Genomic DNA, 113,180 nt, shown 5'->3' on the forward strand with positions numbered 1-113,180 from the left:
GCGGAGGCCGGCGTCTCGGCGTCGGGCTGGGACGCGGTCGACGCCGCCCTCGACCTCGCCGCGCGAGCCGGGGTGCCGGTGCGCGGGCTGCTACTCGCCGAGGCGACCGCCGCGCGCACGCGCGCCCGGCTCGACGGCGAGGCGCGCGCCCAGCGGGCCGCCGTGCAGCTGTCGCTGCCGCTCGGCGCCTGCGTGCTGCCGGCGTTCTCGCTGCTCGTGATCGTGCCGCTGGTCGTCTCGATGCTCGAGGGGGCGCTCGCGCCGCTGTCGTAGCCGCCCGCCGGCCCGGCCCGGACCCCCACTGGCGCTTCCCGCACCTGACTGGCGCCTCGCGCACCTGACTGGCGCCTCCCGCAGGTGAGTGGCGCCGCGCGCACCTGAGTGGCGCTTCCCGCAGGTGGGTGGCGCCTCGCGCACCTGAGTGGCGCCGCGCGCACTTGAGTGGCGCTTCCCGCAGGTGAGTGGCGTCTCCCGCACCTGAGTGGCGTCTCCCGCACCTGAGTGGCGCTTCCCTCACCTGAGTGGCGCCTCCGGTGGTCTTGTGCCGCCCGACCGGAGTGCATGCGCCGGAAGAGTCCTAGGTCGCCGACGTACGCTCGGGGCATGCGGAACCTCTTCAGCGCCATCGTCAACGGGATCGCCGCGCTCTTCGGCGCCAACGGCGGACCGCACCCGATCGTCGCCACCGACGTGCCGCGCAAGCCCAAGCGCCGCCGCCGCTGACGCTGCGCGGCGCTGCTGTTCGCGTGGCGAGTCGCCCATCCCGGCCGCAGCGCACGGCAGAGGGCCGGCATCCCGCCGCCACTGCGGATGCCGGCCCTCTCGCGTGCGCCTACTTCAGCAGGGTGCCGCCGTCAGAGACCATCACCGAGCCCGTGGCGTAGGAGTTGAGGTCGCTGCCCAGGAAGAGCGCGACCAGAGCCATGTCGTCGGCCTCGCCCCAGCGGCCGACGGGCGCGGTTGCGTTGTTGATGAGCTCGGTCGTGTCGGCACCGCCGGTCACACCGGGCGTCAGGATGCCGCCCGGGGCGAACCCGTTGATGCGGATGCCGTGCTTCGCGTACTCGAGGGCCGCCACGCGCATGTAGCCGAGCAGGGCGTGCTTCGAGGCGTCGTAGGCCCCGAGCCCCTCGCCTGACGGGTGCATGGCGTCGATCGACAGCGTCACGACGATCTTGCCCTGACGGCCCGTCTCGACCATGTGCTGCGCGACCGGTCGCAGGAAGTTGTGCACGCCGACGACGTTCACGTCGAACACCTTGCGGAGCTGGTCGGCGCCGAGGTCGGCGACGGGTGCGAACGGGAAGATGCCGGCATTGGCGGCAAGCACGTCGACGCCGCCGAACTGCTCGACGACCGACTGCACGAGCTGGGCTGCCTGGTCGGCGTCGGTGACGTCGACGCCCACGGCGAGCGCCGAACCGGGTCGATCCGCGTTCAGCGACTCCGCGATCGCCGACGACGCCTCGATCTTCAGGTCTGCGATGACGACGTTGGCGCCGGCCTCGTGGTAGCGGCGGGCGATGGCCTCGCCAATGCCCTGCGAGGCGCCGGTGATGATCGCGGTCTTGCCCGCGAGCGAGATGAGTTCCTGGATGCTTGCCATGGTGTGTCCTTCCTCAGCGGAGCCACGCAGGAGCAGCCAGCGCCGTTCCCTCGTGGGTCGTCACCCCTTTCGGGTGATGCATCAGGACCAACTGTTCAAAGTTGAACTATATTCCCGACCTTCGCCGCGGCCGTGGCCGAGCCCGAGTGGCCGCCATCCACAGGCGCCGCCGAACACGGCACGCGAACCTCGCCGCATCCCGCACCCTTGGGGCTCCCCGAGGGAAGGAGAAGGGCATGCGGATGCTCGACAGACTGGTGCAGGAAGAGGACGGTGCCGCGACGGCCGAGTACGTCATCGCGACGATGGCAACCGTCGCGAGGTTAGAGCGCTTTAGATCCCTCGCGCGCCCGGCGCATACGCGCGTTGTGGCGTTCGCGTCGCCAGGTCGCAAGCGGGCGCTTCAGGCAGTCCCGTCGCAGACTCGCGCGCTGCTCTCGGCGCACGTTGGCGGCGTTCGCTTCGCTCGAGAGCCCGCGAATGCGGTTCGCGAACGCCGACCGCGCCAGGCGATGCTCTTCGAGCGCGGCCTCCGTCAGCCTGCCGCGCTCGTAGAGCATCTCGACCGTCTGCAGCGCGCCCTTGGCTGCGTCGAACTGACGGAATCCCATGTCCGGGCCGAGGATCGCGCGCCAGCGGTCAATGGGGTAGCCGATCCACGCTCGGTGGACGCTTGCGGAGGTGGCGTCTCGAGCGAAGATCGCGAGCTCGAGCTGACGCGCCGCGGGTATCCATTCAGCGAGCGCGTCCGCGCGCTCGCGACGCCGCCGAAAGGGCAGCCTTGCTAGCCACACGGCTCCGCCGACGACGCCAGAGCCCACGACGCCCACCAAGGCGTCGGGCCAGCTGACCCCCGCCAGCCAGGCGCCCATTGCCTCGATCACAGGCTCGCGAGCCCGCACTCGCGGCAGCGCCAGACGCCGCGGCCGGAGCCGGTCAACTCCATGAGCACGAGGCAGCGGGGGCACTTCGGCGTGCCGATGCTGTCGAGCGGGTCGTCGTCCATGCGCCCATGATGCACGACAGAGCGCCCGCGGGGTTCCACTCCCAGCGGGCGCTCTGCGGCCGGCTCGTCGACCGGCCTACCCGCGGGCGGCAGGAAGTACGCCCGCGGGATTCTCTCTACCGGCGGCGCTCGCGCAGGATGCGGCGCAACTCCTCGGTGATCGGGTCGTCGCTCATCGGTCGCCCTCGATGCCGAGCCGGGCGGCCTGCTGCTCGCTGGCGTCGCGGTCGTCGGCCTCCGCCGGCCGCACGCCGAGCCTCGCGGCCTGCCGCTGGCTCGGGGTCATGGTCTTCTTGTCGATCGCCTTCGTGAGTCGGGCGATCTTGCGCTCGAGGCGCTGCTGCTCAGTGGTCACGGTGTGCTTCCTTTCGTAGATGCTTCCTGCGGCTGTGCCGCCCGCGGAGGGCCGCGAGGTAGAGGCTGTCGCTCTGGTTGAGCTCCGCGGCGGCCCTCAGGCGCCGCCGCTCTCGGTCGGCCTCGTCGTCGCTCATGAGGCGAACGATCGCCTCGAGGAGCTCAGTGAGGGTGATCAGCCGGCGCCCCTGCAATGGGGCGGCGTCGCCGGGGTCACGCGGCATGAGCTCTCCGGCCGCGCGGCGGCGGAGCGCCGCGAGATAGAGCCGATCGAGCTCGCCGAGCTTGCGCGCTGCGGTGAGGCGCAGCACGTCGCGAGACGCCGCATCGTCATCGACGATCTGCGCCAGCGTCTCTGCCACATGCTCGAGCGTCGCTTCGGAGGAGCCGGATTGCTCCTTCGCCCTGACCTCACGCTTCAGTGGCATCGTCGCCTCCTCGGAGGTTGAGCCCGAGCAGTCGCGAGCGCTGCGCCTCGGCCGCGAGGATGACGCGGTACAGCGCCGTGCGCTCGCCCTGGCTCGTCGTCAGCGCGAGGTCGCGATGCGCTTTCCGGATCACGTCGTCGATGCGGTCCTCGACCTCGACGCGCAGCTCGTCAGCCGTCTGCGCGCCGAGCCGCGCGTAGGCGACCCGGCCGAGTTCCTCCGCCTCGAGCGTGGTGACGCCGATGCGCGCGGCGATATCGCCCCAAGAGTGACCCTCGCGGCGCATGACGACCGCGCGGACCGCGGCCTCGACGGTGGCGTCGTCGCGGCGCGTAATGAGCTCACTCGTCGGCATCGTCGTCGTCCTCGTCGTCGTCCTCGTCGTCCTCGTCGTCGTCCTCGTCGTCGGGCTCGACCTCGATGTCGATGACCTTGGCCGCGGCCTCGGCAGCTGCGGCCTCCGCGGCGGCGGCCTCGAGCGCAGCCGCCTCAGCAGCAGCCGCCGCGAGCGCGGGCGCTGCGGCGATCCGCGCCTTGCGCCGCGCGCTGATCGCCTCCACGGCCTGCGATGCCGCGGCGATCGCGTCGGCCGTCGCGTTGACCGCGACCGCGAGCGGGGAGCCGACGCCGGGCGCGCGCAGGATGGGCGTGGGCTGCGTGTCGTACGTGTCGAGCATGCCGAGCACTCCGAACGCCGCGAGCGCTTCGGCCTTCGCCTTCAGGAGCTTCGCCCGTGCGGTCGCGAGGCCGGCGATCGCCTTCTCGGCGTCGCGTTCCGCGGCCACGGCCCAACGCTCGCGATGCACCCCGACGGCCTCGGCGACGGCGGCCTGCGCGTGGTCGAACGCGGTGGCGCACGCACGGTGGGTCAGGCGCGACTCCTCGAGGTCGTCCTCCGCGTCGCGGATCGCGCGGCGCAGATCCTTCGCGGGCACCGCGCTGCCCGTCGAGGCCGCGGCGCGGGCGCCGGTCTCCGCCGCGGCCTTCGCGGCGCTGAGCGCGTTGTCCGCGGCCTGCACGGCGCGCCTGGCGTCGGTGAGCGCGCCGTAGCGCTCGATCGCCGTCTCGACCTCGGTGCGGACGGCCTTGATGGGGATGGCCTCGAGCTGCGGCAGCACGATTCGCCGGCGAGACTCGTGGTTTCGGATGTCGATCATGGGAGTGCCTTTCGGTGGTCGGTTCAGTGGAAGGGGTTGGGCAGAATCGCGGTCATGTTGACGTCCGGCGCGAGCCGGTAGACCCACAGGCTGCTGTTGGTCGTGTCCGCGACCTCGAGGAGCCCGAGGAGGTGCAGCGCCTGGAGCTGCCGGTCGACGGTCGTGCGCGGCTTCTGCAAGCGCTTCGCGACCTCTCTTGTCGGCGAGCCGGGATGCGCGGCGACGTCCTCGAGCACGGCGAGCCGCATCGGCGGCACCGAGTCGCGGGCGACGCGGAGCGCGAGCCGGAGCGCGGCCTCGCGGCTGTGCCCGATCGCGACCGCGCCGCGCAGCACCTGCCCGATCTGCTTCGCGAACCTCGTCGGAGCCTCCGGGGCGTGCGCGTCGACCATCTCGCCCTTGAAGTCGGTCTGGACGTGCGTCCGCGCTCGGGTCACGAGGTCGGCCGCGGCAAGGATCGCCGTGGCCTCTCCGTCGTCCAGCTCGGTCGGCGTCAGGTCGGCGCCGGCGATGACGCCGCCCGCCGCGGCGGCGAGCTCCTCCCGCATCCTCACTTCGCTGCCGGTGTTGCTCAAGGCCTTGCGGCCCGCGCTGATCCGGCCGCGGGAGGAGTCGACGCGCAGCAGCACGAAGCGATCGCCCATCTCCGAGACGAAGCCGTGCGCGCTGTCGATCGCCGACGTAACGGCGCCCACGATCGTGATGCGGCCCGTCCAGTTGATGACGCGACCGCCGTCGGTGCCGACCTGGCGCCCCCACTTGCCGTCGTAGATCTCCCGGAAGGCCGCGAACATCTGCCCGCGGATCACGCTCGGCATGGCGAGAATCGTCGTGAAGTCCTTGAGGACGAGCACGCCGCGGTCGCCGAGCTCGCGGAGGAGCCCGCCCGTCGCTTCGTTCGTGCGCTCGCCCTTGCTCGTCGCCGAGAGCAGCGCGCCCTCGCTGGCGATCGACGAGACGATCCGGGCGCCGGCACCCGCGAGGGCGTGCACAGTTTCGGTCTTGGCGTTGCCTGGCCCGCTGACGATGAGCCCCCACACCGGGTCGCCGGTCATGAGCTGCACCGCGTAGGCGGAGAGCGAGAAGTCGAGCGCGTCCATGTCGTACTCGAGTCCGAGCCACTCGCGGAAGGCCTCGTGCGCGGCCTCGAGCGTGATCGGCTGCGCCTTCGCGGGCGCGAGGTCGATCGGCGTGCCGCCGTAGGTCTGCTCCACCGGCTCGCCAGCCGCGCGCTCGGCCCCGGTGCGCAGCATCCGTGCAATCTCGCCGTTCGCCTTCCGACCCGTCACGCCCTTGGAGCCGATGAGGTACTCCCGGTGCAGCCGTTGCAGCTCGTCGAGTGCGTCGGGGACGCCGGGATGCCCCTCGAGCGCGAGCCGGATGGCCTGATACGACAGTCCCAGGAAGTCGTTGTGGCCGACGTGCTCGAGGCCGTGCATCTTCTCGACGAGCTCCTCGACCGCGGGCGACGGATCGCCGGCGCGGGCCGCCGCGAGAATCTCGTCGAGGTCGGCGTCGGGATCGACCTTGACCGGCCCGGATGCGAGCACCTCGCGCCAGGCGTCGGGCAGGAACGGGACGTCCTCGAGCTGCGGCGGCCCGTCGAGGCGCTCGCCGTCGGGGCCGTACCAGCGGTAGGGCTTGCCGGTGTCGGGGTGCACGCTCGGCGCGACGACGCTGTAGCGGTGATGCCGTTGGCAGACCTCGACGTCGGCGCCGGGGTTGGTCGCGAGCATCACGCCCTCAGGGATGCGGTAGAGGTGCTGGCGGCTCGGACTCGACTTGCCGCGCGCCGTGCTCGTGAACGTCGGCGGCAGAGGCTCGCCCGCCTTCGCCTCGAGCTGCGCGAGGGTCTTCGCGCCCTGCTTGCCGCCGTAGCCGTCATCCACGTCGATCGCGACCGTGCCGTCGTGACGGATCGCGATGTTGTCTCCGCCGCGGTCGCGGCGCCAGGCCTTCACCTTGTCGGGCGTGACGGTGCCGACGTGGCCGGTCGAGCCCTTGGGCGGGTTGACCTTGCCCTGCACCGGGATCGGCCAGAGGCCCGTCTTCCGGTAGGCCTTCGCGCTCTTGCCGTAGATGCCGCTCACCGGACGCCTCGCAGCGAGAGGGCGACGATGCTCTTCCAAGGGACGACGAGCCGGTCGGCATCGTCCTCATCGAAGATGACCACCGCCGGCGTGGCCGCGACGATCGTGCCCTCGATCGAAGGGCCGAGACCGCGGGGCATGAGCAGCGCGCGCCGGCCGGCGAGGTCGTCGAGCGGGCGGCTCATCGTTCGGCCCGCTTCCAGGCGTCGACCGCGGCGTCCGCGATCGCCTTCTTCATGAGGAGCACGGCCTGCCGGCGTCGCTTCTCGTGAGGCCAGAGGCGAGCCTCGGGCATCGAGGAGTCGAGCTCCTCGAGCCACGCATCGAGGTCGTCGCCGTCGAGCTCAGGCTGCCACTTCTTCGTCGCGGGAAGGCCTTGCGCCTCGCGGCGCGCGTTCTCGGCCGCCCAGCGCGCGGCGACGGCGCGGCTGGCCGAGGCGCTTCGCTCCTCGGGGCTGAGGCGGGCGTTGAGAGCCCACGCGCCCTTGCGGCCGATCGCCGCCATGCGGGCGCGTGTCTCGTCGTCGGCGGGGCACGTCATCGCGCACCGGCCTTGAGGATCGCGCCGAGACGGGCGCGGAGCGCGGGCGACGGCTCAGGCGCGGCTGCGATGGCCGCGGCGTGGATGCCGTCAGGGTCTTGGAGGAGTGGGTCAGGAGCTGCGGTCGTGGAGCGCATTGCATGCCAATCGGAAGATGACTTCCGACGGATGCACTCTTCCCCGGCTCTTCGTCCGGGCTACCACCGTTGCCGGCGTGCTACCAATCGTCGCCCGCGATGCGGACGATTCCACCCAACCGCCCGCGCGCGCAGTGGCTTTGAGAACTCCCCGTCTACGGGGCATTGGCAAGACGTGATCCCTGGCGCGGATTGCTTGGGCGTCCCACCTGCCTCGAGTGTAGCGGAAGTGGCCTCGCCGCGTACCATACGCCTCGGCGTGTCGCGCGAGGGTCGGCGAGGCGGCTGCGGCGGCGTTATCTGACAGCGAGAGCGTTCCGGGAATGTAGGAGGAGGTGTGGTTGTCGATCAACGTCTCTTCTCTGGGGTAGGGGGGGTAGTTACATTCCCGGAACGTCGAGAGTCGATAGTGCGCGCCGAATCGTCGAAATAGTGGCGCAGCTGGTCGCAGAGCGGGGGGTTAGTTACATTCCCGGTGCGTTATAGCGCCGCGACGCGGGGAGTGGAGCGCCGCCGCGCACTTCGAGCCGCCGACCACGGCGGCCGAGGTCGAGGCCGGATCGGCGCGCCAGACTCGAGCCGGGGTGCCTCTACCTCCCCGCCGAGCGAACGCGGCCAGCGAGACGCGACGATCGCCGGGCACGCCTCAGTCGCGACGGTGCCCGCCGTCGCGCTTAGGGCGTACCGGAGGCGCGCCGGCCTCAGCGGCGGAAGCGGATCGACACGGTGCGATCGAGCGCCGCGTCGCTCATGCTGCGGCGGTTGCCCTGCCCGACGCTGTGGACGACGACGTCGACGAGCGCCTCGAGAGCGGCGCGGCGCCGGGTGAGGGACAGGCCGCGCCATGCCTCCGCCACGTCCTCCGCGGCGACGACGCCAGAGAGCGCGCCATCGTCGTCGAGTCCGGCGCGGAGCTTGGCGTCGAGCTCGTCGATCCGCGCCCGCGCCCGCTTCGTCAGGCGCACGCGCTCGGCGCGGTCGATCAGCCCGTCCTGCTCGTCGTCGCCCGCCTGCCGCACGTTGGCCGCGAGCCGCTCCCGCTCGAGGCGCAGCTTGTCGACGTCGGGGCGCTCGCGGTTGACGAGGAGGTCGGCGCCGCGGGCGGCGATGTACTGCACGACGCGCGCCTCGACGAAGCGGTCGAGAGGCTCGCCCTGCCGCATGAAGTGGGCCATGCTGCGGCATCGGTAGGAGTGAATCTTCCGGGCGCCGCCGCCTGCGCGGATGGGCTCGCCGCACCGCTCCCCGGCGAGCGCGAGAGCCGCCGCGGCGCGCTCCTGCGGGTCGAGGCCGGCGAGCGCGGCGTCGAGCTGCTGCGGCGTGAGGGCCGCGACCGCCGCGACCACGGTGCGCCGCTGCGGGTCGAGGGTCGCAGCAGCAGCCGCGCGGGCCTCCGGCGCGAGGGCCGCGACCGCCGCGACCACGGCAGCGCGCTCGTCCGGCGTGAGCGCGGCGGCGTCGGCCTCGCTCGCCTGGTCGAGCGCGAGCGCCACCTTCGCGATAGCGGCGTCGTCGCGCCGACCGTGCCCGCCGCAGACCGCGATGCCCGAGAGCAGCCACTTCCGCGCGGGGCCGGGCGACGTCGTGCGCTCGGGGTTCGCGAGCCGCGCCTTGGCCGCCTCCCACTGCTCGACGGTCACGAGCGCCGGCCACGCGCCCGCCCGGCACGTCTCGCGCGTGATCGCGGCCTGGTCGTAGCGCTCGCCCGGCTTCGGCGCCTCGAGCGGCAGCAGCGCGGCGTAGTAGGGCGACATGAGCATGCGCCGCAGCGTCGTCGGGCGGAAGGGCGCGCCGTCTGGCAGCCGCGGGTTGCTGGGATCGGAGCCGACGACGGGCAGCGTGCGCTTCTTCGCTTCGTTCCACTCGGCGGCGATCGACCGCAGCGGCACGCCCGCGAGGAAGTCGGCGTACAGGCGCCGCACGTCGTCCGCGCGCTCGCCGTCCAGCTCGTAGGCGTGCCCCGCGTTCGCTTCGCCCCGCTGCGCCCGCTTGTCGCGCTCGGCCTTCGTGACCCATCTGTAGCCGTAAGGGACGCGGCCCGACGTTGGTATCCCGTCCTCCTCACGGCGCGCCTTGTTCGCGTTGACGCGGCGCTCCGCCTTCGTCTCGCTCTCGGCGCGGGCGACCGACGTGACGAGGTTGGCCATGAGCCGCCCGTTCGTCGTCGAGAGGTCGAGCTCGCCGTCGACCGTGATGATGTGCACGCGCAGCGTGGTGAGCCGCTCGAGCGCGGCGAGCGAGCGCCCGAGGCGGTCGACCTTGCGCACGACGAGCACGTCGAAGCGGCCAGCCTTCGCGTCCTCGAGCATCCGGTCGAACGCCGTCCCCGTGCCGCGCTCGCGGTAGCCGCTCGTCGCGTCGTCGCGGTAGACCTCGACGACGTCGTAGTCGCGCGCCGCGGCGAGGCTCTGACAGCGCGAGACCTGCACCTCGATGCCGTCGGGCTCGGCAACGGATTGGCGGGCGTAGATTGCGGCGCGGACGGGGCTTGTCGGGGTCATGGACTTAGTGTGCCCTACCCCACCCACCGCCGCGGCCGTGGGGTTCGCCGGGCTGCTGGTGGTGATCCTGCGCTCCGATGAGGTGCGCGCGGTGCTCACCGACATGGTGCAGCGCGCGCTGACCGTGCAGTAGATGCGGCCGTCCAGGAAGGCGCTGGACGGCCTCCGCGGCGAGCTCGGTGCGGTCACGGCCGAGCTCGCCGCGGCGCTGCCGGCGGCGGTGCTCGCGATCGGCATCGCCGTGGCGGCGGTGGCTGCGACCGCTGCCCAGGTGGGGCTCGAGCAGTCGGCCGGAGCTGCGGCGCGAGCAGCCGGTCGCGGCGACGATCCGGCGCTCTACGCCGACGGCGCGGCGCTGCGGGTCGAGCCGCAGGGAGAGCTGGTGTGCGCGGTGCTCGAGCGGCCGGCGCTGGGCGGGGCGCTGACGCTGCGGGCCCGGAGCTGCGCGCACGGCGGCGGTCGATGATGCGAGCTCGCGCGAGCGGCGAGCGGGCCTGGCGCGGCGAGGGCGGCGCCGGGGCCGCGCTGGCGCTCGCGATCGCGACCGCTGCGCTGCTGCTGGCGCTGCTGGTCGTCGGTGCCGGCACGGCCTCGATCGCGCAGGCGCGGGCTGCTGCCGCCACCGATGCCGCGGCGCTGGCTGCGGCCGACGCGCTCGCCGGATTCGCCGACGGCGCGCCGTGCGCGCTCGCCCAGGCGGTCGCGTCGGCCAGCGGCGCGCGGCTCGAGGGCTGCGCGCTGCGCGGGCTGGAGGCGAGCGTGACGACGGCCGTCCCGGTGGGCCCGTGGAACGCATCCGGCACCGCCATCGCGGGCCCGCCGACAGGGAGCGTGCCATGACGGCGTGTGTACAGTGTCGATCCGTGGCCTCTCTGCCACGACAACCCCCAGGAAGCAGTGAGCGTGAGCATGGGCAAGAAGCTCGTCATCGTCGAGTCCCCGGCGAAGGGCAAGACGATCGAGCGGTACCTCGGTGAGGGATACCAGGTGCTGGCATCGGTCGGCCACATCCGCGACCTCGTGAGCCCTCGCGACCTGCCAGCCGAGCTGAAGAAGGGCTCGTACGGCAAGTTCGCCGTCGACGTCGACAACGGCTTCGCTCCTTATTACGTCGTCAGCGACGAGAAGAAGAAGACCGTCGCCGAGCTGAAGCGGGCGCTCAAGGACGCCGACGAGCTGATCCTCGCCACGGATGAGGACCGCGAGGGAGAGGCCATCGCCTGGCACCTGCTCGAGGTGCTGAAGCCCAAGGTGCCGGTGAAGCGGATGGTGTTCCACGAGATCACCAAGGACGCCATCGAGGAGGCCCGCAACTCGATGCGCGAGCTGAACATGCCGCTCGTCGACGCGCAGGAGACCCGGCGGATCCTCGACCGCCTGTACGGCTACGAGGTCAGCCCCGTGCTGTGGCGCAAGGTGCGCCAGGGCCTGTCGGCCGGGCGCGTGCAGTCGCCCACCGCGCGACTGATCGTCGACCGCGAGCGCGAGCGCATGGCTTTCGTGCCCGCCGCCTACTGGAGCCTCACCGCGCAGTTCGAGGCCGACGCCTCCCGCTTCGGCGCCCGCCTGGTGCGCCTCGACGGCGCGCGCGTTGCCACCGGCAGCGACTTCGACGACCGCGGCCAGATCAAGGGCGTGCGCACGATCCTCGACGCGCCCGCCGCCGAGGCGCTCGCGACCGAGCTCGAGCAGGCAGCCTTCACGGTCGCCGGCGTCGAGTCGAAGCCCTACCGCCGCCGCCCCTCGGCGCCGTTCACCACGTCGACGCTGCAGCAGGAGGCGGGCCGCAAGCTCAAGCTCTCGGCGAAGCAGACGATGTCGGTCGCCCAGTCGCTCTACGAGCAGGGCTACATCACCTATATGCGCACCGACTCGCCATCGCTGTCGGGCCAGGCCATCAAGGCCGCCCGCGACCAGGCGACCGCGCTCTACGGCCCGGGCTCCATTCCGCAGGCGGCCCGCCACTACTCGGGCAAGTCGAAGTCGGCGCAGGAGGCGCACGAGGCGATCCGCCCTTCAGGCGACGCGTTCCGCACGCCGGCCGAGGTCAAGTCGTCGCTGACGCCCAACGAGCACCGGCTCTACGAGCTGATCTGGAAGCGCACGGTCGCCAGCCAGATGATCGACGCCACCGGCCAGACCGCCACGATCACGATCGCGAGCGAGAAGACCAGCCGCGGCGTCGCCGAGTTCACCGCCTCCGGCACCGTCATCACCGAGCCCGGCTTCCTGCAGGCGTATGAAGAGGGCAAGGATGCGTCGCGGTACGCCGACGACGCGGAGTCCGACTCGACCCTGCCCGACGTGAAGGCGAACGACCGGGTCGACCTCGCCGAGCTCGAGCGCAAGGACCACGTCACCACGCCCCCGCCGCGCTACACCGAGGCGAGCCTCGTCAAGGCGCTCGAAGAGCTCGAGATCGGCCGGCCGTCGACCTACGCGTCGATCATCGACACGATCGTGCGCCGCGGCTTCGTCACGCAGCGCGGCGGCGCGCTGGTGCCCGAGTGGATCGCGTTCTCGACCATCAAGCTGCTCGAGGACAACCTGGGCGACTACGTCGACTACGACTTCACCGCCGAGATGCTCGCCGACCTCGACCGCATCGCCGACGGCGAGCTCGACCGGCAGGACTGGCTGCAGCGCTTCTACTTCGGCAGCGACGTGCGGCCGGGCCTCAAGTCGACCGTCGAGAACCTCGGCGACATCGACGCGCGCGCGGTCAACTCGATCCCGGTCGCCGACGGGGTCATGCTGCGCGTCGGCCAGTACGGCCCCTACCTCGAGGGCACCGGCCCCGACGGCGAGGTCAAGCGCGCCAACATCCCCGAGGACCTCACGCCCGACCAGCTCACGCCCGAGAAGGCGGCAGAGCTGTTCGCCGAGGAGCCCGCGCAGGATCGCGTGCTCGGCCAGCACCCCGAGTCCGGCCTCGACGTGGTCGTGAAGAACGGCCGCTTCGGCCCCTACATCGAGGAGGCGCTGCCCGTCGAGCTCGACGACGAGGGCAAGCCCGTCGCGCCCAAGAAGGGGAAGGCCGCGCCCAAGCCGCGCCGCGCATCCCTCTTCAAGTCCATGGAGCCCGAGTCGGTCGACCTGCCGACCGCGCTCAAGCTGCTGAGCCTGCCGCGCGTCGTCGGCCTCGACCCGGAGTCTGGCGAGGAGATCTCGGCGCGCCCGGGCCGCTACGGGCCGTTCCTCACCAAGGGCACCGACACCCGGTCGCTCGAGGAGGAGGATCAGATCTTCTCGATCACGCTCGAGCAGGCGCTCGAGAAGTTCGCGCAGCCGAAGTACGGCGCCCGGAAGGCCTCGAGCGCGCTCAAGGAGTTCGACGCCGACCCCGTCTCGGGCAAGCCGATCAAGCTGCGCGACGGCCGCTTCGGCCCGTACGTGACCGACGGCGAGACGAACGCGACGATCCCGCGCGGCGAGGACGTCGAGGCGGTCACCTTCGAGCGCGCCGTCGAGCTGCTGCAGATCAAGCGCGAGAAGGGCCCCGCCAAGAAGCCGGTGCGCAAGGCGGCCGCCAAGCCTGCGGCCAAGAAGCCCGCCGCGAAGAAGCCTGCGGCCAAGAAGCCGGCCGCCAAGCCCGCCGCGAAGACGCCGCCGAAGACGACATGACCGGCGCCTTCATCACCCTCGAGGGCGGTGACGGCTCGGGCAAGTCGACGCAGGCCGCCCTGCTCGGCGACTGGCTCGAGGCGCAGGGCCGCACCGTCGTGCGCACCCGCGAGCCCGGCGGCACCGCGCTGGGCGTCGAGATCCGCCGGCTCGTGCAGCACACCGAGGGCCATGTCGCGCCGCGCGCCGAGGCGCTGCTCTACGCCGCCGACCGCGCGCACCACGTCGCGACGCTCGTGCGGCCCGCGCTCGAGCGGGGCGAGGTGGTCGTGCAGGACCGCTACCTCGACTCGTCCGTCGCCTACCAGGGCGCCGGTCGCGAGCTCGACGGCCAGCAGATCCGCGACCTGTCGCTGTGGGCCGCCGACGGGCTGCTGCCGCACCTGACGCTGCTGCTCGACATCGAGCCAGCGGCCGGGCGGGCGCGCATGGCCGCCCGCGCCGACGCCGTCTACGACCGGCTGGAGGAGACGGGCCTCGACTTCGCCGAGCGCGTGCGCGCCGCCTACCTGGGCCTCGCCCAGGCCGAGCCGGAGCGCTTCGCCGTCGTCGACGCATCCGGCACCCCCGACGAGGTGCACGCGAGCGTGGTGTCGCACGTGCGTGCGATGCTCGAGGCGCGCTGACACGCGCGGCGCGCACGGCAACGACAGGACGACGGGGAGCGATGAGCGACTGGAGCGAGATCGTCGGCCAGGCCGACGCGGTCGCGCAGCTGCGCCGCGCCGCCTCGGTCGAGGGCGAGGATGCCCGCGGCACCATGACGCACGCGTGGCTGCTGACCGGCCCGCCCGGCTCGGGCCGCTCGAACCTCGCCTACGTGTTCGCGAGCGCGCTGCTGTCGTCGCCGGCCGGCATCGAGCCCGAGGTGGCGACGCTCGTCGAGGCGCGCACGCACCCGGATCTCGTGACCCTCTCGACCGAGGGCGTGCTCATCACCATCGCGCAGGCCCGCACCGTCGTGCAGCGGGCGTCGCTCGCACCCTCGACCGCGCGCTACCGGGTCGTGGTCGTCGAGGACGCCGACCGGATGGCCGAGCGCACCTCGAACGCGCTGCTGAAGGCGCTCGAGGAGCCGCCGCCCGAGACGGTCTGGATCCTCTGCGCCCCCAGCGAGGCCGACCTGCTGCCGACGATCCGCTCGCGGGTGCGCACGGTCAACCTGCAGGTGCCCGACACCGCCGACGTGGCCCGGCTGCTCATGGAGCGCGACGGGGTGGATGCGGCGGTCGCCGAGCGCGCGGCGCGCGAGTCGCAGAGCCACATCGGCATGGCACGGCGGCTCGGCACCAGCGAGGAGGCACGGGCGCGCCGGGCCGAGACGCTGCAGATCGCCATGCGCGTGTCGACCTCGGCGTCGGCGGTGCTGGCTGCCGCGCGCTACGTCGAGATCGCGACCGCCGACGCCGAGGCGCTCTCGGCCGAGCGCGACGGCGCCGAGCGGGCGCAGGCGCTGCACCAGCTCGGCATCGAGCCCGGCGGCACGGTGCCGCCACAGCTGCGGAAGCAGATCAAGGAGCTCGAGGACGCCCAGAAGCAGCGCGCGAAGCGCGGCATGCGCGACGGTGTCGACCGCATCCTCGTGGATCTGCTCTCGCTGTACCGCGACATCCTCATGACCCAGCTGGGCACCGGCCGCGAGCTCGTCAACGAGGCGATGCGCCCGACCGTGCAGGCCGCCGCCGACTACCTCGCGCGCGCCGCGGTGATCGAGGTGCTCGACCAGCTGCGGCTCGCGCGCGAGCGCATCGAGGCGAACGTGCCGCCGGTGCTGGCGCTCGAGGCGATGCTCGTGAGTGCCGCCCGGGCCGCCCAGCGGCGCTGACCGCCGCCGCACGGCCGCCCGGCCGGGCCAAGGGATAGCCCGTGGCAATATCCTGGCCGCATGCTCCGCTCCCGCCGCGGCTTCGCCGCACTCGTCGCCGCCTCGGCGAGCCTGCTCCTGCTGACGGGCTGCGTGCTGCTGCCGCCCGCGCTGCCCTCGCCCGGGCAGCCCTCCGGCTCCTCCGGCTCCTCCGGCTCGCCCAGCGGCCCCGGCAGCGTGTCGGCGCCGGTATGGAGCCCGACCGGGGAGGACGTGCCGGCCGACCTGGCGCCCTACTACGGCCAGAGCGTCGACTGGCAGGGGTGCGGCAGCAACTGGTGCGGCATGGTCACGGCCCCCATGGACTGGTACGGCTCGGTCGACGACGACATCGAGGTGTCGGTGGTCGTGGCGCCCGCGACGGGTGACCGCCTCGGGGCGATCCTGTACAACCCCGGCGGCCCGGGCGCATCCGGCGCCGACTACGTGCAGCAGTTCGCCGACTTCCTGGTCGCGCCCGAGGTGCGCGAGCGCTACGACCTCGTCGGCTTCGACCCCCGCGGCGTCGGCGGCTCGACCCCGATCTCGTGCTACGACGACCCGAAGGAGCTCTACGACTGGCTCTGGGAGCTGCCGCCGAGCCCGGCTCCCGAGCCGCTCAGCGACGAAGACCTGCAGCTGCAGCTCGAGGACGCCCAGTGGTTCGCCGACTCGTGCCTCGAGAACACCGGCCCGTTCCTGGAGTTCGTCGGCACCGAGCAGGTCGCCAGCGACATGGATCTCATCAGGGCGCTGCTCGGCGAGGAGAAGCTCGGCTACCTGGGCGTCTCCTACGGCACGCTCATCGGCTCGACCTACGCCGACCTGTTCCCCGAGAACGTCGGCCGCATGGTGCTCGACGCGGCGGTCGCGCCCGATGCCACCGACGACGAGGGCACGCTCTTCCAGGCCTCGGGATTCGAGCTCGCCTACGGCAACTTCGTCGACGACTGCCTGCAGCAGCGCGGCTGCCCGTTCACGGGCTCGCGCGACGAGGCGATGCAGCAGACGGCCGCCCTGCTCGACGCGCTCGACGACGACCCGATCGAGGTCGCCGACGGCCGCGGCCTCGGCTCCGGCGCGCTGTTCGTGGCCATCGCGGCGAACCTCTACAGCGACGCCCAGTGGTCGACGCTGCGCACCGTGCTGGCCGACGTCATGGCGGGTCGCGGCGAGAGCGCCTTCGCCCAGGCCGACGCCTACTACGGCGTGCGACCCGACGGCACCTTCGCCGACAACTCGCTCGAGGCCCTGATCGCCGTGAACTGCCTCGACGCGCCGGCGGTGACCGACTTCGACCAGGTGCGCGCCAACGCGCAGGAGATCATGGCGGCCGCGCCCACGCTCGGCCCCGACTTCGTCGGGCTCAGCAGCTGCGCCGCCTGGCCGTTCGAGGCGACCCGCGAGCCGCACGCGATCACCGCGCCGGGCGCCGATCCGATCATCGTCATCGGCGGCCTGAACGACCCGGCGACCCCCTACCAGCAGTCGGTCGAGCTGGCCGCGATGCTCGAGTCGGGCGTGCTCATCTCGGTCGACGCCGAGGGGCACAGCCAGTACAACGGCGTGAACCGGAACCGCTGCGTCGACGAGCCCGTCAACGAGTACTTCCTGACCGGGGTGGCGCCGACGGCCGACCTGACCTGCTGAGCCGCGCGGGCGGGATCAGCCGCGGCCCACGTCGCTCGGCCAGCGCCAGTCGGCGACCTCCGGCATGTCGACGCCGTGCTCGCGCGTGTGCGCCCGAGCCCGGGCACGCGCATCCGCCAGATGCTCGAGCACGTCGGCATGTGCCTCGGCCATGCCGGGCACGCGCTCGATGACGTCCATCGCCAGCCGGTAGCGGTCGAGGTCGTTGAGCATGACCATGTCGAACGGTGTGGTCGTCGTGCCGCGCTCGAGGTAGCCGTGCACGTGCAGCTGGTCGTGCCCCGCTCGCCTGTAGGTGAGCCGGTGGATGAGCCACGGATACCCGTGGTACGCGAACACGATCGGCTTGTCGCGCAGGAGGATGCGGTCGAACTCGGCGTCCGGCAGGCCGTGCGGATGCTGCTCCTCGGTCTGCAGGCGCATCAGGTCGACGACGTTCACCACCCGCACCGTCAGGTCGGGCACGAGCTCGCGCAGCAGCGCGGCGGCGGCCAGCACCTCGAGGGTCGGCACGTCCCCGGCGGCCGCCAGCACCGCATCCGGAGCCCGGTCGGCCGTCTCGTTGCCGGCCCACGGCAGGATGCCGAGGCCGCGCGTGCAGTGCTCGACGGCCTCCTCCATCGTCAGCCACTGCGGCTCGGCGTGCTTGCCGGCCACGACGACGTTGATGTAGCCGGTGGAGCGCAGGCAGTGGTCGGCGGTCGACAGCAGCGTGTTCGCGTCGAAGGGCAGGTAGACGCGCATCACGTCGGCGCTCTTGTTGAGGGCGACGTCGATGAAGCCCGGGTCCTGGTGGCTGAAGCCGTTGTGATCCTGCCGCCACACGTGGCTCGAGAGCAGGTAGTTGAGGCTCGCGATGGGCTCGCGCCACGGCACGTGCAGCGCGGCCTCGAGCCACTTGGCGTGCTGGTTGAGCATCGAGTCGACGATGTGCGCGAACGCCTCGTAGGTGTTGAGCAGGCCGTGCCGGCCGGTGAGCAGGTAGCCCTCGAGCCAGCCCTGGCAGAGGTGCTCGCTCAGCACCTCCATCACGCGCCCCGTCGGCGCCAGGTGCTCGTCGCTCGGCAGCGTGACGCCGTTCCACTGCTTCTCGGTCGCCGCGTAGACGCCGGGGGCCAGGCGATTGGATGCGGTCTCATCGGGCCCGAAGACCCGGAACGTCTCCGGGTTGTCGCGGATGACCTCGGCGAGCCAGGCGCCGAGCACGCCGGTGGACTCCTCGTCGTCGGCGCCGCGGGCCGCGACGTCGACCTCGAAGGCGTGATCGCGGAAGTCGGTCAGCCGGAGGTCGCGGCGCAGGAGGCCGCCGTTGGCGACCGGGATGGCGCTCATGCGGAGGTCGCCATCGGGCGCGTGGGTGGCGACGATCGGTGCCGGGGCGCCGTGCTCGTCGAACAGCTCGTCGGGGCGGTACGAGCGCAGCCACTCCTCGAGCTGGCGCCGGTGCCCCTCGTCGTCGCGCACGCCCGAGAGCGGCACCTGGTGCGCGCGCCAGGTGCCCTCGACCTGCTCGCCGTCCACGCGCTCCGGCCCGGTCCAGCCCTTCGGGCTGCGCAGCACGATCATCGGCCAGGCGGGACGGGCGCCCTGGCGCCCCGCAGCCGCATCCGCCTTCGCATCCGCCTTGATCGTCGCGATGCGGTCGAGCGCGTCGTCGAGCGCGGCGGCGAAGCGCGCGTGCGACTCCTCGGTCGGCTCGCCCTCACCGACCGAGACGACGATGGGCTCGTGGCCGTAGCCGCGCATGAGCGCGACCAGCTCGGCCTCGGGGATGCGCGCGAGCACCGTCGGGTTCGCGATCTTGTAGCCGTTGAGGTGCAGGATCGGCAGCACGACGCCGTCGGCTTCGGGGTTGGCGAATTTGTTGCTGTGCCAGGCGGCCGCCAGCGGCCCCGTCTCGGCCTCGCCGTCGCCGATGACGCAGGCGACGAGCAGGTCGGGGTCGTCGAAGGCGGCGCCGTAGGCGTGCGCGAGCGAGTAGCCGAGCTCGCCGCCCTCGTTGATCGAGCCGGGCGTCTCGGGCGCGGCGTGGCTGGGGATGCCGCCGGGGAACGAGAACTGGCGGAAGAGGCGCTGCATGCCGCGCTCGTCGCGCGTGATCTCGGGGAAGCGCTCGGAGTAGGCGCCGTCGAGGTAGGCGGCGGCGACCACGCCAGGGCCGCCGTGCCCGGGGCCGGTGACGAAGAGCGCGCGCTGATCGCGCTCGCGGATCGCGCGGTTCAGGTGCGCCTGCACGAACGTGAGCCCCGGCGTGGTGCCCCAGTGGCCGAGCAGGCGCGACTTCAGGTGCTCGCGGGCGAGCGGCTCGCGCAGCAGCGGGTTGTCGAGCAGGTAGATCTGCCCGACGCTCAGGTAGTTCGCGGCCCGCCACCACGCGTCGACCTGCGCGAGGTCGTTCGCCGTCGGTGCGGACTGCCGGTGCTGCCACGTTGCCATGCCTTCGAGCCTGGTGGAGCGCATCCGCTCGGTCAAGGAACCGGCCCGGGACTCGGCCGAGCTCGTCGCGCGGGATCGTCGGTCGGCCGTGTCATGCGCTATGATCGTTGATCGTGCCTCGGCACGCCGCCTTAGCTCAGTCGGCAGAGCGATTCACTCGTAATGAATAGGTCCGGAGTTCGATTCTCCGAGGCGGCACCAGCGCGCAGGGCCCCGCAGAAGCGGGGCCTTCGTCGTGTCTGCCGCTACCCGCTACTGGGCTGGTTCGGTAGAGGTGTCCGCCTGCATTCGGCGCTCGCGCCGGAGCCTGCCGAACGCGCCGACCAGCGCGCGCGCCGCGACGTCGCTCACGCCGTCGATCAGCAGCAGTGCGACCGTGCCGCCGACGATGAATGCGATCAGCACCAAGACCATCTCCATGGCTACGACTCATCCTCGATCGTCGACGTTCGCTCAGCATAGGTCGCGGCAGCGTCGCGCGACAGGGGCCCAGGCCGAGAATCCGCCCCGGCCGTTAGCCTGAGCGCATGAACCGCGCACTCCTCATCGTCGACGTGCAGAACGACTTCACCGAGGGCGGCGCCCTCGGCACGCAGGGCGGTGCCGCCGCCGCCGCCGCGATCACCGAGCACCTCCGCACCCACGCCTACGACCTCGTCGCCGCCAGCCGCGACTGGCACGACGGCGAGAACGACAACGGCGGCCACTTCGCGAGCGGTGAGCCCGACTTCGTCGACACCTGGCCCGCGCACTGCGTCGCCGGCACCGAAGGGGCCGAGTACCACCCGGCGCTCGACGTGCTGGCGATCGACGTGCACATCAAGAAGGGGCAGGGCAAGCCCGCCTACTCGGCGTTCGAGGGCACGACCGACGACGGCGAGACGCTCGACGAGGTGCTCGAGGAGCAGGGCATCGAGGCGCTCGACGTCGTCGGCATCGCCACCGACTACTGCGTCAAGGCATCCGCGCTCGACGCGGCGCTCGCGGGCCTCAAGGTGCGGGTGATCGACGGGCTGACGTCGGCCGTCTCGCCGGAGTCGCGCGCGACGGCGCTCGACGAGCTGCGCGACGCAGGCGTCGAGGTCGTCGCCACGGCGTGAATATTTGCTTAGCCATCCATAAGTAGTTCGACAACATGTAGTCTGCCTGCATGGCTTCCTCTCCGTCGCACGCCCGCACCGCACGCAGAGGCGTGCCCGTCTGGCTCCGGGTGCTCATCCCGGCCGTGCTGATCCTCGGCTGGCTCGCGGCGATGGGCCTCGGCGGCCCCACGTTCGGCCGCCTCTCGAGCGTCGTCTCGAACGACCAGACGAGCTTCCTGCCCTCCAGCGCCGAATCGACCGAGGTGCAGGCCGTGCTCACCGAGTTCCTCGGCGCCGACGAGATCCCGGCGATCGTCGTGGTGGCGGGGCAGGACGACCTCGACGCATCCGCCCTCACTGCCGTCGACGAGCTGCAGCAGGCGGTCGTCGACATCGAGGGCGTGGTCGAGTCGTCGCCGGTGATCCCCAGCGACGACGGGCAGGCGGCGCAGATCGTCGTGCTGCTCGACGCGAGCGGCTCCTCCGAGCAGCTCACCGACAGCGTCGAGGCGCTGCGCGCCGAGGTGGCGGATGCGGGCCTCGGCGAGGGCGTCGAGGTCGCGGTCACCGGGCCGGCCGGCTTCAGCGCCGACATCGGGGCGGCGTTCGCGGGCATCGACGGGATCCTGCTGCTGGTGGCGCTCGGCGCGGTCTTCGTGATCCTGGTGATCGTCTACCGCTCGCCGCTGCTGCCGGTGCTCGTGCTCCTCACCTCGGTCGCGGCGCTGTGCCTGGCGATCCTGGTGGTGTTCGGGCTCGCGCAGGCGGGCGTGCTGACGCTCAGCGGGCAGACGCAGGGCATCCTCTTCATCCTGGTGGTGGGTGCCGCCACCGACTACGCGCTGCTCTACACCGCGCGCTTCCGCGAGGCGCTCGGCGAGACCCGCTCGCGCTGGCAGGCCACGCTGCGGTCGCTGCGCGGCTCCGCCGAGCCGATCGTCGCCTCGGGCGGCACGGTGATCGCGGGCCTGCTGTGCCTGCTGCTGAGCGACCTGGTCTCGAACCAGCAGCTCGGCCCGGTCGCCGCGATCGGCATCGCGGCCTCGATCCTGGCCGGCCTGACGCTGCTGCCGGCGCTGCTGCTCGCCTTCGGCCGCGTCGCGTTCTGGCCGTTCGCGCCCACGCCCGAGCGCCCGCGCACGAAGCCCGCGGGCAAGGGCCTCTGGGGCGGCGTCGCCCGGCTCGTCGACCGGCGCACCCGCACGGTCTGGATCGCGACCGCGGTCGTGCTCGGCATCGGCGCCCTCGGCGTGACGCAGCTGCAGGCCGACGGCGTGCCCTCGAGCGAGTTCGTCGTCGGCGAGTCCGAGGCCCGCGACGGGCAGGCGCTGCTCTCGGCGCACTTCCCGGGCGGCTCCGGCTCGCCCACGCAGATCGTCGTGCCCGAGGCCGATCAGGACTCGGTGGCGGATGCGGTGGCGGGCATCGACGGCGTCGAGAGCGTCACGGTCGTGAGCGAGGATTCCCCCTCCGGCACGATCCCCCTGCCGGTCGACCCCGCATCCCCGTTCGCCGCCGCGACCCCCACCGTCGTCGACGGCACCGTCCTGCTGCAGGCGACGCTTGCCGACGCGCCGGACAGCGACGCGGCGCAGGAGGCAGTGCGCGAGGTGCGCGACGGCGCCCACGCGGCATCGCCCGACGCAGCCGTCGGCGGCGCGACCGCGACCGCGATCGACACGAACGACGCATCCAGCCGTGACCGCGGCCTGATCATCCCGATCGTGCTCGCGGTGATCTCGCTGATCCTGATGCTGCTGCTGCGCTCGATCGTGGCGGCGGTGCTGCTGCTGGCGACGACCGTGCTGTCGTACTACACGGCGCTCGGCGTCGGCGCGGTGCTGCTCGGCTGGCTCGGCATCCCGGCGATGGACCCCTCGGTGCCGCTGTTCGCGTTCGTCTTCCTGGTGGCGCTGGGCGTCGACTACAACATCTTCCTGATGACGCGGGTGCGCGAGGAGGTCGGCCGGCTCGGCCATCGCGCGGGCGTGCTGAAGGGGCTGCGCGTGACCGGGGGCGTCATCACCTCGGCGGGCGTCGTGCTGGCGGCGACCTTCGCGGCGCTCGGGGTGATCCCGGTGCTGTTCCTGCTGCAGCTGGCGATCATCGTGGCGCTGGGCGTGCTCATCGACACGACGCTGGTGCGCTCGCTGCTGGTGCCGGCGCTCGCGCTCGAGATCGGTCCGAAGACGTGGTGGCCGTCGAAGCTGGCACGCGAGCGGTCGGATGCGGAGGAGCGCACGCCTGAGACGGCGCGCGTCGAGTCGTAGGCTGGGGGCAGACCCCGCGATCGGCGCGGCGACGCACTAGCGTCCGGCCGTGCGGATCGTATACGATCAAGCCACCCCGACGAAGGAGTCCTCCATGTCCTCCACGACCGCGACCCTCGAGACCAAGGTGCTCGACGACGTCCACGGCAAGCTGTTCATCGGCGGCGAGTGGATCGACGGCGAGCAGGGCACGATCGACGTGCGCGACCCCGCCACCGGCGAGGTCATCAAGCAGATCGCCAACGGCTCGGTCGAGGACGGCGTGCGCGCCCTCGACGCCGCCGTCGACGCGCAGGAGGCCTGGGGCCGCACGCCCGCGCGCGTGCGCGGCGAGATCCTGCGCAAGGCGTTCGACCTGCTGCAGGAGCGCAAGGAGGAGTTCGCGCTCCTCATGACCCTGGAGATGGGCAAGCCGCTGGCCGAGGCTCGCGGCGAGGTCGCCTACGGCGGCGAGTTCCTGCGCTGGTTCTCGGAGGAGGCCGTGCGCATCGACGGCCGCTACATGATGACCCCCGAGGGCACCGGCCAGATGATCGTCACGCACCGCCCCGTCGGCCCGTGCTTCCTCATCACCCCCTGGAACTTCCCGCTCGCGATGGCGACCCGCAAGCTCGGCCCGGCGCTCGCCGCCGGCTGCACCGCGGTCGTCAAGCCCGCGACCCTCACGCCGCTCACCACGCTCGCGCTCGTCGCGCTGCTCGAGGAGGCCGGGCTGCCGAAGGGCGTCGTCAACGTCATCACGACGAAGTCGACCGGTGCGCTCTCGGAGAAGCTGCTCGCCGACCCGCGCCTGCGCAAGGTCTCGTTCACCGGCTCGACGCCCGTCGGCGTGAACCTGCTGAAGCAGGCCGCCGACAACGTGCTGAAGGCCTCGATGGAGCTCGGCGGCAACGCCCCGTTCGTCGTGTTCGACGACGCGGACCTCGACAAGGCCGTGGAGGGCGCGCTGCTGGCGAAGTTCCGCAACATCGGCCAGGCATGCACCGCGGCCAACCGCTTCATCGTGCACGAGTCGCTGGCCGACGAGTTCGCGCAGCGCGTCGGCGACGCGGTCAAGGCCATGAAGATCGGCCGCGGCACCGAGGAGGGCGTCACGATCGGCCCGCTCGTCGAGGACAAGGCCGTCGCGAACGCCGTGCGGCTCGTCGAGTCGGCGGTCGCCGACGGCGCGACGCTCGTCACCGGCGGCAAGGCGATCGACGGGCCCGGCTCGTTCTTCGAGCCGACCGTGCTCGACGGCGTCAACGCCGACATGGCGGTCTCGATCGAGGAGATCTTCGGCCCGGTCGTCGCGATCCAGCGCTTCCGCACCGAGGAGGAGGCGGTGCGGCTCGCGAACGGCAGCGAGTACGGCCTGGTCGGCTACGTCTTCACCGAGGACACCAAGCGCGGCCAGCGCATGATCGAGCTGATCGACACCGGCATGATGGGCCTCAACGTGGGCGTCGTCTCGAACGCCGCAGGCCCCTTCGGCGGCGTCAAGCAGTCGGGCCTCGGCCGCGAGGGCGGCGCCGAGGGCATCCACGAGTACCTCGAGACGAAGTACACGCTGATGCCCAACCCCTTCGCCTGATCTCCGAGGGCCCGGCCGGAGCCCAGTGCCCGGCCGGGTTCTGCACAACGCAAGCCCGCCGAGCTGATTCCGCGGCGCCGCAGCCCCGATGGGTGCGGCAGCCGCAGAGCGGTCCCCGCGGGCTTGCGTTGTGCTGGAGGCGAGACGCAGGGGCGGGGCGGATGGGTTCCTGTCAGTCCGCGGGCGCGAGCAGCTGGTGGGTGGCGAGCTCGCGGTAGAGCGGCGACGTGTCGAGCAGCTCGGCGTGCGTGCCGGTCGCCAGCACCCTGCCGCCGTCGAGCACGACGATCTGGTCGGCGTCGACGACCGTCGCCAGCCGGTGCGCGATCACGAGCGTCGTGCGGCCCTCGCTCGCCACCTCGAGCGCAGCCCGCAGCGACGCCTCGTTGCGCGCGTCGAGGTTGGCGGTCGACTCGTCGAGCAGCAGGATCGGCGTCGCCGCCAGCAGCGCGCGGGCGATCGCCAGCCGCTGGCGCTCACCGCCGGAGAGCAGCACGCCGCCCTCGCCGACCTCGGCGTCGAGCCCCCGCGGCGCGCGCCGCACCAGGTCGCCGAGGTTCACCGCGTCGAGCGCCTCGAGCAGCTGCCGGTCCTGCGCATCGGGGGCGGCGAGGCGCAGGTTGTCGCGGAGGGTTCCGGCGAGCACCGGGGAATCCTGCTCGACGTAGCCGATCAGTGAGCGCAGGCTCTCCCGGTCGACCTCGCGCACGTCGACGCCGCCGATGCGCACCGACCCCGCATCGACGTCGTAGAAGCGCTCGACGAGCGCGAACGTCGTCGACTTCCCGGCGCCAGAGGGGCCGACGAGCGCCGTGCGCGTGCCGGCCGGCACGGCGAACGAGACGCGCTCGAGCACCGTGCGCGGCTCCTCGGCCGAGGGGTACGCGAACGAGACGTCGTCGAACGCGACCATGGGCGCACCCGGCCGAGGTGCCAGCGCGACGTCGGCGTCCGCATCCGCCTCGCTCGGCAGCCGCACGATCTCCTGGATGCGTCCGAGCGCGCCGAGCGCGACGCTCACGGCCGAGATCGCGCCGGCGAGCTGCCCGAGCGGCATGATCATGAGGAAGAGGAACAGCAGGAAGCCGACGAGCTGCGCGATGCCGATCTCACCGGTCGCGACGCGCAGCCCGCCGACGCCGAGCACGACGAGGAACGCCAGCTGGAGCGCGACGCCGAAGAGCGGCACGACGAGCGCGGAGATCCGAGCCACGCGCACGCCCGCATCGAAGGCGCCGGCAGAGCGCTCGTCGATGGCCGCGGCCTCCCGCGCGGTCGCGCCGGCGGCCCGCACGGTGCGCACGGCGCTGATCGCGCGCTCGAGCGCGCTCGTGAGGTGGCCGACCTGCTCCTGCGCCTGCCGCGACGCGCGCGTGAGCATGGGCATGACGGCGAGCATCACGGCGATGGCGCCGGCGAGCACGAGCACGGTCAGCCCGAGCAGCAGCGGATCGATGATGAGCATCGCGATGACAGCGCCGACGAGCGTGAGCACCCCGCCGATCGACTCCACGAGGCCCTGCGTGAGCACGGCGCGCAGCAGCGTCGTGTCGCTGCCGACGCGGCTGACGAGGTCGCCGATGCGCCGCTCGTCGAACTGCGCGATCGGGAGCCGCAGCATGCGCGCGACGAGCGTCCGTCGCGTGCGCAGCACGACGTGCTCACCCAGCACCTGCAGCAGGAAGTGCTGGAAGCCGTCGAGCACCGCGCCGACCACGACGATCACGAGCAGCAGCACCGGCAGCCATGCGAGCGGCCGCTCCTGCTCGACCCGCGCGATGAGCTCCTGTGCGAGCGCGGGCTGCGCGAGCGCGAAGCCCGCGCCGAGCACCGAGAGCACGATCGCCCCAGCCAGCAGCCCCTTTTTCGGGAACAGATAGGGCAGCAGGTCGCGCACGCTCGCGCGCGGCCCGTCATCCGCGCTGCGCCGCCTGCCGAACATTCCTCGTCGCTCGCTCATCGCATCCATTCTCCCGCCTCCCGCGCGTGCCGATGTCGGTGGCAGGGCCTAGCATCGGGTCTCGTGCCAGCACCTGTCATCGAGGCCAAGGGCCTGACGAAGCGATACGGCGACTTCACGGCAGTCGACGGCATCGACTTCGCCATCGAGCCGGGGGAGGCCTTCGGCTTCCTCGGGCCCAACGGCGCCGGCAAGTCGACCACGATGCGCATGATCGCGGCGACCTCCACGCGCACCTCGGGCGACCTCAGCGTGCTCGGCTTCGATCCCGCCGATCACGGCCCCGAGATCCGCGCGCAGCTGGGCATCGTGCCGCAGGCCGACCAGCTCGACGAGGAGCTGCGGGTGATCGACAACCTCATCGTCTACGGCCGCTACTTCGGGCTGCCGCTCGACTACGTGCGCCGCCGAGCCGAGGAGCTGCTCGAGTTCGCGCAGCTGACCGAGAAGCGCAAGGCGCGCGTCGACGGCCTCTCGGGCGGCATGAAGCGGCGCCTCACGATCGCCCGTGGGCTGATCAACGCGCCGAAGGCGATGCTGCTCGACGAGCCGACCACCGGGCTCGACCCGCAGGCGCGGCACGTGCTGTGGGATCGGCTGTTCCGGCTCAAGGAGGAGGGCACGACGCTCGTGCTCACCACCCACTACATGGACGAGGCGGAGCAGCTCTGCGACCGGCTGGTGGTCGTCGACAAGGGCCGGATCGTCGCGGAGGGCAGCCCGGCAGCCCTCATCAAGCAGTACTCCACCCGCGAGGTGCTCGAGGTGCGCTTCGGCTCGTCGCGCAACGAGGAGGCGGCGCGGGCGATCGACGGCATCGGCTCGCGCATCGAGGTGCTGCCCGACCGCGTGCTCGTCTACGACGACGACGGAGAGGCGGCGATGGCGGCCGTGCACGAGCGCGGTCTCGCGCCGATCACGAGCCTGGTGCGCCGCTCGAGCCTGGAAGACGTGTTCCTGCGCCTGACGGGAAGGTCGCTGATCGAATGAGCGGCATCAGCATGCAGGCCAGCGGCCTGGCGGCGAGCGGCAGCGTCGACCACGCCCTCGTCGCCCGTCGCTCGCGCGTCTGGGGCTGGTGGTTCGTGGCCGAGCACCGCATCCGCGCCATGCGCTCCTACGTCGCCTCGGCGGTGCTCATCGGCATCGGCTCGCCGTTCCTGTTCCTCATCGGGCTGGGCGTCGGCCTCGGCCTGCTGGTCGACGCGAACCGTGGCTCGGAGGGCGTCGACGGGGTGCCGTACCTGGTGTTCCTGGCGCCGGCGCTGTCGATGGCCGGCGCGATGCAGACGGCGTCGCAGGAGAACACCTACGGCGTCTTCGGCGGCTTCAAGTGGTTCCCGATGTTCTTCGCGATGAACGGCACGCCGCTGGGCGCCGCGCACATCGTCGTCGGCTTCCAGGTCGCCGTGCTCGTGCGCGTGGTCGTCGCACTCGTCGCGTTCAGCCTGGTGATGATGCTCTTCGGCATCGGCGACCCGCTCGGCGCGCTGGTGCTCATCCCCATCGGCCTGCTGATGGCGACCGCGGTCGGCTTCGCCGTGATGTCGTGGGTGGCGACGCAGACCGAGGACCGCGGGCAGCTGTCGTTCATCGAGCGCTTCGTGGTCGTGCCGCTGACGCTCTTCTCGGGCACCTACTTCCCGCTCGAGACGCTGCCGGCGCTGCTGCAGTGGATCGGCTGGATCTCGCCGCTCTGGCACGCCGCCGAGCTGGGCCGGGCCGCGCTGTACGGCGCCCCGCTGCCGCCGTTCATGCTGCTGGTGCACGTGGGCTTCCTGGTGCTGCTGGCGCTGGTGACCTGCCTGCTCTCGATCCGCACGTTCCGGAAGCGGCTCGACAAGTGAGCGAGCTGCTGATCGAGGCGCCGGCGCCCAAGGTGCGGGGGCCGCTGCGCGGCATCTACGCCGGCAACACGCGCTCGGTCGTCGCTCGAGGCCTGCAGGTGATCGCCAAGAACAACTGGCTGATCGTGCTGACGGGCTTCTTCGAGCCGGTGTTCTACCTGCTCTCGATGGGCATCGGCCTCGGGGCGCTCATCGGCACGGTCGAGTTCTACGGCGTCGACGTGCCGTACGCCGCCTACATCGCGCCCGCGCTGATGGCCGTCAGCGCGATGAACGGCGCCGTCTACGACTCGACGATGAACGTCTTCTTCAAGATGAACTTCGCGAAGCTCTACCAGCAGATGCTCTCGACCTCGCTGGGTCCGCTCGACGTGGCGCTGGGCGAGATCCTGCTGGCGCTGTTCCGCGGCCTGCTCTACGCCTGCGGCTTCATGCTCGTGACGACGATGATGGGCCTCAACCTGTCGTGGACGGCGCTGCTTGCGATCCCGGCGGCGCTGGTGATCGCCTTCGGCTTCGCGTCGTTCGGCATGGCCGTGACGAGCTACATGAAGACGTTCCAGCACCTCGACTACGTCTACTTCGTGATGATGCCCATGTTCCTGCTGTCGGCCACGTTCTTCCCGATCGAGGTCTACCCGCAGGGCGTGCAGTGGGTGATCCAGGCGATGCCGCTGTGGCACGGCGTCGACATGATCCGGCAGCTGACGACCGGCCTCGTGCAGCCGACGATCCTGCTCCACCTGCTCTACTTCGCGGTGATGATCGTCGTCGGGCTCTGGTTCACGACGACCCGGCTGCGCGCCCTCTTCCTCCGCTAGAGCTGCTTGGCGGCGTGCCGAGCGACGCGCACCCGGTTGCCGCAGGCATCCGAGCACCAGCGCTGCCGCGCACTCGACTGCACGAAGTAGAGCGGGCAGTTCGGGGCGAGGCAGGGGCGGATGCGGTGGGCCGGGTCGGTGAGGATCTCGAGCGCCTCGACCGCGATGCGGCCGCGAGCCGCCTCCCAGCAGTCGCCCGCTGCCGGCTCGAGCGCGGGCCGGCCGTCGCGCCACCCGAAGCGGCGCACCTCGCGCTGGACGCCGAGCGAAGCATTGAGGATCTCCGCCGCCTCGTCGAGCCGCATGGGCGCCACGGGCGTGCGCGGGTCGTCGGTCGCCTCGGCCGCGATCGCGCGGAGCGCGTCGCGCAGCGCTCGCCACTCGCGCAGCTCTGCGACGTCCGGAAGGGCGGCATCGTCGGCGACGAGCCCGGTCGCGACCGACCAGTCGCGCAAGCCATCGGCGTGCTCGATCGCGTCGAGGTGCTCTCCTCGGCGCATCCACCGCGTGTTCATCAGCTCGACGGGGGCGGGAGCGCCCAGCAGCGGCGAGAGGGTGGGCTGGCGCACGCCGCCATCCTCCCACCGCCGCCGGGCGCCGTCGCTCATGCCTCGATGACCGGGAACTCGATCGGCGTGCCGAAGGCGCTGTTGAAGGTGTTGGTGAGGAAGTTGAGGCTGACGTGCCCGATGATCTCGGCGAGCTCGGCGTCGTCGAGCCCGGCCTCGCGCGCGGTCTCCACGGCCGCGGCGCCGACGTGGCCGCGCTCGACGATGACGGCGTGCGCGAAGGCGAGGATCGCGGCCTCCTTGGGCTCGTCGCTCTGCGCGGAGCGCGCTGCCTCGAGCTGCTCGCGCGGGATGCCCGCCTTCGACGCCAGGTGCATGTGGGTGGAGAGGCAGTAGCTGCAGCCGTCGACCTGGGCGACCAGCATCGCGAGCTTCTCGCGGGTCTGCGCGCCGATGACGCCCTTCGCGAGCTGCCCGGACATGCCGACGTAGGTCTGCAGCAGCACGGGGCTGACGGCCATGGCGCGCACCATGTTCGGCAGCACGCCGAGCGAGCGCTCGATCGCATCGAAGACGCCCATCACTGCGGGGTCGTCGTGCTGTCGGTCTGCGATCTCGAGGACGGGGTTCATGTTGCTCCTTCGATGGGCGCCCGGGCGGCACCGCGTCCTCAGAGACAACTAATGGTCAACGGCGTATATTCCCATTACTTGGAACGCCGTCGCCCGGCAGTGCTCAGCGCGCGGTGAGTCTGCGGGCGTAGCGTGAGGCCATGCCGACCGTGCTCGTGTTCGCGCCCGCGCCGATCCTCACCGTGACCATCGAGGAGCACCGGGACGAACCCGATGTGCACTTCCACGTCGGTGGACAGGGGGTCTGGCAGGCCCGCATGCTCACCGCACTGGGTGTCGACGCCGTGCTCGTGTGCACGGTCGCCGGCGAGGCGGGTGCCATCACGCGCCACCTGCTGGACGACGAGGGATTCCGCGTGGTCACGATCGACCGCGAGGGCGTGAGCCCGGCCTACGTGCACGACCGGCGCGGCGGCAAGCGGGTCGCGATCGTCGAGGCGCAGGGCGAGCCGCTGTCGCGGCACGCGCTCGACGCGCTGTACTCCGCCACGCTGCGCGAGGCGGCCGAGGCCGACCTGGTCATCCTCTCGGGCCCCGACGGCGAGACGATGCTCGAGGCCGACGTCTACCGGCGGCTCGCGAGCGACATGCGCGAGCTCGGCCTGACCGTGCTGGTCGACCTCGCCGGGAACCGGCTGGAGGCGGCGCTGGCCGGCGGCGTCGACGTGCTCAAGGTCAGCCACGAGGAGCTCGTCGCCGACGGTCGCGTCGACGACGACGGCGACGACGAGCAGCAGCTGCTCGACGCGGCTCAGAGCCTGGTCGACGACGGCGTCTCGCTCGTCGCGGTCACCCGCGCCTCGGAGGGCTCGATCGTGGTCGGCGGCGGCGGCGCGTGGCGCGTCGTCGCGCCCGAGCTCGAGCCGGTCGACCCGCGTGGCGCGGGCGACTCGTACACGGCAGGGCTGGCATCGGTGCTCGCGGCCGGCGGCAGCCATGCCGAAGCGGTGCGCACCGGCGCGGCCGCCGGGGCCGTCAACGCGACCCGGCGAGGGCTCGGCACCGGCGATGCCGAGGCGATCCGGGCGATCGCCAGGAAGGTCGACCTGCAGCAGATCGGCGAGGGAAGCGACGAGGGGAAGGCCAGCTGATGCGCGCACTGATCACCAATGACGACGGGATCGACTCACCGGGCCTGCTCGCCCTCGCGCGCGCTGCCGCCGACGCGGGGCTCGAGGTGGTGATCGCGGCGCCCGCGCACGAGCACTCGGGCGCCAGCGCATCCATCATCGCCACGCAGGGCGCTTCGGTGACGGCGGCGGGCGGCAAGGGCACCGTGCGCTCCGAGCGCCGCAGCCTGCCCGGCTTCGAGACGGCCTACGCGGTGCACGCGGCGCCGGCGCTCATCACGCTGCTCGCGCTCCACGGCTCGTTCGGCGGCACCCCCGACGTCGTCCTGAGCGGCATCAACCGGGGCGCGAACGTCGGCGGCGCGATCATGCACTCCGGCACCGTGGGCGCCGCGCTGACCGCGGCGCAGGGCGGTGTGCGGGCGCTGGCGGTCTCGCTCGACGTCGGGCTCGTCGAGAGCAGCGCGGAGCACTGGGAGACCGCGGCGGTGCTGGCGCGGCAGGCGCTGGCGAGGCTGCTCGGCGCGCCGGCCGGCACCGTGCTGAACCTCAACGTGCCGAACGTCGCCGACGCGGCGGGCCTCGAGCTCGTCGAGGCGCCGCTCGCGCCCTTCGGCATCGTGCAGACCACCATGACCGAGATCGCCGGCGACGACGTGCGGCTGTCGATCCGCGAGCATCGCGCCGAGGAGGCGCCGGGCTCCGACATGGAGCGGCTCGCCGCCGGGCACGCGACGATCCCCGCGGTCAAGACGATCGCCCAGCGCACCGGCTGACGCCCGCCCGGCCGGACGCGTTCGGCCCGCCACCTCCGAGGGGCAGCGGGCCGAACGCATCCGTCGTGCAGCGCGTCAGCGCTCCATGTCGATGTCCTTCGTCTCCTTCGAGATGAGCAGCGCGATGAGCGTCAGCACGCCCGCGCCCGACAGGTACACGCCGACCCAGAAGGGGCTGCCGCCGCCGGCCGTCCACAGCGCCACCGCGATGAACGGGGCGAGCGCGGCGCCGAGGATCGACGAGACGTTGTAGCTCACGCCCGAGCCCGTGTAGCGCACGTTGGTCGGGAAGAGCTCGGGCAGCAGCGCGCCCATCGGGCCGAAGGTGAAGCCCATCAGCGACATGCCCAGGATCAGCCACAGCATCACGCCGAACGTGCCGCCGCCGGTGAGCGGCACCCACAGCAGGCCGAACGCGATGATCGCGAGCGTCACCCAGATCAGCAGCTTGCGACGGCCGAAGCGGTCGGCCAGGGGGCCCGAGACGAGCGTGAAGATGCCGAAGAACACCACGCCCACGATCAGCATGAGCACGAACGTGTTGTACGAGTAGCCCAGGCCCGGCACTGCGGCATCGACCGGGGCGCGGCCGTAGGTGAGCGAGAACGCGGTCATCAGGTAGAAGAGCACGTAGGTGGCGAGCATGAAGAAGGTGCCCAGGATGAGCTCCTTCCAGTGGCCGCGGAACACAGTGGCCAGCGGCAGGCGCTGGATCGAGCCGGTCGACTTCGCCTTCTCGAACGAGGTCGACTCGACGAGCTTGAGCCGCACCCACAGGCCCACGATGACCATCACGGCCGAGAACAGGAACGGGATGCGCCAGCCCCACTCGAGGAACGCCTCCGACGGCATCGAGGGGTCGTCGCTCGGCAGCAGCGCCGCGATGACGAGGAAGAGGCCGTTGGCGATGATGAAGCCGATCGGCGCGCCCAGCTGCGGGAACGTGCCGTACCAGGCGCGCTTGCCGGCCGGCGCGTTCTCGGTCGCGACGAGCGCCGCACCCGACCATTCGCCGCCGAGCGCGAACCCCTGCGCGAGGCGCATCAGCACGAGCAGCGCCGCGGCGAACCAGCCGATCTGGCCGTAGGTCGGCAGCGCGCCGATCAGGAACGTCGCGATGCCCATCGTCAGCAGCGCGCCCACCAGGGTGATCTTGCGGCCGTGCTTGTCGCCGAGGTGGCCGAAGACGATCGAGCCGATGGGGCGGGCGACCATGGCGGCGCCGAACGCCGCGAACGACGCGAGCAGCGCCGTCGTGTCGTCGCCCGTCGGGAAGAAGAGGTGCGGGAACACCAGCACGGCGGCGGTCGCGTAGACGTAGAAGTCGTAGAACTCGATCGTGGTGCCGATGAGGCTGGCGAAGATGACGCGGCCGCGCGAGTTCGCGGGCTTGGGCGACGCGGCGGTCGCCTGGGTGGCAGAGGTGGACATGCTGCTTCCTGGGGATGCGTTCGCGCGCGGTGGTGCGGGGTGTGCAGCGCGCGGGGTGGGAGCGGTCCGCTCGTGACGGGCCGGCCGTGTCGGAGCCTGCATCGGCTCCCGGAGGACGACAGTCCATTGTAACGGGTGCAGCATCCTACGGCCATGTCCTGTGCGGGGCCGGTGGAACGCATCCGCCCGCCGTCGGCGTGACAGGCGGGCGGATGCGTCGGGTCGCGTCGCGGTGCGTCGGCTCAGCCGTGCAGGAACCGCAGCGCGAGAGCGGCCTCGACGACCGCCTCGGCCGCCTCGCGGCCCTTGTCCTCCTTCGAGCCCGGCAGGCCGGCGCGGTCGATGCCCTGCTGCTCGTCGTCGAGGGTCAGCACGCCGAAGCCGATCGGCTTGCCGGTGCGCAGCGCGACGTCGGTGAGGCCCTGCGTCGCCGACGCCGAGATGTACTCGAAGTGCGGGGTGCCGCCGCGGATGATGACGCCGAGCGCCACCGCCCCGTCGAAGCCGGCCTCGAGCGCGCCCTGCGCGACGACCGCCAGCTCGAAGGCGCCCGGCACGGGCAGCTCGACCACCTCGGCGCCCATCTCGGCGAGCGCGCGGCGCGAGCCCTCGAGCAGGCCGGTGGCGATCTGCTCGTGCCAGCGGCCGTGCACGATGGCGATGCGGAGCCCGCTGGCATCCAGCGTGCTCGCGGTGGGACGACCTTCTCCGGCCATGGTCAGCCCTCTCCCTGCTCGTCGTTCTGGGCGATCACGGCCGGCAGCGCGTGACCCATGCGGTCGCGCTTGGCCGACAGATACTGCTCGTTGAACTCGCCGACGCCGACCAGCAGCGGCACGAGCTCGCGCACCTCGATGCCGTGCTGCTCGAGCGCCTGCTGCTTCAGCGGGTTGTTCGACAGCAGGCGGATCGCGCTGAGGCCCTGCTGGCGCAGGATGCCGGCCGCGGCGCCGTACTCGCGGGCATCGGCGGGCAGGCCGAGGGCGAGGTTGGCGTCGAGCGTATCGAGGCCGTCCTCCTGCAGCCGGTAGGCCTTCAGCTTGTTGATCAGCCCGATGCCGCGCCCCTCCTGGCCGCGCAGGTAGATCACCATGCCGTTGCCCGACTCCTGCACCTGCTGCATGGCGGCGTCGAGCTGCGGACCGCACTCGCACTTCAGCGAGTGGAACGCCTCGCCCGTGAGGCACTCGGAGTGCACGCGCACCACGGCGCCGTCGGTGAGCTGCTCGCCCGCGATGATCGCGACGTGGTCGGCACCTGTCTGGCGGTCGCGGTAGGCGGCGATGCGGAAGGTGCCGAAGCGGGTCGGCACGTTGGTCTCGACCTCGAACGACACGCGCGCGGACTCGTCGGCGCGGCCCTTGCAGGCAGTCGGGATGCCGCCGGCGTCCAGGTAGTCGATGAGCTCCTCGATCGTGATCACCGGCAGGTCGTGCTCCTCGCCGAACGCGATCAGCGACGGCAGCCGGCGCATCTCGCCGCCGTCCTCGACGAGCTCGCCGATGACGCCGACCGGCGCCAGGCCCGCGAGCTGCAGCAGCTCGACGGCGGCCTCGGTGTGGCCGGAGCGCTTGCGCACGCCGCCCTGCACCGCGCGCAGCGGGATGATGTGGCCGGGGCGGCGCAGGCTCGCGGGCGTGCTCTCCGGGTCGGCCAGCACCCGCAGCGTGTGCGAGCGGTCGTCGGCCGAGATGCCCGTGCTGCTGCGGTCGGCCGCGTCGACGGTGATCGTGTAGGCCGTCTGCCGCGAGTCCTCGTTCTCGAGCACCATCAGCGGCAGCTCGAGCTCGTCGGCCCGCGCGTCGGTCATCGGCGCGCACAGGTAGCCGGACGTGTGGCGCACCATGAACGCGATCCACTCGGTCGTCGCCAGCTGCGCCGACATGATGAGGTCGCCCTCGTTCTCGCGGCCCTCGTCGTCGACGACGACGATCGGCTTGCCCGCTCGGAGCGCCTCGAGCGCGACGGTGATGGTGGTGATGCTCATCGGGCATCCTCTCGCTGCAGCATGCGCTCGACGTGCCGAGCGACGATGTCGGTCTCGATGTTGACGCGGTCGCCAACACCTCGGAATCCCAGGGTCGTGGATTCGAGCGTCTCGGGGATCAGCGACACCTCGAACCACTGCTCGGCGGCGCCGGGCTCGCTCACGGCCGAGGCGGTGAGGCTGATGCCGTCGACGGTGATCGATCCCTTCCGCACCACCAGGTGCGCGTGCTCGGCGTCGAGCGAGATGCGCACCGTGCGCTGCCCGTCGCCCTCGACGATCGAGAGCACCGTCGCGGTGCCGTCGATGTGCCCCTGCACGATGTGGCCGCCGAGCCGGTCGCCGACCGCGGCCGCGCGCTCCAGGTTGACGCGGTCGCCCGCCTTGCGGTCGCCCAGTGTGGACATGTCGACCGAGATCTGCATGACGTCTGCGGTGAACGCATCCGCCGTCTGGTCGACGACGGTCAGGCAGAGCCCGTTGACGGCGATCGAGTCGCCATGGGAGGCGTCGCTGACCGCCAGCGGACCGCGCACGGTCAGGCGGTACGCGTCGCCGTTCGGCTCGAACGAGATGATCTCGCCGAGCTCTTCGATGATGCCGGTGAACATCACTGCTCGCTCTCTGTCGTGGCCTCGACCAGGAGGTCGCGGCCCAGCTGCTCGAGCCGCGTGACCGTGAGGCGCCGCTGCTCGTCGATGGTGTCGACGCCCAGGTCGTCGAGTGCGATGCGCGGACCCCCGAGGAGGGTCGGCGCGAGGTAGATGGTGAGCCGGTCGGCGAGACCGGCGCGGATGAAGGCGCTCGCGAGCGTCGGCCCGCCCTCGACGTAGAGGGTCTGGATGCCGTCGGCGGCGAGGGCGAAGAGCTCGCGCTCGAGATCGTGGCCGGCCGTGCGCAGCCCCTTGGGGTGGCGCCGGAGAGCGGCATCCGCGGGGATCTCGCGGGTGCCGAAGACCACCGGGATCGGCTGCGGCACATCGCTGCGGCCGTCGATGCGGGCGGTGAGCTGCGGGTCGTCGGCGAGCACCGTGCCGGTGCCGACGGCGATCGCGTCGTGCAGGCTGCGCTCGCGATGCACGTGGGCACGCGCGTCGGGACCGGTGATCCACTGGCTCGTGCCGTCGGCGGCGGCGGCGCGGCCGTCGAGCGACTGCGCCCACTTGACGGTCACGCGGGGGCGGCCGGCGCGATGCATGAAGGTCCAGTCGGCGATGAGCGCGGCGGCCTCCGCCTCGTCGGCGCGCTCGGTCGCGACGCCTGCCGCGGCGAGGCGGCCGGCGCCGCCCGAGGAGGCGTCGCCCGGGTCGGCGGCGCCGTAGACGACGCGGGCGATGCCGGCGTCGAGCAGGGCCACCGCGCACGGGCCGGTGCGGCCGGTGTGGTTGCAGGGCTCGAGGGTGACGACGGCGGTGGCGCCGCGGGCGTCCTCGGGGCGCAGCCGCGAGAGCGCGTCGACCTCGGCGTGCGGGGTGCCGGCGCCGCGGTGCCAGCCCTCGGCGAGCATGCGGCCGTCGGGGGAGAGGATGACGGCGCCCACCTGCGGGTTGACGCCGCGCGGCCCTCGCCGCGCGAGCTCGCGGGCGCGAGCCATCGCGTCGCGCTCTGCGAGCGAGATCCCTGCCATGACGTTTCCTCTCCGAAACGCGCGCGGGGATTGCGGGGTCGGTGACCCCACGTGCGCCTCTCCTCCGGACTTTGACCGTCGGTGCCGGAATTCCACCAGCTCAGCCGATCACCCCGCTCGAAGCTCGAGCGGTGCTCTCGGGTCGCGGACTCTCACCGCCGGTTCAGACTCGCACTGACCCCGGGCACGTTGCACTGCCACCTTACAACTCGCGTGTCGCGCCGCTCATTCCCGAGTGCCGGCCCGCACCGGTCCCGACACGGCTGGTCGGTCAGCACAACGCAAGCCCGCCGGCGCCGTTCCGCCAGCCGGTGCTGTGCTGCCCGGCAGCGGCCGCAGGTTCTGCCGTCGCGACTTGCGTTGTGCGAGCGCAGGACGGGCGGCAGGTCTGTCCACAGGTGGCGGGGCGCGTCGCTCGGACGAGACCGCAGGTCGGTGATCCTCTCCGCCATGTCAACGCTCAGACCGCTCCGTCAAGGGCCGTTCAAGGTCGACGAGTACCAGGAGCTGCGCGCTCAGGGCAACGCTCGAGCCGCGATCGAAGAAGGACTCCGCCTGGGCCTGCTCGTCCGCGCTCGTCGCGACGTGTACGCCTGGCTGCCTGCGCCCGACCCGCTGGTGGCCGCGCTGCGCATCGGCGGTCGGCTCGCGTGCGCCTCGGCGGCTGAGGCGCTCGGCCTCTGGGTGCCGCGCGACCGCCGCCTGCATGTGCATGTCTGGGACGGTTCCACCCGGCTGCGTGACCCGAAGGATCGTCGGCGGCGGCTCGAGCAGCGTGACGGGGTCGTGCTGCACTGGGAGGATCTCGATCCGCACGACGGCAGTCGATGCACCACGTCCGTGGGCTCGGCGATCCGATGCATCGCCGAGTGCTGCGGCATCGTCGAAGCGGTCCGGGTGGCCGACTCCGCGCTGCAGCGCAACGTCGCCGGCCGCGCCGAGGTCGCCAGGGCGCTCGAGGGCCTGCGGTGGAACGAGCTGCCCGCGATCGACGCCGTCGACGGGAAGTGCGGATCGGGCTACGAGACCGACGCCAAGCTGCTGCTGCTCGCGGCCGGACTGGTGTTCGAGCAGCAGGTGGTGATCGCGAAGGTCGGCACGGTCGACTTCGTGCTGGGCGGATGCGTGATCGTCGAGGTCGACGGCAGGGAGACCCACGAGTCGACGTTCGAGCAAGACCGGGCGAGAGACGCGGAGGCGATGCTGCAGGGCTACCTGACGGTGCGGATCTCGGCGCTCTGGCTGGAGCGCAACCCACGGCGGTTCCTCGAGCTGGTGCGGCAGGCGCTGCTGCTCCACCCGCGCGGCTGACCAGGCGCGCCGGCCACTCGCAGCCGCTGTCGGCGCACAACGCAAGCCCGCCGGTCGATTCGCGCGGCCGATCGAGCGGCCTGACCCCGCATGGCTGGACATTCGGATGCCGGGCTTGCGTTGTGCGCCGGGGGCCGGGCCCGGGGCCGGGGCCGGGTTGAGGGGCGAGCGGGCCGGGTCAGTCGAGCGGCGGCCAGGGGCGGGCGCCCGCGGGCATGCCGGAGGGGGTGCGGATGGCGCGGTGCTGCACGACCGGCTCGCCCCGCTGCTCGCCCTCGCCGGTGCCGAGGTAGGTGAAGCCGGCGGCCTTCGCGACGCGCATCGAGCCGAGGTTGCCGTCGTAGCAGGCCCAGTGCACCTCGGGCCAGGTCAGGCATCCCTCCGCGTGCCCGGCGACCGTGCGCAGCGCATCCGACATCAGGCCCTTGCCCTGCGCGTCGGGGTGCAGCCAGAAGCCGACCTCGCCGGCGATCGTGCGCAGGCCGATCACTCCTGCGAGCGGGCCGCGCAGCGACTCGCGGATCGCCCACACGCGCTCGTCGTGCTCGCCGCGCCAGCCCGACGGCGCGAACTCGCGCACGAAGCCCTCGGCGTCGGCACGCGAGTAGGGCCATGGCGTGTCGAGGAAGCGCTCGGCCTGCTCGGTCGAGCACGCCTCGACGACGCGGTCGATGTCGTCCTCGCGGAGCGCAGTGAGCACCACCTTGCGGCCCATCTGGGGCAGGGTCGGGCCGGCCAGGGGGCTCATTGCTGACTCCTCGAGCTCATCGCAGCCCCATGGCCTCCAGCGCGCGGCCGAGCGTCGCGTCGGCGACGGCCGCTGCCCGCTCGGCGTTCGACGCCAGCAGCCGGTCGAGCTCGCCCGGGTCGGCGAGCAGCTCGAGCGTGCGCTCGCGCACCGGTGCGAGCTCGGCGACCACGGCGTCGGCGACGGTCGTCTTGAAGACGCCGTAGCCCTGGCCGTCGAACTCGGCCTCGAGCGCCGGCACCGGGGTGCCGGTCATCGCCGAGAGGATGCCGAGCAGGTTCGTGACGCCCGGCTTCTCGGCGCGGTCGGCGCGGATCGAGCCCTCGGTGTCGGTGACGGCCGAGCGGATCTTCTTCGCCGTCCTCGCCGGCTCGTCGAGCAGCCAGACCACGCCCTTGTCGTTGTCGGCCGACTTCGACATCTTCGCCGCCGGCGTCTGCAGGTCGTAGATGCGCGCGCCGTTCGCGAGGATCACCGGCTTCGGCACGGTGAACGTCTTCCCGAAGCGCTTGTTGAAGCGCTCGGCCAGGTCGCGGGTGAGCTCGACGTGCTGCTTCTGGTCATCGCCCACCGGCACCACCTCGGTGTCGTAGAGGAGGATGTCGGCGGCCATCAGGATCGGGTACGTGAACAGGCCGACGGAGGCCGTCTCCTGCCCGCCCTTCGCGGTCTTGTCCTTGAACTGCGTCATCCGGCTGGCCTCGCCGAAGCCGGTGAGGGTGCCCAGCAGCCAGGCGAGCTGCGCGTGCGCGGCGACGTGCGACTGCACGTACAGGCACGAGCGGTCGGGGTCGATGCCGCCCGCGATGTACTGCGCGGCGAGCGTGCGCACCTGCTCGCGCAGCACATCCGGAGCCTGCGGCACGGTGATGGCGTGCAGGTCGACGATCGAGAAGAACGCGTCGAAGTCGTCCTGCATGGCGCGCCACTGCTGCAGCGCGCCGATGTAGTTGCCGAGGTGGAGCGAGCCCGAGGAGGGCTGCATGCCCGAGTAGAGGCGGGGGAGTGGCATGGATGCGTTCCTCGTCTGTGCGGTCACAGGTCGTAGTCGACGATGACGGGGGAGTGATCCGACCATCGGGTGTCGTAGCTGGGGGCGCGGTCGACGCGGTAGTCGGAGGCGCGCGCCGCGAGCGCCGGGGAGGCCATCTGGTAGTCGATGCGCCAGCCGGCGTCGTTGTCGAACGCCTTGCCGCGCTGCGACCACCAGGTGTAGGGCCCCGCGACGTCGGGGTGCGCCGCACGGCCCACGTCGACCCATCCGTGTCCGCGACCGCGCTTGCCGTCGGCGCCGGTCACCATGCCGGTGCCGAAGAAGCGGTCGAAGTAGGCGCGCTCCTCGGGCAGGAAGCCCGCGACCTTCTGGTTGGTGCGCCAGTTCTTGATGTCGAGCTGCGTGTGGCCGACGTTCAGGTCGCCCATGATCACGACGTGCTCGCTGTGCTCGCGCAGCTTCGGCAGGCGCTTGGCCATCGAGTCGAGGAACTTCATCTTCGCGACCTGCTTGGGCGTGCCCGCCTCGCCCGAGTGCACGTAGGTCGAGACGACGGTCAGCAGCGTCTCGCCGATCAGGAAGTCTGCCTCGAGCCAGCGGCCCTTCGTGTCGAAGGTGGGCAGGCCGATGTCGGTGCGGTGCTCGATCGAGGGCTCGCGCGAGAGCACGGCGACGCCCGCGCGGCCCTTCGCGGTGGCGGGGTCGTGCAGCACGTGCCAGCCGGGCACGAGGGGCAGCAGGTCCTCATCCTGCGCCCGCACCTCCTGCAGCGCGACGATGTCGAAGCCGCCCGCTTCGAGCCACTCGCCCATGCCCTTGCGGAAGGCGGCGCGCACGCCGTTGACGTTGACGGAGGCGATGCGGACCATGCGTCGAGCCTACCGACGACCGCCGACCCGCTCGGCCGTCGCGGTCAGCGGATGCGTCGGGCCAGGCGCCGATGACCGCGCACGGCATCGATGGCCGGCTCCTTGCCCTCGCGCAGCTGCTGCAGCAGCGCCTGGGCCTCGGCGGGGGAGAGCGTCGCATCGATGCCGCCCGTCTGCACGAGGCGCGTGTAGGCGCGGCCGACCGGGGTGACGGCGACGAAGGCGAGCGCGAGCAGCAGGATCTGCATGATGAAGCCGAGCCAGATCAGGATGATCACGGGCGCGGCGATGCCGGCGAGCAGCGGGTTGTTCTCGACGGCGCCGAACAGCATGGTCGCGACCAGCTTCAGCCCGAAGAACGCCACCGCACAGGCGAGGGCCGTGGGCACGATCGCCTTCGCCGGCAGCCGCAGCCGCCCGCCGAAGCGGAACAGCAGCAGCACGATCGCGGTGTCGAGCACGAGCTGGCTGGCGATGCCGATCAGCTGCGTCGTCCAGCCGAGGCCCAGCGCCTCGGCCAGGCCCTGGGTGATGAGGAGCGCGGCCGCCGAGACGAGCACCAGCAGCCCGATGCCGACGCCGACGGCGAGGTCGCCGAGCTTCAGCAGCACGACGTTCGACGGCGGGTCGTCGAGGTCGAACACCGCCCGGAAGCCCTCGCGGCTGACGCCGATGAACGCGATCGCGGTGAACAGGATCGACACCGCGGCGACGACGCCCGCCCAGCCGACGATCGTCGACTCGGCCAGCAGGTCGACGTCGATGGCGCCGCCCTCGCCGCCCTCGCCGAGGAGGCCCGGGATGGCCGAGCCGATCGAGGCGATCACCGCATCGCGCAGCGCCGCGTTGTCGCCGAGCACGCGCGTGAAGACGGCGAACGCCACGAACAGGGCGGCGAAGAGCGACAGGAACGCCTGCAGCGTCATGCCCTGCGCGAGCACGGGCCCGCGCTGCTCGCCGTATCGCCGCCAGGCGCGCGCCGGCCACGAGCGCACGATCCGGTCGATCAGCTTGCGCAATGGGCACTCCTCCCGATCGTGGCGGCGGTCGTGGCGCCCAGCGTAGTGTTGCCGCATGAGTGCGCTCTCGGGAGTCGGAGTCGGTCGCGGCATCGCAGCGGCGAAGGTCCTGAAGATGCCGGAGCCGCTCGCCCCGCCCGGCGACGAGCCGCTCGCGGCCGATGCCGACGCCGAGCTGGGGCGCGTGCGCGCGGCGCTCGCCGAGGTCGCCGACGAGCTGACCGCCCGCGCGGTCGCCGCGGGCGGCGACGCGCAGCAGGTGCTCGAGGCGGCAGCGCTGATGGCGCAGGACCCGGCGATCCTCGACGACGTGCAGGCGCGGCTCGCCGCGGGCACGAACGCCGAGCGGGCGACGTGGGATGCGTACGCCGGGTTCCGCGATCTGCTAGCCCAGATGGGCGGATACATGGCGGAGCGCGCCACCGACCTCGACGACGTCGCCCAGCGCGTCGTGGCCCGACTGCGCGGCGTGGCAGCCCCTGGCGTGCCGCAGAGCGACCAGCCGTTCATCCTCGTCGCGCGCGACCTCGCGCCGGCCGACACCGCCACGCTCGACCTCGAGAAGACGCTCGCGCTCGTGACGCAGGACGGCGGCCCGACCTCGCACACCGCGATCCTCGCCCGCTCGAAGTCGCTGCCGGCCGTCGTCGGGGTCGTGGGGCTGCTGGCGGCGGTCGCCGACGGGCAGCGCGCGATCGTGGACGCGAAGGCCGGCACCGTCGTGCTCGACCCGGACGACGCATCCGTCGCCGCCGCCGAGGCCGAGCGTGCCTCGCGCACGACGGCCGCCTCGGCGCCGATCACCGAGGGGGCGCTGGCCGACGGCACGAAGGTGCCGCTGATGGCCAACGTCGGCTCGCCCGAGGACGCGCCGGCCGCGATCGCCCTCGGGGCGGAGGGCGTCGGCCTGTTCCGCACCGAGTTCCTCTTCCTCGGAGCCTCCTCGGCGCCGACCGTCGAGGCGCAGACCGAGGCCTACACCGAGCTGCTGCAGGGCTTCGCCGGCAAGAAGGTCGTCGCGCGCGTGCTCGACGCGGGCGCCGACAAGCCGCTGGCGTTCCTGAACGACGCGCACGAGGAGAACCCGGCGCTGGGCCTGCGCGGCATCCGCGCGCTGCGGGCGACCGAGCAGATCCTGCGCGACCAGCTGACGGCGCTCGCGAACGCGCAGCGCGCCACCGGCGCCGAGCTGCACGTGATGGCGCCGATGATCGCCGACCACGAGGAGACCGCCTACTTCGTGGCGCTCGGCCGCGAGCTGGGGCTGACGCATGTGGGCGCGATGGCCGAGGTGCCGTCGATCGCCGTGCTCGCCGATCAGGTGCTCGAGGCCGCCGACTTCGTCTCGATCGGCACGAACGACCTGACGCAGTACACGCTCGCCGCAGACCGTCAGCTCGGCTCGGTCGCGGGCTTCCAGGATCCGTGGCACCCGGCCGTGCTGCGCCTGATCAAGCTGCTCGGCGACGCCGGCGCGGCGGCCGGCAAGCCCGTGGGTGTGTGCGGCGAGGCGGCGGCGGATCCGGCGCTCGCGGTGGTGCTCGTGGGCCTCGGCGCGACGAGCCTGTCGATGAGCGCGTCGGCGCTCGCCGACGTGCGCGCCGAGCTGCTGACGGTCACGCTCGACGAGGCACGGGCACGGGCAGCGCGTGCGCTGACCGCGAAGTCGGCGGCCGAGGCGCGGCAGCTCGCGAGCCACCCCGCGGGGTGAGTCGCCGCGCGGGTTGACCCGCCGCGCGGTGTTGCGTCGCCCCGCGCGTCAGCGCTTGCGGCCCGCCGCGCGCGCGACGGCCACGGCGAACTCGCGCGCCCGCTCGCGCTCGCCCTCGATCGGCAGCACGACGTGCGTCCGCGCGACCCTGCCGACCTCCTTGCGCAGCCGGCGCCGCGCCCGCGCCCGCCGCGCCGAGCCCACCGCGCCGCCGACGATCGCGCCGAGCAGCCCGAGCACGATGCCCAGCAGCACGCCGCCGAGCAGCCCCACGAGCGGCACCGGCCAGCCGTCGAGCCACGTCGCCGTGCCCTCCACCTGCGGGATGGCGGGCGCCACCATGCCCCACAGCGGCAGCACGAGCGGCAGCAGCAGCCAGATGCCGCAGATGACCGCCACGATCAGCGCGAGCCACTGCAGCGCCGCGAGCAGCGGCCACCACCACGAGCCGCGCGCGCCCAGATCGGTGCGGGAGACCGCCCGGTCGAGCTCCGACGGCAACGACTCCAACGCATCCGCCGCATGCTCGTGGATCGCCGCCGACCAGCCCTCGCCGAGGCCGGCCGCGGCCGATTCGGCGTAGGCGCGCACCGCCATGCCCGCCTGCGCGCGCTGCGCCGCGCTCATCGGCGGCATGCTGCTGCGATGCACCTCGGCGTCGCGGCTGCGGTCGCGGCCGTAGGCGAGGTGCAGCCGGCGCAGCGGATCGGGCGCGAGCCGCAGCAGCCAGGCCGTCAGCGGCCATCCGGTCACCTGGCCCGCGCGCTTGCGGTACGAGCTCGCGACGGCCTGCGCCACCGCGTCGACGTTCGCTGCGGCGGCGAGGCCCCGATCGAGCGCCTGCACGTCGGTGCCGCGCACCTTGCCGGGCACGCCCGCGGCCTCGAGCCTGCCGGCGACCCCGTGGATGTCGGCGGCGAGCCGCTGCGACGCGGCCTTCCGCTCGCCCGCGAACCGCGCGATCACGCCACGCAGGTCGTCGATGCCCGCACCGGTCGTCGCCGATACGGGCAGCACGAGCACGTCGTCGAGCCCGTCGCGCCGCAGCAGCGCGCGCAGCGAGCCGACCACCGCGCCGACCTCGCCGGCGGGCAGCCGGTCGACCTGGTTGAGCACCGCGGCGGTCACCGCGGCGTGCGTCGCGAGCGGCGCGATGAAGTCGCGGTGGATCACCGCGTCGGCGTACTTCTGCGGGTCGACGACCCACACGAGCACGTCGACCTGCCCCGCCAGCCGCTCGGCGATCACGCGGTGCTCGAGCGCCACCGAGTCGAAGTCGGGCAGGTCGAGCACGATGAGCGACAGCTCCTGGCCGGCCACGAACGGCCGATCCATGATGCGGCGGTCGCTCACCTGCAGCCAGTCGAGCAGGGCGGATGCGCCCCTCGCGTTCCAGACGGCGGCGAGCGGCTCGGAGGTGGTGGGCCTGCGCACGTGCGTGCGCGCGACCGCCTCACCGGCGAGCGCGTTGATGAGCGACGACTTGCCCGAGCCCGTCGCGCCGAAGAAGCCGACCACGGTGTGCTCGGAGGAGAGCGCCCGGCGCTCGCCGGCGCTCGCCGCGATGCGCCGCACCGCCTCGAGCTCGGCCGCCGGCACCCGGCCCGCGCCGAGCTCGGCGGCCTCGGAGAGCGCACCGAGCATCGCGTCGACCGTCTGCTCGCTCACCGCGCCGCCTCGGGGCGCTCGTCCGAGGCGGGTGCCTCGGGGCGCCTGTCGGAGGCGCCCGGCTCGAGCTCGCGCACCTCGTCCGACTCGCCGTCCAGCGGCGCCTCGATGTCGTCGGCGAGCACCTCGGCCTCGACCATGTCGCTCGGCAGCATCGCCCGCGAGCGCTCGGGCGGCGCCTGCCCGAGCGACCGCATCGCGATCTCGAGGTCCGTCGCCGCGTCCCGCAGCGCATCCGCCGCCGTGCCCTGCTCGACCGGCTCGAGCAGCGCATCCCAGCGGCCGGCCTCGTCGGCGAGCATCGCGCGCACCCGCGCCGCGAGGTCGTCGCGGGCCTGCGCGGCCAGGCGACGCACCGCATCCTCGCCGAAGATCGTCTCGAGCAGCTTCTGCCCGACGACCGCCGAGCCGCCGGCGATCGCCAGCTCGGCGCCGGTGAGCCCGCCGGTCGCGCCGAACACCACGACCATCAGCGCCACCGTGATGACGTTGAGCCCCAGCGACATGACGCGGGCCTTCGTGCGCTTGCCCGCGGCCTGGTCGGTGATGAGCTGCATGAGCGCCTGCTGCCAGTCGCGCACCAGCTTGGCCGAGCGCTCCGACAGGTCTGGGGAGGGATGCGCGAGGTCGACGCCGCTCGTCAGCTGCCGGCCGACGGCGGTCTGCCGCACCCGAGTCCAGGCGTCCGAGGCAGCCCGGCCCGCCTCGTCGGCCATCACCGCGTGCAGCCCGCTCTCGATCTCGTGCTCCACCTCGATGGCGGGCGCCGGCCGCCCCTGGAACCAGGCGACCACCTGGTCGCGGGTGCGGGAGTACCAGGACTCGACCGTGCGGAAGACGTCGGAGGTGCCCACGAAGTCCTGCCAGCGTGAGAGCACCTCGCCGCGCAGCAGCACGCCGTCGCGCGTCGCGTCGCCGATGCGCTCGGCCGCGTCGTCGTGCGCCTGCTGCACCGTCTCGCGCAGGTCGGCGACCACGACCACCTGCTCGTGCCGCGCATCCGCCACCGCCCGTGCGGTGACGCCGAGCCGCTCGACCGTGCCCGCGAGCGTGCGGCCGGCGATGCGCGCGCGCTCGGCGCGGTCGCCGGCGATGCCCTGCAGCCAGTCGCGGATCTGGCTGACGGATGCGTCGGGCAGCATCCCGCGCTCGTCCAGTGCCGACTCGGTCACCACGAACACCGGCGCCGAGCCGAGGCCCCGGAGCCCGAGCATCTGGCGCAGGTCGGCCTCGACCTCGGCCTCGGCGCCCGGAGGCACGCGGTTCAGCACCACGCCGACGGTGATGTCGCGGGCGGCGGCGTCGTCGAGCAGCTTCCACGGCACGGCGTCGGCGTAGCGGTTGGCGGTGGTGGCGAACAGCCACAGGTCGGCGGCGGCGAGCAGCTGCGCGGCCAGCTGCCGGTTCTCGTCGGCGATCGAATCGATGTCGGGGGCGTCGAGCAGCGCCAGGTCGCGCGGCATGCGCTCGTCGGCGACCAGCACGACCGAGCCGATGAGCGCCGCGTCGGGCTCCTCGCCCGCCCGGCTCGCCGGGGCGTCGCGCACGACGCCGTGGATCCGTGCCATGCCCGGCAGGATGCGGGTGGAGCCGAACCAGCCCGCGTCGGCGGGGGAGTGGAGCAGGATGGGCTGCCGCGTCGTCGGGCGGATCACGCCCGTGCGGGTGACCGGGTGGCCGACCAAGGCGTTGACGAGCGTCGACTTGCCGGCGCCGGTCGAGCCGCCGACCACTGCCAGCAGCGGGGCGTCGAGGTGGGTGAGCCGAGGCTGGATGTAGTCGTCGATCTGGCGCACGGCGGCCTTGCGGGCGTCGCGCGCGGCATCGGCGCCGGCGACCGACAGCGGCAGCGAGACGCCGTCGAGCGCGGAGCGCAGGGCGTCGAGCCGGTCGAGAGCGGCGATGGTCGCGTCGGTCACGCCGTCAGTCTGCCCCACCCGCCCTGGCTGCGGCCGGGTGCTCGGCCGCCTGCCGTGCCGCGTTGGTCGGCGCGCGGCGCACTCGGGCGATCACGGTCGCCGCGCCGATCACGACGCAGACGACCGCCGCGGCGATCGCGACCGCGTCGGAGGCGGGCTCGTCGGTCGCGCGGCCGACCCCGATCCAGGCGACGCCCCACAGCATCGCGAGCGCCGGCGCGATGCGACCCTGCCCGCGCCAGGCGATGAGCACGCCGATCGCGGCGACGATCGCCAGCACCGCGATCGCGGGCAGCTCCCACGCGGCCGGGCGCACCCCGGCATCGGCGAGCCCCGCGGCGACGTTCGCGACGGTCGCCACCGACACCCAGCCGAGGTAGAGCCCGAAGGTGCCGTCGACCACCGCGGTCTCGACCAGCGAGCTCGCCGGGATGCGGCGCAGCTGCTCGAAGATCGCCGCCAGCACCCCGAGCAGCAGCACGATCACGACCACCGTCACCGGCAGCAGCCCCGCCTGCGCGCACAGGATCCACGCGGCGTTCAGCACCAGCGACGCGACCGCCAGCCAGCCGATCGCGCGCTGCCGCGGGTCGTGCCGCTGCTTCGGCAGCACCTGCCACACCGCATAGACCGCCAGCCCGAGGTAGATGAGCGACCAGATCGAGAAGGCCGTGCGCGCGGGCGCCAGGGGCGTCGCGGTCGCCGACAGCGCGCCGCTCGACGACGCCTGCACCTCCATGCCGCCGAAGAGCCCCGAGCCGAGCGCTGCTGCGGCGAGCGTCACGGGCAGGGCCACGAGCACGACCCAGGGGCGGATGCGGTCGGTGGCGTTCGGCGCGGCGTCCATGGCGGGGACGATACCTCGCCTGGCTACACATCGGCCGACCGTCCCGGGCACGAGCGAGCGCGCACGCAGCGAGGGCCGGCATCCGCGTGGATGCCGGCCCTCGAGAGCGGGGTGAGGCTAGAGCTTCACGCCCGAGATCATCGCCTGCTTGACCTCTGCGATCGCCTTGGTGACCTGGATGCCGCGCGGGCACGCATCCGTGCAGTTGAAGGTCGTGCGGCAGCGCCACACGCCCTCCTGGTCGTTCAGGATGTCGAGGCGCACCTGGCTCGCCTCGTCGCGCGAGTCGAAGATGAAGCGGTGCGCGTTGACGATCGCGGCCGGGCCGAAGTACTGGCCGTCGGTCCAGAACACCGGGCACGAGGTCGTGCACGCGGCGCAGAGGATGCACTTCGTGGTGTCGTCGAAGCGCTCGCGCTGGGCGATCGTCTGGTGGCGCTCCTTCTCGGGCTTGCCGGTGGCCTGCAGGAAGGGCTGGATCTCGCGGAAGGAGTCGAAGAACGGCTCCATGTTCACGATCAGGTCCTTCTCGAGCGGCAGGCCCTTGATGGCCTCGACGTAGATGGGCTTCGAGATGTCGAAGTCCTTCACGAGCGCCTTGCAGGCGAGGCGGTTCTTGCCGTTGATGCGCATCGCGTCGGAGCCGCAGACGCCGTGCGCGCACGAGCGGCGGAAGGCCAGCGACGGGTCGATGTCCCACTTGATGCGGTGGAGGGCGTCGAGGATGCGCTCGGTCGCGAACATCTGCACGTCGTAGTCGACCCAGCGGGGCTCGTCGTCGACCTCGGGGTCGTAGCGGCGCACGATGACGGTGACGTTGAAGCTCTTGGGCTCCTCGATCGCCTCGGTCGGCTCGACGTCGGCGACGGCGGCCCCGGGCTGCGCGGGCTCGTCGCGGGGCGCGGGAGAGCCGGTCGCCGAGACCGCCTGCCCGTCGGCGGTCGTCGCGTCGACGGCGGCCTGCGCCTGCGCGGTGGGATCGCCAGTCTCCGAGGCACCCTCGGTCCCGACGCTGTGCTCGTTCTTCTGCTCGCTGGCGCTCATCAGTACTTCCGCTCCGTCGGCTGGTAGTGGGTCACGCGCACCGGCTTCCAGTCGAGCCGGATGCCCTGGGGCGCTCCGGTCTCGGCGGAGGTTCGGTACGCCATCGTGTGCTGCATGTAGTTCACGTCGTCGCGCGTGGGGTAGTCGTCGCGCATGTGGGCGCCGCGCGACTCCTTGCGGTTGATCGCCGAGACGACCACGATCTCCGCCAGGTCGAGCAGGAAGCCCAGCTCGACGGCCTCGAGCAGGTCGGTGTTGAAGCGACGGCCGCGGTCGTGGATGCGCACGTTCGGGTAGCGCACGCGCAGGGCGGCGATGTCGGTGAGCGCCTGCTGCAGCGTCTCGTCGGTGCGGAACACCTGGGCGTTCCGGTCCATCGTCTCCTGCAGCGCCTTGCGGATCTCGGAGACCGACTCGGTGCCGTCCGACTCGCGCAGCTGGGCGAGCAGCTTGACGACGCCGTCGGCGGCGTCGGCGGGCAGGTCGACGAAGTCGGCGGTCTGCGCGTACGCGACCGCGTTGTTGCCGGCGCGCTTGCCGAACACGTTGATGTCGAGCAGCGAGTTCGTGCCCAGGCGGTTCGCGCCGTGCACCGAGACGCAGGCGCACTCGCCGGCGGCGTAGAGGCCCGGGATGACCGTCTCGTTGTCGGCCAGCACCTCGGCGTCGTTGTTCGTCGGGATGCCGCCCATCGCGTAGTGCGCGGTGGGGTAGACGGGCACGCGCTCGGTGACCGGGTCGACGCCCAGGTAGGTGCGGGCGAACTCGGTGATGTCGGGCAGCTTCGTCTCGAGCACCTCGGCGCCCAGGTGGGTGCAGTCGAGGTAGACGTAGTCCTTGTGCGGGCCGGCGCCGCGGCCGTCGAGCACCTCCTGCACCATCGAGCGGGCGACGATGTCGCGCGGTGCGAGGTCCTTGATGGTGGGCGCGTAGCGCTCCATGAAGCGCTCGCCGGAGGCGTTGCGCAGGATCGCGCCCTCGCCGCGGGCGCCCTCGGTGAGGAGGATGCCCAGGCCCGCGAGGCCCGTCGGGTGGAACTGGTAGAACTCCATGTCCTCGAGCGGCAGGCCCTTGCGCCAGATGATGCCGACGCCGTCGCCCGTGAGGGTGTGGGCGTTCGAGGTGGTCTTGTAGATCTTGCCGAAGCCGCCGGTCGCGAAGACGACCGACTTGCCCTGGAAGACGTGGATCTCGCCGGTGGCGAGCTCGTAGGCGACGATGCCCGAGGGGCGCTGCACGCCGTCGACCTCGGTCATGATCAGGTCGAGCGCGTAGAACTCGTTGAAGAACTCCACGCCGTGCTTGACGCAGTTCTGGTAGAGCGTCTGCAGGATCATGTGACCGGTGCGGTCGGCCGCGTAGCAGGCGCGGCGCACGGGCGCCTTGCCGTGGTCGCGGGTGTGGCCGCCGAAGCGGCGCTGGTCGATCTTGCCGTCGGCCGTGCGGTTGAACGGCAGGCCCATGTTCTCGAGGTCGTAGACGGCGTCGATGGCCTCGCGCGTCAGGATCTCGGCGGAGTCCTGGTCGGTCAGGTAGTCACCGCCCTTGACGGTGTCGTACGTGTGCCACTCGTTGCTGTCCTCCTCGACGTTCGCGAGGGCAGCAGCCATGCCGCCCTGCGCCGCACCCGTGTGGGAGCGCGTCGGGTAGAGCTTGGTGATGACGGCGGTCGAGGCCTTGGGGGCAGCCTCGATCGCGGCGCGCATGCCGGCGCCGCCGGCACCGACGATGACGACATCGTGCTGGTGGTAGTGGATGCCGTCGGTGACGGAACTCTGATCAGCCATGTACCTGGGGATCTCCGAATCGTGCTTAGAGCTCTGCGCAGAACGACGGCAGCAGCGAGGGGTCCGCGCCGGGAGGGCACGGGTCGAACGTGAAGGTGATGAGGGTGCCGAGGATGATCAGCACGGCGGCGGCGACGGCGATCGCGCCGATCGCGACCTGGCGGATGCGCGGCTTGTGCACGTAGTCGTTGACGATCGTGCGCATGCCGTTCGAGCCGTGCAGCAGCGCGAGCCACAGCATCAGCACATCCCACCACTGCCAGAACGGGTCGGCGAGCTTGCCGCCGACGAAGCCGAAGTCGACCGCCTTGATGCCGCCGGGCGTCCAGATCAGGTTGTAGGCGAGGTGGCCGAAGATGAGCACGATCAGCACCACGCCGGAGGCGCGCATGAAGATCCAGCCGGCCTTCTCGAGGTTCGGCCCGCGGCGGCCCTTCGAGCGCGCCGGGTACGCGTAGTTCGGGTTCTCGATCGTGGTGGTCATCATTCGCCTCCCTCGATCGGCGCGAAGACGTTCATCAGGTGGTTCGGCACGAAGTAGGCCATCAGCACCACGACCAGGCCCATCACGATCCAGAAGAGCGTGCGCTGGTGCTTCGTCGCCCACGGCCACACGTCGACCAGGATGATGCGCAGGCCGTTCATGGCATGCAGCACGACGGCGCCGACCAGCACGACCTCGCCCAGACCCATGACCGGGTTCTTGTACGTCGCCATGACGGCGTTGTACGCCTCGGGGCTCACGCGGATGAGTGCCGTGTCGAGCACGTGCACCAGGAGGAAGAAGTAGATCGCCACACCGGTGATGCGGTGGAGCACCCACGACCACATGCCCTCGTTGCCGCGATACAGCGTGCCGCTGAACGTGGTCCTCCGAGGCTTGGGGTCGGGGAGGGTGAGGCTGCTCGATGTCTCAGACACGCGCGTTCCCTCCGTAGATTGACCGGGCAAGGTTCGACCATCCTATGCCTCTGGCGAACGTCCGCGGCGCCCGCTGCGGGACCCCGGACCGGGACGGCCCGGGGAGCTGGCGTCGCGGCGGAGACCCGAAAGGGTCTCCGCTCCAGCTCCAGCGCTCAGGCCTCGACGAGCCCGTCCACGCCGCGCAGCGCGCGGTGCGCCGCCGCCTGGTAGTGGTCGAGCAGCTGGTCGGAGACCGCCGCCCACGACCGGCCGAGCACGCGTCGTCGACCGGCCTCGCCCATCCGCGCCCTGAGGGCACGATCGGCGGCGACCCGCTCGACCGCCTGGCGAAGATCGGATGCGTCGTCGGGCTCGAACAGGAACCCGGTCGTGCCGTGGTCCACCAGATCGATCGGTCCGCCGGCGCGGGGCGCCACGACGGGCAGGCCGCTCGCGGCGGCCTCCTGCAGCGTCTGGCCGAAGGTCTCCTCGGCGCCGGTGTGCACGAAGAGGTCCATGGCGGCGTAGGCGGCGCGCAGCGACGCGCCGTGCAGCTGACCGAGGAAGACGGGCTTGAGCGCCGCGAGCTGCCTGCGCGTCTCGTCCATGCCCGGCCCGTCGCCGACGATGACCAGGCGGATGCCGGGCATGCCTTCGAGGGCGCGGAACCGGTCGAGGCCCTTCTCGGGCGCGACGCGGCCGACGTAGCCGACGATCACCTCGCCGTTCGGGGCCAGCCGTCGGCGCAGGTGCGCGGCGGCCGGTCCCTGTCGGTTGTCGGGGTGGAAGCCGTCGAGGTCGACGCCCCGCACCCACTGGTGCACGCGCTTGACACCCGCCTCGTCGAGGTCGGCGATCGCCGCGCTCGACGGCGCGAGCGTGCGGTCGGCGGCGTTGTGGATGCGGCGGATCACCTGCCAGGCGAAGGCCGCGCCGGCACCCAGCCTGTTGCGGCGCGCGAAGCCGGCCACGTCGGTCTGGTAGATCGCCACGCTCGGCAGCCCGATGCGGGCGGCCTCGGCGATCGCCTGCCCGCCGAGCATGAACGGGCTGGCGGCGTGCAGCACGTCGGGCTGGAAGCGAGCGAGCAGCGAGGCGACCTGCGGGCTCGGCAGGCCCACGGGGAACTCGCGGTACGCGATCGACGGCACCTCGTGCACGGGCACGCCGCGGTAGTGCACCGGGGCGCCGCAGCGCGGCGTGATGACGATCGCCTCGCGGCCCGAGTCGACCAGGTGGTCGAGCACCCGGCAGACCGAGGTGGTCACGCCGTTCACGGTCGGGAGGAAGCTCTCGGTCACGATGGCAACTCGCTCGATGCGCACGCGTTCACCGTACGACTCGGCGCTGACCGCGCAAGGGAGGGAGCGGTGAACGGGCGGTGAACGTCTCGTGGGCGTTGCCTGACAGGCGGATGCGTCGTCGCGGTCGGTCGCGCCGGGCCAGGCGCGCTGACGGCTCGCGCCGCTGCCCGCGGCGAGCGGCTCCGCCGGAGGGCGATGGCTAGGCTCATGGCCGTGACCGAGCTCGACGACTTCTTCTGCATCATCCCGGCCGGCGGCGTGGGCTCGCGGCTCTGGCCGCTCTCTCGCGCTGACGCGCCGAAGTTCCTGCACGACCTCACCGGCAGCGGCAAGACCCTGCTGCGCGCCACCTACGACCGGCTGCTGCCGGTCGCCGGCGCGGGCCGCATCATGGTGGTCACCGGTCGCGCGCACCGGGCAGCGGTCGAGGGGCAGATCCCCGAGCTCGACGACGCGAGCATCGTGCTCGAGGCCGACCCGCGCGACTCGACGGTCGCGATCGCGCTGGCGGCGGCGATCCTGCAGCGCCGCTCGCCCGACGCGATCATCGGCTCGTTCGCCGCCGACCACGTGATCGACGACGAGCGCGCGTTCCGCCGCGCGGTCGCGGAGGGCGTCGCGGCGGCGCGCGCCGGCCGGATCGCCACGATCGGCATCACGCCCACCGAGCCGGCCGTCGGCTTCGGCTACATCCACGCCGGCGAGCTCGCGGGCATCGAGGGCGCACCGAGCGCCGCGGTCGTGCAGGAGTTCGTCGAGAAGCCGTCGGCGGCTGTCGCGAAGCGCTACCTCGAGACCGGCGACTACCTCTGGAACGCAGGCATGTTCATCGCCCGCGCCGACGTGCTGCTCGAGGAGCTCGCGCTCGAGGAGCCCGCCCTGGCCGAGCAGATCCAGCAGCTGGCCGAGGTGTGGGACGAGCCCGCGCGCCGCGGCCCCGCCGTCGACCGCATCTGGCCGGAGCTGAAGAAGATCGCGATCGACTACTCGATCGCCGAGCCGGCGGCGGCGCGCGGGCGCCTCGTGGTCGTGCCCGGCGACTTCGACTGGGACGACGTGGGCGACTTCCACGCCGTCGCGCGGCTGCACAACAACGGCCGTCGCGGTCGGCTCGCGATCCTCGGCGCCGTGGGCACCGTGCTCGCCGACTCGGCGAGCGGCATCGTCGTGTCGCAGTCGAAGCGCATCATCTCGGTGGTCGGCATCCAGGACGTCGTGATCGTCGACACCCCGGATGCGCTGCTGGTCACCACCACCGACAACGCGCAGCGCGTCAAGCAGGTCGTCGACGCGGTGCGCCGCTCGGGCAACACCGACGCCCTCTGACCTCCTCGCACACGGGCGGCGGCAGCTGGTGCGCCCGGCAGCTCCTGACCCGTTGATCGAGTAGCTGCCGGGCGCAGCCCGGCCGCGTATCGAGATCGCCGCTCTCTCCACAGGCACGGCCGGCATCCGTCATTCCGCGCGGCGCCACCCCGCATGCTGGTCGCGTGCCCTGGGTCTACCTCCTCCGCTGCGCCGACGGCTCGACCTACGCAGGCAGCACGTGGGACATGGAGCGGCGCCTCGACCAGCACCAGCGCGGCGAGGGCGCGGCGTACACGCGTCGGCGTCGACCCGTCGAGCTCGTGTTCGCACACTACGACGACTCGATCGCGGCGGTGTTCGCACTGGAGAAGCAGATACAGGGGTGGAGCCGCGCAAAGCGCGAGGCGCTGATCCGTGGTGACTTCGAGGCGATCTCGGATGCTGCGAGGAAGCGCCGCTGGACTGACCACGCCGATCGGCGCACTGCAGAGCGCGAGGCGCGGCAGCGGGGTGGCGGGGAGTCGTCGGCGGAGTGATCTCGTCTCGATACGCGCGGCGCCTTCGGCGCCGAGCTACTCGACGAGCGGGTGGGGGTCGAGCTACTCGACGAGCGGGTGGGGGTCGAGCTGCTCGACGAGCGGGTGGGTGTCGAGCTGCTCGACGAGCGGGCGGGATCGAGCTGCTCGATGGACGGGCAGGGGCGGGCCGCTCCGGCTCGCGCTCCGAGGCGCACGCGATGGCGGTTACCATTGCGCCACTGCCCGAAGGAGTCGCCTTGTCCCGCATGCTCGCCGTCCCCGCGCTCGCCGCGCTGCTGCTGCTCGCCGGCTGCGCCGCGCCGCCTCCCGCTGCCACCGACGAGTCGGGCGGCACCGCCGCGCCCGAGCAGTCGCTCGAGTGCGCGCAGATGGTCACCAACTCCGGCGGCCTCAACGACCGCTCCTTCAACGAGACCAGCTGGGCGGGCATGGAGCGCGCCGAGGCCGAGCTGGGCGTCGAGGCCAACGTGCTCGTCTCCACCACCGAGAGCGACCTCGCACCCAACGTGCAGGCCGCCGTCGAGACCGGCTGCGGCTTCGTGCTCACCGTCGGCTTCGAGCTCGCCGCCGCGACAGGCGAGCAGGCCGCAGCGAACCCCGACGTGCAGTTCGCCATCGTCGACGAGATCGTCGAGGGCCCGAACGTGCGCTCGATCGTGTTCGACACCGCACAGGCGGCCTACCTCGCGGGCTACGCCGCCGCATCCGTCAGCCAGACGGGCATCGTCGCCACCTTCGGCGGCGGCAACCAGCCGCCCGTCACCCTCTTCATGGACGGCTTCGCCGCCGGCATCGACGCCTACAACGCCGCCAAGGGCACGCAGGTGCGCCTGCTCGGCTGGGACCCGGCCACGCAGGACGGCACGTTCACCGGCGACTTCGAGAACGTCAGCCTCGGTCAGACCCAGACGCAGGCGTTCATCGCGCAGGGCGCCGACGTGATCCTCCCCGTCGCGGGCCAGGTCGGCGAGGGCGCCTTCCGCGCCTCGCTCGACGCCGGCGGCACCGCGCTCGTGCTCTGGGTCGACAACGACGGCTACGACACCCTGCCCGAGGAGTTCCGCCCGCTGCTGCTCACGAGCATCCTCAAGAACACCGAGGATGCGGTGGTCCAGGCGGTCTCGGACGCCGCCGACGGCGCCCTCTCGGCCGAGTCGATCGTCGGCACCCTCGAGAACGGCGGCGTCGACATCGCACCGTTCCACGACCTCGACGCTCGCGTGAGCGCGGAGACGAAGTCCGAGCTGGATGCCCTGCGCGAGCAGATCATCGCGGGGGAGATCACCGTGGAGTCGCCCTCCGGGCCCTGACCGGGCGTTTCCGAGGCTCGGCTGAGGCTATTGCAACGATTGCGTTTCGGTGGCCCTGATACGGCCTGGACGGGCGTCCAGCGGTCGTATGCTCAACCATCATGCGCTCAGCCGCGCCGCGGCGAGCATCCTTTGCACTGGAGGATCCCTTGAGGAAGTTCACCCGTACCGTCGCACGCGGTGGCGCGGTCGCACTCGGCGCAGCCCTGCTGCTCACCGGCTGCGCTGCGGCCCCTGACGCACCCGGCGCCAGCGAGCCCGGCGCCGAGGCGCCCGTCGTCGACATCCAGCCCTGCATCGTCTCGGACGAGGGCGGCTTCGACGACCGCTCGTTCAACCAGCTCGGCGCCGAGGGCATGCGTGCCGCGGCTGAGGGCCTGGGCGTCGAGGGCATCGAGGTCGAGTCGGCATCGCCGTCCGACTACGCCCCGAACCTCGACAGCGTCATCGCCGAGGGCTGCAACATGGTCGTCTCCGTGGGCTTCTCGCTCGCCGAGGCCACGGGCGCCGCGGCCGCCGCGAACACCGACGTCAACTTCGCCATCATCGACGACAACTCGATCGAGGCTGACAACGTGCAGCCGATCGTCTACGACACGGCGCAGGCCGCGTTCCTCGCCGGCTACGCCGCCGCCTCGTACTCCGAGTCGGGCATCATCGCCACGTGGGGCGGCATCCAGATCCCGCCGGTGACGATCTTCATGGACGGCTTCGTCCAGGGCGCCGAGTACTACAACGAGCAGAAGGGCGCTGACGTCCAGATCCTCGGATGGGACGTCGCCGCGCAGACCGGCTCGTTCACGGGTGGCTTCGCCGCCGGTGTCGAGGCCAAGTCGATGGCCCAGACCTACATCGACCAGGGCGCCGACGTGCTCATGCCGGTCGGTGGCCCGATCTTCCTCTCGGCCGTCGAGGCCATCCGCGACCAGGGCGCCGACTCGGGCATCACGATGGTCGGCGTCGACGCCGACCTCGTCGAGACCTCGCCCGACAACGCCGACATCTTCCTCACCTCGGTGCTGAAGGGCATGTCGACCGGTGTCCAGACGGTCATCGAGCAGGCTGCTGCCGGCGAGTTCTCGAACGAGCCCTACGTCGGCACGCTCGAGAACGACGGTGTCGGCCTCGCGCCGTTCCACGAGTTCGAGGAATCCGTCGACCCGGCCCTCGCCGGTGAGCTCGACGACATCAAGGCGGCGATCATCGCCGGCGAGATCACGGTCGAGTCGCCCGCCAGCCCGTAAGGACTGCAGCGCATGCGCGTGGGGGTCGGCTCCGGCCGGCCCCCACGCGCGTGACCGCCACCGAGCGCGCGCCGCTCATCACCGATAGATTCACGAACGTCGTCAGCGTCGTCGGAGGAAGGCACATGAACGAGCACCCCACTCTCGAGCTCCGTGGCATCACGAAGCGCTTCGGCGCGCTGACCGCGAACGACCACATCGACCTCGAGGTCAGGGCCGGAGAGATCCACTGCCTCCTGGGCGAGAACGGCGCCGGCAAGTCGACGCTGATGAACGTGCTCTACGGCCTCTACCAGGCCGACGAGGGCGAGATCCTGCTCGAGGGCGCCACGCAGCGCTTCGCAGGCCCCGGCGACGCCATGCGCGCCGGCATCGGCATGGTGCACCAGCACTTCATGCTGATCCCCGTCTTCACCGTCGCCGAGAACGTGCTGCTCGGCCACGAGCGAGCGCTCGGCGGTCTCGCCGGCGCGAAGCAGAAGGTGCGCGAGATCTCGCAGCGCTTCGGCTTCCACGTCGACCCCGACGCCAGGATCGAGGATCTCCCCGTGGGCGTGCAGCAGCGGGTCGAGATCATCAAGGCACTGTCGCAGGACGCGAAGGTGCTGGTGTTCGACGAGCCCACCGCCGTGCTCACGCCGCAGGAGACCGACGAGCTCATGGCGATCATGCAGCAGCTGCGCGACGAGGGCACCGCGATCGTCTTCATCACCCACAAGCTGCGCGAGGTCCGCGCGATCGCCGACCGCATCACCGTCATCCGCCTCGGCAAGGTCGTCGGCGAGGCGAGCCCCGAGTCCTCCAGCACCGAGCTGGCCTCGATGATGGTCGGCCGTCCGGTCGAGCTGACGGTGCAGAAGCAGCAGCCGGTGCTCACCGACAACCGGCTCGAGGTCGCCGGCCTCACGGTGCTCGACGCGATCGGACAGAAGGTCGTCAACGACGTCTCGTTCACGGTGCAGGGCGGCGAGGTGCTGTGCATCGCCGGCGTGCAGGGCAACGGGCAGACCGAGCTGACCGAGGCCATCCTCGGCCTGCAGTCGCACGCCAAGGGCTCGATCGACCTGAACGGCAACGAGCTGCTCGGCGACTCGGTGCGCGACGTGCTCGACGCGGGCGTCGGCTTCGTGCCCGAGGACCGCAAGGTCGACGGGCTGGTCGGCGACTTCTCGATCGCCGAGAACCTCATGCTCGACCGCTACCTCGGCGAGCCGTTCGTCAAGGCCGGCACCATCGACCGCGGCGCCCGCGACGACTTCGCGCGCGACAAGCTCGGCGCCTTCGACATCCGCGCGCAGGGCATCACCACCAACGTCGGCACCCTGTCGGGCGGCAACCAGCAGAAGGTGGTGCTCGCGCGCGAGCTCGGGCGCCCGCTGTCGCTGCTGGTCGCCTCGCAGCCCACCCGCGGCCTCGACGTCGGCTCGATCGAGTTCGTGCACAGCCAGATCATCGCGACCCGCGACGCCGGCATCCCGGTGATCGTGGTCTCGACCGAGCTCGACGAGGTCGTCGGGCTCGCCGACCGCATCGCGGTCATGTACCGCGGCGGCATCGTCGGCATCGTGCCCGCGAGCACCAGCCGCGACACGCTCGGCCTGATGATGGCCGGCGAGCGCCCCGCAGACGTTCCTGCGACCGATCCTTCGAAGGGAGCCGCCGCGTGAACGACCAGCCACGTGACGCCGACGACCCGATCGAGTCCGCCGAGCCGCAGCGGCTCGGCGGCACGCCCGACTCGGGCGTCGCCCCGACCGTCGTGCACGCGCCGGAGGCGACCGAGGTCGCCGTGGCGACGCCGGTCGCGCCGACCGACGACCGCACGGCCGAGGACGACGACCCCTGGGGCAGCGCGTTCCGCCGCATCATGGGCGGCAACCTGGTGATGGCCGTGCTCGCCATCCTCACCTCGCTCGTCGTCGGCGGCATCCTGATCGCCTTCACCGACGAGCGGGTGCAGGAGACGAGCACCTACTTCTTCTCGCGGCCGACCGACATGCTGCAGGCCGTCGGGACCGCGGTGTTCGGCGCCTACTCCGCGCTCTTCCAGGGGTCGATCCTCAACTTCTCGCGCGCCGACGCCGGGTTCGCGCAGCTGATCAAGCCGTTCACCGACACGCTCAACTTCGCCACGCCGCTGATCGCCGCGGGCCTCGGCGTCGCGATCGCGTTCCGGGTCGGCCTGTTCAACATCGGTGGCCGCGGTCAGATGCTCTGGGCCGCCGCCGCCGCCGCGTGGGTCGGCTTCGCCATCCCCATGCCGCCGGTGCTGCACGTGCTCGTCGCGATCGCGGTCGGCATCGCCGCCGGCGCGATCTGGGGCGGCATCGCGGGCGCCTTCAAGGCCTACACCGGCGCCCACGAGGTGATCGTGACGATCATGCTCAACTTCGTCGCGCTCTGGTTCATCACCTGGATGCTGCGCACGCCCGGCCTGCTGCAGAACCCGGGCAGCAACAACCCCATCTCGCCGCCGATGCCCGACTCGGCGATCCTGCCGCCGATCTTCGGCCCGCCGTTCACGCTCCACTGGGGCTTCGTGCTGTCGGTCGCCGCGGTCGTCTTCTGCTCGTGGCTGATCAACCGCTCGAACATCGGCTTCCAGTTCCGCGCGGTCGGCTACAACGCCAACGCGGCGCTGAACGCGGGCATGAACGTCAAGCGGCTGACCGTCTACGCGATGCTCTTCGCCGGCGGCTTCATGGGCCTCGCGGGTGCCCAGCAGGTGACCGGCTCGGTCACCACCGGCTTCACCTCCGGCATCGACGCCGGCATCGGCTTCGACGCCATCACGGTCGCGCTGCTGGGCGGCTCGACCCCGTGGGGCACCTTCTTCGCCGGCCTCCTGTTCGGCGCATTCAAGGCCGGCGGCTTCCGCATGCAGGCCGCCGAGGGCGTGCCGATCGACATCATCCTCGTCGTGCAGTCGTTCATCGTGCTGTTCATCGCGGCACCGCCGCTGGTGCGCGCGATGTTCGGCCTGCCGCAGCCCGGCAAGAAGTCGCGCAGGCAGCGCAAGGACGAGGCCGCGATCGGCGCCGCGATCAAGGCGAAGGGAGAGCAGGCGTGACCACGCAGCAGCCCACCGCGGCGCCCACCGCCGGATCCGCAGAGGTCGTCGAGCTCGAGCGCGCCGTCGTCAAGCACTGGAAGGCGCCCGTCTCGTATGCGGTCGTCACGCTCGTCGCGCTGATCCTGATGGTGCTGCTCGGCCGAGACGGCAGCGCGACCCTGCGGCTCGCCTCGAACGGCGACCTGTTCCAGATCCCGGATGCGGTGCTCCCGGCACGGCCGACCGGCATCGTCATCGTGGTGCTGCTCGCGGCGCTGACGGCGCTGTCGTTCTGGGCCGCCGCCACCGTGCGCAGGATCGGCGCCTGGCTGCCGATCGCCTTCGGCCTGATCTTCGTCATCGGCTTCCTCACCTGGGCGGGCGCTGGCTCGCTGATCCCGATCGCCGGCCTGCTGTTCGCGACCGTCGGCCTCTCGGTGCCGCTGATCCTCGGCGCCATGGGCGGTGTGCTCTCCGAGCGCGCCGGCGTGGTCAACATCGCCATCGAGGCGCAGCTGCTCGGCGGCGCGTTCACCGGTGCCGTGGTCGCCTCGGCCACCGGCTCCACGATGGTGGGCGTGCTCGCCGCGATGGTCGCCAGCGTGCTCGTCTCGATGGTGCTGGCGGTCTTCGCGATCCGCTACTTCGTCGAGCAGGTCATCGTCGGCGTCGTGCTGAACGTGCTGGTGACGGGCCTGACGAACTTCTTCTACTCGTCGGTGCTCACCGACAACCCGGCGCTCAACTCGCCCGACCGCCTGCCGAAGATCCCCATCCCGCTGCTGGAGAGCATCCCCCTCATCGGTCCTGCCCTCTTCAAGCAGTCGGTCATCGTCTACGCGATGTACATCATCGTGCCGCTCATCGCCTGGGGCCTGTTCAAGACCACCTGGGGCCTGCGGCTGCGCGCGATCGGCGAGCACCCGATGGCCGCCGACACCGTCGGCATCAAGGTCAACAAGCTGCGGTTCTGGAACGTCTCGCTCGCGGGCGCGGTGGCGGGCCTCGGCGGCGCGTACTTCACGCTCGACTCGAACGGCTCGTTCACGCGCGAGATGACCGCGGGCCTCGGCTACATCGCGCTGGCGGCCGTCATCTTCGGGCAGTGGCACCCCATCAAGGCGACCCTGGCGGCGCTGCTGTTCGGCTTCGCCTCGGCGCTGCAGCAGACGCTCGGCGCCATCGGCTCGCCGGTGCCGAGCGAGTTCATGCTCATGCTCCCGTACGTGATCACCCTGCTCGCGGTGGCCGGCTTCATCGGCCAGTCGCGGGCGCCCGCCGCGAGCGGCAAGCCCTACGTCAAGCAATAGGCAGCGCGCAGCGCAGGCAGCACCGAGCACCGAGCACCGACCAGCTCCGAGCAGGAGGGATCCCATGACCGAGATCGACTGGGCGGCGTTGCACGACACCGCCGTGGAGGCCTCCGCCAAGGCCTACACGCCCTACTCGCGGTTCCCCGTCGGGGCGGCCGCCCTCGTCGACGACGGCCGCGTCGTCTCCGGCGCCAACATCGAGAACGCGGCCTACGGCGTGACGCTGTGCGCCGAGTGCTCGCTCGTCAGCGCGCTGATCATGGGCGGCGGCGGCAAGCTGGTCGCGTTCTCCTGCGTCAACGGCGCGGGCGAGCGGCTCATGCCGTGCGGCCGCTGCCGGCAGCTGCTCTCGGAGCACGCGGCGCCCGGCATGCTGCTCGACACGGTGAGCGGCATCCGCACCATGGCAGAGGTGCTGCCGGATGCGTTCGGCCCGGGAGCGCTCGACGACTACGCCGCGCAGACGGCCGGCACGCAGCAGACAGGAGCAGCCGGTGGCTGAGGCATTCGACGCGGTCGACATCATCCGCACCAAGCGCGACCGCGGGTCGCTCTCGACCGAGCAGATCGACTGGCTCATCGACGCCTACACGCGCGGCTACGTCGACGACCCGCAGATGGCGGCGCTGACGATGGCGATCCTGCTGAACGGCATGGAGCGGCGCGAGATCCACGACCTGACGATGGCGATGATCGCCTCGGGCGAGCGCATGGACTTCTCGTCGCTCGAGGCGCCGACGGTCGACAAGCACTCCACGGGCGGCGTGGGCGACAAGATCACGCTGCCGCTCATGCCGCTGGTCGCCGCGTTCGGCGCGGCCGTGCCGCAGCTCTCGGGGCGCGGCCTCGGCCACACCGGGGGCACGCTCGACAAGCTCGAGTCGATCCCCGGCTGGCGCGCCGATCTCACGAACGCCGAGATGCTCGAGCAGCTGCGCACCGTCGGCGGCGTCGTCTGCGCGGCCGGTCCGGGCCTGGCGCCGGCCGACAAGCGGCTCTACGCGCTGCGCGACATCACCGGCACCGTCGAGGCGATCCCGCTCATCGCATCGTCGATCATGTCGAAGAAGATCGCCGAGGGCACCGGCGCGCTGGTGCTCGACGTGAAGTTCGGCTCCGGCGCGTTCATGCAGGAGTTCGAGCGGGCGCGCGAGCTGGCGCTGACGATGGTCGAGCTGGGCCGCGACGCGGGCGTCGAGACGCGCGCGCTGCTCACCACCATGGACACGCCGCTGGGCCTCGCGATCGGCAACGCCAACGAGGTGCGCGAGTCGGTCGAGGTGCTCGCGGGCGGTGGGCCGGCCGACGTGGTCGAGCTCACGGTGGCGCTGGCGCGCGAGATGCTGGATGCGGTGGGCAAGGGCGATGCGGATGTCGAGGCCGCGCTCGCCGACGGCCGGGCGATGGACGTCTGGCGCCGCTTCGTGATCGCCCAAGGCGGCGACCCGGATGCCGCGCTGCCGGTCGCGAAGGAGACGCACACCGTCGTCGCCGACGCGGACGGCGTGCTCGCCCGCCAGGAGGCGCTGCCCTTCGGCATCGCCGCGTGGCGCCTGGGCGCCGGCCGTGCCCGCGCGAGCGACCCGGTCGTGCACGCCGCGGGCATCGACCTGCACGTGAAGCCGGGCGACGCGGTGCAGAAGGGCGACCCGCTCTGGACCATCTCGGCCGACGACGAGACGCGCATCCCGCGCGCGCTCGAGGCGCTCGAGGGCGCGTGGGAGCTGGCCCCGGTCGGCACCGAGATCACCGTGCCGCCGATCGTGCGGGAGCGCATCGCCTAGGAGCGCGGCTCCCAGTCGGCACCCAGCCATCTCTCAACCCGGCGCCGCCGCGCGGTGATTGGGTCGACGCATCCACTTGCATCGAAGGAGCACCCGTGACCGATCCCCAGCACCCGACCATGCGGCCGTACGGCGAGGCGACCCAGCCGATGCACGGCTACAGCGGCGCGCCCGCCGAGCCGAGGACGCTCAGCATCGTCAGCCTCGTGCTCGGCCTCGCGTCGATCTTCATCGGCGGCTCGATCCTCGTGCCGATCGCCGGCATCGTCGTCGGCGTCATGGCGCGCAAGCGGGAGCCCGCGGGCCGGACGATGGCGCTGTGGGGCATCTGGCTGAGCGTCGCGATGCTGGTGCTGTGGGCGCTGCTGTGGATCGTCGCCGGCGGGCTGATCCTCGCCGCGATCGGACTCGCGGGCGCCTCGGTCTGACTCCGCACCGAGGCCGTGTCGGCGGCGCGCGGGCCGGTAGCATCGAATCCGGCCGGCACGCGGATGCCAGGCACCCCGATGACGGAGGCGGAATGGCCCGGTACGAGATCGACGGCGTCGACATCCAGACGCTGCCCAAGGTCAGCCTGCACGACCACCTCGACGGGGGGCTGCGGCCGCAGACCGTGCTCGAGCTGGCCGACGAGATCGGCTTCGAGCTGCCAGCCGGCGACGCGGAGGCGCTCGGCCGCTGGTTCGCCGAGCAGTCGAACTCCGGCTCGCTGCCCGAGTACCTGAAGACGTTCGACATCACCACCGCGGTCATGCAGACCGAGCACGGCCTGCAGCGGGTGGCGAAGGAGTTCGTGCTCGACCTCGCCGAGGACGGCGTGATCTACGGCGAGATCCGCTGGGCGCCGGAGCAGCACCTGCAGCGCGGCCTCACGCTCGACCAGGCCGTCGAGGCCGTGCAGGCCGGCATCGAGGAGGCCATCGACCTGGTCGCGACCCACGGCGGCCGGATCCGCGTCGGCCAGCTGATCAGCGCGATGCGCCACCTCGACCGCGCCGACGAGATCGCCGAGCTGGCCCTGCGCCACCGCGACAAGGGCGCGGTCGGCTTCGACATCGCCGGCCCCGAAGCGGGCTTCCCCGCCTCGCGCCTGCAGTCGGCGTTCGACATCCTCGCCAGGGCGCACTTCCCGACCACCGTGCACGCGGGCGAGGGCGACGGGCTCGCGAGCATCGACGACGCGCTGTTCGCCGGGCGTGCGCTGCGCCTCGGCCACGGCACGCGCATCGCCGAGGACATCGAGGTCGAGGAGGAGCACGACGACGCGATCGTGGTGCGGCTCGGCGAGCTCGCGGAGTGGGTGAAGGAGCGCGAGATCCCGCTCGAGCTCAGCCCCAGCTCGAACCTGCAGACGGGCACGATCGCGCAGTGGGGCGACTCGCTCGACGCGCACCCGATCGACCTGCTGCTGCAGCTCGGCTTCGCGGTCACCGTGAACCCCGACAACCGCCTGCAGTCGGGCACGACCCTCACACGCGAGCTGGGCCTCATGGTCGAGACCTTCGACTGGGATCTCGACGACCTCGAGCAGGTCACGCAGAACGCCGCCGCCGGCGCCTTCTGCACGCTCGAGGAGCGCGAGGAGCTCGCCGACGAGATCGCCGACGGGTTCGACGACCTCCGATGACCCTGCCGCTCGACGAGGCCACCTTCTCGCCCGGCGTCCACGCAGCCGACTGGCGCGCCGCCGTGCGCGCAGCGGGCGTCGACCTGGTGACCGCGAGCGCGGTCGGGCGCGCCTACGTCGACGAGCTGGTGCGCCAGATCGAGCAGGCCGGCCCGTACTGCGTGGTGGCGCCCGGCGTGGCGGTGCCGCACGCGAAGGCGAGCGCCGTCGTGCGCCGCGACGCCCTGGCGATCGTCGTGCTCGACGAGCCCGTCTCGTTCGGCCACCCGCACCACGACCCGGTGCGGGTCGTCATCGCGATGGCCGCGCAGAGCCCTCGCCGCCACCTGCAGATGCTCGCCGAGCTCGCCAACGCCCTGGACGCATCCGGCGTCACCGAGGCGCTCGTGGCCGCCACCGGGCGCGACGAGGCGATCGCGGCGCTGCGCGCCTGAGCCGGGCGACGGTGCCGCGCGCCCGAGGCTCGCGACCGTGCCGCGCCACTACTGCAGCAGCGGCCGCACCGCCTCGGCGATCGCGGCCACGCGCTCGCGCGCACGACGGATGCGGGCGGCAGGGGGGCCGTCGGCGCTCGTCGCGTCGATGTAGACCTTCACCTTCGGCTCGGTGCCGCTCGGCCGCACCATGACCCGCGAGCCGTCGTCGAGCGTGAAGCGCAGGATGTCGCCGATCTCGCCGTGCTCGGGCAGCGACAGGTCGTCGGCGGCGAGCACGGCCGCGCCCGCCAGCTCGGTCGGCGGCGTCTGCCGCAGCGCCGCCATGGTGGCCGGGATGCGCGCGAGGTCGGTGACGCGCACGCTCACCTGCCCGGACTCGAAGGCGCCGAACTCGCCGGCGAGCGCCAGCAGCTCCTCGGTGAGCGACGAGCCGCGCTCCTGCAGCTCGCTCGCAAGGGTGAGGATGCGCACGAGCGCCGAGATGCCGTCCTTGTCGCGCACGGTGCCGGGGTTCACGAGGTAGCCGAGCGCCTCCTCGTAGCCGTAGACGAGGCCGGGCACGCGCGAGACCCACTTGAAGCCCGTGAGCGTCTGCACGAACTCGAGCCCGTGGGCGGCGGCGATCGCGCCGAGGCCGGGGGAGGAGACGATCGACGCGGCGAGCACGCCGCGTCCGCCGGCGGCGCGCGCGGCGTCCCAGCCCAGCAGCAGCCCCACCTCGTTGCCGGTGAGCATGCGCCATCCGGCGGGGGCGGCGTCGTCCGGCACGGCCACCGCGAGCCGGTCGGCGTCGGGGTCGTTCGCGAGGATCAGCTCGGCGCCCTCTGCGGTCGCGAGGGCCATCGCCAGGTCGAGTGCGCCCGGCTCCTCGGGGTTGGGGAAGGCGACCGTCGGGAACGCGCCGTCGGGCTCGGCCTGCTCGGGCACCGGGATCACGGCCGGGAAGCCGGCCGCGGCCAGCACCGCGCGCACCGTCTCGAGGCCGACGCCGTGCATGGGCGTGTAGACGACCCTCGGGCCGGTCGCTCCGGCGAGGCCCTGGTCGGGCTGGCCGATCGCGGCGGTGGCGGCGACGTAGGCGTCGACGACGCCCTCGCCGGCCACCTCGACGCTGCCGCGCGGGTAGTCGGCCACCGGCGTCTGCGCCGCCTCTTCGATGCGGGCGGCGATCTCGCCGTCGACCGGCGGCACGATCTGGCTGCCCTCGTCGGCGCCACCCAGGTAGACCTTGTAGCCGTTGTCCTGCGGCGGGTTGTGGCTCGCGGTCACCATCACGCCTGCGCTCACGCCCAGGTGCCGCACGGCGAACGCGGTCACCGGCGTCGGCAGCAGCCGCGGCAGCAGGATCGCGCGCACGCCCGCGCCCGCGAAGACCTCCGCCGCCTCGCGGGCGAACTGCGCCGAGCCGCGCCGGCCGTCCCAGCCGATCACGACCGACGGGTGCGCCTCGCGCTCGACGAGGAATCGGGCGAGGCCCGCGGATGCCTGCTGGACGACGACGCTGTTCATGCGGTTGGGCCCGGGGCCCAGACGGCCCCGCAGCCCGGCCGTGCCGAACTGCAGGCGCCCGCGGAACGCATCCGCGAGCTCGATCGTCGCCGCGTCGTCGTCGGCCTCGGCCGCGGCGATCGTCGCCTCGAGCTCGGCGCGGGTCGCCTCGTCGGGGTCGGCGGCCGCCCAGGCGCGCGCGAGCGTCAGCGCTTCGTGCGAGGCGCTCATGCCTGCGCGCCGATCGCCGCCACCACGTCGGCGAGCAGGCGCCCGAGCCTGCCCTCGGCCTCGCGGCCCGCCTCGATCACCTCGGCGTGCGAGAGCGGCGTGGTCTGGATGCCCGCGGCGAGGTTGGTGATCAGGCTCAGGCCCAGCACCTCCATGCCGGCCTCGCGCGCGGCGATCGCCTCGAGCGCGGTCGACATGCCGCAGATGTGGCCGCCGATCGCCTTCGCCATCTGCACCTCGGCGGGCGTCTCGTAGTGGGGGCCGCGGAACTGCACGTAGACGCCCTCGTCGAGGCTGGCGTCGACCGTGCGGGCGACGTCGCGCAGGCGCGGCGAGTAGAGGTCGGTGAGGTCGACGAAGGTGGCGCCCTCGAGCGGCGAGTCGGCGGTGAGGTTGATGTGGTCGCTGATGAGCACCGGCTGGCCGGGCGTCCAGTGCGGCTTGATGCCGCCGGCGCCGTTCGTCAGCACCATCACGGTCGCGCCCGCGGCGGCGGCGGTGCGCACCGAGTGCACCACCCGGCGCACGCCGTGGCCCTCGTAGTAGTGGGTGCGCGCGCCGATCACGAGCGCGCGGCGGCCGTCGTCGAGCAGGATCGAGCGCAGCGTGCCCACGTGCCCCTCGAGCGCGGGCTTCGAGAAGCCGGTGATGTCGGTCGCGGGGATCGTGTGCGTCGTCTCGCCGATCAGGTCGGCGGCCTTCGCCCAGCCGGAGCCCAGGGTGAGGGCGATGTCGTGGCGGTCGACGCCGGTGATGCGGCGGATGTCGTCGGCGGCCTGGCGGGCGACCTCGCGCGGGTCGGCGGGCTGGTCGAGCGGGTGCGTCATGGCGCCCACTCTAGAGGCGGGGCCCCCGACCCTCGCCCCGTGCCCCGCGCGCACAACGCAAGCCTGGCGCTCGCCCCGCGCGCACAACGCAAGCCCGGCGCTCGCCCCCGCGCGCACAACGCAAGCCCGGCGCGCGTCCCCGCGCGCACAACGCAAGCCCGGCGCGCGGATCGATGGGCGCGCCGAGCATCGCGACCGCAGCGGCCGCGCGAACGGGCTGCCCGGCTTGCGTCGTGCTGAGCGGCGGCGGCGGTGAGTCGAGCGCCGCGCACCTAGGCTGGAGCACCATGGCCATCGGCGCGACGATCCACACCTTCGAGGTGCAGCTCTCCGACGTCGATCGCGGCGTGTACGAGCAGCTGTCGCTCAAGGTCGCGCAGCACCCCTCCGAGACGCTCGTGTTCATGGTGACGCGCGTGCTCGCGCTCTGCCTCGAGCACGAGGAGGGCATCGCGTTCGGCGACGGCATCTCCGGCGGCGACGAGCCCGCGGTGATCGCGCGCGACCTGACCGGTGCGCTGACGGCCTGGATCGAGGTGGGCGCGCCCGACGCCGAGCGGGTGCACCGGGGCAGCATGGCCGCCGACCGCACCGTCGTCTACACGCACCGCGACCCGGAGAAGGTCGCCGCGCGCTGGGTGGGCAAGCGCATCCATCGCGCGGAGGACGTGCGGCTGGTCTGGTTCGACGCCGGCTTCGTCGAGGCCGTGGCCGACGCCGTGGCACGGCGCACGGCGCTCACCGTGTCGGTGATGGAGGGCACGCTCTACGTCGAGGTCAACGGCACGACGCTGACGTCGGCAGTGCACGAGCGTCGCGCGGGCTGATGCCCTCCCCGGTACCGGGGCCCGAGACGGCCCCGGCGCTGGGGTCGCGGCGGAGGGCCGAAAGGCCCTCCGCTCCAGAGCTCCACCGCGAATGCGCGATGATGGTGCCCGTGAGTGCATTCGAGCGCAAGCAGCGCGTAGTGATCATCGGCGGCGGTCCTGGCGGGTACGAGGCGGCGCTCGCGGGCGCCAGGCTCGGTGCCGCAGTCACGCTCATCGAGCGCACCGGCATCGGCGGCAGCGCGATCCTCACCGACGTCGTGCCCTCGAAGTCGCTCATCGCGACCGCCGAGTCGGCTGCCGCGATCCGCGACGCCAGCCAGCTGGGCGTGCAGTTCTCGGTGCGCGGCGCCAGCGGCCGGCCGCAGAAGCCCGAGGTGGCCGTCAACCTGCGGGCCGTCAACCGGCGCCTGCTGTCGCTCGCGGCGAAGCAGTCGCTCGACATGAAGGCCGACCTCGAGAAGGCGGGCGTCACGCTCGTGCAGGGCGAGGGCCGCCTCGACGGCCCCGGCCGCGTGGTCGTCTCCACCGGCAAGCAGGGCTCCGACTTCGACGAGTTCGAGGCCGACACCATCGTCGTCTCGGTCGGCGCCACGCCCCGGCAGCTGCCCTCGGCCATGCCCGACGGCGAGCGGATCCTCACGTGGACGCAGCTCTACGGCCTCGAGGAGGTGCCCGAGCACCTGATCGTCGTCGGCTCCGGCGTCACCGGCGCCGAGTTCGCGAGCGCCTACAGCCTGATCGGCGCCGAGGTGACGCTCATCTCGAGCCGCGAGCAGGTGCTGCCGGGCGAGGACACCGACGCGGCCCGCGTGATCGAGGACGTCTTCGGCCGCCAGGGCATGCACGTGCTCGCCAAGTCGAGGGCGGCGACCGTCGAGCGCACGGAGACGGGCGTGCTCGTCACGCTCACCGACGGCCGCACGGTCGAGGGCTCGCACTGCCTGATGGCGGTCGGCTCGATCCCGAACACCGCCGGCATCGGGCTCGAGGAGGCCGGGCTCGAGATGACCGACTCCGGCCACATCCACGTCAACCGTGTCGCGCGCACGAACCTGCCGAACATCTACGCGGTCGGCGACTGCGCCGACGCGCTGCCGCTCGCCTCGGTGGCCTCGATGCAGGGCCGCACCGCGATGTTCCACGCGCTCGGCGATGCGGTCGACCCGATCTCGATGCGCACGGTCGCGTCGAACATCTTCACGCAGCCCGAGATCGCCACGGTCGGCTGGTCGCAGCGCGAGATCGAAGAGGGCATCGCCCAGGGCGAGGTCTACCGGATCGATCTCGCCACCAACGCCCGCGCCAAGATGATGGGCGTCGAGGACGGCTTCGTGAAGCTCTTCGCGCGCACGGGCTCGGGCACGGTCATCGGCGGCGTGATCGTCGCGCCGAAGGCGTCGGAGCTGATCTTCACGGTGACGATGGCGATGGAGCACCGCCTCACCGTCGACCAGCTCGCCCGCGTGTTCCCGGTCTTTCCGTCGCTCACCGGCTCGATCTCCGACGCCGCCCGCGCGATGCACCGCGTCGACGCCGGCTGACGCCGCGGAGGGCGCGGACGGCTGACGCGCCCGGGCACTGACGCCGCGCCCGACACCCGACGTCCCGGGGCCCAGCACGACGCATCCACCTGCCCGTCTTTCCGTTTCGCAGGCGATCCGGCTCTCGAGAGGGAGCATTCCCCTCGACCGGCGCGGATCGCCTGCAGAACGGAACGGCTACGCGCGGGCATCGTCGCGCTGAGTTCTCCACAGCGCACCTCGGACGACCCGACCGCGCGGCGGCGGCGCGGGCACCATCGCGCTCGTGTCGATCGACGATGAGGTGCGCGCGCTCGGGGGCGTGGCCTCGCTCGACCACCTGCGCGCGCGCGGGTTCGACCGCCCGCAGGTGCTCGAGGCTCGCCGCGCCGGCCTGCTCGTGCACGTGCGCCGCGCCTGGGTCGCCGTGCCCGACGCCGACGCGCGCGCGGTGCAGGCCGTGCGCATGCGGGGTCAGCTCACCTGCATCTCGGCGACGAGCGCCATGGGTGTGTGGACGCTCGACGACGGCAAGCTGCCCCGGCAACGGGTCGCGGCTCAATCCCCGGACACGAGACGCTCCTGCCGCGATCTCCGACGCGTCGGTGGTCGTCCACTGGCGGGGCCGCACAGCGGCGCCGGCGAGCGCGGTCCAGGCTCTCGACGAGGTGCTGCTGCACGTGGTCGAGTGCCAGCCGCCGGAGCTGGCGCTGGCCGTGCTCGACGCGTGCGTCCACGATCGCCGGCGCACCGCGGAGCACCTCGCCCGGCTGCTGAGCGGCACGGAACGCGGCCGGCTCCTGGCGACGCTGCTCGACGGCGGGGCTGGCTCAGGACTCGAGAGCATCGCGCGCTACCGATTCCGATCGCACGGCCTCCGCGTGCGCACCCAGGTCGATGTGCCCGGCCTCGGCCCGCGCGACCTCCTCCTCGGCGACCGCTTGTGGATCGAGATCGACGGCCGCGAGCACCACACGCGCGTCGCGGACTTCCCCCGCGATCGGCGCATCGATCGTGAGCTGCAACGATCCGGCGGCATCTCGCTGCGCTTCGCCTACGAGGACATCATGCATCGCTGGCCGCGCACGATCGCCACGGTGCTCGACTTCGTCCGCCGTGATCGCCACCGCCGCCGTCGCCGCCGCCCCGGTCGGCGCTGACCGTGGGCTCGACCTCGCGGGCATCGCGCCTGATCGTGCGGCTCGCCACGCCGCGACTGTCGCGTCGCTGGGAATGACTTTGCAGGTGATCCGGCGGGCTCGGGGGGAATCCTCCCTCGCGCGACCCTGATCGCCTGCAGAACGGAATGGCGCGGAGCGGAGTGCCGAGGCTGATCGCGGGGGCCACTCACGCGCCCCGCGGCGGCCGGCGACGCCACCCGCACCGCAAGGCTTCATCGCGGCGGCCGTCGGACTGGCCGCGGCGCGACTGCTCACTCTGCAGGTGATCCGGGAGGCTCGAGGGGAATGCTCCCTCGGGCGGCCAGGATCACCTGCAAAACGGAATTGCCTGCGCGAGGCGGGCGGATGCGTCGGCGCGGCTCAGGCGTCGGGCGTGACGGTCACGAGGTGGTGGCCGGAGGAGACCGTCGAGCCGACGGGTGCATCGAGGAACGAGACCGTGCCGTCGATGGGGCTCGACAGCGGCTGCTCCATCTTCATCGCCTCGAGCACCACCAGCAGGTCGCCGGCGACGACGCGGTCGCCCTCGGCGACACCCGACTTGATCACCGTCGCCTGCATGGGCGAGACGATCGCGCCGTTGCCGACGCCGCCGGCCAGCGCGGTGCGGGTGCGGCGCGGGGCGGGGCCTTTGGCGTCCTTCGCATCCGAGAAGAGGCGCTTCGGCATCGAGACGGCGATGCGCTTGCCCTCGGCCTCCACGACCACCGTGCGGCGCGCATCCGGCCCGCCGATCTCGCCCGGCTCGCCGGCCCAGGGGGCGATCTCGCCGTCGAACTCGGTCTCGATCCACGAGGTGTAGATCGAGAAGGGGGCGTCGCCCTCGGGGGCGAACGCCGGGTGGTCGACGATCGCGCGGTGGAACGGCAGCACCGTCGGCAGCCCGTCGACCTCGAACTCGGCCAGCGCGCGGCGGGCGCGCTGCAGCGCCTCGGCGCGGTCGCGACCGGTGACGATGAGCTTCGCGAGCATCGAGTCGAAGTTGCCGCCGATCACGTCGCCGGCCACGACGCCCGAGTCGACGCGCACGCCGGGGCCCGAGGGTGCGCGGAAGATGCGCACGGGCCCGGGCTGCGGCATGAAGCCGGCGCCGGCGTCCTCGCCGTTGATGCGGAACTCGATCGAGTGGCCGTGAACCTCGGGGTCGTCGTAGCCGAGCGCCTCGCCCTCGGCGATGCGGAACTGCTCGCGCACCAGGTCGATGCCGGTGACGTCCTCGGAGACCGGGTGCTCGACCTGCAGGCGCGTGTTGACCTCGAGGAACGAGATGGTGCCGTCGGCGCCGATGAGGAACTCGCACGTGCCCGCGCCGACGTACTTCGCGGCGCGCAGGATCGCCTTGGAGGCCTGGCGCAGCTGGGCGTCCTGCGCCTCGCTGATGAAGGGCGCGGGTGCCTCTTCGACGAGCTTCTGGTGGCGGCGCTGCAGCGAGCAGTCGCGGGTCGAGACGACGACCACGTTGCCGTGCGCGTCGGCGAGGCACTGGGTCTCGACGTGGCGCGGCTTGTTGAGGTACTTCTCGACGAAGCACTCGCCGCGCCCGAACGCCGCGACCGCCTCGCGGGTGGCGGACTCGAACTGCTGCGCGACCTCCTCGCGCGTGAACGCCACCTTGAGCCCCCGCCCGCCGCCGCCGAAGGCAGCCTTGATAGCGACCGGCAGCCCGTGCTGGTCGACGAACTCGAGCACCTCGTCGGCGCCCTCGACGGGGTTGATGGTGCCGGGGGCGAGCGGTGCGCCGACCGACTCGGCGATGTGGCGCGCCGAGACCTTGTCGCCGAGCTGCTCGATCGCCTCGGGGCTCGGGCCGATCCAGATGAGGCCGGCGTCGATCACGGCCCGCGCGAAGTCGGCGTTCTCGGCGAGGAAGCCGTAGCCGGGGTGCACGGCGTCGGCGCCGGAGCGGCGCGCGACCGACAGCATCTTGTCGATCACCAGGTAGCTCTCGGCGCTGGTGGCGCCGTGCAGCGAGTAGGCCTCGTCGGCGAGCTGCGCGTGCTGCGCGTCGCGATCGGGCTCCGCGTAGACCGCGACCGAGCCGATGCCCGCATCGCGCGCGGCGCGGATGATGCGGACGGCGATCTCGCCGCGGTTGGCGATGAGGACCTTGGTGATGCGGCGCATGGTTCAACAGCCTAGGCGCCGGAGCATGACGGATGCGTGCACAAGGCACACAGGCATGCGGGGATCGGTTGCGGATTCCCACAGTCGTGCGGGCTCGGTGGCCCGGCCGGCCATGCGGGGGAGACCCTGCCTGAAACCGCCCTGCCTCAAATAGCATGGGCGCGTGGATCCCGTGCTGGCGCTTGCCCTGGAGTGGTGGTGGGTCGCTCCCGCGGGTGCTGGCGCGGGCACGCTCGGCTGGCTCGGCGTGCGGCGCCGCTCCCCGGTCGGCCGCAGGCTCGAGCTCGACGCCGCCCAGCACGACCTGCGGCGGGCGGAGCACGCGGTGGTGCGCTCGCGCGCGCTGCTGAAGGTCGCGCGCGCGGAGCACCTGCGCGCCCAGGCCGAGCAGACGGCCTCGCGCCTCGCCGCCGGTGCCGTGCTCGAGAGCAAGCGGCGGGTGCAGGACGCCGAGCGAGCGGTCAAGGCCGCCGTGGCGGATCTCCGGGCGCGGCGCGCCTCGGTGCAGGCCGCCCGTGCGACCATGCCGGCCAGCCGTGCGCCGCTCGAGGAGATGCCGCTGGCACGGCTGCGCAGCGAGCACGATGCGCTCACGACCCGCTGGATCGCCTACGAGACCGATGCTGCCAAGGCGATCGACTACCCGGGCATGAGCGACCCCTCGTCACCGGCGCTCCAGGCGTTCCTCCGCGAGCAGCAGGTCGCGATGGAGCTGCGCCCTGCGAGCACCGACGCCCGCATGGCGCCGGCCGACTTCGCCGCGTACCGCGACGCGGTGCGACGGGCGACGCAGGCCTTCGACACAGCCGAGCGCGTCGCCCACCGCGCTGCCGGGGAGCTGCCGCGACCCTCCGGCGACCGCACCGACTGGAGCGCGCTCGCCCAGGAGCTGCTCGACACCGCGCAGGGCGCCATCACCCGCTCGGCCGAGGCGTGGCAGCGCGCCGAGCGGGAGCGCCGGCGGCGGCCCGAGGCCTGACCTGACCCGTCGCGGCGCGCTGCAAGGCAGCACTTGGTGAGTGAGCGCTCACTCAACTACGCTCGTCCCGTGACCCCCATCCCTCGCCTGAGCGGCGACGACCGTCGCGCGCAGATCATCGAGGCCGTCACGCCCGCGATGCTCGAGCACGGCCAGACCATCACGACGCGGCAGCTGGCCGAGGCCGCGGGCGTGGCCGAGGGCACGCTCTTCAAGGCCTTCGGCGACAAGGAGTCGCTGCTCATCGCCGTCGGCGAGCACCACCTGGCGGCCGAGGACTTCACCGCCGAGCTCGCCGCGCTCCAGTTCGACAGCCTCGACGAGTTCGTCACCGTCACCGGCGCCGCCCTGGTGTCGCGCATGCGCTTCATCTTCCGGCTGGTCGTCGCGCTCGGCCCCGCGGGCCAGCGCATCGTCGCCGACCGCCACGCCGACTTCGAGGCGTCGAAGCACCGCCTCGCGGCGCAGTTCGCGCCGTACCGCCACCAGCTGCGGGTCTCCCCGCTCGTCGCCGCCGACCTGCTCCGCACGCTCGCCTGGGCCGCCAGCGCCAGCTGGGGCGAGCAGGAGCCCACGTCATCGGCCGATGACATCATCCAGGTGCTGCTGCACGGCATCGTCAGCACCGACGCGACGCGCGCCTCCGACGGCACGTCCGCCACCGCATCCGCCCCCGAGAGCCAGAAGGTCTGATCATGCTCTGGAAGCTCATCGTCCGCTACGTCAGGCCATCGCTGCTGTCGCTGATCCTCGTCGTGCTGTTCCAGTTCGCGCAGTCGGTGCTGTCGCTGATGCTGCCGACCATCAACGCCGAGATCATCAACGACGGCGTGCTGCGCGGCGACACCGACACCATCTGGCGGCTCGGCATGCTGATGCTCGCGCTCAGCCTCGGCCAGGTCGTCGCCAACATCCTCGCGATCATGTTCGGCGCGCGCCTCGCGATGCGCGCCGGACGCGACCTGCGCGCCGACATCTTCGGCAAGGTCGGCGACTTCAGCGAGCAGGACGTGCAGCGCTTCGGTGCCGCGAGCCTCATCACCCGCAACACGAACGACGTGCAGCAGGTGCAGATGCTCATCCTGATGTCGTGCACCATGCTGCTGTCGGCGCCCATGCTGGCGATCGGCGGCATCGTGATGGCGCTGCGCGCCGACGCGACGCTGTCGTGGCTGATCGCCGTCGCCGTGCCGCTCATGCTCGTCGTGCTCGGCGTCATCGTCGCCAGGCTGGTGCCGATCTTCCGCCTGCTGCAGGAGCGCATCGACCGCATCAACAAGGTGCTGCGCGAGCAGCTCACCGGCATCCGCGTGATCCGCGCGTTCGTGCAGGAGCGCGCCGAGAAGCAGCGCTTCGCCGTCGCCAACGACGGCGTCACCGACGCCATGCTGCGCACCGGCAACCTGTTCGTGCTGATGTTCCCGATCATCATGCTGATCGTCGAGATCTCGTCGGTCTCAGTGCTGTGGTTCGGCGCGGGCCTGGTCGACTCGGGCGAGCTCGAGATCGGCACGATGATGGCGTTCCTGCAGTACCTGATGCAGATCCTCATGGGCGTGCTCATGGCCACCTTCATGACGATCATGATCCCGAGGGCCGCGGTCTCCGCGAAGCGCATCGGCGAGGTGCTCGAGACGGAGTCGTCGGTCGTGCGGGTCGCGTCGGGCCCGGCCATGCCGACGCCCGGCACGATCGAGCTGCGCGACGTGAGCTTCCACTACCCGGGCGCCGACACCCCGGTGCTCGACGGCGTCTCGATCCAGGCAGCGCCCGGCGAGAGGGTGGCGATCATCGGCTCGACCGGCGCCGGCAAGACGACGCTGGTCAACCTGATCCCGCGCCTGTTCGACGCGACCGGCGGTCGGGTGCTGGTCGGCGGCGTCGACGTCAAGGAGCTCGACGCCGAGACGCTCTGGCGGGGCATCGCGATCGTGCCCCAGCGGCCCTACCTCTTCGCCGGCACCGTCGCGTCGAACCTGCGGTACGGCAACGAGCAGGCCACCGACGAGCAGCTCTGGCGGGCGCTCGAGATCGCCCAGGCGGCGGGCTTCGTGCAGCAGATGGACAAGCAGCTCGACTCGCGCATCGCGCAGGGCGGCACGAACGTCTCGGGCGGTCAGCGCCAACGGCTGTCGATCGCGCGGGCGCTCGTCGCCGAGCCCGACGTGCTCGTCTTCGACGACTCGTTCTCGGCGCTCGACCTGACGACGGATGCGCGCCTGCGGGCGGCGCTGACCGAGGCGGTGGGTGCGACCACCCAGATCGTCGTCGCCCAGCGCGTCTCGACGATCGTCGACGCCGACCGCATCGTGGTGCTCGAGGCCGGCCGGGTCGTCGGCACCGGCACGCATGAGGAGCTGCTCGCCGGCAGCGAGACCTACCGAGAGATCGTCGACTCGCAGATGGCAGTGGAGGCCTGAGATGGCGCGCGAACCGAAGACCCGCATGACCCGCGACGAGAAGCTGGCGGCACGCAAGGCTCGCTCGCTGAAGCCGGAGCCGGAGCTCACCGAGGAGCAGCGGCTCGAGGCCGAGCAGGCCGAGGCCGCGCGCCTCGGCGCCGGCGACTGGGAGCCCCCGCCCGGCAAGGCCAAGTCGTTCGGCGCATCCGCCAAGCGGCTGGTCGGCCTCATGCACCCGCACCGCTGGCTGCTGGCGCTCGTGTTCGGCCTCGGCGCGATCGGCGTCGTGCTGGTCGTGCTCGGGCCGAAGATCCTGGGCGAGGCGACGAACGTCATCGTGCAGGGCTTCGTGCAGCGCAGCCTGCCCGCAGGCACCACGCAGGCGCAGGTGGTCGAGGGGCTGCGCCAGGCGGGCCAGGGCGACCTCGCCAACATGCTCGAGCGCATGCCGGAGCTCAACCCCGGGCAGGGCATCGACTTCGAGCGCCTCGGCGGCATCCTGCTCGTCGTGCTCGCCATCTATCTCGTGGGCGCGCTGTTCCAATGGCTGCAGGGCTACGTGGTCAACCGCGTGGTGCAGCGCACCGTGCAGGGCCTGCGCCGCGACGTCGAGGCGAAGATCCACCGCCTGCCGCTGGCGTACTACGACCGCACGCAGCGCGGCGAGCTGCTCTCGCGCGTCACCAACGACCTCGACAACGTCGGCCAGACGATGTCGCAGACCATGTCGCAGATCGTCACCGGCCTGCTGAGCGTCATCGGCGTGCTCGTCATGATGCTCACGATCAACGTCTGGCTCGCGCTCATCGCCCTCATCGCAGTGCCGCTGACGGGCGTCATCCTGGGCGCCGTCATGGGCCCGGCGCAGGGGCTGTTCAAGGAGCAGTGGCGCCGCACCGGTCGCGTCAACGCGATCGTCGAGGAAGCCTTCACCGGCCACGCGCTCGTCAAGGTGTTCGGCCGCGAGGAGGCCGTGCGCGCCCGCTTCAAGACCGAGAACGACGGCGTGTTCGACGCCTCGTTCAAGGCGCAGTTCCTGTCGGGGCTCGTCTTCCCGCTGATGACCTTCGTCGGCAACATCGGCTACGTGCTCGTCGCGGTCGCCGGCGGCCTCTTCGTCGCGGCCGGCCAGATCCTGGTCGGCGACGTGCAGGCGTTCATCCAGTACTCGCAGCAGTTCTCGCAGAACCTGGGCCAGATCGGCCAGACCGTGACGATGGTGCAGTCGGGCGTCGCCAGCGCCGAGCGCGTGTTCCAGCTGCTCGACGCCGACGAGGAGGAGTCCGACACCGGCGGCGTCACGCACGAAGGCGGCCGCGGCCGCGTCACGTTCGAGAACGTGCGGTTCTCCTACTCGCCCGAGAAGCCGCTCATCGACGACCTCTCGCTCGAGGTCGAGCCCGGGCAGACGGTCGCGATCGTCGGCCCGACGGGCGCCGGCAAGACGACGCTCGTCAACCTGCTGATGCGCTTCTACGAGATCGACGGCGGTCGCATCACGCTCGACGGCGTCGACACCAGGACGATGACGAGGGATGCGCTCCGGTCGCAGACGGGCATGGTGCTGCAGGACACGTGGCTGTTCGGCGGCACCATCCGCGAGAACATCGCCTACGGCCGGCCCGACGCCACGGAGGCCGAGATCCTCGAGGCCGCGCAGGCGACCTACGTCGACCGCTTCGTGCACGCGCTGCCCGACGGCTACGACACGGTGATCGACGAGGACGCATCCAACCTCTCGGCCGGCGAGAAGCAGCTGATCACGATCGCGCGGGCGTTCCTCGCGCAGCCGAGCGTGCTGATCCTCGACGAGGCCACGTCGTCGGTCGACACCCGCACCGAGCTGCTGCTGCAGCACGCGATGGCGGCGCTGCGCACCGACCGCACCTCGTTCGTGATCGCGCACCGGCTGTCGACCATCCGCGACGCCGACCTGATCCTGGTGATGGAGCAGGGGTCGATCGTCGAGCAGGGCTCGCACACGGCACTCGTCGAGCAGCGCGGCGCCTACTGGCGGCTGCTCAACGCGCAGTTCGAGCAGGCGGCCGTCGACATCGAGTTCGACGACTCGCTCGCCGACCAGAGCGGCTCGATCGTCACGCAGCAGACGACCTGAGCGCTGGAGCCACCCCTACGCGCCGAGGGTCATCCAGCTCGCGGCGTCGTGCACGGCGACGCCAGCGAAGCGTGCGTCGCCGCCGAGCTGGCCGGCGACCGCGGCGAGCTCGCGCTCGAGCACGGCGCGGCCGTCGTCGGCGAAGGTCTCGCGAGGCTCCGCCGCCGGCAGCGTGTCGACGCCGATGCGGTAGGGCTTGCGGGCCTGCCCGATGAGCTGCCGCGCGGTGGCGCTGAGGCCAAGGATGTCGGGCGCGCGGTCGCGGTAGGCCATCAGCGCCACCGCATCGGCGCGGCGCACGACCTCGGCGAACGCTGCGGGATGGGCGTCGGCGATCCAGGGGGAGAGGTCGACCTCGACCGGCAGCGAGGTGCGGGCAGCGACGTCCTTGACGGTGCGGGCGAGGCCGGCGAGCAGCTCCTGCTCGCGCCCCGGCCAGTCCCGCCGCGTCCACGGCTCGATGTCGAGGTGCACGCCGTCGAAGAGGAACGCGGCGGTCGCCCGCTGCATCCAGGTCAGCGCATCGGTGCCGGTCGTCCACGACGGGTCGCCGCCGAGCGCCGACACCCGCACACCCCGGGCGCGCAGCGCGGCCACGCACTGGTGGGTCGCCGGGGTCGGACCGCCCCAGGGCACGCTGACGAACGCCTCGGTGACGCGCTGCTGCGCGGCGTGCGCCGCCAGCGCGGCAGGATCCGGCGGCGCGCTCTCCTGCACCCACACCCACATCGCTCGAGCCGTGCTCGCCATGGTCGTGCTCCCTCCGAGTCCTGTCGCGGCAGGTGCCGAGAGGCACCGCCGTGGGGGCAGGCTAGCGCCGCGGGATGCGTGGTCGGGGCAGCCGCGACCGCCGCGCCGATCGGAACGGCCCGGTCGAGGTCACGGTCCGAACGTCCGCAGCCGCGGGCGGCCGGAGTCCGCCCGCAGCGCGAGCGCCGCCGCGTAGCCCGGCAGCGGCGTGTCGATGGCGCTGGCGGCGAGCCTGCCCGGATCGACCCCCACCGCACGCGCGACGCCCTGCGCCTTCGTGATCGCCTCGGCACGGACCCATGCCTCCGCCGACTGGGTCGCGGGCAGATCGGCGACCCGCTGCACGTCGATCCCCACCGGCTCGTCGGCCAGCACCACGGCGATGAGGAGCCCCGAGTGCGAGACCGAGACCCAGGGGGCGTGCGGATGCAGGAGCCTCGGAGCCCCGTGCTGGCGGCCGCACTCGTCGCAGGTGCGGTCGATGCGCACCTCGAGCGGGGCGACGCCGAGCCGCTGAGCGGCTGCGACGCGCAGCGTCGCCGCGGCCACCATCGAGCGGCCGCGATCCGCGGCACGCTCGAGCGCATCGATGCGCGCGAGCTCCGCCGAGTCGATCAGCGCGTCCAGCTCGTGGCGCGCGGCTGCCAGGGTCTGCCAGTGCAACTCGACCTCGACGGGGGCGCTGTGCTGCGCCATGCTCGCGGCGGACGGGCTCATAGAGGTTAGGGAAGCCTTGCCTTATGCAGACCCGTGGCATCTTGGAGCGCTCGCGCACCGGCCTCCTCGATGCGCTCGACGTCGACGCGGAGGCGGCGGCGATCCTCGATGCCGACGGCACCGCCCGCTCGCGCGGGCAGCTGCGGCGTGACGTGCAGGCGCTGGCGCAGCGCCTGCCCGACGTCGCGACCGGCAAGCGGCTCGTGCACGTGGCGCTGCGGCCCGATGCGGCCAGCGTCGTCGCCTACCTCGCCGTGCTCGAGGCAGGCCACGTCGCGCTCGTCACCGCGGAGGGCGCTCGCGCCGACGCGATCGTCGAGCGCTACCGTCCCGATCTCGCCGCCACCGGCGACGCGTCGGCGCCCTTCACCGACTGGGAGGCCGCTCCTCGCCACCTGCTGCACCCCGACCTGGCGCTGCTGCTCAGCACCTCGGGCAGCACCGGCTCGCCGAAGCTCGCACGGCTGTCGTGGGAGAACGTGCGCAGCAACGCGCACGCGATCGCGGGAGCACTGGGGCTCCGCGCGAGCGACCGCGCGATCACCACCCTGCCGCTGCACTACTGCTTCGGGCTGTCCGTGCTGCACTCGCACCTGGCCGTCGGCGCCTCTGTCGTGCTGCACGACGCATCCGTCACCGATGCCGCGCTGTGGCGTGCGGTCGATGCGCTCGGCGCCACGACGCTCGCCGTCGTGCCGCACAGCATCGAGCTGCTGGCCTCCACCGGCGAGCTCGAGCAGCCGCACCCGAGCCTCCGCCTGATCGCCCAGGCCGGCGGGCGCCTCGCACCCCAGCGGGTGCGCGACCTCGCGCGCCTGGGCGACGAGCGCGGGTTCGGCCTCGCGGTGATGTACGGCCAGACCGAGGCGACCGCGCGCATCTGCGTGCTCGATCCTTCGCTCGCGGCATCGAACCCCGACGCGGTCGGCACGCCCATCCCGGGAACGAGCATCCGTCTCGACACGGAGGTGCCGGAGGCCGCTGGCGGCACGGGCGAGGTCGTGGTGCGCGGCCCGGGCGTCATGCTCGGCTACGCCGAGCACCCCGACGACCTCGCGCTCGGCGCGATGCTCGACGAGCTGCGCACCGGCGACCTCGGGCGGATCGGCGACGACGGGCAGCTGCGCATCGTCGGACGCCGCAGCGGCTTCGTCAAGGTCATGGGCCTTCGCATCGACGTCGCCGTGGTCGAGGCCGCGCTCGAGTCGGCGGGCCTGCAGGCGTGCGTGGGCGGCGACGCGACCGGGCTGACCGTGGCGGTCGAGTCCGCAGGGCCCGGTACGGAGGATCGCGCCCGCCGGGTCGCGGCGCACGCCTCGGGGCTCGGTGTCGCAGCGGTCGACGCCGTCGCCGCACCGCTGCCGCGACTGCAGAGCGGCAAGGTCGATCGGCCCGCCGCCGCGGCGCTCGTGCGCGCGGCCGCAGCCTCGGGGGAGCAAGGCGCCTCCGACTCGCGCGCAGGCGTCGTGGGCGCCGTGGGCGACGTGCTCGGCATCGACGCGGTCGACCTCGACCGCTCCTTCGTCGAGCTCGGCGGCGACTCGCTCAGCCACGTCCAGGCCTCGGTGCGGCTCGAGGCGGTCGTCGGCGCGCTGCCGCGCGGCTGGCACCACCGACCGCTCGCCGAGCTGGCACGCCGAGCCCCGCGCGCGGGCGGTCGCCTCCGCACCGTCGAGACGCCCGTGCTGCTGCGCGCCCTCGCCGCGATCGCGATCTGCGGCTCGCACGCGGGCCTGTTCGATGTGCAGGGCGGCGCGCACATCCTGCTCGCCGTCGCCGGCGCGAGCGCCGCCGCCTTCGCCTTCTCGGCGCCGAGCGCGACCGGCCGCTGGCGCGCGAGCCTGCGCATCCTGATCGGCATCGCCGTGCCGGCGGTCGCGATCGCGCTGCTCGGCATGCTCGCGACCGGCCGCTACGACTGGAGCAACGTGCTGCTGAGCCACTGGCTCGTGCGCACTCCCGACGAGCGCGCCACGCTGGGCGAGCTGTGGTTCGTCGAAGCCCTCGTCGCCTGCATCGTCGTGGTGGCAGCGGCGCTGTCGGTGCCGCGCATCGCCCGCATCTGGCGGCGAGACCCGTGGGCCGTCGCCGCGGCGCTCGCCGTGCTCTCGCTCGTGCCCCGGTTCCTGCTGCCCCTCGTCGAGGCCGAGCCGCAGGGGCTGCTCGCCGGGCTGCTCTGGCTCTTCGCCGTCGGCGCGGCAGCGGCGCTCGCCCGGACGCGCGCCCGACGTGCGGAGACCATCGCGATCGCGGTGGTCGGCGGCATCGGGTACTTCCCCGACGACCTGCTCCGCAGTGCCACGATCGTCGTCGGCATCGCCGTGCTGGTGCTCGTGCCCGCTGTCCGACTGCCGGCGTGGGCCGTGCGTCCCATCTCGGTCGTGGCAGCCGCATCCCTGCACATCTACCTCGTGCAGTTCCTCGTCCTGTCGATGCTCCAGCAGGACGCGGTCGAGACCGCCGCAGCGCTCGCGGCCGGCGTCCTGCTCTGGTGGGTCGCCGACCGCCCCGTGCGGCGCCTCCAGGACCTGCTGATCCCCGCCCACCGCTGAACCGAGAGTCGCCATGCCCCGTCGCCACCACCCCCTGCTCGCCTCGCTCGTCGCGCTGCCGCTCCTGCTCGGCGGATGCGCCGCCGCGACCGACGAGGATGCCCCGCGCGCAGGCGCGCTGCAGATCTACTCGGCGCAGCACATCGACATCACCGAGGCGCTCGCCGAGGCGTTCACCGCGGAGACCGGCATCGACACGCAGATCCGCGACGGCCAGGACTCGTCGATGGGGCACATGATCGTGGAGGAGGGCGACGCGTCGCCCGCCGACGTCTTCCTGACCGAGAACAGCCCGGCGATGACGACCGTCGAGCGCGCCGGCGGTCTGGCCGAGGTCGACCCTGAGACGCTCGCCACCGTGCGCGACGGCCTCGCACCCTCGTCGGGCCTGTGGGCCCCGATCGCGGCGCGCTCCACGGTGCTCATCTACAACACCGCCATGATCACCGAGGAGGAGCTGCCCGCGTCGATCATGGAGCTCGCCGAGCCCGCCTGGGACGGCCGCTGGGGGGCCGCGCCCGGGGGCGCCGACTTCCAGGCGATCGTCGCCGGCATGCTCGCCGAGCGGGGCGACGCCGAGACGCGCGCGTGGCTCGAGGGGCTCGCCTCCGGGGCAGAGATCTACCAGAACAACATCGCCACGATGGAGGCCGTGAGCTCCGGCGAGGTGCCCGTCGGCATCATGTACCACTACTACTGGTACCGCGACCAGGCGGGCGACGGCCGGGCGAGCGCCGACACGGCGCTGCGGTTCTTCGGCGGCGGCGACCCGGGCGCGTTCGTGAGCATGTCGGCGGGTGGCGTGCTCGCCGCTTCCGACATGCCGGATGAGGCACAGCGGTTCCTCGCGTTCGTCACCTCCGAGGCGGGGCAGCAGGTGCTCGTCGACAGCGGTGCGATGGAGTACGCCGTGGGCGAGGGCGTCGCCTCCGACCCCGCGCTGCCGTCGCTGGAGAGCCTGGAGGCGCCGGTCGTCGACCCCTCCACCCTCAGCTCGGACGCGGTGCTGCAGCTCATGACCGATGTCGGCATCCTCTAGGGCCGAGCCCGTCGCCCTGCTGGCGGCGGCCGTGGCGGCGCTCGCCGTCGTGCCGCTGCTCGTCGTCGTGCCGAGCGCGCTGTCGGAGGGAGTGGGGGCGGCGGCCGAGTTCCTGTTCCGGCCGCGCCTGGGGCAGCTGCTGGGCAACACGGGCGCGCTCGTCGCGGTGACGGTGCCGGCGACCCTGGTGCTGGGCACGCTCGCCGCCTGGATCGTCGAGCGCACGCGCGTGCCGTGGGCGAGCGCCTGGCGCACGCTGCTGCTCATGCCGCTCGCCGTGCCGGCCTTCGTGAGCGCCTACGCCTGGACGGATCTCGCGCCGTGGCTCGACGGGCTCGCGGGCGCCGCGCTCGTCACCACGCTGGCCTACCTGCCGTTCGTCTTCCTGCCGGTGGCGGCCATGCTGCGCTCGCTCGACCCGGGCGACGAGGAGATCGCGCGCTCGCTCGGCCTGTCGCCCGCGATGGCGATGGTGCGCACGGTGCTGCCACGGCTGCGGCCGGCGATCGCCGGCGGTGGGCTGCTCGTCGCGCTGCACCTGCTCGCGGAGTACGGCGTGCTCGAGCTGATGCGCTTCCAGACCTTCACCACCGCGATCATGCAGCAGTACGCGGTGGGCTTCAGCGACGTCGCCGGCAGCCTGCTCGCATCGGTGCTGCTGGCGCTGTGCCTGCTCGCGCTGCTGCTGGACATCGCGCTGCGCGGCCGGCACCGCGTGGCGCGCGTGGGCTCGGGCGTGCAACGGCGCGCCGAGCGGATGGGCCTCGGAGCCTGGACAGCGCCGGCGCTCGCACTGCTGGCCGTGCTCGTGGGGCTGTCGGTCGTGCTGCCGGTGGCCACGGTGGTGCGCTGGCTCGCCGCGGCGGACGGCTTCGAGGGCGAGCTGCTCGCCGACACCGCCAGCACGCTCGGGCTCGCGCTGCTCGGCGCCCTGGCTGCGACGGCGGCGGCGCTCCCCGCCGCCTGGCTGCTCGAGCGCCGGCGCTCGAAGCGCGCGCACCTGCTCGAGCGCGCCACCTTCCTCGCGAGCGCGTTCCCCGGAGTGGTCGTCGGCCTCGCGCTCGTGACCCTCTCGGTGCGCTGGGTGTCGCCGCTCTACCAGACGGTCGCGCTCGCGGTCATCGCCTACGCGATCCTCTTCCTGCCGCGTGCGATGGTGTCGCTGCGCGCCGGGCTCGCGGCTTCGCCGCCAGAGCTGACCGAGGCGGCGCGCTCGCTCGGAGCGGGCGGCACGGCGACGCTCGTGCGCGTCACGCTGCCGCTGATGGCGCCGTCGGTGCTGACGGGGCTCGTGCTCGTCGCGCTCGCGGTGGTCACCGAGCTCACCGCGACGCTGTTGCTGGCGCCCACGGGCGTCAGCACGCTCGCGATCTCGTTCTGGCGCGAGGCGAGCGCGCTCGACTACGCCGGTGCCGCGCCGTACGCGGCGGGCATGATCGGATTGTCCCTGCCGCTGACGCTGCTGCTGCGCCGGCAGATCCTGGAGGAGCGATGAGCGAGCTGCGGATGCGCGGCATCACGGTCGGGTACGGGGCGGATGCGGTGCTCGAGTCGGTCGATCTGACCGTGCCCGAGGGGTCGATCACCGCGGTGCTCGGCGGCTCGGGCAGCGGCAAGACGACCCTGCTGCGGGTGGTCGCCGGCTTCCTCCGGCCGCGCGCCGGCGAGGTGCAGATCGGCGGCAGGATGGTCGCGGGCGCCGGCTCCTGGGTGCCACCGGAGCGTCGCGGCGTCGGCTACCTCCGGCAGGACGGCGGCCTGTTCCCCCATCTGAGCGTCGCGGCGAACGTCGCCTTCGGGCTGCCGTTCCCGCGCGGCCGCCACCGCGCCCGGGTGCTCGAGCTGCTCGAGCTGGTGGGGCTGCCGGCGGCGCTCGCCGACCGAAGGCCCGATCAGCTCTCGGGCGGGCAGCAGCAGCGGGTGGCGCTCGCGCGGGCGCTCGCGCCGCGCCCGGCGCTCGTGCTGCTCGACGAGCCCTTCTCGTCGCTCGACGCGGGCCTGCGCGCCGCGACCCGCGAGGCGACCGCCGAGGCGCTCCGCGCGACCGGAGCGACCGCGGTGCTCGTCACCCACGATCAGGGCGAGGCGCTCTCGTTCGCCGACGAGGTCGCGATCCTCGCGGCGGGCAGGTTCCGTCAGATCAGCACGCCCGCGGTGCTCTACCGCGAGCCCGTCGACAGCGCGGTGGCGGCGTTCCTGGGCGACGCGGTGCTGCTGCCCGGCCTCGCGAGCCGCGGCAGCGTGCAGACCGCGATCGGCGAGCTGCTCGTCGGCGGGTTCGTTCCCGACGGGGCGGTGGAGGTCATGGTGCGACCCGAGCAGATCGCGCTCACGCCGCCAGGCGCGGGCCGCCTCGACGCGGTCGTGAGCGGCGTGCGCTACTTCGGCCACGATGCGGTGGTGGAGCTGATCGCGGGCGATGGCACCAGGCTCGAGGGCCTCCGGGCCCGCATCATCGGGCTGCAGGCGCCGGCGCCGGGCGACACGGTCGGCGTCGAGATCGTCGGCCCGGTGCGCGCGTTCTCGCCGGGCGGCGCGGCGACCGGGCACCTCCAGGCGCTGCCACCGCAGCCGCTGGGCGACGCGAGCGCGCCGCTCGGCGGCTGATCCGCGCCGCGGCGCAGCGCGCCCGGCGAGCGCGCCCGGCGAGCGCGTCTGGCCAGCGCGTCAAGCCAGCGCGACGGGCGGTCGCAGCGTCAGCATCGGCCAGGCCACGCCCAGCTCGCGCGCCAGCCGTCGCACCGCGGGGATGCTCATGCCGATCACCGTCGACGGGTCGCCGTCGATGCGGTCGATGAACGCGGCGCCGCGGCCGTCGATCGTGAACGCGCCCGCGACCTCCAGCGGCTCGCCGGTGGCGACGTAGGCGTCGATCTCGGCCTCGTCGATGTCGGGCGAGAAGTCGAGGTGCGTCGCGGTCGTGACGCCTGCGGAGTCCTGGATCCGCCCGTCACGCACGCGCAGCATCCAATGCCCCGAGTGCAGGATGGCGGATCGCCCCCGCTGGGCGAGCCACCGCTCGCGGGCGCGCTCGGGCGTGTGCGGCTTGCCGAGCATGGCGCCGTCGAGCTCGAGCGACGAGTCGCCGCCCAGCACCAGGCCGTCGAAGCCGGTGAGGGGATCCTGGTCGAGCAGCGCCTCGGCCTTCGCCCGGGCCAGCAGCAGCACGTAGTCGGCGGGGGCGAGGGGCCCGTGCTCGGCCTCGTGGGCGGCGATCAGCAGGTCTTCGTCGAGGTCGGTCGGCGTCACGATGGGCTCGATGCCGGCCTGGCGCAGCAGCGCGAGGCGGGCGGGGGAGGCGGAGGCGAGGATCAGCTGCACGCGACGATCCTCGCATCCGCGAGCGGCCGGCGCCCGGTGCGTCGGGGGCGCCTGCCGAGGCCGGGCGCGGAGCGCCTCCCGCCCCAGGGCGCGATGGGAGGATGGGGGCATGCCCGCACCCCAGAACGCCCAAGGCCAGCTCGCGCCCGGAAAGATCGTCGAGCTCACGATCGACAACGTCGCCCACGGCGGCCGCTTCGTCGGCCGGCACGGCGCGGTCGACGGCGAGCGCGGTCGGGTCGTCTTCGTGCCCGACACCATGCCCGGCGAGACCGTGCGCGCGCAGATCGTCGACGTGAAGAAGTCGTTCGCCACCGCGGTCGCGCTCGAGGTCGTCACGCCCGGCGCCGACCGCGTCGAGCACGTCTGGGCCGAGGCCGGCATCGACCGCCAGCCCGCCGAGCGCGCCGGCGGCGCCGAGTTCGGCCACATCCGCCTCGCCCGCCAGCGCGAGCTGAAGCAGCGCGTCATCGAGGACGCCCTGCAGCGCACCGGCGGCATGACCCGCCAGGTGCCGGTCGCCGCCGCCCCCGGCGACGACGAGCGCGGCGGCCTCGGCTGGCGCACGCGCGTGCGCCTGCACGTCGACGACCGCGGCCGCCAGGGGCCGTTCGCGCCCCGCAGCCACGAGGTCGTGCCGGTCACCGATCTGCCGCTCGCGACCCAGGGCATCCGCCTCTCGGCACAGCTCGACCAGCGACTGCCGCACGTCACGGCCGTCGACTACGTCGAGCACGGCGACGGCGAGGTCGACGTGATCGCGATGGAGGGCGCGCCCGAGCGCGGCCGCACCGACACGATCGTCGAGACGGTCGGCGGGCGCGAGTTCGAGCTCGACCGCTCGGGCTTCTGGCAGGTGCACCGCGAGGCGCCGGGGGTGCTGACGGATGCGGTGCGTCGCGTCATCGACGTCGACGCGCTCGACGCAGGCGGCTGGCACCTCGACCTCTACGGCGGCGTCGGGCTGTTCGCGGCCACCATCGCCGAGCTGCTGGGGGAGAAGACGCGCGTCACCAGCGTCGAGTCGGACGAGGTCGCCACCGACCACGCGAGCGAGAACCTCGCCGAGTGGCTCGGCGCGAGCGCCGAGACCGCTCGGGTCGACCGCTGGCTGGCCGACGTGGCGAAGCGCGCCAGCCGCGCCGAGCGCGACCGCCTCGCCCGCGGCCTCGTGCTGCTCGACCCGCCGCGCGCGGGCGCCGGGCGCGAGGCGATCGAGCACATCGTCGGGCTCGAGCCGGCGCAGATCATCTACGTCGCGTGCGACCCGGTCGCGCTCGCCCGCGACGCGAAGCTGCTCGGCGAGGCCGGCTGGGAGCCGACGTCGATCGAGGCGTTCGACCTGTTTCCGCACACCCACCATGTCGAGGCGGTGGCGTCCTTCCGTCGCTGAGCGGTTCCCGACGCCCGGGACGGGCGTCGGCGCTGGCGTCGCGGCGGAGGCCCGAAAGGGCCTGCACCGCCAGCTCCAGCGCGCACAACGCAAGCCCGACGGAGCGTTCTCGCGGCGAACTGCCGTGCAGCCCGGCCTGCGTCGCTGATCGGCTCGCTCGGGCTTGCGTTGTGCGTCGGGGTGCGGGGGAGCGGTGGCGGCGGGCGGCCGCCGCTGGCACACTCGTGTCGCCCACCGCTGCGAGGAGGAGCCGCATGGCCGTCAACGACCTGCTCGCCGAGCGCTTCGCCCGCGCCGACCGGCTCTACGCCGACCTCGTCGACGCGCTCACGCCCGAGCAGCTCGGCTCCCGCCTCGCCGACCTGCCCTCGAGCACCATCGGCGGGCAGCTGTGGTGCGTGCTCGGGGCCCGCGAGAGCTACCCGAATGCCGCGCGCGCCGGCTCCTGGCAGGGCTTCACCAGCCCGCTGACCGACGAGCAGATGACGGATGCGTCGGCGGTGCGCGCCGCCTTCGCGCAGACGGCCGCCGACGTCGACGGCTGGCTCGCCGACCTCGAGTCGGACGACGACCTCCGGTACGCTCTCGCGCTGCTGGAGCACGAGACGCAGCACCACGGGCAGCTGATCCGTTACCTCTACGGCCTCGGCATCGACCGCCCGGAGTCGTGGCAGCGGCAGTACGCGCTCGACGAGCACGAGTAGTCGGCCCATCACGGCGCCTGCCACCGCTACGGTTGCCGCGTGAGAGCAGCGGTCAGCGAACGGTACGGCGGGGCGGATGTCGTGGTCGTGCAGGAGGTCGCGGCACCGGTTCCGGGCGACGACGAGATCCTGATCCGCGTCGATGCCACGACGGTCAACCGCACCGACTGCGCGTACCGCGCCGCGCATCCGTTCTTCATGCGTGCATGGACGGGGCTGCGACGGCCGACGCGCACCGTGCTCGGCACCGAGTTCGCGGGCGTCGTCGTCGGTGCGGGCGCCGGTGTCGACCGCTTCGCCGTCGGCGATCGGGTCTTCGGCTACTGCGAGGGCCGCTTCGGCGCGCACGCCGAGCTGCTGGTGGTGTCGCAGGAGTCGATGGTCGCCACCGTGCCCGAGGGCATCGACCAGGCGACAGCCGCGGCGGCGACCGAGGGGAGCCACTACGCGGCGTCGGCGATCCGCCGCTCCGGCGTGCGCGCCGGCGACCGGGTGCTGGTCATCGGCGCGACCGGCGGCATCGGGTCGGCCGCGGTGCAGCTGCTGGTCGCGGCAGGCGCCGTCGTCACTGCAGTCTGCCCCGCGGCGCACGTCGAGCTCGTGCGCGGCCTCGGCGCCGCAGAGGTCGTCGCGCTGGAGGACGGCGACGTCACCCGCTCGCCGCGGCGCTTCGACGTCGTCATCGATGCGGTGGGCAAGCGCACGTTCCGCGACGCGCGACGGATCCTCGAGCCGCGCGGCATCTACGTCTCGTCGGAGCTCGGCCCGGGCTGGCAGAACATCCCGCTCTCGCTGCTGGGCCTCGTGCGCCGCAACGCGCAGCGGGTGGTGTTCCCCGTGCCGGACGAGGGCCGTCCGGTGATCGAGCGCATCCGGGAGCACCTCGCCGCCGGCACCTTCCGGCCGGTCATCGACCGCACCTATCCGCTCGAGCAGATCATCGACGCCTACCGCTACGTCGAGACCGGTCAGAAGGTCGGCAACGTCGTGATCGAGGTCAGACCGGCTTCGTGACCCCGCCGGCCGCGCGCGCCACCAGCGCCGCGACCCCTGGCACCGCGGCCGCCCGCCAGACGGCACGCTGCGCCTCGAGCTCGATGCGGGTGTGCGGCGCGAACGCAGTCGCGTTGCGGCGGCCGCGCGCCTGCTCCCGCTCGACGATCGGCTGCCAGTCGCGCTCGTAGGCGGCGAGGCCGGCGACGACGTCGCTGGGATGCCGGGCGAACGAGAGCTCCTCGGCGAGCCGCTCGGCGCCCGCGATCGCCAGCGAGGCGCCCTGACCGGCCAGCAGCGACACCGCGGCGCAGGCGTCGCCCAGCAGCACGGTGCGGCCGCGCACCCACTGCGGCACGATCGTCTGCGCGACCGCGTCGATGTAGGGCTCCCGCACGCTGCGCAGCGCACGCCTGCCGAGCACGCCCATCCCGGCCACCGCCGCGCGGCCCGCGCTCGGCTCGACGCCGCGCAGCACCGCGAAGCCGGTCACCTCGGTGGCGCTCAGCGGCGCGATCATCAGCTGCCGGTCGAGCTCGACCTGCATCGCGACGCGGCCCTCGAGGTCGGCGACGAGCTCGGCGTCGTCGCCGATCCAGGCGACGGCGGTCAGGCCCGCGATGGGCCGCACGAACTGCTCGGGCGGTCCCCACACGAGCTGCCGCACGCGCGACCCGACGCCGTCGGCGCCGACCAGCAGGTCTGCCTCGAGCCGCTCCCCGCTCGAGAGCAGCACGCTCACCTGGCCGCCGTCGTCGAAGACCGTCTCGACCTGCGTGCCCCAGTGCACCGTCGCGCCCTGCGGCAGCGCCGCGAGCAGCGCGTCGACGATCTGCGGTCGCAGGATCGACAGGTAGCGGCCCTGCACCGCCTGCTCGACCAGCGCGATCGCGAGCTTCGCGCGCACGCGACCCGACCCATCCACGATGCGCAGCTCGTCGAACGACTCGGCCCGCTCGCGCAGCGCCGGCAGCAGACCGAGCCGCTCGGCGGCGTCGTAGCCCGGCCCGTAGAAGTCGATCAGGTACCCGGATGCGCGCGGCGCCGGCGCCCGCTCCACCACGTCGACCGTCCACCCGTCGAGCGCGAGGCGGCCCGCCAGGGTGAGTCCGGCGACGCCGGCGCCAGAGACGATCGCATGCATTGCCGCACCGTACTGCCGAAAGCCGCGCGTTGGCTCAGCGCAGCAGGTCGAGCAGCGCGCGCTCGCGGGAGCCGCGCAGGCCCATCGTCTCGCCCGACTCGAAGCGCTCGAACACCTCGGGGTCGATGTAGCTCGACTTCGCGACGGCCGGGGTGTTGCCGAGCGCCTCGGCCACCGCCCGGATCGCATCGCGCTCCGCACGGGCGCGGGCAGTCTTCGTGCCGGTCTCGCGGGCACGGGCGAGCGACTCGGCGGCGACGAGCGTGCCGTGCAGGGTGCGGAAGTCCTTCGCCGTGAACTCGCCGCCGGTCGCCTCGCGCACAGCGGCGTTCAGATCGGCGTCGCGCAGCGCGTGCGCGCCGCCCTCGTCGCGCCAGGCGAGCAGGCGAGAGGCGCCGGAGCGGCGCTCGCGGAGCTCCGCCACGCAGCCGGCGAGCGGCGCGTCGTCGATCGTGACGTCGAACCGCTGGCCCGACTTCGCCGGGAACCGCAGCCGCACCGCGTCGCCGTCGACGCGCGCGTGGCGGCACAGCAGCGTCATCAGCCCGCGCGTGCCGCGCTCCTCGGCGTAGGCGTCGCCGCCCGCGCGGATCGCCACCGCGTCGAGCATGCGCATCGCCGCCGCCAGCACCCGCTCGCGCGGCAGCCCCTCGAGCGCCAGGTCGCGGGTGACGCGGCGCCGCATCGCCGGCAGCGCCTCGGCCAGGTCGAGCGCGCGCTCGTGCTTGGCACGGTCACGGCGGGCGCTCCACTCGGGGTGGTAGCGGTACTGCGTGCGGCCCGCGTCGTCGACCCCGGTCGCCTGGATGTGCGCGAGCGGATCGGCCGCGATCCACACGTCGGTCCAGGCAGGCGGCAGCACGAGCGCCTCGGCGCGCTCCCGGTCGGCGGCCGACACCGCGCGGCCGCTGTCGTGCGCATACGCCCATCCGCGACCCGAACGACGGCGCCGGATGCCCGCATCCGTCTTGGGATGTGCCCTCCGCAGTCGCGCCATGGCGGGAGCGTAGCCGGGCAGAGCCGTGCGCACGCCGAGTCGGGCGCGGCAGCGGCAGCTCGCGGTAGACTCGCTGGTCGGTCGGCGACCGAGCCCTCGCGCCGCGACCACCCCCACCATGACGACGACACCGAGACCGCGCCGCAACGACCTGCAGGGACTCCGCGCCCTCGCGTCGCTGCTCGTCGCCACGTCGCACGTGTGGTTCGGCAACGTCTCCGGCGGCGTCGACGTCTTCTTCGCGATCGGCGGCTACCTGCTCGCGAGCAGCCTGGTGGGCGAGATCGAGCGCAGCGGCCGCGTCGGCGTGCTGGGGGCGCTGTGGCGGCAGGCGAAGCGGCTCTTCCCGATGGCGGGCATCGTGCTCGTCGTGGTCGGCTCGATCACCCTGGCGGCCTCGGGCCCGCTGCTGTTCGACCGCATCGCGCACGATCTGTTCGCCGCCGCGACCTACCGGGAGAACGAGCGCCTCGCCTCGACCGCCACCGACTACCTCGCCTCGGGCGTCGAGAAGTCGGAGGTGCAGCACTTCTGGGCCATGAGCGTGCAGGGGCAGTACACCGCCGTCTGCATCATCGCGCTGGGCCTCCTCGCGCTGGTGCTCGGCACCCGTGCCGCGCAGCGGGCCCGGCGGGTCGCGGGCATCGGGCTGGGCGTCGTCGCGCTCGCCTCGTTCGTCTACGCGTGCGTGCAGATCACCGTCGATCCGGTGCCCGCCTACTACGACACCTACGCGCGCGCCTGGGAGCTGGCACTGGGCGGCTTCGCGGCGCTGGTGCTCACGCGCATCGCCCTGTCGTCGCGGGCGCGCACGATCATGGGCGTCGTCGGCATCGCGCTCGTGGTCACCGCGGGCCTCCTGCCGCAGGATTGGGCGCAGCCGGGCCCGGTGACGCTGTGGCCCGTCGCGGGCGCGCTGCTGGTGCTGCTCGCCGGCGACGGCGGCGACGGCGGTCCTGTCGCGCGGGCGCTGCAGTGGCGGCCGCTGGTGTGGCTCGGCGGCATCTCCTACGGCCTCTACCTCTGGCACTGGCCGGTGCTGAAGGGGCTGGTCGCGCTCGACCCGGCCCAGGCCGACGGCGTCAGCCCGCTCGCCGGCGTGCTCGTGATCGGGGTCTCGATCGCCCTCTCGTGGGTGTGCACCCGCCTGATCGCCAGGGTGAGCGCGCCCCGGCCCCGGCCCGCGTGGAGCCTCCGCCCGCGCCGCGCGGCGCTGGTGCCGCTGCTGCCCGCGGTCGCGCTCGCCGCCTCGGTCGCGATCGCGATCTCACCGGCCGTGCAGGCGACCGCGATCGACCGCAACGCCACCGCGGTGCCCGCGCCCGCGACGCCCGGCGCCGTCGAGCGGATGGTCTCGGCATCGGTCTCCTTCCCCTCGGCGTCCGCCGCCTCCACCGCGGTCGGCGAGGCCGGCCAGTCGTCGGAGTGGCTGGTCGACAACTGCTCGAGCGTCGACCAGGAAGAGGTCGAGGGCTGCTTCTACGAGGATCCCGCCGGCGGTGAGCAGGAGGTCTGGATCGTGGGCGACTCGCAAGCCGTCACGCTCGCCGCGCCGACGCGCAGGGCCCTCGCCGGTGTCGCCGACGTGCAGCTGCTTGGCCGAGAGATGTGCCCGTTCTCGAACGCCGGCGTGGTCGGCCGCGAGCTCGGCGACGAGGCGGCCGACTGCGCCGCGCACAATGACGCCGTGCTGGCACTGGCCGAGAAGCGCACACCCGACCTCGTGGTCGTCACCTACGGCGCGTGGTGGACCACCGACGGCTACCGCAGGCTCGGCCCCGATGTCGGCCAGCAGCTCGCGACCGGCACGCGCGCGCTCGTCGACGAGCTCGGCGCGATGGGTGTGCCGTCGGTCTGGCTCGACAGCGCACCGCCGTTCCCGACGATCGACGAGTGCCTGCACGCGCAGGCCGTCGACGGCGACCTGTCGAGCTGCACGGCCCCGCTCGACGCCCGAGCGCTCGAGCGCCACACGCAGATGGTCGCGACGCTCAGCGCCGGCGGCGTCGACGTCGTCGACACGCTGCCGTGGTACTGCGACGTGGAGCGGGTGGCCTGCCCGCTCTTCACGAACGGCGTGCCCACCTGGACGGACGCGCACCACGTCGGCGCGGCCGGTGCGATGCAGCGGCTGCCGCTCATCGCCGACGCGCTGCTGCCGCGGCTCGGGGTCGACCCGTCGCTGCTGTTTGCCGTGGAGCCCGAGACGGAGCCCGAGCGCTAAGCCGCATCAGCGCCGCGGCCTGCGCGAGGTCCGCGTACGAGACGGATGCTGCCTTGCGGCGGCTCAGCGCTGTCGGAACGACCGGTAGACGTCGCGCTCTCGGATCGAGGCAGCGGTGATGGCACCGCCGGCGAGTGCCCCGATCGCCCCTGCGAACGGGGCGAGCAGCGAGAGGCCGATGCCGGCGGCGAGTGCCTCGCGACTGACGCCGAGGTGCCGGGCGCTTGCGAGCTCGAGCTTGCGCAACAGCACCGCGCCGGCCCCGATCGCAGCGAGGGCCAGTGCCCCGGCCAGGGGCAGCAGTCGCGTCGGCCGCTCATGGAACGCCGAGGCGGCGTCCAGCTCCGCGCCCAGGCGGGGATTCAGCTGCCGGAGGTCCGGTGGCGTGTCCGACGCGCCCGTCGCGACCGTCTGCAGCAGCATCTGATGAGCGTCCGCCGCTGGCCACGTTCGCATCCAGCACGCGTCGTAGTGCCCGGGGTCCGTCGTCGGTACCAGCATCGCGAAGCCGAGACCAAGCATCCGTCCGTCGCTCGGGTATCGGTAGACGCCCCCGACGGCCGTCGAACCATCGATGAGCGGCAACCGCTCGCCCATCGCGGCGTCGAGCATGGAGGCCGCCTCGGAGGAGAGAAGTACGCCGGCGCCGCTGGTCTTGGTGCCGAGCACCGCACCGAACTCCGGTGTCACCTCGAACGTCGGGATCGAGGAGCCCGGCGCGCTCGCGGCGAACCTGGGTTCGTCAGCGCGGATGGCGCCGGCCGCCTCGACGCCGGCGACCTGCACGAGTGCGCGGCACCTCGAGGCATCGATGCCGCCCGAGGACTGCACCACCAGCACGTCGGCACCCGCAGCGCGGAAGGCCTCGGCGCGGGCGTCTGCGGCAGCGACGGCCGCGAGGTCTGACAGTTGCGCCACGAGCACGACGAGCGAGGCCAGCGCCGCGAGCAGCACGGGCCGGGCCGCGCCGCTTGCCACGTTCCGCCAGGCCTCCCGCCAGATCGCCCGCCAGCTCATCGTCGCCCCGCGATGTCGAGCACGACGTCGCACGCGTCTCGCGTCGCCGCATCGTGCGTGGCGACCACGATGACCGTGTCGGGCGCGGTGAGGCTCCGCAGCATGGCGTTCACAATCGCCGCGGTCGCGCGGTCGAGCTGCGCGGTGGGCTCGTCGACGAGCAGCAGCGACGGATCAGTCGCGAGGGCGCGGGCCACCATGAGGCGCTGAGCCTCTCCGCCCGAGATGGTGTCGAAGCGCGCTTCAGCCCGGTCGGCGAGGCCGACGGCATCGAGCAGACGCTCCGCTTCGGCGTCAGCCTCGTCCTCAGCGACGCCTCGCGCCGAGAGCGGTAGCAGCACATGGTCGGCCACGGAGCGGCGGGGCACGCCGTGCGGAAGCTGCGGCACCCAAATGACGCGTCGAGAGCGATCGTGCTCGACGGTGCCCTCGGCAGGGGCGAAGAGCCCCGCGAGGATCGCCAGGAGCGTACTCTTGCCAGAGCCCGAGGGGCCGGTCACCGCGATGCTCGAGCCACCGGCGATCTCCGCGCTCAGACGTCGGAACAGCCAAGGCCCGCCGTTGAAGCGGTGCCCGAGCCCGTCAAGCGTCAGTCGCATGTCGCGAGGTCGGGAGCCTGCAGCGCGACGGCGGCGGGCGCCGCGCGGTCGAACGCCACGAACGTGTGACCCAGCTGCGAACCGAGGATTGTCACAGCGAGCGGCGTCCCGTCGCCGAGCACGCATCCCGACACGCCGTCGTCCGAGGAGATCGAGCCCGGCGGGACAGCGGCTGCCTCGACCGGCTGTGCGAGCCGCGTCATCGCTTGCAGCGTCGGGGTCCCGCCGGCAGCCGCCGCAATCGCGCTGGGTGTCGCGGCCATCGCTGCGAGCTGGTCGCGTGCGACCGAGCCGTCGGCGCTCAGCGACAGCTGCAAGTCGTCGACCAGCAGCGTGCGCTCGAGCGGCGGTCCATCGACGAACGCGCGAGCACCGGCGATCGGGGGCGCGGCCGTGATCACGTTGTCGCCTGCGACGATGCGGGCGCCGAGGGCCGAGTCACAGCTGCCCACGACGGCTTCCGGAGCCGGCAGCCAGAGCGTGTCGGTCACGGCACCGCCGGCGATCGGATCGTCGGCGGGGAGCCCGACACCCGCGAGCACGGCGACGAGCGCGCGCTGCGTCGCGGGGCCGAAGGTGCCGACGTCGGCGCTTACGTCGTGACCGAGCCTGCGCAGCTCCGCCTGCAGCCCATCGACGTCTGCGCCGAGCATCCCCGTCTCAAGATCACGCCACCAGGGCGTGGCGCCGTGCAGCGCGAGCACAGCTCGGCCATCCACCCGCATCGCACCGGATCCCGAGCTGACCGTCGAGCCTGGCGCGCAGGTGATCTCCGTCACCGTGCCCGCGGTCGGCGAGCGCAGCGCGACAGGCTGGCCGAATTGCACTTCGACTGTGACGGACCTGGCGTCGTCGAACGGCTGGACCGTCACGGGTGCGCTGGTCACCGTCGGTGCTTGGGCCGCGGACTGCGGCGCGAACGGCTGCCGGAGCACGACGACGACGAGCACCGCCAGCAGCACTGACGCGACGATGCCGCTGAGAATCACGGCAGCGCGTGCGCTCACGGGGCGGGCGCCCCGCCGGCCAGGCATGCGGCGAACCGTGCGTCGTCGACGTCGAACGACGGCGCGCCGGAAGCCATCTCGCGCGCGTAGTCCTCCGCCGTGAATGACGGATCCACGAGACCGGACTGCTGGAGGCACGGCACCATGCGCGCCGGCTCTCCGAGATTCTCAGGATCGCGCTGCACCGCGAGGTAGACCATGTCGACCTGCCCCAGTCGAGATTCCTGGCATTCGCCGACGATCGCATGCAGGTCGTCGTCCGGCCAGCCTGCAGGCGTGCGGATGTTGAGGGTCCCGTCGCCCTCGTAAGAACCGCCTCCGGCCCCTGCATCCGACAGGCGCACCCGCTGCTCACGTCCTTGTGATCTGCGCAGTCCCTCCGCTAGGAGTCGCTGCGCTGCGCCAGTTCGAGGCGGTTCGTCGTCGCGTCAGCGGCCGCGGGACGCTCGTCACCGGCGCTGCCAGCGGTTGCCGCTGGGCGTGCGCGACTTCGCCTGCCACTCGCTCTCGGTGTCGAGCACGCGCCGGTGCTTCGTCTCGGCCCACTCCGCCGCGAGCCCGACGAGCACCGCTTGGACGGCCGCCCGCTCCTCGGCCGTCGGCGAGCCGTCGACCACGGTCATGATGGGGTCGGATGCGTCCTGGGCGCCCGCGGGCTCGTCGCCGTCGCGCTCGTTCGCAGCGGCCTCGCTCACAGCGGCCTCGTTGGCAGGGGCCTCGCTCACAGCGGGATGTTCCCGTGCTTCTTCTCGGGCCGGATGACCCGCTTCGTGCGCAGCGCCCGGAACGCGCGGGTGATCATCACGCGCGTCTCGGCGGGCTCGATGATGCCGTCGAGCTCGCCGCGCTCGGCAGCGAGGAAGGGAGAGGCCACGTTGTAGGTGTACTCGCTGGCCAGCTGCGCCCGCACCTGCGCGACGTCGTCGCCGTTCGCCTCTGCGGCCTTGATCTCGTTGCGGTAGAGGATGTTCACGGCGCCCTGCCCGCCCATCACGGCGATCTCGGCCGAGGGCCAGGCGACGTTGATGTCGGCGCCCAGCTGCTTCGAGCCCATCACGATGTAGGCGCCGCCGTAGGCCTTGCGGGTGATGACCGTCACCATCGGCACGGTCGCCTCGGCGTAGGCGTAGAGCAGCTTCGCGCCGCGCCGGATGACGCCCGACCACTCCTGGTCGGTGCCGGGCAAGTAGCCGGGCACGTCGACGATCGTCAGGATCGGGATCGAGAAGGCGTCGCAGAAGCGCACGAAGCGGGCGGCCTTCTCGCCGGCCTCGATGTTGAGCGTGCCGGCCATCTGCTTCGGCTGGTTCGCGATCACGCCGACCGTGCGGCCCTCGAGGCGGCCGAAGCCGATCACGATGTTCGGCGCGTAGAGCGGCTGCACCTCGAGGAACTCGCGGTCGTCCATGAGCGTCTCGATGATGCCCAGCACGTCGTAGGGCTGGTTCGGCGAGTCGGGGATGATCGTGTTCAGCCGACGGTCCGCGTCGTTCACGACGCGCTCGGCGGTGTGGTCGTAGGCCGGAACCTCTGACTGGTTGTTGTCGGGCAGGTAGGCGAGCAGCGCGCGCACGTAGTCGAGCGCGTCGTCCTCGTCGGCGGCCAGGTAGTGGCTGACGCCCGAGACCGTGTTGTGGGTGCGCCCGCCGCCGAGCTCCTCGAAGCCGACCTCCTCGCCGGTGACCGTCTTGATCACGTCGGGGCCGGTGACGAACATGTGGCTCGACTTGTCGACCATGATCACGAAGTCGGTGAGCGCGGGGGAGTAGACGGCGCCGCCGGCCGCCGGGCCCATGACGATCGAGATCTGGGGGATGACGCCGGAGGCTGCCGTGTTGTTGCGGAAGATCTCGCCGTACTTGCCGAGCGCGACCACGCCCTCCTGGATCCGGGCGCCGCCCGAGTCGAGCATGCCGACGATGGGCACGCCCACCTTCATCGCGTACTCCTGGATCTTCGTGATCTTCTCGCCGGCCACCTCGCCGAGCGAGCCGCCGAAGGTCGTGAAGTCCTGCGCGTAGACAGCCACGCGCCTGCCGTGCACCGTGCCGATGCCGGTGACCACGGCATCCCCGTACGGACGGTTCTTCTCCATGCCGAAGGCGGTCGTGCGGTGGCGCACGTAGGCGTCGAACTCGACGAACGATCCCTGGTCGACGAACTGCTCGACGCGCTCGCGCGCCGTCTTCTTGCCCTTCGCGCCCTGGCGCTCCTTGGCCTTCGACTCCTTGTCGGTCACCGCCTCGGCGTGCCGCCTGCGCAGGTCGTCGATGCGCGCGGCGGTCGTCGTCATGGGCTGCGCGGCAGGGGTCTCGTCAGTCACGCCTGCCACTCTAGAGGGCGGCCCATGCGCGACGTTTGTGGACTCCCACAGCGATCCGCCCAGAATCGGTGGCGATCGTCTCCAGCCTGGGCCCCGCGCTCGCCTAGGCTGGAGCCATGCTCTTCCCAGGCGCCGCCCGCGCCGCCAACGTCGTCGAGCTCGGCACCGTCGGCTCGACGTTCGACGCCGTCGACGAGCGCGCCGAGCACCTCACCACGTGGGCCACCCTCGACCAGCGCTCCGGCCGGGGTCGGCTCGGCCGCGAGTGGGTCTCGCCCGCCGGAAAGTGCCTGTCGGCCACCGTGCTCGTGCGCACGAAGCGGATGCGCGAGCACGAGATCGGGTGGCTCCCGTTGGCCGCGGGGCTGGCCCTCGCCGACGCGCTCGACACCCTCGTCGCCGACCGCGCCGCCATCAAGTGGCCGAACGACGTGCTGGTCGACGGCAAGAAGGTGGCGGGCATCCTCTGCGAGCGGCGTCGCACGGGCGTGGCGGTCGGCTTCGGCGTGAACCTCACGTTGACGAGCGCCGAGCTGCCGACCGACACGGCGACCTCGCTGACGCTCGAGGGCGCCGAGGGCTCCGCCCCGGTGCTCGCCGACGCGATCCTCTGCCACATGCTGCGCTCGCTCGACGCGCTGCTGCCCGCGCTCGGCACCGAGCCGCTGCGCGCCGCGATCGCGGCCGAGCTGGCGACGATCGGCCGCGACGTGCGCGTCGAGCTGCCCAGCGGCGCGCTGCGCGGCCGGGCCGTCGGGCTGGGCGCCGGCGGCGAGCTGCAGGTCGAGACCGACGACGGGATCGTCGACGTGCGGGCCGGCGACGTGGTGCACGTGCGCTGATGCGAGAGAATCGTCGGGTGCACACCGGCGACGAGCGAGTGATCGCGCGCATGCGACCCCACGCGCGCGTGCTGGTCGTGCCTGTGCTCGTGCTCTGGGCGTGCGCCGGGCTCGCGATGCTGCTGCTCGACCGCGTCGACTGGCCGCTCTGGAACGTCGCGGTGCTCACCGTCGCCGGCATCGTCGTCGCGCTGCTGACCGTGGTGCCGACGCTCGCCTGGCTCTCCCGCGGCTTCGTGTTCACGACTGAGCGGGTCATCATCCGCTCGGGCTTCGGCGGCACCCGGCGCGAGACGATGCTGTCGCGCGTGCACGACGTCACCGTGCGCCGGCGCGGCCTGCAGGCGCTCTTCGGCGCCGGCGACGTGCTGCTGTCGACCGGCGGCGATCGCGCCGTGGTGCTCTCCGACGTGCCCAGCGCATCCCTCGTGCAGCGCACGATCTCAGAGCTGCTGGGGGCGCAGGGCCCCGTCACCCCCGAGCGCGTCGACGCCTGAACCCGTGCGCCGCCAGGCGCGACCAGAAGGAGCATCCATGAAGATCGCCGTGATCGGCTGCGGCTACCTGGGCGCGGTGCACGCCGCCGCCATGGCTTCGCTCGGCTACGAGACCGTCGGCGTCGACGTCGATGCGGCGAAGGTCGAGCGGCTGCGCCGCGGCGAGCCGCCGTTCTACGAGCCCGGGCTGCCCGAGCTGCTCAAGGGCGGGGTGGATGCGGGCACGCTGCGGTTCACGACGGAGGTGGCCGAGGCGGCCGGCGCCGACGTGGTCTTCATCGCGGTCGGCACGCCGCAGCTCGCCGGCTCCGACGCCGCCGACCTCGCCTACGTCGACGCGGCGATCGCCTCGCTGCTGCCGCACCTCACCGAGCGGTCGCTGATCGCGGGCAAGTCGACCGTGCCGGTGGGCACCGCGCGGCGCCTCGCCGAGATGGTCGCGCCCACCGGCGCGTCGCTCGCCTGGAACCCCGAGTTCCTGCGCGAGGGCTTCGCCGTGCAGGACACCCTCGCGCCCGACCGGCTCGTGTACGGCGTGCAGCGCGGCGACGACGCCTCCGTCGCGACGCTCGACACCGTGTACGCGTCGATCCTCGCCCGCGGCACGGAGCGGCTGGTGATGGACTACGCCACCGCCGAGCTCGTCAAGGTGAGCGCCAACGCGTTCCTCGCCACGAAGATCTCGTTCATCAACGCGATGGCCGAGCTGGCCGAGACGGTCGGCGCCGACGTGACGCAGCTCGCCGACGCCATCGGCCTCGACGCGCGCATCGGGCGCCGGTTCCTGAACGCCGGCCTCGGCTTCGGCGGCGGCTGCCTGCCGAAGGACATCCGCGCGTTCCAGGCGCGCGCCGAGGAGCTCGGCCACGGGGAGGCGCTCGGCTTCCTGCGCGAGGTCGACCAGATCAACCTGCGCCGGCGCGACCGCATGGCGTGGCTCGTCGAGCGCGAGCTGGCCGCGGTCGGCGGCGACCGCGTCGGCATGCTGGGCCTGGCGTTCAAGCCCGACAGCGACGACGTGCGCGACTCGCCGGCGCTCGACGTCTGCCGCATCCTCGAGCGCGGCGGCCGCCGCGTCACCGCCTACGACCCGCAGGCGCGCGAGACCGCGGGCCGGTCGATGCCGACGCTCGACATCGTCGGCTCGGTCGAGGATGCCGTGCGGCACGCCGACGTCATCGCGCTCGGCACCGAGTGGCAGGAGTTCCGCGACCTCGACCCCGAGCGCATCGGGGCGCTGACCGGCGCCCGCGTGGTGGTCGACGGGCGCAACGCGCTCGACGCGCAGCGCTGGTCGGCGGCAGGATTCAAGGTGGTCGGCCTCGGCCGGCCGGAGGTGGAGGCAGCATGATCGTCGGCGTCGTCGGAGGCGGGCAGCTCGCCCGCATGATGATCCCCGCGGCCGTCGCGCTCGGCATCGAGCTGCGCGTGCTCGCCGAGTCCGAGGGCATGTCGGCGTCGCTCGCGGCCACCGCCGTCGGCGACTACCGCGACGCATCCGTCGTGCTCGCCTTCGCCGAAGGCGTCGACGTCATCACGTTCGACCACGAGCACGTGCCGCAGGAGGTGCTGCGGCAGCTGGTCGACGCGGGCCACGCCGTGCACCCCGGGCCCGACGCGCTGCGCTTCGCGCAGGACAAGCGCGAGATGCGCCGCCGCATGGCCGAGCTCGGCGCACCGCAGCCCGACTGGGCGCCGGTGGATGCGGCGGAGGACCTCGAGCGGTTCCTCGCCGACCACGGCGGCGTGGGCGTGCTGAAGACCGCGACCGGCGGCTACGACGGCAAGGGCGTGCGGGTCGTGCGCTCGCTCGACGACGCCGCCGACTGGCTCGAGGGCGCCGCCGCCGGCGGGCCGCGGCTGCTGGTCGAGGAGCTCGTGCCGTTCCGCCGCGAGCTGGCGCAGCTCGTCGCCCGACGCCCCTCCGGCGAGGCGATGGTGTGGCCGCTCGTGCAGACCGTGCAGCAGGATGGCATCTGCGTCGAGGTGCTCGCGCCCGCGCCCGACGCCTTCCGGATCCAGCCCGTCGTCGACGACATCGCCCGCCGGGTCGCCTCTGGGCTCGGCATCACCGGCGTGCTCGCGATCGAGATGTTCGAGACCAGCGACGGCCGCGTGCTCGTCAACGAGCTGGCGATGCGCCCGCACAACTCCGGCCACTGGACGATCGACGGCTCGATCACCAGCCAGTTCGAGCAGCACCTGCGGGCCGTGCTCGACCTGCCGCTCGGCTCGACCGCCCTGCTCGCACCCGTCAGCGTGATGGTGAACGTCATCGGCGGCCCGGCCTCCGGCGCCATGGCCGACCGCTACGCCTCGGCGCTCGCCGCGCACCCCGACGTGAAGGTGCACTCCTACGCGAAGGCCGCGCGGCCCGGCCGCAAGGTCGGCCACGTGACCGCGGTCGGCGACGACCTCGACGAGGTCGCCTACCGGGCGAGGGCGGCGGCCGCGCACTTCGACGCCTGAGCGCCCCCGCCCTCGGCGACCGGACGCATCCGCCCCTTGCCGAGGAGGGTGAGCGGATGCGTCGCGGCGGCCGGGCGGTCGGGTCACGATCGCGGGCCGCGTACCCTTGACCTCATGCCTGCGCACGTCAGCATCATCATGGGATCGGACTCCGACTGGCGAGTCATGGAGGCGGCCAAGGCCGCGCTCGATGAGCTCGGCGTCGCCTCCGAGGTCGACGTCGTCTCCGCCCACCGGACGCCGCAGAAGATGGTCGACTTCGCGCGCGGCGCCGCCGACCGCGGCGTGCGCGTGATCATCGCGGGCGCCGGGGGCGCCGCGCACCTGCCCGGGATGGTGGCGTCGATGACGCGGCTGCCGGTGATCGGCGTGCCCGTGCCGCTCGAGCGGCTCGACGGCCTCGACAGCCTGCTGTCGATCGTGCAGATGCCCGCCGGCATCCCGGTCGCCACCGTCTCGATCGGCGGGGCGCGCAACGCCGGCATCCTCGCCGCGCGCATCCTCGGCACCACCGACGCCGCGCTCGCGGAGCGCCTCGACGCGTTCGCCGCCGACCTCGAGCGCGCCGTCGACGGCAAGGCGCAGGCGCTGCGCGATCGCGTGCAGGCGGCACCGGGCGGCAGCCCGCAGCGAGCACCGGGCGACCGCGCGGACGCGGGCGCATGACGCTGCTGCGCTCCCGCCATCCGCTGCGCGACCCCGACAGCCGCGACCCCGCCGTCATGCAGCGGCGCGGCTGGTGGCTGGTGGTGATCGGCTTCCTGCTGCCCGGCAGCGCCCAGGTGCTCGCGGGCAACCGACGGCTGGGCCGCGTGGGGCTCGCCGCGACGCTCACGCTGCTGACGCTGCTGGTGATCGCCGCGATCCTCTGGTCGGTGTGGCGCACGGCGCTGCTGACGGTCGTCGGCAACTCCGTCGGGCTGCTGGTGGTCGAGGTGCTGCTCGTCGCCTACGCGGTGCTCTGGCTCGTGCTCGGCTTCGACACGCTCCGCCTCGCGCGCCTGCGCAAGGTCGAGGGCGGCGCGCGCGCCGGCATCGCGGCGCTCGCGATCCTCGCGACGGTCGCCCCGGCGGCGCTCGCGGGCTACGGCGCAACGGTGGTGGACGCATCCCGCGGCCTCGTCTCGAACCTGTTCGACTTCGCCGGTCCCGCGGTCGAGCCGATCGACGGCCGCTACACGTTCCTGCTGCTCGGCGGCGACGCCGGCGACGACCGCGTGGGCCTGCGCGCCGACTCGATGACGGTCGTCACCGTGAACGCCGACACCGGCGCGGCGACCATGATCGGCGTGCCCCGCAACCTGCGCAACGCGCCGTTCAGCGAGGGCTCGCCGATGTGGGGGCCGTGGCCGGACGGCTTCGACTGCGCGTCGAGCGACTGCTACCTGAACGGCACCTACACCTACGGCGAGGCGAACCCCGAGCTCTACCCCGACGCGGTCGCGAACGGCTCGAGCCCGGGCATCGAGGCGACGCGCGACGCGATCGAGGGCGTCACGGGCCTCGAGCTGCAGTTCTTCGTGCTCGTCGACATGCACGGCTTCGAAGACCTCGTGGATGCCCTGGGCGGCCTCGAGCTCGAGGTCACCAGCCGGGTGCCGATCGCCATCGAGGGCGGCCCGGTCGAGGCGTGGATCGAGCCAGGCCTGCAGCGCATGGACGGCTACCACGCGCTCTGGTACGCCCGCAGCCGGGCCGGCTCCTCCGACTACGAGCGGATGGAGCGGCAGCGGCAGGTGCAGGAGGCGATCATCGCCCAGTTCACCCCGCAGACGCTGCTGACGAAGTACGCCGAGCTCTCGGCTGCCGGGCAGGACATGGTGCAGACCGACATCCCGCAGTCGATGATCGGCGGCCTCTCGGAGCTGGCCCTCAAGACCCGCGACCTGCCGATCACCAACCTCGAGCTGGTGCCGCCGCAGGTGGACACCGGCGACCCCGACTTCGCCGAGATCCAGGCGATGGTGCAGGCGTCGCTCGCGGCCGCCGACGCGCAGCTGCCGCCCACCGACGCTCCCAGCGACACGCCGCAGCCGTGACGGCACCGAACCCAGGAGATCCCATGCGCGTCCTCCTCACCGGCGGTGCCGGCTACATCGGCTCGCACACCGCGATCGCGCTGCTCGCGCGCGGCCACCGCGTCGTCGTGCTCGACGACCTCGTGAACGCCAGCGAGGTCGCCCTCGAGCGGGCCGCTCGCATCGCCGGGGCCGAGATCCCGCTGGTCGTCGGCGACGCCGCCGACGTCGACCTGGTGCGCTCGGTGCTGCGCGAGCACCGGATCGACGCCGTCATCCACTTCGCGGGGCTGAAGGCCGTCGGCGAGTCGGTCGCCGAGCCACTCCGGTACTACGGCGTCAACCTGGGCACGGCGATCGGCACGCTGCAGGCGATGGCGGCGGAGGGCGTCGAGCGCTTCGTGTTCTCCTCCTCGGCGACGGTCTACGAGCAGCCGGGGCCGCTGCTGCGCGAGGACGCGCCGGTCGGCATCGCGCTCGAGAACCCCTACGGGCGCACCAAGGCGATGATCGAGAGCATCGTCACCGACGCCGCGGCCGCGGACGGCCGGCTGCAGGCGGCGCTGCTGCGCTACTTCAACCCGGTGGGCGCGCACGAGTCGGGCGACATCGGCGAGGATCCCAAGGGCATCCCCAACAACCTCATGCCGTACATCGCGCAGGTCGCCGCCGGTGAGCGCGAGCGGCTGCGGGTGTTCGGCGACGACTACGACACCCCCGACGGCACCGGGGTGCGCGACTACATCCACGTGGTCGACCTCGCCGAGGGCCACGTCGCGGCGCTCGAGGCGCTCGCGCCCGGCGTGCTGACCGTCAACCTCGGCACCGGCCAGGGAGCCACGGTGCTCGAGGTGCTGCGCGCGTTCGAGCGGGCCGTGGGCCGCGAGCTGCCCTTCGAGGTCGTCGACCGCAGGCCCGGCGACGCCGCGGTCAGCACCGCCGACCCCTCGCGCGCGCACGAGGTGCTCGGCTGGCGCGCGCGCCGCACCCTCGACGATGCGGTGCGCGACGCCTGGCGGTGGCAGAGCCGGAACCCGCGCGGCTACCGCGGCTGACTCAGCTGCGGCCCTCGAGCAGATCGCGGGCCACGTCGGCGAGCCCGCGGGAGAACCTGCCGTAGCGGCCGGCCGCCACGCCCCGCAGCACGCCGGGCAGCCGGAGGGCGCGCGGCCTCGGCAGCTGCGCGCGAGCACGCTCGTGCCGAGCCTTCTCGATCAGCGCCTGCAGGCTCGCGCCGCTCGCCAGGCCGCGCCGCTGCGCCTCGGTGGCGAGCGACGTCGCGCGCTCGGCCTTGCGCGCGTGCTTGCCCGAGTCGGCCTCGAGCACCCGTCGCAGCTTGCCCAGCGCGCTCAGCCGCTGCACGCCGATCTGGTTGCCGCCGTGCTGCCGGTAGTCGATGGTCTCCTCGGGCAGGTAGCGCACCCCGTCGCCGAGCGCCGCGCACATCGCGAGCCACTCGTCGTGGATCCACCCGGCCGGGATCGGCAGCGCGGCCACCGCGGCGTCGCGCCGCACGAGCACGGTGGCGCCGGTGACGAGGTTGCGCCGCAGCAGCGCGTCGAGCGCGCGACCCTCGGTCATGGCGGCGCGCTCCCACGGGCTCATCTCGAGCGAGGCCTCGAGCGTCGAGCCGAGCGGTGCGCCGTGCGCGTCGACCAGGCGGGCGCTCGAGTGCACGAGCGCGACCCCCTCGAGCTGCGGCAGCATCCGCTCGATGCGATCGGGGTGCCACACGTCGTCCTGGTCGCTCAGCGCCACGACGTCGCCGGTGGTGGCCGCGATCGCGTCGGCGAAGTTCGCGGCGACCCCGAGCGCGGTCTCGTGATGGCGGATGCGGATGGGCACGTCGGTCTCGGACGCCACCTCGCGCACGAGCTCGAGCGTGCGGTCGGTGGAGGCGTCGTCGCCGACGACGATCTCGCTCACCGGGTGCGTCTGCGCGAGGATGCTGCGCAGCTGCTGCTCGATCCAGCGCTCGCCCTGGTGCGTGCAGAGCGCGACGCTGACGCGCACCTCAGAGCTCCGCGTGCAGCTGCCACACCTGGTGGGCCGCGGCCTCCCAGGTGAACGCCTGGGCGCGATCCTGGGCGTGCAGGCGCAGGCGCGTGCGCTCCGCCTCGTCGGCGACCAGCGCGGCGAGCGCCGCGGCCAGCTCGTGCGCGCCGCCCTCGACGCCGACGCTCGCGCCGCTGGCGATCTCGGTCAGCGAGCGGGAGGCGAAGTGCACCGTCGGCGTGCCGAGCGCCGCGGCTTCGAGCAGGCTGAGCCCCAGCGCGTCGTGCTCGGCGACGTGCAGGTGCGCGAGCGCGCCGCCGTACACGCGGGCGAGCTGCGCGTCGCTGAGGTCGCCCAGCATGACCAGCCGCCCCGCGGGGATGCCCGCATCGACCGCCAGGCCCGCGAGCTGGGTCTCGCCCCACTGCACCGGCCCTGCCACGACGACCCGCAGATCCGGCATCGACGAGCTCGCGACCACCTCGACGAGGCGCTCGGCCTGACCGCGCGCGCCCGGCGTGGTGATCGCCAGCACGTACTCGGCGGGCAGCGTCAGGGCGGCGGCCGCCGACGGGGCTGCGGCAGCCGCCTCTGCGGCGGCGCGCAGCAGCGTCGTCGAGGGGGCGGGGTGCACGACCCGCACGCGGTCGGCGACGTCGTGGAGCAGCGCCAGATCCTCGGCGACGGCCGTGCTGGGCACGACGATGCCGTCGGCGATCTGCAGCGCGCGCTTCAGGGCTCGGTCGAACCAGCGCTGCTTGCGCTCGGAGCGGTCGGAGAACGACTGCAGGCCGTGCACGGTGACCGTCACCTGGTCGCCCGCATCGGGCTCGCGGCGCAGCGGCGCCATCAGGCTGGTGGCGTGCACGAGGCCGCGCACGGGGATGGTGGTGAGCGAGTGCAGCCACGCCTCCCGCAGCTCGCGCGCCGAGACGGCCGTCTGCCGCAGCTCGGCGAGCCCCGGCAGCGCCGCGGCGATCCGCTCCGAGCGATCGTCGCTCGCCTTCGCCGAGAGCCCGAGCACGTCGAACCCGGCAGGAGCGGTGGCGGCGAGCGCCCGCGCCATCTCGGTCGAGTAGCGGCCGACCATCGTCGACGAGCGCTCGCCGACCTCGTCGAGCACCACCGTCAGCCGGCTGCTCACAGCGAGGCCCTCTCCTTCAGCGGCTGCCACCAGCTGCGGTTGTCGCGGTACCACTCCACGACCGAGGCGAGCCCCTCGTCGAACGGCACCTGCGGCGCATAGCCGAGCTCGTCGCGGATCTTCGCGGTGTCGACCGAGTACCGGCGGTCGTGGCCTTTGCGGTCCTCCGCCTGCTCGACCGAGGACCAGTCGCGGCCGGTCGCCGCGAGCAGCCGCTCGGTCAACTCGCGGTTCGTCAGCTCGGTGCCGCCGCCGATGTTGTAGATCTCGCCGGGGCGACCGCCGGTCAGCACCAGCGCGATGCCGCGGCAGTGGTCGTCGACGTGCAGCCAGTCGCGCACGTGCTCGCCGTCGCCGTACAGCGGCACCGAGCGGTCGTCGATCAGGTTCGTCACGAACAGCGGGATGAGCTTCTCGGGGAAGTGGTAGGGCCCGTAGTTGTTCGAGCAGCGGGTGATGCGCGCGTCGAGGCCGTGGGTGCGGTGGTAGGAGCGCACCAGCAGATCGCTCGACGCCTTCGAGGCGGAGTACGGGCTGTTCGGCTGCAGCTGGTGCTCCTCGTCCCAGGATCCCTCGTCGATGGAGCCGTAGACCTCGTCGGTGGAGACGTGCACGAACCGGCGCACGTCGTGGCGCATGGCCGCGTCGAGCAGGCGCTGCGTGCCGACGACGTTCGTCTCGACGAAGACCGACGCGTCGCGCACCGAGCGGTCGACGTGGCTCTCCGCGGCGAAGTGCACGATCACGTCGGTGCCGGGCAGGATCCGGTCGAGCAGGCCGACGTCACGGATGTCGCCGTGCACGAAGGCGTAGCGGGGATGCTCGGCCACCTCGGCGAGATTGGCGAGGCTGCCCGAGTACGTCAGGGCGTCGAGCACGGTGATGGCCGCGCCCTCGATGCCCGGGAGCCGGTCGGCGAGCGCCATCCGCACGAAGTTCGAGCCGATGAAGCCGGCGCCGCCGGTGAGGAGGATCTTCACGAGGAGGGTCGCCTAACGTCGGGTGCAGGGCTCGGACGAGTCTAGCCGCCGCTCCCGCCCGGCTCAGCGCGTGCCGAAGTCGAGCACGTAGTACGCGTAGCCGTCGCTGCTCGTGGCGACGCCGATGCCGATGTGCGTGAACGATGCGCGCTGGATGTTCAGGCGGTGGCCCTCGGAGGCCATCCACGCCGTCATGATCCGGTTCGCGTCCGGTCCGCCGCTGCCCCAGGTGCGGCCGACGTTCTCGCCCCAGCCGCGCAGCGCGCAGGCTCGGGCCTCGGCGGTCAGGCTCGGGTTGTGGGCCGAGCCGGCCAGCCGCTGCGCCGCCATGCTGCCGGCCCAGCCCTCGGCCATGTCCTCGAGGCAGGCGTCCAGCGCCAGCGGGCGGGCGCCCACCGCCGCGCGCTCGGCGTTGATGCGCTGCAGCAGCGCGGAGGCGGTCTCGGAGGGGCTCGGCATCGGCGGCGGGCAGAGCTTGAGCGCCGCGGCGTCGGCGGAGACGGTCGAGAGGCCGCCCAGCACGGTCAGCTGCGTGCTGCCGAGCCGTCGCTGCTCGTCGGCGACCGAGGTGCTCGTGGCGCAGTGCGGAGAGGTGAGGTAGAGCGCTTCGTCGCGGAGCCCTGCGAAGACCGCGCCCACCAGGCCGTCGGGGAAGCCGGCGCCGCTCGCGAGCACCATGTCGGTACCGGAGCCGGGCGGCGTGAACGCGCGGTTGATCAGCACGGCCGTCTCGTAGCGGTCGGAGCCGGGGAAGCGGTCGACCGAGCGCCCTGTGGCCGCCAGCATCGCGCGCACGTCGTCGCCCACGCTGGCCGTGCTGCCGGGGATGTGGAAGCGCTGCACGCCCGCGACCCGCGAGGCCAGGCGCTGCTCGAAGGCGGGGCTCGCGCCCAGCGTCAGGATGACGCCGTGGCCCTCCCGCGCCGCCACGGCGCCGGCCGCCAGGGCGTCCGGGAACCCGGAGCCGCTCGCGACCCAGACGTCCGTGACCGTCGTGCGCAGCCGCATCCGATCGAGGAGCAGCATCGAGGTCTCGACGCGGTCGGCGCCGCCGATGCGCGTGACCTTCGGGCTCAGCTGCTGGGCCTGCGTCGCCACCGTGGCCGAGAGCGTCGCCTCGGAGCCGAGGATGACGACCTCGCTGGGGGCGAGCCGCCGGATCTCGTCGAGCGCGACCTGCGGGATGCCCTCCGGTCGCACGAGCAGCAGGTGCGCGCCCTCGCTCGCGGCGACCGGAGCCGCGGCCAGCGCGTCCGGGAACGACATGCCCGACGCCAGGAACACGGCCTCGCCGCGGGGCAGCTGCTGCGAGGCGAGCACGGCGGTCTCGAACCGGTCATCGCCGTCGATGCGCGAGGTCGCGGCGTTGGCGGCGGGGGCGGCACCACCGACGATCGCGGTGGCGACGACACCGATCACGGCCAATGCGGCGAGTCCTGCGCGCAAGGTTGCTCCTCTGGGGCTAGATTGCAAAGTTTTGCCACAGCAAAGATGGCAACGCGGGCTATCTTTCCGGCCGCTTCACAGCCCTGTCAAGAGGCGCGCACAGGCGGGCTATCGTGGTGCGCATGCTCGACCCCCGCCTGCGCCGCCTCGTCGAGCGGGGCCGCAGCGGGGCCCGCGCCGCGGCCTCCCGCGCCATCGGCGTGCCGCTGCAGCAGCATCCGACCGCCGCCCAGGACGACCGTCCGTCGCGCGAGCTGGTCGCCGAGATCGCACGCCTGCGGCTGCAGAGCCTGACCTCGCGGCGCTCCGTCGTCGACCCGGCGGGGGAGGCGGTCGTCACGATGACCACCCACGGCAGCCGCATCCTGCTCGCGTGGGTCGCGCTCGAGTCGATCGCCCGCGGCGACGTGCTGCCCCGGCGCCTCATCCTCAGCCTCGACGCGCCCGAGCTGGCCCGGCCGCTGCCGGCGCCGCTGCGTCGGCTGGTCGCCCGCGGGCTCGAGATCGTGCCCGCGAAGCCGGGCCTCCGCGTGCACGCGAAGTACTGGCCCTACGTCGGCGCCATCGCGCAGCACCGGATGCCGCTGGTCGTCAGCGACGACGACATGATCTATCCGCAGCGCTGGCTGCGCGTGCTGGTCGACGCGCACCGAGCGCAGCCCGAGCTCGTGCACGGGTTCCGCGTGCACGAGATGCAGTGCTCCGAGGGAGCGGTGTGGCCGTACCACCTGTGGATGCCGGCCGACGGCACGGCGCCCAGCTTCGCCCACTTCGCCACGGGGGTCTCCGGGCAGATCCTGCCGACGGCGCTGCTCGACCGCCTGCACGCGGCCGGCGAGGCGTTCCGCGAGCTCGCCCCGAGCGCCGACGACGTCTGGATCAACGCGCAGGCGGTGCGCGCGGGCATCCGCACGGCCCAGGTCGAGCAGCGCAGCCGCAACTTCCCGTTCGTGCCGGCGACGCAGGCGACCGGCCTCTACCAGGTCAACGTGGCCGGCCGCGAGAACGATGCGCAGCTGGCGCAGTCGCTGCAGCCCGCCGACGTCGCCCGCATCTGCGCCGACTTCGAGGCGATCCAGCAGCGCCGCCGCGGCTGAGCCCCGCGGCCAGGGATGACGACGGCGCGCCCGGGCTAGACTCGCTCAGGCGCGACCGGAGGGTCGCAAGGAGGGCGGACAGGTGCGCGGCATCATTCTGGCGGGCGGTTCGGGCACCAGGCTGTGGCCCATCACGAAGGGCATCTCGAAGCAGCTGATGCCCATCTACGACAAGCCGATGGTCTACTACCCGCTGTCGACGCTCATGATGGCCGGCATCCGCGAGGTGCTCGTGATCACCACGCCCGAGTACAACGAGCAGTTCCAGGCGCTGCTCGGCGACGGCGCGTCGCTCGGCATGCGCATCGAGTACGCCGTGCAGCCCAGCCCCGACGGCCTGGCGCAGGCGTTCATCATCGGCGAGGAGTTCATCGGCGACGACTCGGTCGCGCTGGTGCTCGGCGACAACATCTTCCACGGCACCGGCCTCGGCTCGAGCCTTCGCTCGCACGCCGAGATCGACGGCGGGCTCATCTTCGCCTACCAGGTGGCCGATCCGACCGCCTACGGCGTGGTCG

At 72.8% G+C, this 113,180-nt stretch carries 103 protein-coding genes, 1 tRNA gene, 2 pseudogenes and 1 riboswitch (1 of these 107 cut by a window edge); of the genes and pseudogenes, 55 read left to right on the forward strand and 51 right to left on the reverse strand.

Annotated elements, in window-relative coordinates:
* A pseudogene (locus Q9250_RS00085) lies at window positions 1–273 on the forward strand (pilus assembly protein TadB); the annotation flags it as partial.
* A gap of 559 nt (window positions 274–832) precedes the next feature.
* On the opposite strand, the gene Q9250_RS00090 reads toward Q9250_RS00085, so the two are convergent.
* The 11 genes from Q9250_RS00090 to Q9250_RS00140 all read right to left on the reverse strand — a co-directional run bounded on the left by Q9250_RS00090 (window position 833) and on the right by Q9250_RS00140 (window position 9,820).
* On the reverse strand, window positions 833–1,606 hold the full coding sequence (locus Q9250_RS00090) for an SDR family NAD(P)-dependent oxidoreductase (protein ID WP_306232535.1): 774 nt from the start codon (window positions 1,604–1,606) through the stop codon (window positions 833–835).
* Between the two features lie 323 nt (window positions 1,607–1,929).
* Window positions 1,930–2,478, reverse strand: coding sequence for a hypothetical protein (locus Q9250_RS00095; RefSeq protein WP_306232536.1), 549 nt, complete (start codon window positions 2,476–2,478; stop codon window positions 1,930–1,932).
* 8 nt (window positions 2,479–2,486) lie between these two features.
* The gene (locus tag Q9250_RS00100; RefSeq protein ID WP_306232537.1) at window positions 2,487–2,612 is read right to left on the reverse strand and encodes a hypothetical protein; all 126 of its coding nucleotides are present in this window, start codon (window positions 2,610–2,612) and stop codon (window positions 2,487–2,489) included.
* A gap of 172 nt (window positions 2,613–2,784) precedes the next feature.
* Window positions 2,785–2,967, reverse strand: a complete 183-nt coding sequence (locus Q9250_RS00105; protein WP_306232538.1) for a hypothetical protein — start codon at window positions 2,965–2,967, stop codon at window positions 2,785–2,787.
* Window positions 2,957–3,394: a hypothetical protein gene (locus tag Q9250_RS00110; RefSeq protein WP_306232539.1), complete on the reverse strand. Its 438-nt coding sequence runs from the start codon at window positions 3,392–3,394 to the stop codon at window positions 2,957–2,959. Before Q9250_RS00110 ends, Q9250_RS00105 begins: the two co-directional genes overlap by 11 nt.
* The gene (locus Q9250_RS00115; RefSeq protein ID WP_306232541.1) at window positions 3,378–3,749 is read right to left on the reverse strand and encodes a hypothetical protein; all 372 of its coding nucleotides are present in this window, start codon (window positions 3,747–3,749) and stop codon (window positions 3,378–3,380) included. The genes Q9250_RS00110 and Q9250_RS00115 overlap by 17 nt, the downstream gene beginning before the upstream one ends.
* Window positions 3,736–4,551 carry a hypothetical protein gene (locus tag Q9250_RS00120; protein ID WP_306232542.1) on the reverse strand — a complete coding sequence of 272 codons (816 nt, stop codon included), beginning with the start codon at window positions 4,549–4,551 and terminating at the stop codon, window positions 3,736–3,738. The genes Q9250_RS00115 and Q9250_RS00120 overlap by 14 nt, the downstream gene beginning before the upstream one ends.
* 23 nt (window positions 4,552–4,574) lie before the next feature.
* Window positions 4,575–6,641 carry a bifunctional DNA primase/polymerase gene (locus Q9250_RS00125; protein ID WP_306232543.1) on the reverse strand — a complete coding sequence of 689 codons (2,067 nt, stop codon included), beginning with the start codon at window positions 6,639–6,641 and terminating at the stop codon, window positions 4,575–4,577.
* Entirely contained in the window at window positions 6,638–6,826 is a 189-nt protein-coding gene (locus Q9250_RS00130; protein ID WP_306232544.1) for a hypothetical protein, read from the reverse strand. The genes Q9250_RS00125 and Q9250_RS00130 overlap by 4 nt, the downstream gene beginning before the upstream one ends.
* The gene (locus Q9250_RS00135) at window positions 6,823–7,182 is read right to left on the reverse strand and encodes a hypothetical protein (RefSeq protein ID WP_306232545.1); all 360 of its coding nucleotides are present in this window, start codon (window positions 7,180–7,182) and stop codon (window positions 6,823–6,825) included. The genes Q9250_RS00130 and Q9250_RS00135 overlap by 4 nt, the downstream gene beginning before the upstream one ends.
* An 838-nt stretch (window positions 7,183–8,020) precedes the next feature.
* Window positions 8,021–9,820 (reverse strand): recombinase family protein, encoded by a 1,800-nt coding sequence (locus Q9250_RS00140; RefSeq protein ID WP_306232547.1) that lies wholly within the window; start codon window positions 9,818–9,820, stop codon window positions 8,021–8,023.
* 25 nt (window positions 9,821–9,845) lie between these two features.
* Here Q9250_RS00140 and Q9250_RS00145 point away from each other — a divergent pair.
* From Q9250_RS00145 to Q9250_RS00175, 7 genes and pseudogenes are all read left to right on the forward strand, one after another.
* Window positions 9,846–9,953 (forward strand): annotated as a pseudogene (locus Q9250_RS00145) (DUF4244 domain-containing protein); the annotation flags it as partial.
* On the forward strand, window positions 9,954–10,286 hold the full coding sequence (locus tag Q9250_RS00150) for a hypothetical protein (protein WP_306232548.1): 333 nt from the start codon (window positions 9,954–9,956) through the stop codon (window positions 10,284–10,286).
* Window positions 10,283–10,660: an Rv3654c family TadE-like protein gene (locus Q9250_RS00155; protein ID WP_306232549.1), complete on the forward strand. Its 378-nt coding sequence runs from the start codon at window positions 10,283–10,285 to the stop codon at window positions 10,658–10,660. The genes Q9250_RS00150 and Q9250_RS00155 overlap by 4 nt, the downstream gene beginning before the upstream one ends.
* A 69-nt stretch (window positions 10,661–10,729) precedes the next feature.
* Entirely contained in the window at window positions 10,730–13,444 is a 2,715-nt protein-coding gene (gene topA, locus Q9250_RS00160) for a type I DNA topoisomerase (protein ID WP_422665085.1), read from the forward strand.
* Window positions 13,441–14,070, forward strand: coding sequence for a dTMP kinase (tmk, locus tag Q9250_RS00165; RefSeq protein WP_306232551.1), 630 nt, complete (start codon window positions 13,441–13,443; stop codon window positions 14,068–14,070). The genes topA and tmk overlap by 4 nt, the downstream gene beginning before the upstream one ends.
* A gap of 41 nt (window positions 14,071–14,111) precedes the next feature.
* Entirely contained in the window at window positions 14,112–15,269 is a 1,158-nt protein-coding gene (locus tag Q9250_RS00170; protein ID WP_306232553.1) for a DNA polymerase III subunit delta', read from the forward strand.
* A 60-nt stretch (window positions 15,270–15,329) separates the two neighbouring features.
* Window positions 15,330–16,937, forward strand: coding sequence for an alpha/beta fold hydrolase (locus Q9250_RS00175; protein WP_306232554.1), 1,608 nt, complete (start codon window positions 15,330–15,332; stop codon window positions 16,935–16,937).
* A gap of 15 nt (window positions 16,938–16,952) precedes the next feature.
* Here the strand turns inward: Q9250_RS00175 and Q9250_RS00180 are convergent, their stop codons facing one another.
* Window positions 16,953–19,373 (reverse strand): phosphoketolase family protein, encoded by a 2,421-nt coding sequence (locus Q9250_RS00180; RefSeq protein WP_306232556.1) that lies wholly within the window; start codon window positions 19,371–19,373, stop codon window positions 16,953–16,955.
* Between the two features lie 125 nt (window positions 19,374–19,498).
* On the opposite strand from Q9250_RS00180, the gene Q9250_RS00185 reads away from it, so the two are divergent.
* A tRNA-Thr gene (locus Q9250_RS00185) sits at window positions 19,499–19,574 on the forward strand.
* Window positions 19,575–19,625: 51 nt separating this feature from the next.
* Here the strand turns inward: Q9250_RS00185 and Q9250_RS00190 are convergent.
* Window positions 19,626–19,793 carry a hypothetical protein gene (locus Q9250_RS00190; RefSeq protein WP_306232558.1) on the reverse strand — a complete coding sequence of 56 codons (168 nt, stop codon included), beginning with the start codon at window positions 19,791–19,793 and terminating at the stop codon, window positions 19,626–19,628.
* A gap of 107 nt (window positions 19,794–19,900) precedes the next feature.
* Between Q9250_RS00190 and Q9250_RS00195 the strand changes: the two genes are divergently transcribed.
* The 3 genes from Q9250_RS00195 to Q9250_RS00205 all read left to right on the forward strand — a co-directional run bounded on the left by Q9250_RS00195 (window position 19,901) and on the right by Q9250_RS00205 (window position 24,298).
* On the forward strand, window positions 19,901–20,473 hold the full coding sequence (locus Q9250_RS00195; protein ID WP_306232559.1) for an isochorismatase family protein: 573 nt from the start codon (window positions 19,901–19,903) through the stop codon (window positions 20,471–20,473).
* A gap of 50 nt (window positions 20,474–20,523) precedes the next feature.
* The gene (locus tag Q9250_RS00200) at window positions 20,524–22,725 is read left to right on the forward strand and encodes an MMPL family transporter (protein ID WP_306232560.1); all 2,202 of its coding nucleotides are present in this window, start codon (window positions 20,524–20,526) and stop codon (window positions 22,723–22,725) included.
* Between the two features lie 94 nt (window positions 22,726–22,819).
* Entirely contained in the window at window positions 22,820–24,298 is a 1,479-nt protein-coding gene (locus Q9250_RS00205; RefSeq protein WP_306232561.1) for an NAD-dependent succinate-semialdehyde dehydrogenase, read from the forward strand.
* A gap of 172 nt (window positions 24,299–24,470) precedes the next feature.
* On the opposite strand, the gene Q9250_RS00210 is transcribed toward Q9250_RS00205, so the two are convergent.
* On the reverse strand, window positions 24,471–26,267 hold the full coding sequence (locus tag Q9250_RS00210; protein ID WP_306232563.1) for an ABC transporter ATP-binding protein: 1,797 nt from the start codon (window positions 26,265–26,267) through the stop codon (window positions 24,471–24,473).
* A gap of 54 nt (window positions 26,268–26,321) precedes the next feature.
* Between Q9250_RS00210 and Q9250_RS00215 the strand changes: the two genes are divergently transcribed.
* Genes Q9250_RS00215 through Q9250_RS00225 form a run of 3 tightly spaced genes read left to right on the forward strand, consistent with a single transcriptional unit; the run spans window position 26,322 to window position 28,926 of the window.
* The gene (locus Q9250_RS00215; RefSeq protein ID WP_306232564.1) at window positions 26,322–27,248 is read left to right on the forward strand and encodes an ABC transporter ATP-binding protein; all 927 of its coding nucleotides are present in this window, start codon (window positions 26,322–26,324) and stop codon (window positions 27,246–27,248) included.
* Complete coding sequence (locus tag Q9250_RS00220; RefSeq protein WP_306232565.1) at window positions 27,245–28,105, forward strand: ABC transporter permease; 861 nt, start codon at window positions 27,245–27,247, stop codon at window positions 28,103–28,105. The genes Q9250_RS00215 and Q9250_RS00220 overlap by 4 nt, the downstream gene beginning before the upstream one ends.
* Window positions 28,106–28,110: 5 nt before the next feature.
* Entirely contained in the window at window positions 28,111–28,926 is an 816-nt protein-coding gene (locus Q9250_RS00225) for an ABC transporter permease (protein ID WP_422665086.1), read from the forward strand.
* Here the strand turns inward: Q9250_RS00225 and Q9250_RS00230 are convergent.
* A complete protein-coding gene (locus Q9250_RS00230; protein WP_306232567.1) occupies window positions 28,923–29,495 on the reverse strand; it encodes a CGNR zinc finger domain-containing protein in 573 nt (190 codons plus the stop codon). The two genes, Q9250_RS00225 and Q9250_RS00230, sit on opposite strands and share 4 nt — an antisense overlap.
* Before the next feature lie 35 nt (window positions 29,496–29,530).
* A complete protein-coding gene (locus Q9250_RS00235; RefSeq protein WP_306232568.1) occupies window positions 29,531–30,067 on the reverse strand; it encodes a carboxymuconolactone decarboxylase family protein in 537 nt (178 codons plus the stop codon).
* 140 nt (window positions 30,068–30,207) lie between these two features.
* Here Q9250_RS00235 and Q9250_RS00240 point away from each other — a divergent pair, with 140 nt between their 5' ends.
* Together Q9250_RS00240 and surE are read left to right on the forward strand one after the other, a co-directional pair.
* Complete coding sequence (locus tag Q9250_RS00240) at window positions 30,208–31,158, forward strand: 1-phosphofructokinase family hexose kinase (RefSeq protein WP_306232569.1); 951 nt, start codon at window positions 30,208–30,210, stop codon at window positions 31,156–31,158.
* On the forward strand, window positions 31,158–31,913 hold the full coding sequence (gene surE / locus Q9250_RS00245; protein ID WP_306232570.1) for a 5'/3'-nucleotidase SurE: 756 nt from the start codon (window positions 31,158–31,160) through the stop codon (window positions 31,911–31,913). The genes Q9250_RS00240 and surE overlap by 1 nt, the downstream gene beginning before the upstream one ends.
* Before the next feature lie 75 nt (window positions 31,914–31,988).
* On the opposite strand, the gene Q9250_RS00250 is transcribed toward surE, so the two are convergent.
* The 5 genes from Q9250_RS00250 to ribD all read right to left on the reverse strand — a co-directional run bounded on the left by Q9250_RS00250 (window position 31,989) and on the right by ribD (window position 36,958).
* On the reverse strand, window positions 31,989–33,344 hold the full coding sequence (locus tag Q9250_RS00250) for an MFS transporter (RefSeq protein WP_306232571.1): 1,356 nt from the start codon (window positions 33,342–33,344) through the stop codon (window positions 31,989–31,991).
* Between the two features lie 242 nt (window positions 33,345–33,586).
* Entirely contained in the window at window positions 33,587–34,060 is a 474-nt protein-coding gene (ribH, locus tag Q9250_RS00255) for a 6,7-dimethyl-8-ribityllumazine synthase (protein ID WP_306232572.1), read from the reverse strand.
* 2 nt (window positions 34,061–34,062) lie between these two features.
* Window positions 34,063–35,331 (reverse strand): 3,4-dihydroxy-2-butanone-4-phosphate synthase, encoded by a 1,269-nt coding sequence (gene ribB, locus Q9250_RS00260; RefSeq protein ID WP_306232573.1) that lies wholly within the window; start codon window positions 35,329–35,331, stop codon window positions 34,063–34,065.
* Window positions 35,328–35,942, reverse strand: coding sequence for a riboflavin synthase (locus Q9250_RS00265; RefSeq protein ID WP_306232574.1), 615 nt, complete (start codon window positions 35,940–35,942; stop codon window positions 35,328–35,330). Before Q9250_RS00265 ends, ribB begins: the two co-directional genes overlap by 4 nt.
* On the reverse strand, window positions 35,942–36,958 hold the full coding sequence (gene ribD / locus Q9250_RS00270) for a bifunctional diaminohydroxyphosphoribosylaminopyrimidine deaminase/5-amino-6-(5-phosphoribosylamino)uracil reductase RibD (RefSeq protein ID WP_306232575.1): 1,017 nt from the start codon (window positions 36,956–36,958) through the stop codon (window positions 35,942–35,944). The genes Q9250_RS00265 and ribD overlap by 1 nt, the downstream gene beginning before the upstream one ends.
* A 47-nt stretch (window positions 36,959–37,005) precedes the next feature.
* A riboswitch (FMN riboswitch) is annotated at window positions 37,006–37,150 on the reverse strand.
* Window positions 37,151–37,408: 258 nt separating this feature from the next.
* On the opposite strand from ribD, the gene Q9250_RS00275 reads away from it, so the two are divergent.
* Complete coding sequence (locus tag Q9250_RS00275) at window positions 37,409–38,269, forward strand: DUF559 domain-containing protein (protein ID WP_306232576.1); 861 nt, start codon at window positions 37,409–37,411, stop codon at window positions 38,267–38,269.
* Window positions 38,270–38,447: 178 nt separating this feature from the next.
* On the opposite strand, the gene Q9250_RS00280 is transcribed toward Q9250_RS00275, so the two are convergent.
* The 4 genes from Q9250_RS00280 to Q9250_RS00295 are packed head-to-tail and all read right to left on the reverse strand — an operon-like array spanning window position 38,448 to window position 41,899.
* Entirely contained in the window at window positions 38,448–39,017 is a 570-nt protein-coding gene (locus Q9250_RS00280; RefSeq protein ID WP_306232577.1) for a GNAT family N-acetyltransferase, read from the reverse strand.
* Between the two features lie 16 nt (window positions 39,018–39,033).
* Window positions 39,034–40,029, reverse strand: coding sequence for a tryptophan--tRNA ligase (gene trpS, locus Q9250_RS00285; RefSeq protein ID WP_306232578.1), 996 nt, complete (start codon window positions 40,027–40,029; stop codon window positions 39,034–39,036).
* 23 nt (window positions 40,030–40,052) lie between these two features.
* Complete coding sequence (locus Q9250_RS00290; RefSeq protein WP_306232579.1) at window positions 40,053–40,880, reverse strand: exodeoxyribonuclease III; 828 nt, start codon at window positions 40,878–40,880, stop codon at window positions 40,053–40,055.
* Window positions 40,881–40,924: 44 nt separating this feature from the next.
* A complete protein-coding gene (locus tag Q9250_RS00295; protein WP_306232580.1) occupies window positions 40,925–41,899 on the reverse strand; it encodes a YihY/virulence factor BrkB family protein in 975 nt (324 codons plus the stop codon).
* Between the two features lie 55 nt (window positions 41,900–41,954).
* On the opposite strand from Q9250_RS00295, the gene ptsP reads away from it, so the two are divergent.
* A complete protein-coding gene (gene ptsP / locus Q9250_RS00300) occupies window positions 41,955–43,610 on the forward strand; it encodes a phosphoenolpyruvate--protein phosphotransferase (RefSeq protein WP_306232581.1) in 1,656 nt (551 codons plus the stop codon).
* Between the two features lie 48 nt (window positions 43,611–43,658).
* On the opposite strand, the gene Q9250_RS00305 is transcribed toward ptsP, so the two are convergent.
* The 8 genes from Q9250_RS00305 to Q9250_RS00340 form a co-directional block, all read right to left on the reverse strand.
* Window positions 43,659–45,278, reverse strand: a complete 1,620-nt coding sequence (locus tag Q9250_RS00305) for a GTPase family protein (protein ID WP_306232582.1) — start codon at window positions 45,276–45,278, stop codon at window positions 43,659–43,661.
* Window positions 45,275–47,197 carry a dynamin family protein gene (locus Q9250_RS00310; protein ID WP_306232583.1) on the reverse strand — a complete coding sequence of 641 codons (1,923 nt, stop codon included), beginning with the start codon at window positions 47,195–47,197 and terminating at the stop codon, window positions 45,275–45,277. Before Q9250_RS00310 ends, Q9250_RS00305 begins: the two co-directional genes overlap by 4 nt.
* A 4-nt stretch (window positions 47,198–47,201) precedes the next feature.
* Window positions 47,202–48,044: a tryptophan-rich sensory protein gene (locus Q9250_RS00315; protein ID WP_306232584.1), complete on the reverse strand. Its 843-nt coding sequence runs from the start codon at window positions 48,042–48,044 to the stop codon at window positions 47,202–47,204.
* Window positions 48,045–48,161: 117 nt separating this feature from the next.
* Window positions 48,162–49,088: a succinate dehydrogenase iron-sulfur subunit gene (locus tag Q9250_RS00320; RefSeq protein WP_306232585.1), complete on the reverse strand. Its 927-nt coding sequence runs from the start codon at window positions 49,086–49,088 to the stop codon at window positions 48,162–48,164.
* A complete protein-coding gene (gene sdhA, locus Q9250_RS00325; RefSeq protein WP_306232586.1) occupies window positions 49,088–50,875 on the reverse strand; it encodes a succinate dehydrogenase flavoprotein subunit in 1,788 nt (595 codons plus the stop codon). Before sdhA ends, Q9250_RS00320 begins: the two co-directional genes overlap by 1 nt.
* A 25-nt stretch (window positions 50,876–50,900) precedes the next feature.
* Entirely contained in the window at window positions 50,901–51,359 is a 459-nt protein-coding gene (sdhD, locus tag Q9250_RS00330; RefSeq protein WP_306232587.1) for a succinate dehydrogenase, hydrophobic membrane anchor protein, read from the reverse strand.
* Entirely contained in the window at window positions 51,359–51,796 is a 438-nt protein-coding gene (sdhC, locus tag Q9250_RS00335) for a succinate dehydrogenase, cytochrome b556 subunit (RefSeq protein WP_306232588.1), read from the reverse strand. Before sdhC ends, sdhD begins: the two co-directional genes overlap by 1 nt.
* A 155-nt stretch (window positions 51,797–51,951) precedes the next feature.
* Complete coding sequence (locus Q9250_RS00340) at window positions 51,952–53,103, reverse strand: glycosyltransferase family 4 protein (protein WP_306232589.1); 1,152 nt, start codon at window positions 53,101–53,103, stop codon at window positions 51,952–51,954.
* 186 nt (window positions 53,104–53,289) lie between these two features.
* Here Q9250_RS00340 and Q9250_RS00345 point away from each other — a divergent pair, with 186 nt between their 5' ends.
* From Q9250_RS00345 to Q9250_RS00400, 12 genes are all read left to right on the forward strand, one after another.
* Window positions 53,290–54,408 (forward strand): mannose-1-phosphate guanylyltransferase, encoded by a 1,119-nt coding sequence (locus Q9250_RS00345; RefSeq protein WP_306232590.1) that lies wholly within the window; start codon window positions 53,290–53,292, stop codon window positions 54,406–54,408.
* 164 nt (window positions 54,409–54,572) lie between these two features.
* Entirely contained in the window at window positions 54,573–54,926 is a 354-nt protein-coding gene (locus tag Q9250_RS00350; RefSeq protein ID WP_306232591.1) for a GIY-YIG nuclease family protein, read from the forward strand.
* A gap of 248 nt (window positions 54,927–55,174) precedes the next feature.
* The gene (locus tag Q9250_RS00355) at window positions 55,175–56,239 is read left to right on the forward strand and encodes a BMP family lipoprotein (protein ID WP_306233871.1); all 1,065 of its coding nucleotides are present in this window, start codon (window positions 55,175–55,177) and stop codon (window positions 56,237–56,239) included.
* 149 nt (window positions 56,240–56,388) lie between these two features.
* Window positions 56,389–57,483, forward strand: a complete 1,095-nt coding sequence (locus Q9250_RS00360) for a BMP family lipoprotein (RefSeq protein WP_306232592.1) — start codon at window positions 56,389–56,391, stop codon at window positions 57,481–57,483.
* Window positions 57,484–57,608: 125 nt separating this feature from the next.
* On the forward strand, window positions 57,609–59,150 hold the full coding sequence (locus Q9250_RS00365) for an ABC transporter ATP-binding protein (RefSeq protein WP_306232593.1): 1,542 nt from the start codon (window positions 57,609–57,611) through the stop codon (window positions 59,148–59,150).
* Entirely contained in the window at window positions 59,147–60,553 is a 1,407-nt protein-coding gene (locus tag Q9250_RS00370) for an ABC transporter permease (protein ID WP_306232594.1), read from the forward strand. Before Q9250_RS00365 ends, Q9250_RS00370 begins: the two co-directional genes overlap by 4 nt.
* Window positions 60,550–61,845 (forward strand): ABC transporter permease, encoded by a 1,296-nt coding sequence (locus Q9250_RS00375; protein WP_306232595.1) that lies wholly within the window; start codon window positions 60,550–60,552, stop codon window positions 61,843–61,845. The genes Q9250_RS00370 and Q9250_RS00375 overlap by 4 nt, the downstream gene beginning before the upstream one ends.
* A gap of 64 nt (window positions 61,846–61,909) precedes the next feature.
* The gene (locus tag Q9250_RS00380) at window positions 61,910–62,350 is read left to right on the forward strand and encodes a cytidine deaminase (RefSeq protein WP_306232596.1); all 441 of its coding nucleotides are present in this window, start codon (window positions 61,910–61,912) and stop codon (window positions 62,348–62,350) included.
* Window positions 62,343–63,632, forward strand: coding sequence for a thymidine phosphorylase (locus Q9250_RS00385; protein WP_306232597.1), 1,290 nt, complete (start codon window positions 62,343–62,345; stop codon window positions 63,630–63,632). The genes Q9250_RS00380 and Q9250_RS00385 overlap by 8 nt, the downstream gene beginning before the upstream one ends.
* Before the next feature lie 95 nt (window positions 63,633–63,727).
* Window positions 63,728–64,060, forward strand: a complete 333-nt coding sequence (locus Q9250_RS00390; protein WP_306232598.1) for a DUF4190 domain-containing protein — start codon at window positions 63,728–63,730, stop codon at window positions 64,058–64,060.
* 92 nt (window positions 64,061–64,152) lie between these two features.
* The gene (locus Q9250_RS00395) at window positions 64,153–65,259 is read left to right on the forward strand and encodes an adenosine deaminase (protein ID WP_306232599.1); all 1,107 of its coding nucleotides are present in this window, start codon (window positions 64,153–64,155) and stop codon (window positions 65,257–65,259) included.
* Window positions 65,256–65,693 carry a PTS sugar transporter subunit IIA gene (locus tag Q9250_RS00400; RefSeq protein WP_306232600.1) on the forward strand — a complete coding sequence of 146 codons (438 nt, stop codon included), beginning with the start codon at window positions 65,256–65,258 and terminating at the stop codon, window positions 65,691–65,693. Before Q9250_RS00395 ends, Q9250_RS00400 begins: the two co-directional genes overlap by 4 nt.
* 48 nt (window positions 65,694–65,741) lie before the next feature.
* Here the strand turns inward: Q9250_RS00400 and Q9250_RS00405 are convergent, their stop codons facing one another.
* Together Q9250_RS00405 and Q9250_RS00410 are read right to left on the reverse strand one after the other, a co-directional pair.
* The gene (locus Q9250_RS00405) at window positions 65,742–67,415 is read right to left on the reverse strand and encodes a phospho-sugar mutase (RefSeq protein ID WP_306232601.1); all 1,674 of its coding nucleotides are present in this window, start codon (window positions 67,413–67,415) and stop codon (window positions 65,742–65,744) included.
* The gene (locus tag Q9250_RS00410; RefSeq protein ID WP_306232602.1) at window positions 67,412–68,242 is read right to left on the reverse strand and encodes a purine-nucleoside phosphorylase; all 831 of its coding nucleotides are present in this window, start codon (window positions 68,240–68,242) and stop codon (window positions 67,412–67,414) included. Before Q9250_RS00410 ends, Q9250_RS00405 begins: the two co-directional genes overlap by 4 nt.
* 287 nt (window positions 68,243–68,529) lie before the next feature.
* Here Q9250_RS00410 and Q9250_RS00415 point away from each other — a divergent pair, with 287 nt between their 5' ends.
* The 3 genes from Q9250_RS00415 (at window position 68,530) to Q9250_RS00425 (ending at window position 71,752) form a co-directional block, all read left to right on the forward strand.
* Window positions 68,530–69,069: a YaeQ family protein gene (locus Q9250_RS00415; RefSeq protein WP_306232603.1), complete on the forward strand. Its 540-nt coding sequence runs from the start codon at window positions 68,530–68,532 to the stop codon at window positions 69,067–69,069.
* A gap of 101 nt (window positions 69,070–69,170) precedes the next feature.
* Window positions 69,171–70,613 (forward strand): NAD(P)H-quinone dehydrogenase, encoded by a 1,443-nt coding sequence (locus Q9250_RS00420; protein ID WP_306233872.1) that lies wholly within the window; start codon window positions 69,171–69,173, stop codon window positions 70,611–70,613.
* A 647-nt stretch (window positions 70,614–71,260) separates the two neighbouring features.
* Window positions 71,261–71,752 carry a PDDEXK family nuclease gene (locus tag Q9250_RS00425; protein WP_306232604.1) on the forward strand — a complete coding sequence of 164 codons (492 nt, stop codon included), beginning with the start codon at window positions 71,261–71,263 and terminating at the stop codon, window positions 71,750–71,752.
* Window positions 71,753–72,133: 381 nt separating this feature from the next.
* On the opposite strand, the gene Q9250_RS00430 is transcribed toward Q9250_RS00425, so the two are convergent.
* The gene (locus Q9250_RS00430) at window positions 72,134–73,897 is read right to left on the reverse strand and encodes an acetyl/propionyl/methylcrotonyl-CoA carboxylase subunit alpha (protein ID WP_306232605.1); all 1,764 of its coding nucleotides are present in this window, start codon (window positions 73,895–73,897) and stop codon (window positions 72,134–72,136) included.
* Window positions 73,898–74,060: 163 nt separating this feature from the next.
* Here Q9250_RS00430 and Q9250_RS00435 point away from each other — a divergent pair, with 163 nt between their 5' ends.
* From Q9250_RS00435 to Q9250_RS00450, 4 genes are all read left to right on the forward strand, one after another.
* A complete protein-coding gene (locus Q9250_RS00435; RefSeq protein WP_306232606.1) occupies window positions 74,061–74,876 on the forward strand; it encodes a hypothetical protein in 816 nt (271 codons plus the stop codon).
* A gap of 69 nt (window positions 74,877–74,945) precedes the next feature.
* Window positions 74,946–75,569, forward strand: coding sequence for a TetR/AcrR family transcriptional regulator (locus tag Q9250_RS00440; RefSeq protein WP_306232607.1), 624 nt, complete (start codon window positions 74,946–74,948; stop codon window positions 75,567–75,569).
* 2 nt (window positions 75,570–75,571) lie between these two features.
* On the forward strand, window positions 75,572–77,296 hold the full coding sequence (locus Q9250_RS00445; protein ID WP_306232608.1) for an ABC transporter ATP-binding protein: 1,725 nt from the start codon (window positions 75,572–75,574) through the stop codon (window positions 77,294–77,296).
* Between the two features lies 1 nt (window position 77,297).
* Entirely contained in the window at window positions 77,298–79,394 is a 2,097-nt protein-coding gene (locus Q9250_RS00450) for an ABC transporter ATP-binding protein (protein WP_422665054.1), read from the forward strand.
* Window positions 79,395–79,409: 15 nt separating this feature from the next.
* On the opposite strand, the gene Q9250_RS00455 is transcribed toward Q9250_RS00450, so the two are convergent.
* Both Q9250_RS00455 and Q9250_RS00460 read right to left on the reverse strand, forming a co-directional pair.
* Window positions 79,410–80,144, reverse strand: a complete 735-nt coding sequence (locus tag Q9250_RS00455; RefSeq protein ID WP_306232609.1) for a hypothetical protein — start codon at window positions 80,142–80,144, stop codon at window positions 79,410–79,412.
* Between the two features lie 129 nt (window positions 80,145–80,273).
* Window positions 80,274–80,861, reverse strand: coding sequence for a 4'-phosphopantetheinyl transferase family protein (locus Q9250_RS00460; protein ID WP_306232610.1), 588 nt, complete (start codon window positions 80,859–80,861; stop codon window positions 80,274–80,276).
* 23 nt (window positions 80,862–80,884) lie between these two features.
* On the opposite strand from Q9250_RS00460, the gene Q9250_RS00465 reads away from it, so the two are divergent.
* From Q9250_RS00465 to Q9250_RS00480, 4 genes are read left to right on the forward strand one after another with little or no spacing between them, the layout of a single operon-like run.
* Complete coding sequence (locus Q9250_RS00465) at window positions 80,885–83,413, forward strand: non-ribosomal peptide synthetase (protein WP_306232611.1); 2,529 nt, start codon at window positions 80,885–80,887, stop codon at window positions 83,411–83,413.
* 13 nt (window positions 83,414–83,426) lie between these two features.
* On the forward strand, window positions 83,427–84,452 hold the full coding sequence (locus Q9250_RS00470) for an extracellular solute-binding protein (protein WP_306232612.1): 1,026 nt from the start codon (window positions 83,427–83,429) through the stop codon (window positions 84,450–84,452).
* The gene (locus Q9250_RS00475) at window positions 84,436–85,947 is read left to right on the forward strand and encodes an ABC transporter permease (protein WP_306232613.1); all 1,512 of its coding nucleotides are present in this window, start codon (window positions 84,436–84,438) and stop codon (window positions 85,945–85,947) included. Before Q9250_RS00470 ends, Q9250_RS00475 begins: the two co-directional genes overlap by 17 nt.
* On the forward strand, window positions 85,944–87,059 hold the full coding sequence (locus Q9250_RS00480) for an ABC transporter ATP-binding protein (RefSeq protein ID WP_306232614.1): 1,116 nt from the start codon (window positions 85,944–85,946) through the stop codon (window positions 87,057–87,059). Before Q9250_RS00475 ends, Q9250_RS00480 begins: the two co-directional genes overlap by 4 nt.
* Window positions 87,060–87,119: 60 nt before the next feature.
* On the opposite strand, the gene Q9250_RS00485 is transcribed toward Q9250_RS00480, so the two are convergent.
* Window positions 87,120–87,773, reverse strand: coding sequence for a Maf family protein (locus Q9250_RS00485; RefSeq protein WP_306232615.1), 654 nt, complete (start codon window positions 87,771–87,773; stop codon window positions 87,120–87,122).
* A 109-nt stretch (window positions 87,774–87,882) separates the two neighbouring features.
* Between Q9250_RS00485 and Q9250_RS00490 the strand changes: the two genes are divergently transcribed.
* From Q9250_RS00490 to Q9250_RS00500, 3 genes are all read left to right on the forward strand, one after another.
* Window positions 87,883–89,166, forward strand: coding sequence for a class I SAM-dependent RNA methyltransferase (locus Q9250_RS00490; protein WP_306232616.1), 1,284 nt, complete (start codon window positions 87,883–87,885; stop codon window positions 89,164–89,166).
* Window positions 89,167–89,420: 254 nt separating this feature from the next.
* Window positions 89,421–89,870 carry a DinB family protein gene (locus Q9250_RS00495; RefSeq protein WP_306232617.1) on the forward strand — a complete coding sequence of 150 codons (450 nt, stop codon included), beginning with the start codon at window positions 89,421–89,423 and terminating at the stop codon, window positions 89,868–89,870.
* A gap of 39 nt (window positions 89,871–89,909) precedes the next feature.
* Window positions 89,910–90,884: an NAD(P)-dependent alcohol dehydrogenase gene (locus Q9250_RS00500; RefSeq protein WP_306232618.1), complete on the forward strand. Its 975-nt coding sequence runs from the start codon at window positions 89,910–89,912 to the stop codon at window positions 90,882–90,884.
* Here Q9250_RS00500 and Q9250_RS00505 read toward each other — a convergent pair.
* Both Q9250_RS00505 and Q9250_RS00510 read right to left on the reverse strand, forming a co-directional pair.
* Entirely contained in the window at window positions 90,868–92,007 is a 1,140-nt protein-coding gene (locus Q9250_RS00505; protein WP_306232619.1) for an FAD-dependent monooxygenase, read from the reverse strand. The two genes, Q9250_RS00500 and Q9250_RS00505, sit on opposite strands and share 17 nt — an antisense overlap.
* 34 nt (window positions 92,008–92,041) lie before the next feature.
* A complete protein-coding gene (locus tag Q9250_RS00510) occupies window positions 92,042–93,004 on the reverse strand; it encodes a DNA topoisomerase IB (RefSeq protein WP_306232620.1) in 963 nt (320 codons plus the stop codon).
* 118 nt (window positions 93,005–93,122) lie between these two features.
* On the opposite strand from Q9250_RS00510, the gene Q9250_RS00515 reads away from it, so the two are divergent.
* Window positions 93,123–95,228: an acyltransferase family protein gene (locus tag Q9250_RS00515; protein ID WP_306232621.1), complete on the forward strand. Its 2,106-nt coding sequence runs from the start codon at window positions 93,123–93,125 to the stop codon at window positions 95,226–95,228.
* Window positions 95,229–95,291: 63 nt separating this feature from the next.
* On the opposite strand, the gene Q9250_RS00520 is transcribed toward Q9250_RS00515, so the two are convergent.
* The 6 genes from Q9250_RS00520 to Q9250_RS00545 form a co-directional block, all read right to left on the reverse strand.
* The gene (locus tag Q9250_RS00520; protein ID WP_306232622.1) at window positions 95,292–96,245 is read right to left on the reverse strand and encodes a hypothetical protein; all 954 of its coding nucleotides are present in this window, start codon (window positions 96,243–96,245) and stop codon (window positions 95,292–95,294) included.
* Window positions 96,242–96,844 carry an ATP-binding cassette domain-containing protein gene (locus tag Q9250_RS00525; RefSeq protein WP_306232623.1) on the reverse strand — a complete coding sequence of 201 codons (603 nt, stop codon included), beginning with the start codon at window positions 96,842–96,844 and terminating at the stop codon, window positions 96,242–96,244. The genes Q9250_RS00520 and Q9250_RS00525 overlap by 4 nt, the downstream gene beginning before the upstream one ends.
* Window positions 96,835–97,851: a peptidoglycan-binding domain-containing protein gene (locus Q9250_RS00530; RefSeq protein ID WP_306232624.1), complete on the reverse strand. Its 1,017-nt coding sequence runs from the start codon at window positions 97,849–97,851 to the stop codon at window positions 96,835–96,837. The genes Q9250_RS00525 and Q9250_RS00530 overlap by 10 nt, the downstream gene beginning before the upstream one ends.
* Window positions 97,848–98,195, reverse strand: coding sequence for a hypothetical protein (locus Q9250_RS00535; protein WP_306232625.1), 348 nt, complete (start codon window positions 98,193–98,195; stop codon window positions 97,848–97,850). Before Q9250_RS00535 ends, Q9250_RS00530 begins: the two co-directional genes overlap by 4 nt.
* Window positions 98,196–98,300: 105 nt before the next feature.
* Window positions 98,301–98,546 (reverse strand): acyl-CoA carboxylase epsilon subunit, encoded by a 246-nt coding sequence (locus tag Q9250_RS00540; protein ID WP_306232626.1) that lies wholly within the window; start codon window positions 98,544–98,546, stop codon window positions 98,301–98,303.
* A 26-nt stretch (window positions 98,547–98,572) separates the two neighbouring features.
* The gene (locus Q9250_RS00545; RefSeq protein WP_306233874.1) at window positions 98,573–100,144 is read right to left on the reverse strand and encodes an acyl-CoA carboxylase subunit beta; all 1,572 of its coding nucleotides are present in this window, start codon (window positions 100,142–100,144) and stop codon (window positions 98,573–98,575) included.
* 146 nt (window positions 100,145–100,290) lie between these two features.
* On the opposite strand from Q9250_RS00545, the gene Q9250_RS00550 reads away from it, so the two are divergent.
* The 7 genes from Q9250_RS00550 (at window position 100,291) to galE (ending at window position 107,055) form a co-directional block, all read left to right on the forward strand.
* Entirely contained in the window at window positions 100,291–101,016 is a 726-nt protein-coding gene (locus Q9250_RS00550) for a biotin--[acetyl-CoA-carboxylase] ligase (protein ID WP_306232627.1), read from the forward strand.
* Window positions 101,017–101,033: 17 nt separating this feature from the next.
* The gene (locus Q9250_RS00555) at window positions 101,034–101,513 is read left to right on the forward strand and encodes a PH domain-containing protein (protein ID WP_306232628.1); all 480 of its coding nucleotides are present in this window, start codon (window positions 101,034–101,036) and stop codon (window positions 101,511–101,513) included.
* Window positions 101,514–101,550: 37 nt separating this feature from the next.
* Entirely contained in the window at window positions 101,551–102,864 is a 1,314-nt protein-coding gene (locus tag Q9250_RS00560; RefSeq protein WP_306232629.1) for a UDP-glucose dehydrogenase family protein, read from the forward strand.
* On the forward strand, window positions 102,861–103,982 hold the full coding sequence (locus Q9250_RS00565) for a 5-(carboxyamino)imidazole ribonucleotide synthase (RefSeq protein WP_306232630.1): 1,122 nt from the start codon (window positions 102,861–102,863) through the stop codon (window positions 103,980–103,982). The genes Q9250_RS00560 and Q9250_RS00565 overlap by 4 nt, the downstream gene beginning before the upstream one ends.
* Window positions 103,983–104,096: 114 nt before the next feature.
* Window positions 104,097–104,648, forward strand: coding sequence for a 5-(carboxyamino)imidazole ribonucleotide mutase (gene purE / locus Q9250_RS00570; protein ID WP_306232631.1), 552 nt, complete (start codon window positions 104,097–104,099; stop codon window positions 104,646–104,648).
* Window positions 104,645–106,021: an LCP family protein gene (locus tag Q9250_RS00575; RefSeq protein WP_306232632.1), complete on the forward strand. Its 1,377-nt coding sequence runs from the start codon at window positions 104,645–104,647 to the stop codon at window positions 106,019–106,021. The genes purE and Q9250_RS00575 overlap by 4 nt, the downstream gene beginning before the upstream one ends.
* A gap of 23 nt (window positions 106,022–106,044) precedes the next feature.
* Entirely contained in the window at window positions 106,045–107,055 is a 1,011-nt protein-coding gene (gene galE, locus Q9250_RS00580) for a UDP-glucose 4-epimerase GalE (protein ID WP_306232633.1), read from the forward strand.
* A gap of 1 nt (window position 107,056) precedes the next feature.
* Here the strand turns inward: galE and Q9250_RS00585 are convergent, their stop codons facing one another.
* From Q9250_RS00585 to Q9250_RS00600, 4 genes are all read right to left on the reverse strand, one after another.
* Window positions 107,057–108,013, reverse strand: coding sequence for a glycosyltransferase family 2 protein (locus Q9250_RS00585; protein WP_306232634.1), 957 nt, complete (start codon window positions 108,011–108,013; stop codon window positions 107,057–107,059).
* Window position 108,014: 1 nt separating this feature from the next.
* Window positions 108,015–109,139 (reverse strand): glycosyltransferase, encoded by a 1,125-nt coding sequence (locus Q9250_RS00590; protein ID WP_306232635.1) that lies wholly within the window; start codon window positions 109,137–109,139, stop codon window positions 108,015–108,017.
* Window positions 109,136–110,119: a dTDP-glucose 4,6-dehydratase gene (gene rfbB, locus Q9250_RS00595; RefSeq protein WP_306232636.1), complete on the reverse strand. Its 984-nt coding sequence runs from the start codon at window positions 110,117–110,119 to the stop codon at window positions 109,136–109,138. Before rfbB ends, Q9250_RS00590 begins: the two co-directional genes overlap by 4 nt.
* Window positions 110,120–110,182: 63 nt before the next feature.
* Window positions 110,183–111,565: a cell wall-binding repeat-containing protein gene (locus Q9250_RS00600; protein ID WP_306232637.1), complete on the reverse strand. Its 1,383-nt coding sequence runs from the start codon at window positions 111,563–111,565 to the stop codon at window positions 110,183–110,185.
* Window positions 111,566–111,687: 122 nt separating this feature from the next.
* Between Q9250_RS00600 and Q9250_RS00605 the strand changes: the two genes are divergently transcribed.
* Together Q9250_RS00605 and rfbA are read left to right on the forward strand one after the other, a co-directional pair.
* Entirely contained in the window at window positions 111,688–112,662 is a 975-nt protein-coding gene (locus tag Q9250_RS00605; protein WP_306232638.1) for a hypothetical protein, read from the forward strand.
* 82 nt (window positions 112,663–112,744) lie between these two features.
* On the forward strand, window positions 112,745–113,180 hold the 5' portion of the coding sequence (gene rfbA, locus Q9250_RS00610; RefSeq protein ID WP_306232639.1) for a glucose-1-phosphate thymidylyltransferase RfbA. It continues 434 nt past the right edge of the window; only the first 436 of its 870 coding nucleotides appear in the window; it begins with the start codon at window positions 112,745–112,747; the stop codon falls past the right edge of the window.

The organism is Agrococcus beijingensis (assembly GCF_030758955.1).
GTDB classification, from domain to species: Bacteria; Actinomycetota; Actinomycetes; order Actinomycetales; family Microbacteriaceae; genus Agrococcus; species Agrococcus beijingensis.

Bases quoted from the DNA above. Each gene is read 5' to 3' on its own strand.
- Q9250_RS00090 (WP_306232535.1), bottom strand. From the start codon at position 1,606: ATGGCAAGCATCCAGGAACTCATCTCGCTCGCGGGCAAGACCGCGATC.
- Q9250_RS00095 (WP_306232536.1), bottom strand. From the start codon at position 2,478: ATGGGCGCCTGGCTGGCGGGGGTCAGCTGGCCCGACGCCTTGGTGGGC.
- Q9250_RS00100 (WP_306232537.1), bottom strand. From the start codon at position 2,612: ATGGACGACGACCCGCTCGACAGCATCGGCACGCCGAAGTGCCCCCGC.
- Q9250_RS00110 (WP_306232539.1), bottom strand. From the start codon at position 3,394: ATGCCACTGAAGCGTGAGGTCAGGGCGAAGGAGCAATCCGGCTCCTCC.
- Q9250_RS00115 (WP_306232541.1), bottom strand. From the start codon at position 3,749: ATGCCGACGAGTGAGCTCATTACGCGCCGCGACGACGCCACCGTCGAG.
- Q9250_RS00120 (WP_306232542.1), bottom strand. From the start codon at position 4,551: ATGATCGACATCCGAAACCACGAGTCTCGCCGGCGAATCGTGCTGCCG.
- Q9250_RS00130 (WP_306232544.1), bottom strand. From the start codon at position 6,826: ATGAGCCGCCCGCTCGACGACCTCGCCGGCCGGCGCGCGCTGCTCATG.
- Q9250_RS00135 (WP_306232545.1), bottom strand. From the start codon at position 7,182: ATGACGTGCCCCGCCGACGACGAGACACGCGCCCGCATGGCGGCGATC.
- Q9250_RS00140 (WP_306232547.1), bottom strand. From the start codon at position 9,820: ATGACCCCGACAAGCCCCGTCCGCGCCGCAATCTACGCCCGCCAATCC.
- Q9250_RS00150 (WP_306232548.1), top strand. From the start codon at position 9,954: ATGCGGCCGTCCAGGAAGGCGCTGGACGGCCTCCGCGGCGAGCTCGGT.
- Q9250_RS00155 (WP_306232549.1), top strand. From the start codon at position 10,283: ATGATGCGAGCTCGCGCGAGCGGCGAGCGGGCCTGGCGCGGCGAGGGC.
- topA (WP_422665085.1), top strand. From the start codon at position 10,730: ATGGGCAAGAAGCTCGTCATCGTCGAGTCCCCGGCGAAGGGCAAGACG.
- tmk (WP_306232551.1), top strand. From the start codon at position 13,441: ATGACCGGCGCCTTCATCACCCTCGAGGGCGGTGACGGCTCGGGCAAG.
- Q9250_RS00170 (WP_306232553.1), top strand. From the start codon at position 14,112: ATGAGCGACTGGAGCGAGATCGTCGGCCAGGCCGACGCGGTCGCGCAG.
- Q9250_RS00175 (WP_306232554.1), top strand. From the start codon at position 15,330: ATGCTCCGCTCCCGCCGCGGCTTCGCCGCACTCGTCGCCGCCTCGGCG.
- Q9250_RS00180 (WP_306232556.1), bottom strand. From the start codon at position 19,373: ATGGCAACGTGGCAGCACCGGCAGTCCGCACCGACGGCGAACGACCTC.
- Q9250_RS00190 (WP_306232558.1), bottom strand. From the start codon at position 19,793: ATGGAGATGGTCTTGGTGCTGATCGCATTCATCGTCGGCGGCACGGTC.
- Q9250_RS00195 (WP_306232559.1), top strand. From the start codon at position 19,901: ATGAACCGCGCACTCCTCATCGTCGACGTGCAGAACGACTTCACCGAG.
- Q9250_RS00200 (WP_306232560.1), top strand. From the start codon at position 20,524: ATGGCTTCCTCTCCGTCGCACGCCCGCACCGCACGCAGAGGCGTGCCC.
- Q9250_RS00205 (WP_306232561.1), top strand. From the start codon at position 22,820: ATGTCCTCCACGACCGCGACCCTCGAGACCAAGGTGCTCGACGACGTC.
- Q9250_RS00210 (WP_306232563.1), bottom strand. From the start codon at position 26,267: ATGGATGCGATGAGCGAGCGACGAGGAATGTTCGGCAGGCGGCGCAGC.
- Q9250_RS00220 (WP_306232565.1), top strand. From the start codon at position 27,245: ATGAGCGGCATCAGCATGCAGGCCAGCGGCCTGGCGGCGAGCGGCAGC.
- Q9250_RS00235 (WP_306232568.1), bottom strand. From the start codon at position 30,067: ATGAACCCCGTCCTCGAGATCGCAGACCGACAGCACGACGACCCCGCA.
- Q9250_RS00240 (WP_306232569.1), top strand. From the start codon at position 30,208: ATGCCGACCGTGCTCGTGTTCGCGCCCGCGCCGATCCTCACCGTGACC.
- surE (WP_306232570.1), top strand. From the start codon at position 31,158: ATGCGCGCACTGATCACCAATGACGACGGGATCGACTCACCGGGCCTG.
- Q9250_RS00250 (WP_306232571.1), bottom strand. From the start codon at position 33,344: ATGTCCACCTCTGCCACCCAGGCGACCGCCGCGTCGCCCAAGCCCGCG.
- ribH (WP_306232572.1), bottom strand. From the start codon at position 34,060: ATGGCCGGAGAAGGTCGTCCCACCGCGAGCACGCTGGATGCCAGCGGG.
- ribB (WP_306232573.1), bottom strand. From the start codon at position 35,331: ATGAGCATCACCACCATCACCGTCGCGCTCGAGGCGCTCCGAGCGGGC.
- Q9250_RS00265 (WP_306232574.1), bottom strand. From the start codon at position 35,942: ATGTTCACCGGCATCATCGAAGAGCTCGGCGAGATCATCTCGTTCGAG.
- ribD (WP_306232575.1), bottom strand. From the start codon at position 36,958: ATGGCAGGGATCTCGCTCGCAGAGCGCGACGCGATGGCTCGCGCCCGC.
- Q9250_RS00275 (WP_306232576.1), top strand. From the start codon at position 37,409: ATGTCAACGCTCAGACCGCTCCGTCAAGGGCCGTTCAAGGTCGACGAG.
- Q9250_RS00280 (WP_306232577.1), bottom strand. From the start codon at position 39,017: ATGAGCCCCCTGGCCGGCCCGACCCTGCCCCAGATGGGCCGCAAGGTG.
- trpS (WP_306232578.1), bottom strand. From the start codon at position 40,029: ATGCCACTCCCCCGCCTCTACTCGGGCATGCAGCCCTCCTCGGGCTCG.
- Q9250_RS00290 (WP_306232579.1), bottom strand. From the start codon at position 40,880: ATGGTCCGCATCGCCTCCGTCAACGTCAACGGCGTGCGCGCCGCCTTC.
- ptsP (WP_306232581.1), top strand. From the start codon at position 41,955: ATGAGTGCGCTCTCGGGAGTCGGAGTCGGTCGCGGCATCGCAGCGGCG.
- Q9250_RS00315 (WP_306232584.1), bottom strand. From the start codon at position 48,044: ATGGACGCCGCGCCGAACGCCACCGACCGCATCCGCCCCTGGGTCGTG.
- Q9250_RS00320 (WP_306232585.1), bottom strand. From the start codon at position 49,088: ATGAGCGCCAGCGAGCAGAAGAACGAGCACAGCGTCGGGACCGAGGGT.
- sdhA (WP_306232586.1), bottom strand. From the start codon at position 50,875: ATGGCTGATCAGAGTTCCGTCACCGACGGCATCCACTACCACCAGCAC.
- sdhD (WP_306232587.1), bottom strand. From the start codon at position 51,359: ATGACCACCACGATCGAGAACCCGAACTACGCGTACCCGGCGCGCTCG.
- Q9250_RS00345 (WP_306232590.1), top strand. From the start codon at position 53,290: ATGGCCGTGACCGAGCTCGACGACTTCTTCTGCATCATCCCGGCCGGC.
- Q9250_RS00355 (WP_306233871.1), top strand. From the start codon at position 55,175: ATGCTCGCCGTCCCCGCGCTCGCCGCGCTGCTGCTGCTCGCCGGCTGC.
- Q9250_RS00365 (WP_306232593.1), top strand. From the start codon at position 57,609: ATGAACGAGCACCCCACTCTCGAGCTCCGTGGCATCACGAAGCGCTTC.
- Q9250_RS00380 (WP_306232596.1), top strand. From the start codon at position 61,910: ATGACCGAGATCGACTGGGCGGCGTTGCACGACACCGCCGTGGAGGCC.
- Q9250_RS00395 (WP_306232599.1), top strand. From the start codon at position 64,153: ATGGCCCGGTACGAGATCGACGGCGTCGACATCCAGACGCTGCCCAAG.
- Q9250_RS00400 (WP_306232600.1), top strand. From the start codon at position 65,256: ATGACCCTGCCGCTCGACGAGGCCACCTTCTCGCCCGGCGTCCACGCA.
- Q9250_RS00405 (WP_306232601.1), bottom strand. From the start codon at position 67,415: ATGAGCGCCTCGCACGAAGCGCTGACGCTCGCGCGCGCCTGGGCGGCC.
- Q9250_RS00410 (WP_306232602.1), bottom strand. From the start codon at position 68,242: ATGACGCACCCGCTCGACCAGCCCGCCGACCCGCGCGAGGTCGCCCGC.
- Q9250_RS00415 (WP_306232603.1), top strand. From the start codon at position 68,530: ATGGCCATCGGCGCGACGATCCACACCTTCGAGGTGCAGCTCTCCGAC.
- Q9250_RS00420 (WP_306233872.1), top strand. From the start codon at position 69,171: ATGGTGCCCGTGAGTGCATTCGAGCGCAAGCAGCGCGTAGTGATCATC.
- Q9250_RS00430 (WP_306232605.1), bottom strand. From the start codon at position 73,897: ATGCGCCGCATCACCAAGGTCCTCATCGCCAACCGCGGCGAGATCGCC.
- Q9250_RS00445 (WP_306232608.1), top strand. From the start codon at position 75,572: ATGCTCTGGAAGCTCATCGTCCGCTACGTCAGGCCATCGCTGCTGTCG.
- Q9250_RS00450 (WP_422665054.1), top strand. From the start codon at position 77,298: ATGGCGCGCGAACCGAAGACCCGCATGACCCGCGACGAGAAGCTGGCG.
- Q9250_RS00455 (WP_306232609.1), bottom strand. From the start codon at position 80,144: ATGGCGAGCACGGCTCGAGCGATGTGGGTGTGGGTGCAGGAGAGCGCG.
- Q9250_RS00460 (WP_306232610.1), bottom strand. From the start codon at position 80,861: ATGAGCCCGTCCGCCGCGAGCATGGCGCAGCACAGCGCCCCCGTCGAG.
- Q9250_RS00465 (WP_306232611.1), top strand. From the start codon at position 80,885: ATGCAGACCCGTGGCATCTTGGAGCGCTCGCGCACCGGCCTCCTCGAT.
- Q9250_RS00470 (WP_306232612.1), top strand. From the start codon at position 83,427: ATGCCCCGTCGCCACCACCCCCTGCTCGCCTCGCTCGTCGCGCTGCCG.
- Q9250_RS00475 (WP_306232613.1), top strand. From the start codon at position 84,436: ATGTCGGCATCCTCTAGGGCCGAGCCCGTCGCCCTGCTGGCGGCGGCC.
- Q9250_RS00480 (WP_306232614.1), top strand. From the start codon at position 85,944: ATGAGCGAGCTGCGGATGCGCGGCATCACGGTCGGGTACGGGGCGGAT.
- Q9250_RS00490 (WP_306232616.1), top strand. From the start codon at position 87,883: ATGCCCGCACCCCAGAACGCCCAAGGCCAGCTCGCGCCCGGAAAGATC.
- Q9250_RS00495 (WP_306232617.1), top strand. From the start codon at position 89,421: ATGGCCGTCAACGACCTGCTCGCCGAGCGCTTCGCCCGCGCCGACCGG.
- Q9250_RS00505 (WP_306232619.1), bottom strand. From the start codon at position 92,007: ATGCATGCGATCGTCTCTGGCGCCGGCGTCGCCGGACTCACCCTGGCG.
- Q9250_RS00510 (WP_306232620.1), bottom strand. From the start codon at position 93,004: ATGGCGCGACTGCGGAGGGCACATCCCAAGACGGATGCGGGCATCCGG.
- Q9250_RS00515 (WP_306232621.1), top strand. From the start codon at position 93,123: ATGACGACGACACCGAGACCGCGCCGCAACGACCTGCAGGGACTCCGC.
- Q9250_RS00520 (WP_306232622.1), bottom strand. From the start codon at position 96,245: ATGAGCTGGCGGGCGATCTGGCGGGAGGCCTGGCGGAACGTGGCAAGC.
- Q9250_RS00525 (WP_306232623.1), bottom strand. From the start codon at position 96,844: ATGCGACTGACGCTTGACGGGCTCGGGCACCGCTTCAACGGCGGGCCT.
- Q9250_RS00545 (WP_306233874.1), bottom strand. From the start codon at position 100,144: ATGACGACGACCGCCGCGCGCATCGACGACCTGCGCAGGCGGCACGCC.
- Q9250_RS00550 (WP_306232627.1), top strand. From the start codon at position 100,291: ATGCTCTTCCCAGGCGCCGCCCGCGCCGCCAACGTCGTCGAGCTCGGC.
- Q9250_RS00560 (WP_306232629.1), top strand. From the start codon at position 101,551: ATGAAGATCGCCGTGATCGGCTGCGGCTACCTGGGCGCGGTGCACGCC.
- Q9250_RS00565 (WP_306232630.1), top strand. From the start codon at position 102,861: ATGATCGTCGGCGTCGTCGGAGGCGGGCAGCTCGCCCGCATGATGATC.
- purE (WP_306232631.1), top strand. From the start codon at position 104,097: ATGCCTGCGCACGTCAGCATCATCATGGGATCGGACTCCGACTGGCGA.
- Q9250_RS00575 (WP_306232632.1), top strand. From the start codon at position 104,645: ATGACGCTGCTGCGCTCCCGCCATCCGCTGCGCGACCCCGACAGCCGC.
- galE (WP_306232633.1), top strand. From the start codon at position 106,045: ATGCGCGTCCTCCTCACCGGCGGTGCCGGCTACATCGGCTCGCACACC.
- Q9250_RS00605 (WP_306232638.1), top strand. From the start codon at position 111,688: ATGCTCGACCCCCGCCTGCGCCGCCTCGTCGAGCGGGGCCGCAGCGGG.